This is a genomic window from Alphaproteobacteria bacterium (assembly GCA_040216735.1).
Lineage (GTDB): Bacteria > Pseudomonadota > Alphaproteobacteria > SHVP01 > SHVP01 > CALJDF01.
Genome location: JAVJOO010000002.1, coordinates 914,924 through 1,028,671 on the forward strand (window position 1 = coordinate 914,924; position 113,748 = coordinate 1,028,671).

At 61.4% G+C, this 113,748-nt stretch carries 115 protein-coding genes, 1 tRNA gene and 1 other RNA gene (2 of these 117 only partly in view); 81 read left to right on the forward strand and 36 right to left on the reverse strand.

Annotated elements, in window-relative coordinates:
• On the forward strand, positions 1–435 hold the end of the coding sequence (locus RID42_05660) for an acetyl-CoA carboxylase carboxyltransferase subunit alpha (GenBank protein MEQ8247150.1). The gene continues 513 nt to the left of window position 1, outside the view; only the last 435 of its 948 coding nucleotides appear in the window; the start codon falls outside the window, past its left edge; the stop codon is at positions 433–435.
• 13 nt (positions 436–448) lie between these two features.
• Here the strand turns inward: RID42_05660 and secA are convergent, their stop codons facing one another.
• Entirely contained in the window at positions 449–3,175 is a 2,727-nt protein-coding gene (secA, locus tag RID42_05665) for a preprotein translocase subunit SecA (protein ID MEQ8247151.1), read from the reverse strand.
• 230 nt (positions 3,176–3,405) lie between these two features.
• On the opposite strand from secA, the gene RID42_05670 reads away from it, so the two are divergent.
• Genes RID42_05670 through RID42_05685 form a run of 4 tightly spaced genes read left to right on the forward strand, consistent with a single transcriptional unit; the run spans position 3,406 to position 7,048 of the window.
• A complete protein-coding gene (locus RID42_05670; GenBank protein ID MEQ8247152.1) occupies positions 3,406–4,245 on the forward strand; it encodes a peptidylprolyl isomerase in 840 nt (279 codons plus the stop codon).
• Positions 4,246–4,287: 42 nt separating this feature from the next.
• Complete coding sequence (gene argJ / locus RID42_05675; GenBank protein MEQ8247153.1) at positions 4,288–5,526, forward strand: bifunctional glutamate N-acetyltransferase/amino-acid acetyltransferase ArgJ; 1,239 nt, start codon at positions 4,288–4,290, stop codon at positions 5,524–5,526.
• A 26-nt stretch (positions 5,527–5,552) separates the two neighbouring features.
• Positions 5,553–6,095 (forward strand): GNAT family N-acetyltransferase, encoded by a 543-nt coding sequence (locus RID42_05680; GenBank protein ID MEQ8247154.1) that lies wholly within the window; start codon positions 5,553–5,555, stop codon positions 6,093–6,095.
• A complete protein-coding gene (locus RID42_05685; protein MEQ8247155.1) occupies positions 6,092–7,048 on the forward strand; it encodes a bifunctional GNAT family N-acetyltransferase/(deoxy)nucleoside triphosphate pyrophosphohydrolase in 957 nt (318 codons plus the stop codon). The genes RID42_05680 and RID42_05685 overlap by 4 nt, the downstream gene beginning before the upstream one ends.
• Here the strand turns inward: RID42_05685 and RID42_05690 are convergent.
• The gene (locus tag RID42_05690) at positions 7,045–7,956 is read right to left on the reverse strand and encodes a methyltransferase domain-containing protein (protein ID MEQ8247156.1); all 912 of its coding nucleotides are present in this window, start codon (positions 7,954–7,956) and stop codon (positions 7,045–7,047) included. The genes RID42_05685 and RID42_05690 overlap by 4 nt on opposite strands.
• 103 nt (positions 7,957–8,059) lie before the next feature.
• Between RID42_05690 and RID42_05695 the strand changes: the two genes are divergently transcribed.
• The 5 genes from RID42_05695 (at position 8,060) to RID42_05715 (ending at position 11,660) form a co-directional block, all read left to right on the forward strand.
• A complete protein-coding gene (locus tag RID42_05695) occupies positions 8,060–9,103 on the forward strand; it encodes a zinc-binding dehydrogenase (protein MEQ8247157.1) in 1,044 nt (347 codons plus the stop codon).
• 54 nt (positions 9,104–9,157) lie between these two features.
• Positions 9,158–9,895: a ComF family protein gene (locus RID42_05700; GenBank protein MEQ8247158.1), complete on the forward strand. Its 738-nt coding sequence runs from the start codon at positions 9,158–9,160 to the stop codon at positions 9,893–9,895.
• Positions 9,896–9,997: 102 nt separating this feature from the next.
• Positions 9,998–10,264, forward strand: a complete 267-nt coding sequence (gene grxC / locus RID42_05705) for a glutaredoxin 3 (GenBank protein ID MEQ8247159.1) — start codon at positions 9,998–10,000, stop codon at positions 10,262–10,264.
• A 12-nt stretch (positions 10,265–10,276) separates the two neighbouring features.
• A complete protein-coding gene (locus tag RID42_05710) occupies positions 10,277–11,113 on the forward strand; it encodes a carbon-nitrogen hydrolase family protein (GenBank protein ID MEQ8247160.1) in 837 nt (278 codons plus the stop codon).
• A 91-nt stretch (positions 11,114–11,204) separates the two neighbouring features.
• Positions 11,205–11,660, forward strand: a complete 456-nt coding sequence (locus tag RID42_05715; GenBank protein ID MEQ8247161.1) for a DUF1178 family protein — start codon at positions 11,205–11,207, stop codon at positions 11,658–11,660.
• Here RID42_05715 and ubiG read toward each other — a convergent pair.
• Positions 11,657–12,412, reverse strand: a complete 756-nt coding sequence (gene ubiG, locus RID42_05720; GenBank protein ID MEQ8247162.1) for a bifunctional 2-polyprenyl-6-hydroxyphenol methylase/3-demethylubiquinol 3-O-methyltransferase UbiG — start codon at positions 12,410–12,412, stop codon at positions 11,657–11,659. The two genes, RID42_05715 and ubiG, sit on opposite strands and share 4 nt — an antisense overlap.
• 129 nt (positions 12,413–12,541) lie before the next feature.
• Here ubiG and RID42_05725 point away from each other — a divergent pair, with 129 nt between their 5' ends.
• From RID42_05725 to clpB, 10 genes are all read left to right on the forward strand, one after another.
• Positions 12,542–13,762, forward strand: a complete 1,221-nt coding sequence (locus RID42_05725) for an aspartate kinase (GenBank protein ID MEQ8247163.1) — start codon at positions 12,542–12,544, stop codon at positions 13,760–13,762.
• A complete protein-coding gene (locus RID42_05730) occupies positions 13,755–14,831 on the forward strand; it encodes a nitronate monooxygenase (GenBank protein MEQ8247164.1) in 1,077 nt (358 codons plus the stop codon). The genes RID42_05725 and RID42_05730 overlap by 8 nt, the downstream gene beginning before the upstream one ends.
• Positions 14,828–17,092: a phosphoenolpyruvate--protein phosphotransferase gene (ptsP, locus tag RID42_05735; protein MEQ8247165.1), complete on the forward strand. Its 2,265-nt coding sequence runs from the start codon at positions 14,828–14,830 to the stop codon at positions 17,090–17,092. Before RID42_05730 ends, ptsP begins: the two co-directional genes overlap by 4 nt.
• Positions 17,093–17,384: 292 nt before the next feature.
• Complete coding sequence (locus RID42_05740) at positions 17,385–18,866, forward strand: DUF4115 domain-containing protein (protein ID MEQ8247166.1); 1,482 nt, start codon at positions 17,385–17,387, stop codon at positions 18,864–18,866.
• A 64-nt stretch (positions 18,867–18,930) separates the two neighbouring features.
• The gene (gene ispG / locus RID42_05745) at positions 18,931–20,061 is read left to right on the forward strand and encodes a flavodoxin-dependent (E)-4-hydroxy-3-methylbut-2-enyl-diphosphate synthase (protein MEQ8247167.1); all 1,131 of its coding nucleotides are present in this window, start codon (positions 18,931–18,933) and stop codon (positions 20,059–20,061) included.
• A 9-nt stretch (positions 20,062–20,070) separates the two neighbouring features.
• Entirely contained in the window at positions 20,071–21,318 is a 1,248-nt protein-coding gene (gene hisS, locus RID42_05750; GenBank protein ID MEQ8247168.1) for a histidine--tRNA ligase, read from the forward strand.
• Positions 21,315–22,406: a peptide chain release factor 1 gene (gene prfA / locus RID42_05755; GenBank protein MEQ8247169.1), complete on the forward strand. Its 1,092-nt coding sequence runs from the start codon at positions 21,315–21,317 to the stop codon at positions 22,404–22,406. The genes hisS and prfA overlap by 4 nt, the downstream gene beginning before the upstream one ends.
• A complete protein-coding gene (gene prmC, locus RID42_05760) occupies positions 22,393–23,265 on the forward strand; it encodes a peptide chain release factor N(5)-glutamine methyltransferase (protein ID MEQ8247170.1) in 873 nt (290 codons plus the stop codon). The genes prfA and prmC overlap by 14 nt, the downstream gene beginning before the upstream one ends.
• Before the next feature lie 183 nt (positions 23,266–23,448).
• Positions 23,449–23,979 (forward strand): DUF4167 domain-containing protein, encoded by a 531-nt coding sequence (locus tag RID42_05765; protein MEQ8247171.1) that lies wholly within the window; start codon positions 23,449–23,451, stop codon positions 23,977–23,979.
• A 106-nt stretch (positions 23,980–24,085) separates the two neighbouring features.
• Positions 24,086–26,674 (forward strand): ATP-dependent chaperone ClpB, encoded by a 2,589-nt coding sequence (gene clpB / locus RID42_05770; protein MEQ8247172.1) that lies wholly within the window; start codon positions 24,086–24,088, stop codon positions 26,672–26,674.
• Here clpB and RID42_05775 read toward each other — a convergent pair.
• A complete protein-coding gene (locus RID42_05775; protein ID MEQ8247173.1) occupies positions 26,671–28,104 on the reverse strand; it encodes a M23 family metallopeptidase in 1,434 nt (477 codons plus the stop codon). The two genes, clpB and RID42_05775, sit on opposite strands and share 4 nt — an antisense overlap.
• A gap of 80 nt (positions 28,105–28,184) precedes the next feature.
• On the reverse strand, positions 28,185–29,582 hold the full coding sequence (gene amrB / locus RID42_05780) for an AmmeMemoRadiSam system protein B (protein ID MEQ8247174.1): 1,398 nt from the start codon (positions 29,580–29,582) through the stop codon (positions 28,185–28,187).
• Between the two features lie 52 nt (positions 29,583–29,634).
• Here amrB and amrS point away from each other — a divergent pair, with 52 nt between their 5' ends.
• Positions 29,635–30,822, forward strand: coding sequence for an AmmeMemoRadiSam system radical SAM enzyme (gene amrS / locus RID42_05785; GenBank protein ID MEQ8247175.1), 1,188 nt, complete (start codon positions 29,635–29,637; stop codon positions 30,820–30,822).
• On the opposite strand, the gene RID42_05790 is transcribed toward amrS, so the two are convergent.
• Positions 30,819–31,475 carry a transglycosylase SLT domain-containing protein gene (locus tag RID42_05790; GenBank protein MEQ8247176.1) on the reverse strand — a complete coding sequence of 219 codons (657 nt, stop codon included), beginning with the start codon at positions 31,473–31,475 and terminating at the stop codon, positions 30,819–30,821. The genes amrS and RID42_05790 overlap by 4 nt on opposite strands.
• A 255-nt stretch (positions 31,476–31,730) precedes the next feature.
• Positions 31,731–32,642 (reverse strand): N-formylglutamate amidohydrolase, encoded by a 912-nt coding sequence (locus RID42_05795; protein MEQ8247177.1) that lies wholly within the window; start codon positions 32,640–32,642, stop codon positions 31,731–31,733.
• A gap of 106 nt (positions 32,643–32,748) precedes the next feature.
• On the opposite strand from RID42_05795, the gene RID42_05800 reads away from it, so the two are divergent.
• Positions 32,749–32,823: transfer RNA gene (locus RID42_05800), tRNA-Val, on the forward strand.
• A gap of 106 nt (positions 32,824–32,929) precedes the next feature.
• The gene (locus tag RID42_05805) at positions 32,930–34,663 is read left to right on the forward strand and encodes an ATP-binding protein (protein MEQ8247178.1); all 1,734 of its coding nucleotides are present in this window, start codon (positions 32,930–32,932) and stop codon (positions 34,661–34,663) included.
• Here the strand turns inward: RID42_05805 and pip are convergent.
• Positions 34,635–35,594, reverse strand: coding sequence for a prolyl aminopeptidase (pip, locus tag RID42_05810; GenBank protein ID MEQ8247179.1), 960 nt, complete (start codon positions 35,592–35,594; stop codon positions 34,635–34,637). The genes RID42_05805 and pip overlap by 29 nt on opposite strands.
• Before the next feature lie 47 nt (positions 35,595–35,641).
• Here pip and RID42_05815 point away from each other — a divergent pair, with 47 nt between their 5' ends.
• The 6 genes from RID42_05815 to glcF all read left to right on the forward strand — a co-directional run bounded on the left by RID42_05815 (position 35,642) and on the right by glcF (position 41,036).
• Positions 35,642–35,980 (forward strand): DUF1491 family protein, encoded by a 339-nt coding sequence (locus tag RID42_05815; protein ID MEQ8247180.1) that lies wholly within the window; start codon positions 35,642–35,644, stop codon positions 35,978–35,980.
• 31 nt (positions 35,981–36,011) lie between these two features.
• A complete protein-coding gene (locus RID42_05820) occupies positions 36,012–36,716 on the forward strand; it encodes a DUF72 domain-containing protein (GenBank protein MEQ8247181.1) in 705 nt (234 codons plus the stop codon).
• 135 nt (positions 36,717–36,851) lie between these two features.
• The gene (gene ykgO, locus RID42_05825) at positions 36,852–36,977 is read left to right on the forward strand and encodes a type B 50S ribosomal protein L36 (protein MEQ8247182.1); all 126 of its coding nucleotides are present in this window, start codon (positions 36,852–36,854) and stop codon (positions 36,975–36,977) included.
• 72 nt (positions 36,978–37,049) lie between these two features.
• Complete coding sequence (locus RID42_05830; protein ID MEQ8247183.1) at positions 37,050–38,543, forward strand: FAD-linked oxidase C-terminal domain-containing protein; 1,494 nt, start codon at positions 37,050–37,052, stop codon at positions 38,541–38,543.
• 8 nt (positions 38,544–38,551) lie between these two features.
• On the forward strand, positions 38,552–39,736 hold the full coding sequence (gene glcE, locus RID42_05835; protein ID MEQ8247184.1) for a glycolate oxidase subunit GlcE: 1,185 nt from the start codon (positions 38,552–38,554) through the stop codon (positions 39,734–39,736).
• A 1-nt stretch (position 39,737) separates the two neighbouring features.
• Positions 39,738–41,036 (forward strand): glycolate oxidase subunit GlcF, encoded by a 1,299-nt coding sequence (glcF, locus tag RID42_05840; protein MEQ8247185.1) that lies wholly within the window; start codon positions 39,738–39,740, stop codon positions 41,034–41,036.
• Here glcF and pyk read toward each other — a convergent pair.
• Positions 41,001–42,428 carry a pyruvate kinase gene (pyk, locus tag RID42_05845; GenBank protein MEQ8247186.1) on the reverse strand — a complete coding sequence of 476 codons (1,428 nt, stop codon included), beginning with the start codon at positions 42,426–42,428 and terminating at the stop codon, positions 41,001–41,003. The genes glcF and pyk overlap by 36 nt on opposite strands.
• Positions 42,429–42,519: 91 nt before the next feature.
• Between pyk and RID42_05850 the strand changes: the two genes are divergently transcribed.
• Entirely contained in the window at positions 42,520–43,077 is a 558-nt protein-coding gene (locus tag RID42_05850; protein MEQ8247187.1) for a tetratricopeptide repeat protein, read from the forward strand.
• A gap of 40 nt (positions 43,078–43,117) precedes the next feature.
• On the forward strand, positions 43,118–44,302 hold the full coding sequence (locus tag RID42_05855) for an acyl-CoA dehydrogenase family protein (protein ID MEQ8247188.1): 1,185 nt from the start codon (positions 43,118–43,120) through the stop codon (positions 44,300–44,302).
• Here the strand turns inward: RID42_05855 and RID42_05860 are convergent.
• Together RID42_05860 and RID42_05865 are read right to left on the reverse strand one after the other, a co-directional pair.
• Positions 44,274–45,554 (reverse strand): MFS transporter, encoded by a 1,281-nt coding sequence (locus tag RID42_05860; GenBank protein MEQ8247189.1) that lies wholly within the window; start codon positions 45,552–45,554, stop codon positions 44,274–44,276. The genes RID42_05855 and RID42_05860 overlap by 29 nt on opposite strands.
• Positions 45,551–46,462 (reverse strand): DMT family transporter, encoded by a 912-nt coding sequence (locus RID42_05865; GenBank protein MEQ8247190.1) that lies wholly within the window; start codon positions 46,460–46,462, stop codon positions 45,551–45,553. Before RID42_05865 ends, RID42_05860 begins: the two co-directional genes overlap by 4 nt.
• Before the next feature lie 59 nt (positions 46,463–46,521).
• Between RID42_05865 and RID42_05870 the strand changes: the two genes are divergently transcribed.
• From RID42_05870 to RID42_05885, 4 genes are read left to right on the forward strand one after another with little or no spacing between them, the layout of a single operon-like run.
• Complete coding sequence (locus RID42_05870) at positions 46,522–47,310, forward strand: N-formylglutamate amidohydrolase (GenBank protein MEQ8247191.1); 789 nt, start codon at positions 46,522–46,524, stop codon at positions 47,308–47,310.
• Positions 47,310–48,467 carry a carboxylate-amine ligase gene (locus RID42_05875; protein MEQ8247192.1) on the forward strand — a complete coding sequence of 386 codons (1,158 nt, stop codon included), beginning with the start codon at positions 47,310–47,312 and terminating at the stop codon, positions 48,465–48,467. Before RID42_05870 ends, RID42_05875 begins: the two co-directional genes overlap by 1 nt.
• Positions 48,464–48,781 carry a DUF1244 domain-containing protein gene (locus tag RID42_05880; GenBank protein MEQ8247193.1) on the forward strand — a complete coding sequence of 106 codons (318 nt, stop codon included), beginning with the start codon at positions 48,464–48,466 and terminating at the stop codon, positions 48,779–48,781. Before RID42_05875 ends, RID42_05880 begins: the two co-directional genes overlap by 4 nt.
• Before the next feature lie 35 nt (positions 48,782–48,816).
• Positions 48,817–49,059: a DUF2312 domain-containing protein gene (locus tag RID42_05885; protein ID MEQ8247194.1), complete on the forward strand. Its 243-nt coding sequence runs from the start codon at positions 48,817–48,819 to the stop codon at positions 49,057–49,059.
• A gap of 51 nt (positions 49,060–49,110) precedes the next feature.
• On the opposite strand, the gene RID42_05890 is transcribed toward RID42_05885, so the two are convergent.
• Together RID42_05890 and RID42_05895 are read right to left on the reverse strand one after the other, a co-directional pair.
• The gene (locus tag RID42_05890; protein MEQ8247195.1) at positions 49,111–49,824 is read right to left on the reverse strand and encodes an SDR family NAD(P)-dependent oxidoreductase; all 714 of its coding nucleotides are present in this window, start codon (positions 49,822–49,824) and stop codon (positions 49,111–49,113) included.
• A 21-nt stretch (positions 49,825–49,845) separates the two neighbouring features.
• A complete protein-coding gene (locus RID42_05895) occupies positions 49,846–53,328 on the reverse strand; it encodes an indolepyruvate ferredoxin oxidoreductase family protein (protein MEQ8247196.1) in 3,483 nt (1,160 codons plus the stop codon).
• 146 nt (positions 53,329–53,474) lie between these two features.
• Here RID42_05895 and RID42_05900 point away from each other — a divergent pair, with 146 nt between their 5' ends.
• From RID42_05900 to RID42_05940, 9 genes are all read left to right on the forward strand, one after another.
• Positions 53,475–54,446 carry an NAD-dependent epimerase/dehydratase family protein gene (locus RID42_05900; protein ID MEQ8247197.1) on the forward strand — a complete coding sequence of 324 codons (972 nt, stop codon included), beginning with the start codon at positions 53,475–53,477 and terminating at the stop codon, positions 54,444–54,446.
• Complete coding sequence (locus RID42_05905) at positions 54,439–54,888, forward strand: PaaI family thioesterase (protein MEQ8247198.1); 450 nt, start codon at positions 54,439–54,441, stop codon at positions 54,886–54,888. Before RID42_05900 ends, RID42_05905 begins: the two co-directional genes overlap by 8 nt.
• Positions 54,889–54,890: 2 nt before the next feature.
• Positions 54,891–55,358, forward strand: a complete 468-nt coding sequence (locus RID42_05910) for a PaaI family thioesterase (protein MEQ8247199.1) — start codon at positions 54,891–54,893, stop codon at positions 55,356–55,358.
• Positions 55,348–57,141, forward strand: coding sequence for a M3 family oligoendopeptidase (locus RID42_05915; GenBank protein ID MEQ8247200.1), 1,794 nt, complete (start codon positions 55,348–55,350; stop codon positions 57,139–57,141). The genes RID42_05910 and RID42_05915 overlap by 11 nt, the downstream gene beginning before the upstream one ends.
• Complete coding sequence (locus RID42_05920) at positions 57,134–57,376, forward strand: hypothetical protein (GenBank protein ID MEQ8247201.1); 243 nt, start codon at positions 57,134–57,136, stop codon at positions 57,374–57,376. The genes RID42_05915 and RID42_05920 overlap by 8 nt, the downstream gene beginning before the upstream one ends.
• 67 nt (positions 57,377–57,443) lie before the next feature.
• Positions 57,444–57,572 carry an aa3-type cytochrome c oxidase subunit IV gene (locus RID42_05925; GenBank protein MEQ8247202.1) on the forward strand — a complete coding sequence of 43 codons (129 nt, stop codon included), beginning with the start codon at positions 57,444–57,446 and terminating at the stop codon, positions 57,570–57,572.
• Positions 57,573–57,634: 62 nt separating this feature from the next.
• Positions 57,635–58,777, forward strand: a complete 1,143-nt coding sequence (locus RID42_05930; protein ID MEQ8247203.1) for a Re/Si-specific NAD(P)(+) transhydrogenase subunit alpha — start codon at positions 57,635–57,637, stop codon at positions 58,775–58,777.
• Positions 58,777–59,073: an NAD(P) transhydrogenase subunit alpha gene (locus RID42_05935; GenBank protein MEQ8247204.1), complete on the forward strand. Its 297-nt coding sequence runs from the start codon at positions 58,777–58,779 to the stop codon at positions 59,071–59,073. The genes RID42_05930 and RID42_05935 overlap by 1 nt, the downstream gene beginning before the upstream one ends.
• A gap of 1 nt (position 59,074) precedes the next feature.
• Positions 59,075–60,466, forward strand: a complete 1,392-nt coding sequence (locus RID42_05940; GenBank protein MEQ8247205.1) for an NAD(P)(+) transhydrogenase (Re/Si-specific) subunit beta — start codon at positions 59,075–59,077, stop codon at positions 60,464–60,466.
• Positions 60,467–60,519: 53 nt separating this feature from the next.
• Here RID42_05940 and rpsU read toward each other — a convergent pair whose 3' ends face one another.
• A complete protein-coding gene (gene rpsU, locus RID42_05945; protein MEQ8247206.1) occupies positions 60,520–60,720 on the reverse strand; it encodes a 30S ribosomal protein S21 in 201 nt (66 codons plus the stop codon).
• Positions 60,721–60,909: 189 nt separating this feature from the next.
• On the opposite strand from rpsU, the gene def reads away from it, so the two are divergent.
• Entirely contained in the window at positions 60,910–61,443 is a 534-nt protein-coding gene (gene def, locus RID42_05950) for a peptide deformylase (GenBank protein ID MEQ8247207.1), read from the forward strand.
• Positions 61,440–62,099: a COQ9 family protein gene (locus tag RID42_05955; GenBank protein ID MEQ8247208.1), complete on the forward strand. Its 660-nt coding sequence runs from the start codon at positions 61,440–61,442 to the stop codon at positions 62,097–62,099. Before def ends, RID42_05955 begins: the two co-directional genes overlap by 4 nt.
• Here RID42_05955 and RID42_05960 read toward each other — a convergent pair.
• On the reverse strand, positions 62,086–63,165 hold the full coding sequence (locus tag RID42_05960; GenBank protein ID MEQ8247209.1) for a 5-(carboxyamino)imidazole ribonucleotide synthase: 1,080 nt from the start codon (positions 63,163–63,165) through the stop codon (positions 62,086–62,088). The two genes, RID42_05955 and RID42_05960, sit on opposite strands and share 14 nt — an antisense overlap.
• 9 nt (positions 63,166–63,174) lie before the next feature.
• Positions 63,175–63,666, reverse strand: coding sequence for a 5-(carboxyamino)imidazole ribonucleotide mutase (purE, locus tag RID42_05965; protein ID MEQ8247210.1), 492 nt, complete (start codon positions 63,664–63,666; stop codon positions 63,175–63,177).
• 244 nt (positions 63,667–63,910) lie between these two features.
• Here purE and RID42_05970 point away from each other — a divergent pair, with 244 nt between their 5' ends.
• A complete protein-coding gene (locus RID42_05970) occupies positions 63,911–64,627 on the forward strand; it encodes a GGDEF domain-containing protein (GenBank protein ID MEQ8247211.1) in 717 nt (238 codons plus the stop codon).
• Here RID42_05970 and RID42_05975 read toward each other — a convergent pair.
• Positions 64,624–64,836, reverse strand: a complete 213-nt coding sequence (locus RID42_05975) for a DUF465 domain-containing protein (GenBank protein MEQ8247212.1) — start codon at positions 64,834–64,836, stop codon at positions 64,624–64,626. The genes RID42_05970 and RID42_05975 overlap by 4 nt on opposite strands.
• A 21-nt stretch (positions 64,837–64,857) precedes the next feature.
• Here RID42_05975 and RID42_05980 point away from each other — a divergent pair, with 21 nt between their 5' ends.
• Both RID42_05980 and RID42_05985 read left to right on the forward strand, forming a co-directional pair.
• Positions 64,858–65,358: a TIGR02444 family protein gene (locus RID42_05980; protein MEQ8247213.1), complete on the forward strand. Its 501-nt coding sequence runs from the start codon at positions 64,858–64,860 to the stop codon at positions 65,356–65,358.
• A 64-nt stretch (positions 65,359–65,422) separates the two neighbouring features.
• Positions 65,423–65,602 (forward strand): YdcH family protein, encoded by a 180-nt coding sequence (locus RID42_05985; protein ID MEQ8247214.1) that lies wholly within the window; start codon positions 65,423–65,425, stop codon positions 65,600–65,602.
• Here RID42_05985 and RID42_05990 read toward each other — a convergent pair.
• Complete coding sequence (locus RID42_05990; GenBank protein ID MEQ8247215.1) at positions 65,599–67,221, reverse strand: acyl-CoA synthetase; 1,623 nt, start codon at positions 67,219–67,221, stop codon at positions 65,599–65,601. The genes RID42_05985 and RID42_05990 overlap by 4 nt on opposite strands.
• Positions 67,222–67,340: 119 nt before the next feature.
• Between RID42_05990 and RID42_05995 the strand changes: the two genes are divergently transcribed.
• Positions 67,341–69,242, forward strand: coding sequence for a propionyl-CoA synthetase (locus RID42_05995; GenBank protein MEQ8247216.1), 1,902 nt, complete (start codon positions 67,341–67,343; stop codon positions 69,240–69,242).
• Here the strand turns inward: RID42_05995 and RID42_06000 are convergent.
• Positions 69,239–70,015, reverse strand: coding sequence for a DUF1013 domain-containing protein (locus RID42_06000; protein MEQ8247217.1), 777 nt, complete (start codon positions 70,013–70,015; stop codon positions 69,239–69,241). The two genes, RID42_05995 and RID42_06000, sit on opposite strands and share 4 nt — an antisense overlap.
• 139 nt (positions 70,016–70,154) lie before the next feature.
• Complete coding sequence (locus RID42_06005; protein ID MEQ8247218.1) at positions 70,155–71,150, reverse strand: NAD(P)H-quinone oxidoreductase; 996 nt, start codon at positions 71,148–71,150, stop codon at positions 70,155–70,157.
• 117 nt (positions 71,151–71,267) lie between these two features.
• Here RID42_06005 and RID42_06010 point away from each other — a divergent pair, with 117 nt between their 5' ends.
• On the forward strand, positions 71,268–71,453 hold the full coding sequence (locus RID42_06010) for a DUF1192 family protein (GenBank protein ID MEQ8247219.1): 186 nt from the start codon (positions 71,268–71,270) through the stop codon (positions 71,451–71,453).
• Positions 71,454–71,460: 7 nt separating this feature from the next.
• The gene (locus RID42_06015; protein ID MEQ8247220.1) at positions 71,461–71,898 is read left to right on the forward strand and encodes a thioesterase family protein; all 438 of its coding nucleotides are present in this window, start codon (positions 71,461–71,463) and stop codon (positions 71,896–71,898) included.
• Positions 71,899–71,961: 63 nt separating this feature from the next.
• Here the strand turns inward: RID42_06015 and RID42_06020 are convergent, their stop codons facing one another.
• Together RID42_06020 and rpmE are read right to left on the reverse strand one after the other, a co-directional pair.
• Positions 71,962–72,429, reverse strand: coding sequence for an Hsp20 family protein (locus tag RID42_06020; GenBank protein MEQ8247221.1), 468 nt, complete (start codon positions 72,427–72,429; stop codon positions 71,962–71,964).
• Between the two features lie 179 nt (positions 72,430–72,608).
• Positions 72,609–72,833 (reverse strand): 50S ribosomal protein L31, encoded by a 225-nt coding sequence (gene rpmE / locus RID42_06025; protein ID MEQ8247222.1) that lies wholly within the window; start codon positions 72,831–72,833, stop codon positions 72,609–72,611.
• A gap of 146 nt (positions 72,834–72,979) precedes the next feature.
• On the opposite strand from rpmE, the gene RID42_06030 reads away from it, so the two are divergent.
• Positions 72,980–74,800, forward strand: coding sequence for an ABC transporter transmembrane domain-containing protein (locus tag RID42_06030; GenBank protein MEQ8247223.1), 1,821 nt, complete (start codon positions 72,980–72,982; stop codon positions 74,798–74,800).
• Here the strand turns inward: RID42_06030 and RID42_06035 are convergent.
• From RID42_06035 to RID42_06060, 6 genes are all read right to left on the reverse strand, one after another.
• Complete coding sequence (locus RID42_06035; GenBank protein MEQ8247224.1) at positions 74,797–76,236, reverse strand: peptidoglycan -binding protein; 1,440 nt, start codon at positions 76,234–76,236, stop codon at positions 74,797–74,799. The two genes, RID42_06030 and RID42_06035, sit on opposite strands and share 4 nt — an antisense overlap.
• Before the next feature lie 11 nt (positions 76,237–76,247).
• Positions 76,248–77,381, reverse strand: coding sequence for a flagellar motor protein MotA (locus tag RID42_06040; protein ID MEQ8247225.1), 1,134 nt, complete (start codon positions 77,379–77,381; stop codon positions 76,248–76,250).
• A gap of 52 nt (positions 77,382–77,433) precedes the next feature.
• Positions 77,434–78,333: an OmpA family protein gene (locus tag RID42_06045; GenBank protein MEQ8247226.1), complete on the reverse strand. Its 900-nt coding sequence runs from the start codon at positions 78,331–78,333 to the stop codon at positions 77,434–77,436.
• A gap of 95 nt (positions 78,334–78,428) precedes the next feature.
• The gene (locus tag RID42_06050) at positions 78,429–79,259 is read right to left on the reverse strand and encodes an inositol monophosphatase family protein (protein MEQ8247227.1); all 831 of its coding nucleotides are present in this window, start codon (positions 79,257–79,259) and stop codon (positions 78,429–78,431) included.
• Positions 79,260–79,265: 6 nt separating this feature from the next.
• Entirely contained in the window at positions 79,266–79,829 is a 564-nt protein-coding gene (gene efp / locus RID42_06055; protein ID MEQ8247228.1) for an elongation factor P, read from the reverse strand.
• 62 nt (positions 79,830–79,891) lie between these two features.
• Positions 79,892–80,962, reverse strand: coding sequence for a lysine-2,3-aminomutase-like protein (locus RID42_06060; protein MEQ8247229.1), 1,071 nt, complete (start codon positions 80,960–80,962; stop codon positions 79,892–79,894).
• A gap of 65 nt (positions 80,963–81,027) precedes the next feature.
• Between RID42_06060 and epmA the strand changes: the two genes are divergently transcribed.
• On the forward strand, positions 81,028–82,098 hold the full coding sequence (gene epmA, locus RID42_06065) for an EF-P lysine aminoacylase EpmA (GenBank protein MEQ8247230.1): 1,071 nt from the start codon (positions 81,028–81,030) through the stop codon (positions 82,096–82,098).
• On the opposite strand, the gene thiE is transcribed toward epmA, so the two are convergent.
• From thiE to tkt, 5 genes are all read right to left on the reverse strand, one after another.
• Positions 82,095–82,757 (reverse strand): thiamine phosphate synthase, encoded by a 663-nt coding sequence (gene thiE, locus RID42_06070; GenBank protein ID MEQ8247231.1) that lies wholly within the window; start codon positions 82,755–82,757, stop codon positions 82,095–82,097. The genes epmA and thiE overlap by 4 nt on opposite strands.
• Entirely contained in the window at positions 82,747–83,772 is a 1,026-nt protein-coding gene (locus RID42_06075) for a class I fructose-bisphosphate aldolase (protein ID MEQ8247232.1), read from the reverse strand. The genes thiE and RID42_06075 overlap by 11 nt, the downstream gene beginning before the upstream one ends.
• On the reverse strand, positions 83,769–84,134 hold the full coding sequence (locus RID42_06080) for a hypothetical protein (GenBank protein MEQ8247233.1): 366 nt from the start codon (positions 84,132–84,134) through the stop codon (positions 83,769–83,771). The genes RID42_06075 and RID42_06080 overlap by 4 nt, the downstream gene beginning before the upstream one ends.
• Before the next feature lie 87 nt (positions 84,135–84,221).
• The gene (gene gap, locus RID42_06085) at positions 84,222–85,229 is read right to left on the reverse strand and encodes a type I glyceraldehyde-3-phosphate dehydrogenase (protein MEQ8247234.1); all 1,008 of its coding nucleotides are present in this window, start codon (positions 85,227–85,229) and stop codon (positions 84,222–84,224) included.
• A gap of 12 nt (positions 85,230–85,241) precedes the next feature.
• A complete protein-coding gene (gene tkt, locus RID42_06090) occupies positions 85,242–87,245 on the reverse strand; it encodes a transketolase (protein ID MEQ8247235.1) in 2,004 nt (667 codons plus the stop codon).
• A gap of 249 nt (positions 87,246–87,494) precedes the next feature.
• Between tkt and RID42_06095 the strand changes: the two genes are divergently transcribed.
• The 21 genes from RID42_06095 (at position 87,495) to thiD (ending at position 105,263) form a co-directional block, all read left to right on the forward strand.
• A complete protein-coding gene (locus tag RID42_06095; protein ID MEQ8247236.1) occupies positions 87,495–87,776 on the forward strand; it encodes a hypothetical protein in 282 nt (93 codons plus the stop codon).
• 4 nt (positions 87,777–87,780) lie between these two features.
• A complete protein-coding gene (gene zapA, locus RID42_06100; protein MEQ8247237.1) occupies positions 87,781–88,110 on the forward strand; it encodes a cell division protein ZapA in 330 nt (109 codons plus the stop codon).
• Between the two features lie 14 nt (positions 88,111–88,124).
• Positions 88,125–88,280: non-coding RNA, 6S RNA (gene ssrS, locus RID42_06105), on the forward strand.
• Between the two features lie 19 nt (positions 88,281–88,299).
• The gene (locus RID42_06110; protein MEQ8247238.1) at positions 88,300–88,854 is read left to right on the forward strand and encodes a 5-formyltetrahydrofolate cyclo-ligase; all 555 of its coding nucleotides are present in this window, start codon (positions 88,300–88,302) and stop codon (positions 88,852–88,854) included.
• Position 88,855: 1 nt separating this feature from the next.
• The gene (locus RID42_06115; GenBank protein ID MEQ8247239.1) at positions 88,856–89,692 is read left to right on the forward strand and encodes a TIGR00282 family metallophosphoesterase; all 837 of its coding nucleotides are present in this window, start codon (positions 88,856–88,858) and stop codon (positions 89,690–89,692) included.
• 107 nt (positions 89,693–89,799) lie between these two features.
• Positions 89,800–90,549, forward strand: coding sequence for a YebC/PmpR family DNA-binding transcriptional regulator (locus RID42_06120; protein MEQ8247240.1), 750 nt, complete (start codon positions 89,800–89,802; stop codon positions 90,547–90,549).
• A gap of 9 nt (positions 90,550–90,558) precedes the next feature.
• Entirely contained in the window at positions 90,559–91,068 is a 510-nt protein-coding gene (gene ruvC / locus RID42_06125; protein MEQ8247241.1) for a crossover junction endodeoxyribonuclease RuvC, read from the forward strand.
• Positions 91,065–91,706: a Holliday junction branch migration protein RuvA gene (gene ruvA / locus RID42_06130; protein MEQ8247242.1), complete on the forward strand. Its 642-nt coding sequence runs from the start codon at positions 91,065–91,067 to the stop codon at positions 91,704–91,706. Before ruvC ends, ruvA begins: the two co-directional genes overlap by 4 nt.
• A 20-nt stretch (positions 91,707–91,726) precedes the next feature.
• A complete protein-coding gene (gene ruvB / locus RID42_06135; GenBank protein ID MEQ8247243.1) occupies positions 91,727–92,758 on the forward strand; it encodes a Holliday junction branch migration DNA helicase RuvB in 1,032 nt (343 codons plus the stop codon).
• Positions 92,751–93,218 (forward strand): tol-pal system-associated acyl-CoA thioesterase, encoded by a 468-nt coding sequence (gene ybgC, locus RID42_06140; protein ID MEQ8247244.1) that lies wholly within the window; start codon positions 92,751–92,753, stop codon positions 93,216–93,218. Before ruvB ends, ybgC begins: the two co-directional genes overlap by 8 nt.
• 12 nt (positions 93,219–93,230) lie before the next feature.
• On the forward strand, positions 93,231–93,962 hold the full coding sequence (tolQ, locus tag RID42_06145; protein ID MEQ8247245.1) for a protein TolQ: 732 nt from the start codon (positions 93,231–93,233) through the stop codon (positions 93,960–93,962).
• 53 nt (positions 93,963–94,015) lie between these two features.
• Positions 94,016–94,396, forward strand: coding sequence for a protein TolR (tolR, locus tag RID42_06150; GenBank protein ID MEQ8247246.1), 381 nt, complete (start codon positions 94,016–94,018; stop codon positions 94,394–94,396).
• Between the two features lie 9 nt (positions 94,397–94,405).
• Complete coding sequence (locus RID42_06155; GenBank protein MEQ8247247.1) at positions 94,406–95,326, forward strand: energy transducer TonB; 921 nt, start codon at positions 94,406–94,408, stop codon at positions 95,324–95,326.
• 17 nt (positions 95,327–95,343) lie between these two features.
• A complete protein-coding gene (tolB, locus tag RID42_06160) occupies positions 95,344–96,708 on the forward strand; it encodes a Tol-Pal system beta propeller repeat protein TolB (GenBank protein ID MEQ8247248.1) in 1,365 nt (454 codons plus the stop codon).
• A gap of 209 nt (positions 96,709–96,917) precedes the next feature.
• On the forward strand, positions 96,918–97,454 hold the full coding sequence (gene pal / locus RID42_06165; GenBank protein MEQ8247249.1) for a peptidoglycan-associated lipoprotein Pal: 537 nt from the start codon (positions 96,918–96,920) through the stop codon (positions 97,452–97,454).
• Positions 97,455–97,585: 131 nt separating this feature from the next.
• Entirely contained in the window at positions 97,586–98,527 is a 942-nt protein-coding gene (gene ybgF / locus RID42_06170; protein ID MEQ8247250.1) for a tol-pal system protein YbgF, read from the forward strand.
• A 17-nt stretch (positions 98,528–98,544) separates the two neighbouring features.
• On the forward strand, positions 98,545–99,855 hold the full coding sequence (gene tilS, locus RID42_06175; protein MEQ8247251.1) for a tRNA lysidine(34) synthetase TilS: 1,311 nt from the start codon (positions 98,545–98,547) through the stop codon (positions 99,853–99,855).
• 83 nt (positions 99,856–99,938) lie between these two features.
• Positions 99,939–101,873, forward strand: a complete 1,935-nt coding sequence (gene ftsH / locus RID42_06180; GenBank protein MEQ8247252.1) for an ATP-dependent zinc metalloprotease FtsH — start codon at positions 99,939–99,941, stop codon at positions 101,871–101,873.
• A gap of 8 nt (positions 101,874–101,881) precedes the next feature.
• Complete coding sequence (gene folP / locus RID42_06185; protein MEQ8247253.1) at positions 101,882–103,024, forward strand: dihydropteroate synthase; 1,143 nt, start codon at positions 101,882–101,884, stop codon at positions 103,022–103,024.
• Positions 103,025–103,094: 70 nt separating this feature from the next.
• A complete protein-coding gene (glmM, locus tag RID42_06190) occupies positions 103,095–104,435 on the forward strand; it encodes a phosphoglucosamine mutase (protein ID MEQ8247254.1) in 1,341 nt (446 codons plus the stop codon).
• Between the two features lie 9 nt (positions 104,436–104,444).
• Positions 104,445–105,263 (forward strand): bifunctional hydroxymethylpyrimidine kinase/phosphomethylpyrimidine kinase, encoded by an 819-nt coding sequence (thiD, locus tag RID42_06195; protein MEQ8247255.1) that lies wholly within the window; start codon positions 104,445–104,447, stop codon positions 105,261–105,263.
• Between the two features lie 12 nt (positions 105,264–105,275).
• On the opposite strand, the gene RID42_06200 is transcribed toward thiD, so the two are convergent.
• Entirely contained in the window at positions 105,276–105,893 is a 618-nt protein-coding gene (locus RID42_06200; protein MEQ8247256.1) for a PA14 domain-containing protein, read from the reverse strand.
• Between the two features lie 184 nt (positions 105,894–106,077).
• On the opposite strand from RID42_06200, the gene RID42_06205 reads away from it, so the two are divergent.
• From RID42_06205 to RID42_06220, 4 genes are read left to right on the forward strand one after another with little or no spacing between them, the layout of a single operon-like run.
• A complete protein-coding gene (locus tag RID42_06205; GenBank protein ID MEQ8247257.1) occupies positions 106,078–107,241 on the forward strand; it encodes a phosphoserine transaminase in 1,164 nt (387 codons plus the stop codon).
• 16 nt (positions 107,242–107,257) lie between these two features.
• A complete protein-coding gene (gene serA, locus RID42_06210; protein MEQ8247258.1) occupies positions 107,258–108,838 on the forward strand; it encodes a phosphoglycerate dehydrogenase in 1,581 nt (526 codons plus the stop codon).
• 50 nt (positions 108,839–108,888) lie between these two features.
• Positions 108,889–110,037, forward strand: coding sequence for an ATP phosphoribosyltransferase regulatory subunit (locus tag RID42_06215; GenBank protein MEQ8247259.1), 1,149 nt, complete (start codon positions 108,889–108,891; stop codon positions 110,035–110,037).
• A 24-nt stretch (positions 110,038–110,061) separates the two neighbouring features.
• A complete protein-coding gene (locus RID42_06220) occupies positions 110,062–111,354 on the forward strand; it encodes an adenylosuccinate synthase (protein MEQ8247260.1) in 1,293 nt (430 codons plus the stop codon).
• Positions 111,355–111,375: 21 nt separating this feature from the next.
• Here RID42_06220 and rpoH read toward each other — a convergent pair whose 3' ends face one another.
• Positions 111,376–112,278 (reverse strand): RNA polymerase sigma factor RpoH, encoded by a 903-nt coding sequence (rpoH, locus tag RID42_06225; GenBank protein ID MEQ8247261.1) that lies wholly within the window; start codon positions 112,276–112,278, stop codon positions 111,376–111,378.
• 101 nt (positions 112,279–112,379) lie between these two features.
• Positions 112,380–113,333 carry an RluA family pseudouridine synthase gene (locus RID42_06230; protein ID MEQ8247262.1) on the reverse strand — a complete coding sequence of 318 codons (954 nt, stop codon included), beginning with the start codon at positions 113,331–113,333 and terminating at the stop codon, positions 112,380–112,382.
• A 39-nt stretch (positions 113,334–113,372) separates the two neighbouring features.
• Between RID42_06230 and RID42_06235 the strand changes: the two genes are divergently transcribed.
• Both RID42_06235 and RID42_06240 read left to right on the forward strand, forming a co-directional pair.
• Entirely contained in the window at positions 113,373–113,654 is a 282-nt protein-coding gene (locus tag RID42_06235; GenBank protein ID MEQ8247263.1) for a DUF6476 family protein, read from the forward strand.
• A protein-coding gene (locus tag RID42_06240) for a M67 family metallopeptidase (protein ID MEQ8247264.1) crosses the window boundary here: on the forward strand, positions 113,651–113,748 show its beginning. Its footprint extends 331 nt past the window's final position; the window shows 98 of its 429 coding nt (coding positions 1–98); the start codon lies at positions 113,651–113,653; the stop codon falls past the right edge of the window. Before RID42_06235 ends, RID42_06240 begins: the two co-directional genes overlap by 4 nt.

A 113,748-nucleotide genomic window follows, 5' to 3' on the forward strand; every position in this document is an offset into this window, starting at 1 on the left:
GGCCAATCGGAGGCGATTGCCCGGTCTATCGAAACTAGCCTTCGCCTCGAAGTCCCCTTTATTGCATCCATCGTCGGTGAGGGCGGTTCGGGCGGTGCGGTCGCCTTGGCGACGGCAGACCGCGTCTTGATGCTCGAACACGCGGTCTATTCGGTGATCTCTCCGGAAGGTTGCGCCTCGATCTTGTGGCGCAGCGCCGCGCGTGCACAGGACGCAGCGGACGCCTTGAAGCTTACCGCCGAGGATCTTCTAGGTCTCAAGGTAATCGACCGTGTCGTGCCCGAACCGCTGGGGGCCGCGCACCGCCAGCCTACAGCCGCGATCCGCGCGCTTGGCGATGAAATCGAAAAGACTCTCTCCCGCCTCCTTGCTGAGAAATCGGGGTCTCGGCGGATTCGCCGGCGGGAAAAATTTCTAGCGATGGGACAGGCGTGAGAGCGCGTTCAGGCTAGTTCAGCCGACCATGGCATTGTTTGAATTTCTTCCCTGATCCGCAGGGACAGATTTCGTTTCTGCCAACCTTGCCCCAGGTCGATGGGTCTGTCGGGTTGCGCCCGGCCTGGGATCGCGCGCTGCGGGTTGGGCCGGTGCCAGGGCTTTCCGATGCCATTTCGTTATTGCCGGTTGCCGGGTCGGTATGGATTTCTTGGGTTTCCTGGGCGGGCCGAGCGGCGGCGATTTGGGCGGCCGCGGGCGTGTCCATCTGAAGTTCGACATGCGAAAGGTAGGTCGCGAGATTGACCCGGAGCGACGCAAGCATCGATTCGAACATGTTGAATGCTTCGCTTTTGTATTCGTTCAACGGATCGCGCTGGCCGTAGGCACGTAACCCAATGCCCTGCCGGAGGTGGTCCAGACCGAGCAAATGATCCTTCCAGTGCTGATCGAGGACCTGCAGCATCAAGCTCTTTTCGACCACGCGCCAAACATCGGCACCGTAGCGAGTAGCCTTCTCCGCAAATCTTTTGCTCACGGCATCCTTAACGCGATGTCGGATTTCCTCGTCGGCAATTCCCTCTTCCGAAGCCCATTCGTCGATCGGGAGATCGACGGCGAAGATGCGTTTGACTTCTAGATTCAACTCCGAGGTTGCCCACTGCTCAGCGTAAGCGCGCTCGGGGATATGCGTCGCGACGAGGTCTTCGATGACTTGGTCGCGCATGTCTTTGAAGGTTTCCGAGACATCCTTGGCCTTCATCAAATCGATCCGCTGGTCGTAAATGACCTTGCGTTGATCATTCATGACGTCGTCGAACTTCAGGAGATTTTTTCGGATATCGAAGTTGCGTGCTTCGACCTTTTGCTGCGCCTTCTCGAGAGCCTTGTTGATCCAAGGATGAACGATCGCTTCGCCGTCCTTCAGACCAAGGCGTCGCAGCATCCCATCCATTCTCTCGGATCCGAAAATCCGCATAAGGTCGTCTTCGAGAGATAGGAAGAATTTCGATTGACCTGGGTCGCCCTGACGTCCCGAGCGGCCACGGAGTTGGTTGTCGATGCGACGGCTTTCGTGACGCTCGGTGCCGACAACGTATAGACCGCCGGCGGCCATGACGGCCTGCTTTTCTTGTTCGATCTCCGCCGTGATTCGCTCGCCCGTAGCAGCCTGGTCGGTTTCGGGCGCTTTGGCGTCGACTTCGTCGGCTAGACGCATCTCCAGATTGCCGCCGAGCTTAATGTCGGTGCCGCGGCCGGCCATATTAGTCGCGATGGTTACAGCGCCGAGCCGGCCTGCCTGAGCAATGATGTGCGCTTCCTGTTCGTGATAACGCGCATTCAGGACGCGATGGGGAATCCCTTTTTTCTTGAGCGCCGCCGCGAGGTCCTCGGACTTCTCAATCGAAACGGTGCCGACGAGGCAGGGTTGCCCGCGCTGCTGACACTCCCCCACCAACTCGATGATGGCGTTCATTTTCTCGGTCGCGTTGCGGTATACCTCGTCGTCTTCGTCCTTCCTCACCATCGGCTGATGGGTCGGCACCGCCACTACTTCGAGCTTGTAGATGTCGTGGAACTCTTCGGCTTCTGTCGCCGCCGTTCCGGTCATCCCGGAAAGTTTGGGATACATCCGGAAGTAATTCTGGAAGGTGATCGAGGCGAGCGTTTGGTTTTCCTGTTGAATAGAAACGCGCTCCTTGGCCTCGAGCGCTTGGTGCAGACCTTCGGAATAGCGGCGACCTTCAAGCGCCCGACCGGTGAACTCATCGATAATGATGACGCGGTCGTCTTTGACGATGTAGTCGCGGTCTTTCAAGAATAGGCGGTGTGCGCGTAGGCCTTGATTGGCGTGATGCACAACCGTCACGTTCTCAATATCGTAGAGCGTTTCACCCTTTAGGAGGCCTGCCTCGCGCAGGAGTTCCTCCATATGCTCAACCCCGGTCTCCGACAACACCACCGTCCGGCTTTTCTCATCGAGCTCGTAATCTTCGGCGACCAACTTCGGAATGAGGTCGTCCAGCTGCAGGTACAGGTCGGAGCTGCTTTCGGCTGGCCCCGAGATGATCAATGGCGTCCGGGCCTCGTCGACCAAAATCGAATCGACTTCGTCGACGATGGCGAAGTTAAACGGGCGTTGCACCATCGAGGCCAGTTCGAACTTCATGTTGTCGCGGAGGTAGTCGAACCCGAATTCGTTGTTGGTGCCATAGGTTAGGTCGGCTTTGTACTGCTCGCGCCGCTCGTCGTCGCTCAGCCCATGAACGATGACGCCCACAGTCAGGCCCAAGAATCCGTAGACCTGGCCCATCCATTCGGCATCCCGCCTAGCGAGATAGTCGTTGACTGTCACAACATGCACACCCTTTCCGGCCAGCGCGTTGAGATAGACGGGTAGCGTCGATACCAGGGTCTTGCCTTCGCCGGTGCGCATTTCCGCAATCTTGCCCTGATGGAGGACCATGCCGCCGATCAACTGCACGTCGTAGTGACGTTCTCCGAGGGTTCGCTTGGCCGCTTCGCGGACCGTCGCAAAGGCTTCGGGGAGCAGGCTGCCGAGCGTTTCGCCGTTGGCGATTCGTTGGCGAAATTCGCCGGTTCGGGCGGCAAGTTGGGCATCGGACAAAGAAGAAATCGAGTCTTCAAGACCGTTAATGTGATCGACAACGGTTCGGAGTTCGCGAACGACGCGATCGTTTGCCGTGCCAAATAGGCGTCTGGCAATCCCGCCGATCATCTAGAATCCTCACTATTGCTGTAGGTGCAGGGCAGGCGCGAAGGGCGCATTGGCACGAGAAATAAGGACCGCCAATCCGTCTGTCAACGGAGGCAGCGACATCGTGACCGGCGCATTTCGGTCAATCGGACGTGAGGGGCCGTGCCAAAAAAATGCCGAGTATTGGCTGGGCTCCATGTTACAACCGCGTTTGCCGCTCCTGTGTCATTCGCCCAAGAAGGGACTTGCCGATGCTTTCCAACGTTGCCCGGTTATCCGGCGCACTTGCCGTGACTGTCATTTTTGGGCTGGGCTCATTTGCTGTGGCGCAGGAAAGCCCGCAGGATCCAGTCCGTGCAACCGTTGCCGGCGAGGAAATTCGTCAATCGGATGTCGACGCTTTCATCGCTCAATTGCCCGAACAGGTCCAGTCCGCGCCGCGCGAACAGATCGACCCCTTGGTCGTCAACGAGCTAGTCAATACCCGATTGGTGGTTGCCCTCGCGCGGTCGGCAGGTACCGAACAGGACGCAGAGTACAAGCGCCAAGCCGAAATCGCTGTCCTGCGTATCCTGCAAAACGTCTATTTGAGCCGCCAGATCGAAAGCGGATTGACGGAAGATCGGTTGAAGAAGCTCTATGACGAGTTCGTCGCGGATAACCCGCCGACTGAGCAAATCCGGGCCAGCCATATTCTTGTGGAAACGAAAGAAGCTGCCCAGGCGATCGCAACCGAGGTCCGCGGCGGCGCCGATTTCGCCGAAGTCGCGCGGCGGGAATCTACAGGTCCGTCCGCGAGTGCGGGGGGGGATCTCGGCTATTTTGAGGAAGGACAGATGGTCCCGACCTTTTCGGAAGTTGCTTTTGCTTTGGAGGTCGACGAGGTTTCGGAGCCGGTTCAGACCCAGTTCGGTTGGCATGTCATCAAGCTGACGGACCGTCGTCAGGCGCCCCCTCCGGCGCTCGACGAGGTGCGCGACGAGCTAACCCAGCAACTGACGAATGTGATCGTGCAAGAGGTGCTGACCGAGGCGCGCAAGGGTGTCACCGTCGTTCTGTATGACGCTAAGGGGAATCGTATCGAGAACTAGCCCCATTGCCGGGGCGGCGTTGTCCCGGCATTCTAGCGCGATATGGCACGACAACTGACGAAATCGCCGCTTGCGCCGGATACCTTTCCGGACCTTCCCCCGGTTCCGGGGGTCCGTCTGTCAACGGTTACCGCGGGCATTAAATACGATCGGGCCGATGTGTTGCTGGTCGAAATGCAGGAGGGGACGACGGCTGCGGGCGTCCTGACACGATCTCGCACGGCGTCCGCGCCGGTTTTGTGGTGCCGCGATATCCTGCGGTCGGGGACCGCCCGCGGCCTCTTGGTCAATGCCGGGAACTCCAATGCGTTCACCGGCTACGAAGGTATTCGCGCGGTCGCCGCGACAACCGCTGCCGTGGCGCGGACCCTCGGCTGTAGGGCCGATCAGGTTTTTGTCAGTTCGACCGGCGTCATTGGCGAAAAACTGCCAACGGACAAGATCCTTGCGGTGATCGAAACGCTGAATCAAGGACTAAACGAAAACAACTGGCGCGCGGCGGCGGAGGCCATTCGAACCACCGATACTTTCCCAAAGCTGGCGACTCGCCCGTTCAAGATCGGGGATACGCTCTACCAGTTGAACGGTATCGCCAAGGGGTCCGGAATGATTGCCCCGGATATGGCGACTATGCTGGCTTACGTCTTCACCGATGCGGCCATTCCCCATGACGTCTTGCAGGCCGAACTGGCGCGTGCCAACGAGCGCTCTTTCAACGCCGTCACGGTAGATGGCGACACTTCGACCAGCGATACGATGCTGCTCTTCGCAACCGGCGCCGGCCTACGGCACGACCCTATTCTGAATACCAAAAGCCCGCTCCTCAGAGGGTTCCGCCGCGCGTTAACCGAACTCACCAAAGATCTCGCCCACCAGATTGTCCGCGACGGCGAAGGAGCGACCAAGTTCGTTGAGATTCAGGTTTCTGGCGCAAAGTCTAAGCGGGCGGCGAAGCGCATCGGGATGTCGATTGCCAACTCGCCGTTGGTTAAGACGGCCATTGCCGGCGAAGATCCGAACTGGGGAAGAATTGTGATGGCTGTCGGCAAGGCTGGCGAAGAGGCCGACCGCGACCGGCTTCGAATTGCCTTTGGTGAGCACCTTGTTGCCGAAAATGGAACTGTCCGCGCGGATTATCAGGAATCGATCGTCGCCGGCTATATGAAGAATCCGCGAATTGAGATCAAAGTCGATGTCGGCGTGGGCCGCTCGGCGTTCACCGTTTGGACGTGCGATTTCACCGAAGGCTATATCCGGATCAACGCGGACTATCGTTCCTAGCTAACGCGCGTGGCTTTGGTGGTGCGATGAACGTCCAAAATTCGATCGTGCAACCCTTAGAAACATCGCGGCTTCACCTTCGGTCGTTTGCCACAGCGGACAAAAGTCCGTTGGTTGCGCAACTGACCGATCCGTTGGTTTCAAAACAACTCGCTTTCGTCCCGCATCCCTATGACGCGAGTCACGCGGAGGCTTGGATAAAGGATTGCGCGCGCAACCCGCCGGGCAGGATCGTCGGATGTCGCTTTGCGATCGAACGACGCGAGGACGGCGCCTTCATCGGTGGACTTGGGTTGATGCCCCACGAACGGGCCTTCGAACTTGGATACTGGCTCGATCGCAGGTGTTGGGGACAGGGCTTCGCCACCGAGGCGGTTGGCGCCGCTTTGGAATTCGGCGTGGCTGCCCTCGGCATGCGGCGCATCGTTGCCTTCGTGTTCATGGGGAACCCGGCGTCGACCCGCGTTTTGGCCCGCCTTGGCTTCGTTTATCGAGGCCTCGAGGCCTCGGCAGTGACAAATGCTTCGAGTAAAAAAGTGCTGCGCTACGAACTCCACCGCACCGCATGATCGCGACCCCGGTCGATAGCGATAGGCTTTCGTTGCGGTTGCCCACCAGCGCCGATGCCGCAGATCTCGTCCGGCTGCTGAATGACCATGCAGTTGTAAAATTTCTTTCGAACGTTCCCTCCCCCTACCGTGACCGAGACGCAATCGATTTTATTACGTCGGCCCTGGGTCACGGACCGCTGCCGGTAGGGTGCGCACTGCTGGTCGAAGATCGTTCGACTAACGCGGTCGTTGGGGCCATTGGAGTCCGCGCCCACGACCTGCCGGACGGTAAACGCATTGGAGAAATCGGCTATTGGTTGGGCAGGTCCTATTGGGGAATGGGCTATGCGACGGAGGCGGTCGCGGCACTGTTGCCGCAGTGTTTCGCCGGTTTGGGTTTGGATCGTATGACAGCGTCGGTTGACGCCGAGAATACGGCTTCGCTACGAGTGCTGGAGAAGAACGGCTTCCAACCGGTGGGCTTGGTCGATCAGTGGCTGCCCGCGCGTGGACATGGCAAGAAGTCCGTGGTGATGACGCTCGAGGCCGATCGGTGGCGTGCGCAAGCGACCTTGCCGACGGTGCTTGTCGTCGCCGTTGCGTTACTCGACGGCGACGACCGCGTCCTCATCGCACAGCGGCCGCAAGGCAAATCGATGGCGGGCCTTTGGGAGTTCCCTGGCGGCAAGGTTGCTGCCGGCGAAGCGCCGGAAGACGCACTGATTCGCGAGCTTCGGGAGGAGCTTGGCATCGATACCGAGGAAAGCTGCCTCGCTCCATTTTGCTTCGCTTCCCACCGCTACGAGGCCTTCCACCTCCTCATGCCGCTTTACATTTGTCGCGTCTGGTCGGGGCAGGCGCATGGCCGGGAAGGCCAAAGCCTGCGCTGGGTCGGCGTCAACGAGCTGACAGCGATCGACATGCCACCAGCCGATATTCCCCTCGTCGCCATGTTGCGGGATTACCTCTAGTCCTTTGGCGCAGCCTTTTCGCCAGCCGTTTGCTCGGTAGTGTCCAGCGCGGCGGCGAGCCGGGTTCGGGCGCTCCCGGGACGCAAGGGGCGTTGTTGGGACTCATGCGGCGCCCAGCCCGTCAGATAGGTCACCTCAAAGGTGGCCGGTATACGGTTGTCGCGACCGTACTTCTGGGCGTACAGCGCCGCAGCGCGCATGAACACGGCGCGTGACGAAAAATGCCTGGGCCGTAGGGCGAGGGCGTTGGTTTCCCCCATCCCGCGCAGGTCGTGCATGAGCGCGAACATTGTCTCATAGGTAACGTCGATACGGTCTTTATCGGCGACGGGAAGGGTGAACCCGGCGCGTTGCAAGAGGCCGCCGGCATCGCGAATTTCGGCAAACGGACTCACCCGCGGACTTAGCCCACCGGAAATCTCTATTTCCGCCGTCGCAAGACAATCGCGCAGTTCATGGAGCGTTTCGCCACCGAGAAACGCCGCGACGAACAAACCGTCCGGGCGCAACGCGCGGCGGATCTGGGACAACATGCCGGGCAGATCGTTGATCCAGTGTAACGCCATGACGCTGACCGCGAGGTCGATCGAAGACTCTGCAAGAGGGAGGCCCTCGGGGCCGGTTACGACGGACAGTTCGCCGCCTCTCGGTCCGGGCGAGTCCAAGCTGGTTACGAGTGTTGCGATCTTGCGCGCATCGAGTACCCCCGCATTTGCCATCAGCGCGGCGAAACCGGGTTGGCCGCTGAGATCCACGGCGATCGGGAACTCGCGCCGAACGTCCAGCAGACGGTCGGCAAGCCTGCTTCCGACTTCCTGGAACAAAAAAGAGCCCAGCGGGTTTAGCGACCGCGACCTCAAGCGGTTTCGAACGACGGACGGTCGATCGAAGAGATTTGCGTCACCCATAGCGTTATCTGCCGGAGCCGTGGCGGGAACGCTGCGATCCTACCCCACCTCGCGCGAATTGATGCTAGAGTGCGCGCCTCTTTTTGTTGGGGAGCGCCGAAAAATGAAAGCAGTCGTGATCCATGAGTGCGGGCCGTCGGATGTCTTGACCTATCAGGATATCGATACGCCGAAGGTCGGCCCGGGCGAGGTGCTCATCAACCTCAAGACCGTCGGTCTTAACCACTTCGATTTGGACCTGCGTGCCGACGTTTCCGGCTATCTCGGGTTGAAGATGCCACACATCCTCGGTGTCGAGGGTGCCGGCGTTGTGGCGGAGATTGGTTCCGGGGTCACAGCATTTCGGGTCGGCGACCGCGTCATGCCTCAGCTTACGACATCGTCCGGCCAATGCAGGCGGGCAATTTGCAACTGCGCATTGGGCATGGACAACATCTGCATGGACTTTGACAAACTTGGTGTCACGCGGTGGGGAACCTACGCCGAGTATGTGAAGGTTTCGGAACCGAACGTCATTCGTATTCCTGACGGGCTCTCGGATTTGGATGCCGCGGCAACGCAGGTCGCGATGGCGACAGCGTGGGAACTTGTCGTGACCAAGGGCAAGGTCAAACAAGGCGAAGATGTCGTCGTCAACGCGGCAGGATCGGGTGTCGGTTCGGCGGCGGTGCAAATTGCCGCACTAGCCGGCGCCCGAGTGATTGCCACCGCCGGGTCCGACGAGAAACTGGACCGCGCCCGCCAGCTCGGCGCCTCGGAGGTTATCAACTACTCCAACCAAAGCATCGTGGACGAAGTGATGAAGATGACCGACGGTCGGGGAGCCGACGCCGTCATCGAGTGCGTGGGCGGCAACGTTCTCCAGCAAAGCCTCTCAGCACTTTGTCTCAACGGACGTCTGTCGACGGCGGGTGCGCATGCGGGCGAGAAAGTCGAAATCGACATGATCGAGTTCTTCCGCAAGCAACTGACCATGACCTCCACGCACTTTGCGCCGGTCTCGACGAATCAGATGGTCCTTAAGCTCGTCAAGGAGGGCAAGCTGCGACCGGTCATTGAGAAGATCCTGCCGCTCAAGGAAATGAAATCGGCGCACGACATTATCGCCAGTCGCCGGTTCTTCGGCAAAGTCGTCCTGGAAGTCTAACCAAAGTATCCGCGCGCTACCGAAAGCGTCTTTGCGCCGCGCATAGCGGCGGGCGTGTTAACAACCGCACCTCGGCTATTGCGCCGATCCGCCGGCTTCGCTTTGGATTTCGTTGCTCCCAACCGGTGTGGTGCCTGCGGGAGTCGCATTCATAGTGCTGGGCTGTGCAGCGCCTGCTGGACAAAGGCGCAGTTCGTGTCGGCCCCGCTGTGCGCGCGCTGCGGCTTGCCCTTCGACTTCGACGCCGGACCGGACCTGTGGTGCGGCGCCTGCATCGCCCATCCCCCCAGCTTCGACCGGGCTCGGTCGGCGCTGGTCTACGGCGACGTCTCGCGCGACCTGATATTGGCCTTCAAACACGGCGATCGCCTCGACCTCACACCATTGGCGGTGTCATGGTTGCAATCCGCCGGACGGGAGCTTCTTGCGGACGCAGATGTTGTCATCCCCGTCCCGCTACACCCGCGTCGGTTGCTCCGCCGTCGCTACAATCAATCCTCGGTTATTGCTCTTCGTTTGGCTGCTGCAAACGGCCTCGGTGTTCTTGTCGGTGCACTGCGGCGTACGCGGAACACGCCTAGCCAGGGAGGACTCGGGCGCCGGGCCCGGGAAACCAACGTCCGAGGCGCCATCCAAGTACATGCCGCCGCCCGATCGCTTGTCGCAGCGCGTCGCGTGCTCCTGATTGACGATGTCCTCACAACCGGCGCAACCGTGAACGTGTGCGCCGGTGCCCTCCTCCGCGCCGGCGCAGCCCACGTCGACGTTCTAACTCTGGCGCGGGTAGTCTAGCGGTCACCCTAATTTGTAGAAATTGCGCCTAGCCCCTGTTGCGAACGCCTTATCGACGCACCTAGTGTATCGAAGTTGTTCCAATTTTGCGGTGCGAGGCCCATGGCCAACGTTGAAATCTACACGACGATGATGTGCGGGTTCTGTGCCCGCGCCAAAAACTTGCTTAACAAGAAATCGGTCGCATTCGATGAGGTCGACGTCACTTTCAGCGATGCAAAACGCGAGGAAATGATGTCGCGGTCCGAAGGGCGCTACACCGTGCCGCAGATATTCATTAACGGAAAAGGTATCGGCGGCTGCGACGAGCTTTACGCGTTGGAGCGCGAGGGGCGCCTCGACACCTTGCTGGCCGAAACCTCGGCTTAGCGGTTCAAAGCCATGAAAGTCGCTTGCGTCCAAGTCTGTGCAGGCGACGATATGGACCGCAATCTTGCGACCGCCGCCGAGGCGATCCGCGAGGCAGCCAGCGCGGGCGCGGACCTTATCGCGACGCCCGAAAATGTTGCGCTGATGGCGGCAAGCCGCGAACAGCTTCTGTCATTGGCCGTCGCGGAAGCCGTTCACCCCGCAGTTGCGCGATTCTCCTCGCTCGCCGCGGAAGTCCGGTGCTGGGTGCTTGCCGGGTCGGTCGGCGTCGCAACTGGCGACGGTCGGGTCTTTAACCGTTCGCTATTGTTTGGGCCCGACGGTCGCGTCGCCGCCCGTTACGATAAGATCCATATGTTCGATGTCGCCTTGCCGGGTGGGGAGACCTACCAGGAGTCCCGCAACTACCGACCAGGGTCCGACGTGGTAATCGCCGACCTTCCTTGGGGCGCGCTGGGCATGACGATTTGCTACGACGTCCGGTTTCCGGAGCTCTATCGAACGCTCGGCCGCATGGAGGCCCAGTTGGTCAGCATTCCCTCTGCGTTCACCAAAGTGACGGGGCAGGCCCATTGGGCAGTCTTGCTCCGGGCCCGCGCGATCGAGTCCGGGGCTTTCGTCGTGGCACCGGCGCAGGTCGGGCGACACCCGGCGAACCGTGAAACCTATGGCCATTCCATGGTGGTCGGACCGTGGGGTGAGGTGCTGCTCGATGCGGGCGCGGCCCCCGGCGTATATTACGCCGATCTCGACTTCGCCAAGGTCAAGGCTGCGCGCGCCGCCATTCCGGCGTGGTCGACCTTCGCTGAATTTCGCGCCTCGGTATCTCCGGAAGCCGAACGGATTTAGCCGCAAGGCTTTGTTTCCAGCGCATCGGCCTTGAACTCGGGAATACCCTTCTATATCGAGACTTGATTGCAGTTAGGACTCGTCGTTCAGCATGATCTCATTCGATCTTCGTTGTACAAATGCTCACGTATTCGAAGCGTGGTTTTCGAATAGCGAGGCATACCAGCGCCAAGTTCAACAGGGCGAATTGGCATGCCCGATCTGTGGCGACACCTGTCTCGACAAAGCGCTCATGGCGCCCCACATCAGCACGCAGGCGCCGGAGATCTCCAAGTCCGGTTCCAATGTGGCGCCGTTGCCGGTGGCGACTGGCGCGACCAATCGGGCGGCGGAGTTGATGAAAATGGCCCGGGCGTTGCGCGAAGAGGTGGAGAAAAATTTCGACCACGTCGGCGAGACCTTCGCCGAGGAAGCCAAAAAAATCCACTATGGGGAAACGGATCATCGCAACATCTACGGCGAAATGACTCCGGACGAAGCGGCCGACCTACGTGAAGAGGGCGTCGAGTTCGGCGTTCTCCCATGGCCGACCAAGGAAGATGCTTAGTTTGGCGTTGCAAACGCCAGATAGTTGACGTTCAAATCGCTCGTCAATCGCCATTCGCGCGCGAGGGGCGCATAGGACAGCCCCGCTAGATCGGTTATTTTCAGCCCCGTTCCGGCTAGGTGCGCACGAAGTTCCGAGGGCCGGAGGAATCGGTTCCAATCGTGGGTGCCCTTCGGAAGCCACCCTAGAACATACTCGGCGCCAACGATCGCCAACGCATAGGCTTTCAACGTCCTGTTAAGGGTCGCGAGGACCATTGCCGAATCGGCGCCTCGAAGAATTTGTGTGCTCGCCGTAAGAAACGCCGGAACGTCCGCGACATGCTCGACGACCTCCATGTTAAGAACGACGTCGAACGTTTCGCCCCACGCCGCAAGATCTTCCGCCGTCGCTTGGACATAGTCGATCTCAAGGCCGGCATCGGCAGCGTGCCGGCGTGCGATCTCGACGTTTTCCTCCGACGGGTCGATGCCCACGACATCCGCCCCGAGGCGCCGAATCGGTTCACACAACAAACCCCCACCGCACCCGATGTCGGCGACCCGAAGGCCACGGAGCGGCGTCGGACTATCGGGGTCACGCGCTAATCGCTGGCACAGCCGGTCTCGGATGTACCGCAGTCTTACCGGATTGATGAGGTGCAGCGGCCGAAAGGGGCCCTGCGCGTCCCACCACATCGTGGACATTTTCGCAAAACGATCGACCTCGACGGGGTCGATCGAGCTCCTCGCTGTGGCGGACTCAAGGGTCACTGGGTTGGGCCTTGCTTGCTTGGCGATTGTGTCGCGTATATGTATACGCGCCCCTGCCGGAACAAGAAAATACTTCGGGCGCCGTAATCAGGGGGGCCGTATGCGGCCGCTACCTCTATTCCGGGTACTATGTCTGTTGTCGTTCTAAAATTTGGCGGTACTTCCGTCGCTGATCTCGAGCGGATTAGAAACGCCGCGTCGAGAATCAAGCGCGAGTGCGACCGCGGGAACCATGTCGCCGTTGTTGTTTCGGCGATGGCGGGCACGACTAACCAACTCGTCCGCTGGGCGGACGAGGCGTCGCCGCTGTACGATACTCGTGAATACGACGCGATCGTTGCCACGGGAGAGCAGGTGACTGCAGGCCTTCTCGCGATCGTCCTGCAAGATATGGGGATTTCCGCGCGGTCCTGGATGGGGTGGCAGCTACCCATCCACACCGACTCGTCCCATGGCGCGGCGCGAATCAAGGACATCGACGTCGGCGAAATCCGAAAGCGATTCGAGCACGGTGAGGTGGCCGTCATCGCGGGCTTTCAGGGGCTGAGCGAAGAAAACCGAATCACGACACTGGGGCGAGGCGGTTCCGATACGAGTGCGGTTGCCATGGCGGCGGCGCTAAATGCCGACCGTTGCGACATCTATACCGACGTGGACGGGGTATATACGTCGGATCCTCGAATTGTGACCCGGGCAAGGAAACTTGAGAAAATCACCTATGAGGAGATGCTCGAACTTGCGTCTCTTGGGGCAAAAGTACTGCAAACGCGGTCCGTCGAACTCGCGATGAACCATGGAGTCAAACTTCAAGTGCTTTCGAGCTTCAGCGATTCACCGGGTACGCTCGTTGTCGACGAGGATGAGATTGTGGAAAAAGAGATCGTTAGTGGCATCGCCTATTCTCGCGATGAAGCAAAAATCACGTTGCGGCGAGTCGCCGACCGACCTGGCGTTGCCGCCGCGGTCTTCGGATCACTGGCCGACGCGAATATCAATGTGGACATGATTGTCCAGAACATCTCCCAAGACGATAAGTTTACCGACCTAACCTTTACCGTCACGCGCGCCCATCTGGACCGGGCCATTGCCGTTATCGAGAAGGCGCGTCCGGATGTTGGCTACGAAGAGCTGAAATCCGACGAGGGAGTAACCAAAGTCTCGGTCATCGGCGTCGGAATGCGAAGCCACGCAGGTGTTGCTCAGCGGATGTTTGCGACCCTGGCCGAGCGCGGAATCAACATCCAGGTTATTTCGACGTCTGAGATCAAGGTCAGCGTACTCATCGAAGAAGAGTACACTGAACTCGCGTTGCGGGCGCTGCACACCGCCTATGGGCTGGACGATGAATGATGATGGGTCGCTAACTTCCCACGCGCAGCTTAAGCGTCTCTGGGACAGGGGCGCCTCATTTCTCGGTACCGACTACGCCATTCTCGGTGGAGCGATGAGTTGGTTGTCCGATCGTCACCTTGTCTCGGCGATCTCGAATGCCGGTGGGTTCGGGGTCATCGCCTGTGGGTCGCTTAGCCCTTCCGAGCTGGATGTCGAGATTGCGGCGACATATGAGCTGACCGACCGTCCTTTCGGGGTCAACCTCATTACCATGCACCCCGACCTAGGTCAGTTGATCGCCACATGCGGAAAACGAGGCGTGAGCCATGTTGCCCTTGCCGGCGGCCTACCTCCGGCATCGGCCATATCCCAACTGAAGGACGCCGGCATTCGGGTGCTCGCCTTTGCGCCGGCCCTCGCTCTCGCGAAAAGGCTCGTCCGGTCGGGCGTGGACGCGCTCGTTATCGAAGGTATGGAAGCGGGTGGGCACATCGGTCCGGTGTCGACCGGCGTCCTCGCACAAGAAATTCTTCCTGCGATTCAAGACATTCCGGTTTTCGTAGCTGGCGGAATCGGTCATGGCGATGCGATCGCGATGTATCTCGCCGCCGGAGCATCGGGCGTCCAGATGGGCACCCGCTTCGTATGTGCGACCGAGTGTATCGCTCATCCGAGGTTCAAGCAGGCGTTTTTGCGCGGGCACGCGCGCGATGCGGTGCCCTCGACCCAACTCGACGAGCGGTTTCCGGTTATACCCGTCCGTGCGCTGGGCAACAAAGGAACGCAGCTTTTCGTTGAGAAACAACGCGAAGTCATTGCAAAGGTCGATGCTGGCGCGATGTCTCAAGCGGAAGCCCAGTTGGCCATTGAGCGATTTTGGGCCGGAGCCTTGCGACGGGCGGCGATCGAAGGTGACGTCGAATTCGGTTCGGTGATGGCCGGCCAGAGCGTCGGTTTGGTCACGAAGGAAGAGCCTGTTGCCGAAATCATTGAACACCTCGTCGACGAGGCTGCGGCGGCGCTTCATAAGGTAGCGATTCGCTCCGCCGGTCCGGCACCGTTTGGGCAGGCTGCGACACTGAGATGAGCCCGGAGAAGGTCGCGGGGCCCCGCGCCCTGTTGCACCAGCTTCGCGCATTGATGGCCGCAGAGGGCGCCCCTCAGGCCAGACTGGATACCGTCACCAAGATCATTGCAACAAATATGGCGGCTGACGTCTGCTCGCTCTATTTGCGGCGGGCCGGGGATGTTTTAGAGCTTTTCTCAACATACGGACTTCGTCCCGAATCGGTCCACCTGACGCGGCTACGGGTCGGTGAGGGCTTGATCGGCGAAGTTGTTGCAAAGGGCAAGACCCTTGCGCTTGCCGATGCCCAGGCGCATCCGCTATTTGCCTATCGACCGGAAACCGGCGAGGAGAGCTTTCATTCGCTTCTAGGCGTACCTCTACAGCGGGGCGGGCGGGTCATTGGCGCGCTGTCGGTCCAAAATCGCGCCAAGCGCCAATACTCGACGGAAGAAGCCGAGGTTCTGCAAACCGTCGCGATGGTCCTTTGCGAGCTGGTTCTTGCGTCAGCGCTCGTTGCCGAGGGCGAGACCGCGGATATTGACGGCAACGCCACGCTGCCCCTTCGGTTCGAAGGGCTACCCCTTGCGGGGGGGATTGGCCATGGAAAGGCGTTCCTTCATCGTGGGCCGCGTCTTGTCCACGACCTCGTTTCGGAAGACTCGGAACGGGAACGCGAACGGCTTGATGAGGCGATCGACGCATTTCTTCGGCGTATTCAAATCTTGATCGCGCAAAGTGAGTCGCGAATCGGCGATGCCGGGCGCGAGATTCTCGGAACCTATCGGATGTTTGCCCAAGATCTTGGCTGGCAACGCAGAATGCGCGAGGCAGTCCATGACGGGCTGACTGCGGAGGGAGCGGTCTGCAGGGTTCAAGAGGAGAACCGCCGCCGATTAGCGCCGTCGCCCTATTTCCGGGACCGCATTGCCGATTTCGACGACCTCTCCAGCCAATTGTTGCGAGAGTTGGGAGGGGGCGCCGACTTGGTGGCCAACGATCTGCCCCAAGACGCCGTCCTCGTTGCACGAAGTCTTGGGCCGGCCGAACTACTGGAATACGACCGCGAAAGATTGCGCGCGATCGTGCTCGGCGAGGGGTCGCCCACATCGCACATGGTCTTGGTCGCTCGATCGTTGAACATCCCGGTCGTCGGTCGGATTGCCGGCGCGCTGACGCGATTTCAACCCGGGGATCCGGTCGTGGTCGACGGTTGGCGTGGCTTGGTTCACGTGCGACCTGACGACAGTGTCTACGATGACCTCGTCGATTCGATTGAGGAGGAGTCGAGGCGTCGTGCCGACTACGAAACCGTGCGGAGCATGCCGGCGCAATCGGTCGATGGTGTGGATTTTGATTTGCAGCTGAATGTCGGTCTCCTTAGCGAGCTGCCGTTCTTTGACTCCACCGGTGCGACGGGAATCGGTCTGTTGCGGACGGAGCTCCTATTCTTGACTCACCCAACATTTCCCTCTGTTAGCGATCAAGAGGCAGCCTACCGGGAGGTTCTGGATGCGGCTCGAGGTCGTCCCGTCGTGTTCAGAACTTTTGACTTGGGCGGCGACAAGGTCCTGCCAAATCTAGATCGACCGCTAATGCGCGAGGAAAATCCGGCGATGGGTTGGCGGGCTCTGCGCGTCGGCCTCGATCGACCGTCCGTTTTGCGCAACCAGTTGAGGGCATTGATCTCGGCCGTTCGTGGGCAACCCCTCACGATCATGTTCCCGATGGCAGCTGAGTTTGCCGAAGTTGCCAGTGCACGAGCGATTCTCGACATTGAAATCGCTCGCCAAGGCCAGAGAGGTCGCCCGACACCGTCGTCGGTGCAGGTCGGCGCCATGATCGAAGTGCCATCGCTGGCGTGGCAGGCAAATAAAGTGGCCGAGGCCGCCGATTTCGTCTCGATCGGTACCAACGATCTTCTCCAATATTTTTTTGCAAGCGATCGGACCAATCCGCGTTTAGCGAATCGTTACGATGCCCTCTCGCCTAGCTTTCTCAGGCTGCTGAGGAGCATCCGCGAAGCTTGCGACCTAAAAGGAACGCCTGTGGCTATTTGCGGTGACATGGCGGCGAATCCGCTTGAGGCCGTCTGCCTCGCAGGGCTGGGCTTTCGGACGCTATCGGTGCCGGCACCCGCCTATGGTGCTGTCAAGAAAGCCTTGCGTAGCCTCGATTGCGCCGCAATTGCATCCTACATTGAGGGCCGTATGGGGGGCGCCGACCGTTCACTGCGCGACGAAGTAAGACTCTTCGTCCAAGATCGCGGTTTTTCCTTTTAACTATTTGCAAATAGTCAATTTTCTGGTTTACTCACACCCTGTGTGAAGTGTGGAAAACTCCCCCTCGAACGCGTGGGGTGGGTTTTTTCCATAGGTGGTTAGGATGGCGGGACCGTCCGCACAGTTCTGGGCCGTCGGGGGTTATGGGTTTGACAACGGTAGACTGGCGCATCCCTCGATTGGTTTCTGCAGCACCCATTGGTTCGTGTCTCCATGAGGCTCGCCCAAGTGGATCGAACCGGCGAGGGCAGTGATGGCTAGTCAAGATCCTCAGCGTGAGGACTACCCCCCTGTGGAATCTTCCCGGCGCAGGCTTCACCTCCGAGAGGTGCGTTCGGAATCCGGCGATTACGACGGGATCGGCGCCGAACTACGCGCAGCTCGAATTCGGGCGGGCATGGACATCGCGGATATAGGGCAGAAGCTCAGGATCTCCGCCGCCTATCTCGAGTCGATCGAAAAAGGGCAGTTCGACACGCTGCCTGGACATGTTTACGTCATTGGATTCTTGAAGTCCTACGCAAGGTTCCTCGACCTCGACGAAAGCATCGTGGTCGACCGGTTCCGGGCTGAGACGACTGGCCCCCGAAAGGAGGCCAGATTGGCGTTTCCCTCGGCAATGGACCGAGGGCGCATGCCAACCGGACGACTACTGTTAGGGGGCGTTCTTCTCGCGGTTCTCGCCTATGCGGGCTGGTTCGTCTTCACAAGCGAGGAAAGGAGTACGGCCCAACGAGTCGCGCCGATTCCCCAACGTTTGACCGAGGCAACGGAGGCGCCTGCGGCTCTATTGCCGCCACCCACAGCCGAAGAGCCTGTCGATTTGCCGACAAATAATTTGGCTGCTGACCCGGCACCAACGAGCGAAACCTCCGCAGATGCCGTGCCTTCAGGACCGGGATTGCCGGTCCTTGAGGCGGAACAACCGGAATCCCCGCTCGTAGCCGTCGAAACTAACGACTCCCCCGTGCCAGCGGTGGTCGAACCGGATGTGCTAAGCTCATCGCCGACCGCGAACGACACCGACCGCGAGAGTGCTACGGTCGCTGCGGTAGGCGCCCGAACCGCTGCGGAAGACGCGTCGGGTGCGGCATCGGTACCGGCTGTTGCCGCGCCGTTAGCGCAGCCGCCCGCCCCGTCCGACCGCTTGCCAGAATCCAGCCCTGGGGGCGTTTCGGCATCCCCATCGCGGGTTGCTACCGCTGCTTCGCAAACGGGGTCCTCCGGCGATGTCGAAATCAGGCAGTTGGCGGACGCATCGTCCGCGCCGATCGCAGAGACGTCGCCGCCGACCCCCGAACCTATTATCGTCGCGACGCCCGCTGAGCCGGTCGTTGGCGAGCAAGGGGAAACCACCGTCGCCGCACGCGGTCCGGAGACGGCACCGCCGCCGCTCGCCACCCAGATCGACGAGGCCCGTTCCCCGGGGGATGGCGGCTACGTCCCACGTGTCTTTGGGGCGGGTAACGAAAACGCCAGAGTCGTTCTCGTCGCGGAAAACGATAGCTGGGTTCAGGTCCGGGCAACATCGGGTGAACTCCTCCTCACCCGAGTCTTGCGGCCGGGCGACCGATACTTAGTTCCCAACCGTCCCGGTTTGTTGCTCATGACCGGCAATTTGGGCGCGCTCGAAGTCATCGTCGATGGCGCCCCGATCCCGCGGCTTGGTCCGGTGGGTGTCATCGGCCGCGACATTTCGTTAGCTGTAGAGGACCTACGCAACCGGCGCGGTCCAGTCGAGACGGGAACAGGCGAGACCCAGACCGACCCTTGATTCGCACCGCGGTCGGGATGCATAGTCCCCACCATCTCGCCCCTAATGAGTTTAGTCCCGCGCTATGAGCGTCAGGCCCTATCGCGACATCATCCGCCGCGACTCCCGTCAAATAATGGTTGGCAAAGTGCCTGTGGGCGGTGGCGCGCCGATCACGGTCCAGTCGATGACCAATACGTTGACCCACGATGTGTCCGCGACGGTTGAGCAGATAAGACAACTGGAGGCCGCTGGGGCCGACATCGTCCGCGTGTCGTGCCCAGACGAAGAGTCTACGGCTGCGTTGTCTGCGATCGTCGGCCAGGTCAACCTACCGATCGTCGCCGATATCCATTTCCACTATCGGCGCGCTATCGAGGCGGCCACGGCCGGCGCTGCTTGTTTGAGGATAAATCCCGGAAACATCGGGTCTCGCGAGCGCGTGAAGGAGGTCGTTCGTGCCGCGCGCGATCATGGTTGTTCAATGCGGATCGGCGTCAATGCCGGGTCGCTCGAACCTGCCCTGCTCGAGAAGTACGGCGAGCCGTGCCCGGAAGCGATGGTCGAGAGCGCATTGAATCATGCCAAAATCCTCGAAGACGAGGATTTCCTCGATTTCAAGATCAGCGTCAAGGCTTCAGACGTGTTCCTAGCCGTCGCTGCCTATCAGCAGTTGGCCGAGGCCTGTAACTATCCTTTGCATCTCGGAATCACCGAAGCGGGTGGTTTGATTTCCGGGACCGTGAAATCGTCGATCGGAATGGGAATGCTTTTGTGGTCCGGTATCGGCGACACCGTGCGCGTTTCGTTGTCCGCCGATCCGGTAGAAGAAATTCGTGTCGGGTTCGATATTCTCAAGTCGTTGAACCTGCGATACCGCGGCGTGAACATCATCTCCTGTCCGTCATGTGCCCGACAGGCATTCCCCGTGATCAAGACGGTCGAGACCTTGGAGAAGCGTTTGGCGCACATTACGACGCCGCTGACGCTGTCGATTATCGGCTGTGTTGTAAATGGCCCCGGCGAAGCTCGAGAGACGGATGTCGGTTTGGCCGGTGGCGGACGGGGAAACCACATGATCTACGTCAATGGGCTTGCAGACCACAAGATCGATGACGATCGCCTCGTCGACCATGTCGTTGAGTTGGTCGAAGCTCGGGCGAAGGAAATTCAAACAAGCAACGTGGCGGGCGCGCCAGCCTCTGCGGCGTCGTAGGCGGACAAGATCGTGGCGCTACAGCCTGTCCGCGGCACACGCGATATTTTAGCCGAAGATTCGGCCAAATTCAGAAGCGTTGTCGATACGTCGCGCGATCTCGCGGGCCGCTACGGTTACGACGAAATCGCCACGCCGATCTTCGAGTTTACCGGAGTCTTTGCCCGGACTCTCGGAGAGGCGACGGATGTCGTCACGAAGGAGATGTACACCTTCGCCGATCGAAACGGCGATAGTCTGACATTGCGGCCCGAAGGGACCGCCGGCGTCGCCCGGGCGGTCATTTCCAATGGACTGGCGCAGGATGCACCGTTGCGGTTCTACTACCAAGGCCCGATGTTCCGCCATGAGCGCCCGCAAAAAGGGCGTTACAGACAGTTGCACCAGGTCGGGGTCGAGCTGTTCGGTGTCGCTGGACCCTTAGGCGACGTCGAGGTCATTGCCCTCGGCGCGCACATCATCGATCAACTCGGTCTTCGCGAGAAGATCAGGTTAGAGGTGAATTCGTTGGGCGATCCGGAGAGTCGCGCGACGTATCGGGAGGCCCTGGTCTCCTATCTGAGCGGGCGCCGCGGCGATCTGTCGGAAGAAAGCCAAGTCAGGGTCGATCGCAATCCGCTGCGGGTCCTAGACTCAAAGAATGAGGGCGATAGGGCGATCGTTGCAGCGGGCCCGATGTATTCCGACTACCTGAATGCGGCATCGGCAGCGTTCTTCCATGAAGTTCGCGCGCGCCTCGACGATCTTGGCGTCGCTTATGTCGTAAACCCGACGCTCGTCCGAGGTTTCGACTACTACTGTCATACTGCCTTTGAGTTTATAACCGACGATCTCGGTGCCCAGGGTACCGTGATGGCGGGCGGACGCTATGACGGGCTGGTTGAAGCACTTGGTGGGTCTCACCTACCGGGCGTGGGCTGGGCCGCTGGAATCGAACGCCTGGCTCTCCTTAGGGATGGTAAGCCGGAAAAGGTACGGCCGATTGCCCTTGTTCCGGTGGGAAATGTCGCTTCCGATGTCGCTTTCCGGGTGGCGCACGAACTGCGGCGCGCCGGGTTCAGCGTGGACATGGGATATAGCGGCAACATAGGTCGCAGAATGAAACGAGCCGCCAAGGTCAACGCGTGCGTTGCTGTGTTGATTGGCGGCGATGAAATTGCCGCCGGTACGGTGACGGTTCGTGACATGGACAGCGGCGACCAAATAACGGCATCGCTCGATCAGGTCGCCAAGACTTTGGAGAAATACAAAGCGTGATCTCCGACGAACAGATCGACCACCTACTCAAGAGATACGCGGACCTGGAAGGCGCTCTGTCTGCCGGGCACAGCAAAGAGGGCGACTTCGTCCGATTGTCGCGCGAATACGCAGACATGGGGTCGACGATCGAGGTCGCGCGACAGTTGCGGGCCCTACGGGCTGAGGTTGTCGGCCTCGACGAGATGCTTGCAGACAAGGCGATCGACGCCGAGTTGCGGGAGATCGCCTCGGAAGAACGATATGAGAAGCGCGGCGCGTTGGAAGAAATCGAACAGCAACTCAAGGTTCTGCTTCTTCCCAAAGACGAAGCCGACGAACGCAATGCGATATTGGAGATCCGTGCAGGAACTGGCGGCGACGAAGCGGCAATATTTGCAGCCGACCTTATGCGCATGTACCAGCGGTACGCGGAGACGCGGAACTGGGGTTTCGAGATCATGTCCCTCTCGGAAAACGACGTTGGGGGATACAAAGAGGCGTCGGCGACGGTCACCGGTCGCGGCGTCTTCGAGCGCTTAAAGTTCGAATCCGGCGTGCACCGCGTCCAAAGAGTGCCGGTGACGGAGTCCAGCGGGCGCATCCATACCTCGACCGCAACGGTGGCGGTCCTCCCGGAAGCGGAAGAAGTCGATATCAAGATCGAGGAAAAGGATATCCGAGTCGATGTCTATCGGGCGTCCGGTCCTGGCGGGCAATCGGTCAACACAACCGATAGCGCAGTAAGAATCACGCACCTCGAAACTGGAATTGTCGTCACCCAACAGGATGAGAAATCCCAACACAAAAACCGCGCTAAAGCGATGAAGATACTAAGGGCGCGCCTTTACGAAGCCGAACGCATGGCTCGGGACTCGAAGCGTGCCGCGGATCGCCGCAACCAAATCGGTAGCGGCGACCGATCCGAACGGATTCGAACCTATAATTTTCCGCAGAATCGCATTACCGATCACCGGATCAATCTCACGCTGCACAAGCTCGATCGAATCATCCTTGGAGAAGGCGTCGACGAAATGATCGATGCGCTGGCAGCTGCGGACCAAGCGCAACGACTTGCCGATTTGGAAAGCGGAAATGCCGACCCCTAGGTCGGGGTCGTTTGACGATCTGCTGGCTTGGGGGAGCGGAATGCTCGCCAACGGCGGCATCGCCGATGCGCGCCGCGAGGCACGGCTGCTCCTGGGGCATATCGGCAAGCTAACGACCGAGGACATGCTGGCAGGTCGTGTCGCTGGGCTCGGCGACGACGTAACCCAGGCCTACGGCGCAAGTATCGAGCGTCGCGTTTCCGGTGAACCGGTTTCCCGGATTCGCGGGTTTCGGGAGTTTTGGAGTCTGAACTTCGAGATTTCGCCGGCCACCCTCGATCCGCGACCCGATAGCGAACATGTGGTCGAGGCGGTCGTGAAACGGCTTAGAGAACGGGCTATCGCGGCCCCCCGACTCCTGGATCTGGGAACTGGCACAGGCTGCCTTCTGATTTCCGCGGTATCGGAAATTTCCGGTGCGACAGGCGTTGGCGTAGATCTGAGCGCTGAAGCAATTCACACCGCCCGGCGGAATGCCGCAAGGTTGGGTATGGCGGATCGGACCCGATTTCTCGTGGGCAACTGGGCTGCGACTATCTCGGCGCAATTTGACGCGGTCATCGTTAACCCGCCCTACATTGTATCCCGGACGATCGATGAACTCGCAGTCGAAGTGCGCGATTTCGATCCGAAATTGGCGTTGGATGGGGGGTATGACGGTCTGGCGTGCTACCGCGATCTGGCGCCGCAACTTCGAAGGCTGGTCGGAGAGAGCGGCCTTGTTGCCATTGAAATAGGGATTGCCCAGTCCACATCGGTGACGTCGATACTGGCCGCAGAAGGGCTAGAGGTTGTCGAGGTTGTGCCGGATCTGGCCGGGATCCCCCGATGCATTATTGGCATGCCCGGCCCGGGTTGAAAAAAAGATGTTGGATTAGAGTCCCTGCCGGACTAGGTTCATTCTTGGATAACGAACGAAGCCGACACGATGGCGGGTCGACGTTATCCCAGCGCAAACCGACACAAGCAGATAATTGGCGGACAACCTAGGGTCCGCTTATGGCCGGGTCGCGCACAGGGAAACAACAACGAGAAAGTGCAGATGAGACAAGGATCCGGTTCGAGGCGTTCGCGCGGACGGCCAAATGGCAAACGTTCGTTTGGTCAAGGTCCCAATCGTAGTTTCGAAAGCAATGGGCCTGGCGTCAAACTGCGCGGCACCGCTGCCCAAGTGTTCGATAAATACCTCTCCCTAGCGCGCGACGCCTCGACTAGTGGCGACCGCGTTTCGGCAGAGAACTTCTATCAGCATGCCGAGCACTATTACCGCCTTCACAGCACGTTTAATGCTGAGCAGAAGCTCCGAACAGAGAGCGAGCAGGCGGACGACGAGGATCAGCGGTATCAACAGGAAGAAAACCGGGGCAATGGCGAGGCGCAAACATCGTCCGGCGCAACCGTTGAAAAGGCCGAGTCTTCTAACGCTTCGGAAGTGGAAACGGCGAGTTCATCCCCTGATTCAAGCGACCAGTCGGACGACGACGGGGAGGACTCTCCAAAAGCGCCCGCTAAACCGCGCCGTCGACGGCGGAGCAGCGCTGCGAAGAACGACGAAGCTGAAACTGCGGTCTAATCGTCGCGACCCCTTGTGTTGCTGAACGGCAACACTATCTACTAGGCGATATCCGCGCCCACCGGCCCGCCGGTTGGCTTCAACCTTCGCCCGGTAGGCCGCCAAAATGGAATTTGAGAACTTTACCGACCGCTCCAAAGGGTTCATTCAGTCCGCCCAAACTCTGGCATTACGCCGCAATCATCAGCGGTTCACGCCCGAGCATCTACTCTCAGTCCTGATTGACGACAAAGAGGGCCTTGCCGCCAACCTGATCTCGGCGGCGGGCGGACGCCCAAACGACATCAAAGCGGCGACGGATGCGGCTCTCGCGAAGCTACCCGCGGTAGAGGGCGGTGGAGCCGGCCAAGTTTACTTGGCGCCGGAAACCGCTCGGCTGTTTGAAGCAGCCGAGCAAATCGCCGAAAAAGCTGGCGATCGATTTGTTACCGCGGAGCGCCTGCTCCTCGCGCTGGCGATGGCCAGCGGCACGGTCGCCGCCAAAATCATCGACACTGCAGGCGTAACGGCTCAGGCGTTGAACAGTGCAATCAACGATATTCGGAAAGGCCGAACTGCCGACAGCGCAGGTGCCGAGTCGCAGTACGACGCACTCAAACGCTTCGCCAGCGATTTGACGGCCGCGGCGGCCGAGGGAAAACTCGACCCCGTAATTGGGCGAGACGAAGAAATTCGGCGCACCATCCAAGTGCTTTCTCGTCGCACCAAAAACAACCCCGTGCTCATCGGCGAACCCGGCGTCGGCAAGACCGCTATCGTTGAGGGCCTCGCGTTGCGGATCGTCAATGGCGACGTTCCGGAGTCCCTCAAGAACCGGCGCCTGATGGCGTTGGACCTCGGGGCAATGGTCGCGGGCGCCAAGTACCGCGGGGAATTTGAAGAGCGCCTCAAAGCCGTTCTGAACGAAGTGGCGACAGCCGCAGGCGAGGTGGTTCTCTTCATCGATGAGATGCACACGCTCGTCGGCGCGGGCGCGGCAGAAGGAGCGATGGACGCTTCGAACTTGTTGAAACCGGCTCTTGCCCGTGGCGACCTCCATTGCGTCGGTGCAACGACCCTCGATGAGTATCGCAAGCATGTCGAGAAGGACGCCGCGCTCGCACGACGCTTCCAGGCCGTATTTGTCAACGAGCCTACTGTCGAAGACACAATTTCGATCCTTCGTGGTCTCAAAGAGAAGTATGAACTTCACCACGGCGTCCGCATCACCGACACCGCGATTGTCGCTGCGGCGACTATGTCCAACCGGTATATCACTGATCGATTTTTACCGGACAAGGCAATCGACTTGATCGATGAGGCGGCCAGTCGCCTAAGGATGGAAGTCGATTCAAAACCGGAAGAACTCGACGAACTCGATCGACGTGTCATTCAGCTCAAAATCGAACGCGAAGCACTGAAGAAGGAAACTGATCAGGCATCGAAGGACCGCCTCGAAGTCCTGGAGCAGGATCTTGGCGAGTTGGAAGAAAAAGCCGATGCCCTCTCGGCCAAATGGAAGTCCGAAAAAGACCACCTTGCTGGGTCGCAAAAATTGAAAGAGGAGCTCGATACTGCTCGCAACGCGCTTGATATTGCGCAACGCGAAGGGGACTTGGCGAAGGCAGGCGAACTTACCTACGGGGTTATTCCTGAACTCGAGCGGCAACTCGGCGCATCCGAAGCCAGCCAGAGCGGCGCGATCCTAAACGAGGAAGTGAAGGAAGAGGATGTTGCGGCGGTGGTGTCCCGTTGGACCGGCATACCGGTCGACAAAATGCTGGCGGGCGAACGCGAGAAACTTCTGGCGATGGAGAAAGTTCTGCAGGCCCGGGTGGTCGGTCAGGACCGCGCCATCGACGTTGTTTCGAACGCCGTGCGGCGCGCGCGCGCCGGGTTGCAAGATCCGCACCGTCCCATCGGCTCGTTTCTATTTCTTGGTCCTACCGGTGTGGGCAAGACCGAATTGACGAAGTCCCTTGCAGCTTTTCTTTTCGACGACGAGGCGGCAATGGTTCGCCTCGACATGTCGGAATACATGGAGAAGCACTCAGTCGCCCGTTTGATCGGCGCTCCGCCCGGCTATGTTGGATATGAGGAGGGCGGTGCCCTTACCGAAGCGGTACGGCGGCGGCCTTATCAGGTGATCCTATTTGACGAAATCGAAAAGGCGCACGGCGACGTATTTAACGTCCTGCTCCAGGTTCTGGACGATGGTCGCTTGACCGACGGTCAAGGGCGCACCGTCGATTTTTCCAATACCTTGATTATTTTGACTTCAAACCTCGGGTCGGAGTTCTTGGCAGCGCTTCCCGACGGTGCGGACACTGCGGAAGCGGAATCCGACGTGATGGATGTCGTTCGCGGTGCCTTCCGACCGGAGTTCTTGAACCGGTTGGACGATGTGATCCTGTTCAGCCGCTTGAGCCGCTCGAACATGGATACGATTGTCGACATTCAGGTGCGACGCCTTAAGGCGCTTCTGGTCGACCGCAAAATTAGCTTGCAGCTCGACGACTCGGCGCGCGCGTGGTTGGCAGATGCCGGTTATGATCCGGTGTACGGCGCACGACCGTTACGCCGTGTGATCCAACGCAGCGTTCAGAACGAACTAGCAAACTTGATCTTGGCGGGCTCGGTAGGTGAGGGAGACATCGTGCAGGTCGCGGCGGAGGACGCGCAACTCGTTCTGCGCCCAAGAAAGGCATGCGACTAGTTTTTTGCGGCCGTCTGTAGTGGGCGGACGAGGGTGGCGAACCTTTCTTCAAGCTCAGCGCGTTGCGTTTGAAAAGTACGGAGCGCGGTTCCCGCGAGTTGCTGACCCGTCGGCAGTTTTAGGCTCAAGGGATTGATCTGCTTGTCGCCCTGATGGATTTCATAGTGCAGATGCGGCCCGGTAGACATCCCGGTTGAGCCGACATAGGCGATGACCTGACCTTGTTTAACACGTGAGCCGACTCGAACGCCCTTTGAGAAGCTCTTCAGGTGGGCATAGGCCGACTTGTAAGAAGCATTGTGGCGGATCTTGAGGTATCGACCGTAGCCACCGTTGGTCCCGGCAAACTCGATGACTCCGTCGCCCGCCGCCATAACAGGCGTACCCGACGGCGCGGCAAAATCGACGCCACGATGCATTCGCGTATATCCCAAAACCGGATGTCGGCGCTTCCCATATCCGGAGCTGAGACGCGCGCCGTCAATAGGCGTCCGTAGAAGTGCCTTACGGACGCTCTCTCCTTTTTCGTTGAAATAATCCGAGGCGCCGTCGGCGAGTTCGTGCCGGATGAGCCGCAATTCGGTGCCGCTGAGCGTCAACGCTGCCATGAGGACGTTCCCGGTCCGAATGACGTTGCCGTCGGGATCGGCCAGTGTCTCGTACATGATCTCAAAGCGGTCGTTCCGTTGGATATCGCGCTGGAAGTCGACATCCCAACTGTAGACGCGAATAAGTTCCATGATCAGCCGGTCGGGTACGGCCGCCGCGCTCATGGACTGGAACAGGCTGTCCTGGATCGTCCCTTTCGCGCCGACGACATTGAGCGAAAGCGGTTTTTCGATTGCTTCGGAAAAGAACTGTGCGTCGTCTAGACGGTGTGCGCTGACCGTCTTGACTGGGCTTAGCGGGATGGCAACCGACAACAGTTGTTGTTCGGCGGCGTGGTCGATTTCAATCCGAATGCGTTGGCCGGCGCGAAGCGCGCGCGGGTCGAAGACCTCTTCCAGGGCTACGATCGCTTGGTGCGCTTCAGTTGCGGAAACGCCTGCGCGCAGCAATGTTTCCATCAAGTTCGATCCGTTCTTTACGGTTTCGTTCTGCTGCGCGACGATCGAATGACGGTTTTTTTGAAGGGAAATTTCGGAGAGGAGTGCCGCGGTTTCCACCGGTAGCGCAGTGAGGACGAGATCCGCCGTTGTGTCGTAGCGCGTTTGGTTCCGCGCTGCGAGGACGCCGGGCTCCAGCAGCGGTAGTGCCACTGCTGCAAAGACCGCGCCTACAAGGACGCCCCACGTGAACATGCGGTGGCTGGCGCCAACCCGGGTAGCGTCAGGGCGCGACCTGCGGCGAATTCGTTGGATGATGTCGATCATCGTGCCCTTAAACGCAATTGCGGTGGCCAAGATGCGAATCGGCAGCGTCGTTGTCAACAAAAAATCTTATAAAACAAAGGGCTCTGCCCGTATCTTAATAACTTAGTCAGGGTGTTGCGTTCCCAATCGGCGAAGGATCAAGGCGAGAGAAATCGCTCGAAGGACTGGGTTTGGTAGGTCCAGAACCGGATGTGCGCGGACCAGTGGTCGGGCGGCAGACCGGCTTTGTGGCGGAGGTGCTGCAGAAAGGTCAAGCGGTCGGGTAACTGCTCCCAGACCTGGGGGAGGAACGTGGCGCGATGATCGCCTTCACGCAAGATTAGGCCATCGATCCCTGGCCGAAGGGACTCTAGGAGTTGATCCTGCGTGCGCACTCGAAGCGGCACCGGTTCGCTCAGAACGGAGACGTCAATTGTGGTGAGGCGCTCGATGTCTTGGTCGTTGAGGGGCGAGAAACGCGGGTCGCGAAAGCCTGCCGCAAAGGCATTCTCTGCAACGTCGACGACAAGGGGCCGGTGAGCGGCAAGGGAGCCGATACATCCGCGCAGCCGGCCGCCTTGTTTTAGGGTAACAAAGGATGCGCCGGGACGCGCTAGATGTTGGTCGTATCCGCCCGGGTTAAGGTTCATGACTTTTCCGGTCGCAAGGCCGCGGCGAACAGCGCGGTCGGCAATATGCAGCAGGACCTCCCCTCCGGTCGATCCAAGGTCGCTTTCGTCCGTCCGGTAAAAACCCATCGCGGCGTATCCCACGACCCGGTCTTTCGAGCCCGCGGTGTCGCCCGAGTTTCGCCGATCAAGTAACGTACCTTTCAGTCCCGTTTCCCGTGCAACGCCAAGCAATCCTTTGATGGGCAGACGCCCGCAAGCGCCGGCGTCGGCGATGCCGGCCTCATCTAGTTGAAGAATCGCGTCGACGGTGCGGGAATCGAGACGTTCTGCGCTTAGATAGTCGAGGTAGTGGCTCAGGTCCGAACTTATGACCACGAGTGTACCGGGCGTCGACGTTGCGACTGAGATGATCTCCGCAATGCGGGACGGCGCTACCGATCCAACGACCAACGGAATCAATTGGAACGCGCCTAACGTGCGTTGCAGAAACGGCAGTTGGACCTCAAGACTATGTTCATGTTCGTGCGCATCGTCGCGGATCGATACGTCGCTCAAGCTGCGCAGCGCCGAAATCGCTTCGGTATCGACTGGAATATCGCCTAGTGGCGTGCGGAAGGTTGTGGCGCTCGATGCCGCCACGCCCTTGAAGGCCACGCGGTGCGCAGGCCCGAGCAAGAGGACGCGGTGAAATTGCCGCCGATATCGTCTCAGTATCCGGTAGGCCGCGCCGGCGACGATCCCCGAGTAGACGTAACCGGCGTGGGGCACGATGAGGGCGTAGGGCGGCCGCCGCAAGGGGCTTGGTGCAGGCTTGGCATCGGCCAAGAAGGTGTCGACGGTTTGGGCCAGTTCACCAGGGTCGTTCGGGTAAAACGAACCCGCAACCGCAGGGCGGCGTATGGCATGAGAGGGCGTCTCGCGCATTTCCACATGATCCTACTAAGATAGAGGCTTGGCGGTACCGAGAAATTAATCGATGACAGAGCGTGTCCCCGACGCAGTCTTTGAGGCGGCGTCAACCAAGCCCGGCCAGTATTGGCACCGTCTCGACGACGGTCGGGTCCAGTGCGATCTATGTCCTCGATTCTGCCGCCTCCACACTGGCCAACGCGGTCTTTGCTTCGTCCGTGCCGCCGGTCCGGACGGGATGGTTCTGACCAGTTACGGCCGGTCCAGTGGGTTTTGCGTAGATCCGATCGAGAAGAAGCCGCTGAATCACTTTCTCCCCGGCAGTTCGGTCCTGTCGTTCGGAACGGCCGGGTGCAACCTCACCTGCAAGTTCTGTCAGAACTGGGACATGAGCAAATCGCGCCAGATGGATACGCTGGCGGACGCCGCCTCGCCGGAAACCCTTGTCAGGGCCGCTGCCGAGCTAGGCTGTCGCTCCATCGCTTTCACCTACAACGATCCTGTCATCTTCTTCGAGTACGCTGTCGATGTCGCGGTTGCCTGCCGTGAAGCTGGGATAAAGCGAGTGGCGGTCTCTGCGGGCTATGTTACGCCGGAGCCGCGAGCCGCGTTCTTTGCCGAGATCGACGCGGTCAACATCGATCTCAAGGCGTTTAGCGAGGACTTCTATCGAACGATCTGCGGCGGCCACTTGCAACCGGTCCTCGACACCCTCGAATACCTCGTCCACCAAACCAGCGTCTGGACCGAAATCACGACGCTTTTGATCCCGGGCGAGAACGATTCGGACGCCGAACTGAACCGAATGTGCGCATGGATTGCCGACAAACTTCGCGTCGACGTGCCTCTGCATTTTTCGGCGTTCCACCCGGACTGGAAAATGCGAGACCATCCGCACACACCGCACGCCACTCTATTGCGGGCCAGAGCGATCGCTCGACAACATGGCATACGGTACGTCTATGTTGGCAACGTCCACGACATCGAGGGATCGAGTACCTATTGCCATGGATGCGGCGCCCGCCTTATCGAGCGAGATTGGTATCGGCTCGGTACGTGGGCGCTTGAGGCCGACGGGCGCTGTCGGCGTTGCGGGGAGCAGATGGCTGGTGTCATCGATGGACCGCCTGGGACGTGGGGTCGGCGGCGGTTGCCGGTGCGCTTGGCCGACTACGAGCGGGGCGGTCGAAAGCACAATCAACCGGTGGCCCGGACAGCCGGTGTCCGGCGGAGACCGATCCGGCGCGACCCCTAGCTGTCGGTGCGCGCGGCGCGCAGCGCCTCTTGGCGCTCCCGATAGGCGGCTTTGACGGCTTCCCGCCTACTTTCGGCGACTTGAACCCGCTCCGTCCGCCACAGCGCTTTGACCCGGTGGATGTAGCCTTCGGCCCGTGCTGGCGTTGCCGAGTGATAGCGGCCGATGGCGCGGTCCCAGGACTTAGTCGACCGGAATAGCCCTTTGAGGAACACAGCGGCATATTCGGTGTTTGCTGCCGGATCGAAAGCCGCCTCTAGGTTGGAAAAGGCATCCGGATGGTAGTGAAGATTGACCTGCATGCAGCCGACATCGATGTTGCTCACCCCTTCGGCCTGAAGGCGTTGGACTGCGGCAATCGCACTGGCCTTGTCGGAGAAATAGGCTGAATCGGCCCCCGAGGTGACTGTCCAGGGCCAAGGATAGCTCTTGCGCTTTGCGGGATGCCAACGGCCGCTCTCGGCGAGCGAAATAGCTGAAAGGACGAGTTTAGGCAGTTGATGCCGCTGCTCGGCATCGCGCGCCTGGGCTCGGCAAGTCTGGCCTACCGACGTCGGGAAATCGGCCTCGCCTGCGCGGGCCTGTGTGGTTAGTGCTAACAGCAGAAGAGCCGCACCAACGAGGCTCGCAGTGGCGGTAAATTTCGGCATCATCGGATTCTCCGCTAGGCGTCTCCCCTACGTGTGCGAAGACCGTGCCAAAAGTGCCTGTGGTAAAATAGTCACAAGTGTCACAAATGTGCGGCAGTCCAAAATTATTCGTTTGGTCGGATTTATCAACAGCCACTATATGTAGTGTGCGGCATCGTAGTCTCATGCCTCGATGCCGAATACCCTTTCTGGGTATTTCCTCCCTAAACTCGGGCCCTCCTGCACTGTAGGTGGGCCCCTTTTTCGTCAGGTGTGTCCCTATTGGGCGGCGTCTGCGAAAGCGGATGGCGGGGGACGCAAGGTCCGCGCGTCGAGTTCGCCCAATGCGGCGATTAGGGTGCCCAGATCGGCGGTCAGGGACGCGATCCCAGGCATTCGTGCAATGGTGTTCTCGTCCATATAGAGACCCCGATTGATCTCGATTTGCAGCGCATGGATTCCGCTGCCGGGACGACCGTAGTTTTGGGTGACGAACCCTCCGGCATAAGGGTCGTTACGTGCCACGGTATAGCCCATTTCGACGAAATGTTTCTCGAAGAGGTCGACGACAGCTGGATCGCAACTCGTCCCGAATCGATCCCCCAGGACGATGTCGCTGCGCGGGCGCCCCAGGTCGCCCTCGATCGTCGTGCCCGTGGACGGCATCGAGTGACAATCGACCAAGACAGCCGCACCGAATTTTGCCCGGGTCGCGACCAACAACTGTTTGATCATCGCGTGGTAAGGAAAGTACAGACGGTCGATGCGCTGTTCGACTTCCGCAAATCGGAGTTTTTTCCGGTAGATCTCCGCGCCGTTGCTAACCACTTTGGCGATCGTTCCCAACCCGACCGACACCCGTGCCGAACGGACGTTGGCGAAACTGGGTAGCGGGTCGGAAAACATCTTGGGGTCGAGTTCGTAGGGCTCCCGGTTGGGGTCGAGATAGGCACGCGGGAAAACGGCGCGGATAAGCGGGCTACCCAGGTTCGGGGCGCTGGAAAAGAGCTCGTGCACGAAACAATCTTCCGAACGGCGGATCGCGGTGGCGTCAAGGCGGGATTGGGCCAGAAATGCGCTCGAATACGCGTCGCCCGAGTGTGGGGATGCAAACACGAAGGGAAGCGCTTGCGCGCGCGGCCGGATCAGTTCGTAGGCCTCGTTTCGGACGACATCGGTCGGGTGTTCCATGCGCCGAGACTAGCCTCTTTGCCGGCTTGGGGGCAGGGCAATAGCGGCTAATACGACGACGGGACTTGAAACCACCGGATAAATGCCGCTAAGAGTGGCGCCGCGCGGGCGCGTAGCTCAGTGGGAGAGCACTACGTTGACATCGTAGGGGTCGCTGGTTCAATCCCAGCCGCGCCCACCACGCATCGTCGATTTCGGGAAGATTGGATCGGCCGCCGAACTCGGCGAGCCCCGGCCGGTCGACGTATACAGGGGGCATGACCTAGCGATCGTGTTAGGTTGAAGGCATGCGATACGAGCGCCTGTTGAACTGGGGACTGGAAGGTAGTCCGGATTTCGTCCGCGAAGTTGGTCTTCGCCAGGTCCAGATTTTCCGGAGCCAATTGCTTTGGAACGCGGTCGCCAACGTCGTGCTCTCGGCTTTGGTCGCAATCGCCATTTATGCGGAGACCAATCACGGACTGCTTTTGGGGTGGCTCGTCCTCGTCTGGTTTGGATCGGTACGAAGTCTCCTGAGCTGGTTCCGACACCGCGGCGCGGCTCGTCCTCCCCGTGACCTTAGGCGGGCCCAGGTCCGAATCGTCTGGACCACGATCATTGCAGCGGGGCTGTGGGGCCCGGCGGCCTGGGTCTTCTTCCCCGAAGACAATCTCGTCCTGCAGGTTGTCTTCACCTTCGTCATCGGAGGAATGGCGGCGGGTGTTTCCGGTGGTCTGGCGAGCATGCCTTTGGTGTGGGTTGGTTGGACGGTGGCAACCGTGGTGCCCACCGCCGGTCGCTTCGCCATCGAGGGCGATCAAGTGCCGTTGGTCCTGGCGGCGATGCTGGCGACCTATGCGGTTGTCCTTCTTGCGTTTGCTCGAAACGCGTTTCGGGCATTCAAGCAGAGCGTTCGGGATCGTTTGACCGCCGTCAACGAATCGGAAGGCCGAGTTAGGGCCGAAGCGGAGCTGGAGCGGTTTTTTGCGCAATCGAACGTTCTGTTGGCAGTCGCGGACTCGCACGGCATTTTCCGCAAGGTTAACCCGCTGTGGGAAAAGGTTCTTGGTTTCTCCGCAGAGGATCTGCTCGCGTGCCCCTTTATCGAGTTTGTTCACCCGTCGGACTTTTCGCGCACTCAGATCGAATTAGAAAAACTACGGCAACCTGGGCATCAGACCCAAAACCTTATCAATCGGTATCGCTGTAAAGACGGCAGCTATCGATGGCTACAGTGGAATGCGGTGAACGACCCGGTCGGGTCGTTAGCCTACATATCCGCCGTCGATGTCACCGACCAGCAGGAGATCGAGCGCGTCAAAGAGCAGTTCATTTCAACGGCCAGCCACGAACTGCGCACACCGGTGACCGCCATCAACGCTTCTCTCAAACTGCTGGCTTCCGGTCTTGCCGGGCGGATCCCCGCCGAGAGTGCGCGGATGGTGCAGATTGCCGAGAAAAACGGCGCGCGGCTTATTCGTTTGGTAAATGACATGCTCGACCTGGACCGGCTGCAGGTCGGACGAATGCATTTCCGTACCGAACTGGTCGATCTATCGAAGGTCGTCCAGGAGTCCATCGCCGAGGCGGCGCCGCTATTCGACCAAGCGGACATGGTCGTAGACGCACGACTCCAGTCCGGCACCTTCATTACGGCGGATCGGGATCGGTTACATCAGGTGATGGCGAACCTCCTCTCCAATGCCGCCAAGTTCTCGCCGACGTCGAGTCATGTCGAAGTCTCTGTGGAAACGATTGACGGTTCGGCTTGCGTTGCCGTGCGCGACCACGGCGCAGGAATTCCGCAGTCGTTTCGAACAAAGGTGTTCGAGAAATTCGCCCAGGCCGATCTAAGGTCGGGCGTACGTGCCGGGTCGGGACTAGGTCTCTCGATCGCGAAGCAGTTCGTCGAGCATATGGGCGGCAATATTCGGTTTGAATCTCCGCATGATGGCGGCACTAAGTTCGTTATTTCATTTCCGCCCGCCGGTCGGTCCGAAGACCAAGAAACTGCTAACTTTCGCGAGCGAATCGATTCGTAGCGTCGATCAGGGCGGCCAACGTACCCTGTTCAGAGTAGGCGTGACCGGCGTCTTCTATGATCGACAGGTCCGCGTTCGGCCATGCCTCGGACAACGCCCACGCTGATTTGATCGGGCAGACCATGTCGTATCGTCCTTGGACGATCGCGGCCGAGAGGTGCCGATACCTCGTCGCCTCGTGAAGCAGAAAACCGTCTCGCGGAAAGAACCCGCGGTTCAAGAAGTAATGGCACTCGATCCGGGCAAAGGCGTCGGCGAAGGCATCCTCCGATGCCTGGACGATCTTCGCGGCGCTTGGTCGCAACGTCGACGTCGATGCCTCCCAGACGCTCCAAGCCTTTGCCGCTTGTTGCCGCACCGCCGGATCGTCGCTGGTAAGTCGCCGATAGTACGCCCGTACCATGTCTACCCGCTCGTCCGGCGGAATTGGTGCGCAGTAGGCGGCCCATTCTTTGGGGAAAAAGCGGTCCGCGCCATCTTGATAGAACCAGTCGATCTCTTCCTGTCGCAGCAGGAAAACGCCGCGTAGCACCATCTGCGAGATTCGGTCGGCATGTCGAGTAGCATAGGCTAGGGCCAATGTGCTGCCCCAGGATCCGCCAAACAGCAACCAGGACTCGATGCCAAGATGATCGCGCAGGCGTTCCATGTCGGCGACGAGATCCCAGGTCGTATTGTCGCGCAACTCGGCATGGGGTGTGCTTTGTCCGCAACCTCTTTGATCGAACAGGACGATCCGATAGGTTGCGGGATCGAAAAGCTGCCGGTGTGCGGGCTCAATCCCGCCGCCCGGACCGCCGTGAATGAACAAAGCAGGCTTGCCATTCGGATTTCCGCATTCTTCGAAGTAGATGCGATGGAGGTCGGAGACCTGCAAGTGCCCGGTACGGTATGGATGGATGGGCGGAAAGACGGTTGGTTTTGCGCTCATAGCCGACCGGTACGCAGACCGCACCCGGCTGTCAACGGAATCCCGACGTGACATCGCGGCTGAAGACCTCTCTGTGGGTTCAGGCCCAGGTGAGGTTGTGCGACATCCGTTTTCAGGGTGTAGCGGTATCGCGGCGCGGCGACCCGGATGCCGGTGGCGTGCTCTTGAAGCTCCTGCGAGATCAACGAAAATGCCTCCTCCTGCGCCGGATTTTCGCGGAGAACGGCGAGCAAGCATGGATGATCGTTGGCGGCAAAGACGAGATCGATGAAGACCAGGCGGCCAGTTATATCGAGCGCGAACTCAAGTGGGACCGCGATCTTTGGGTCTTGGAAATCGAGGACTATGATCGACGCTACCAACTCGACGGGCCGTTAACCGCTTAGAACCTGAGTATCTCGCGTACCGGTGCTGCAGATGACGACTTCCAAGATCATTGCGGGAACGAGCGGTTTCGACAAACCGTGGAAAGGGACGTTCTACCCCGAGGACATCAAGAAGACCGAACTCCTGCCCTTCTATGCGGCCCGCCTTCCGGCGGTGGAAATCAACAATACCTTCTACCGGTTGCCCAAGCCCGAAGTCCTAGAAGGTTGGTTCGAGCAGACGCCGGACACATTTCGCTTTGCGATCAAGGCGTCGCGCCGCATCACCCACATCAAGAGGCTGAACGACGTTGAGGAGCCGACGACCTACCTGATGTCGTCGACAGCACACCTCAAGCACAAGCTCGGGCCGGTGCTGTTCCAATTACCGCCAAACGCGAAAAAGAACACGGAACGGCTAAAGGTGTTTCTGGGGACTCTCCCGGCTGACCGCCAAGTCACCTTCGAGTTCCGGCACCCAACCTGGTTTGAGGCCGATGCGCTTGACGCTCTACGCGACCACGGAGCTGCCCTGTGCATTGCCGACGACGAAAAGGAGCTAGTCCCGTTCGAGGCCACGACGGACTGGGGATATCTTCGCCTCAGAAAGGGTGAGTACACCCAAGACTCTCTTACTCAGTGGGCAAAGCGAATCCTGGCCGTGGACTGGCGTGAGACCTTCGCCTTCTTTGAGGGCGATGAGGAGGGAAGGGGGCCACAGTGGGCCAGCCAACTCATGGCGGTCGCGGGCAAATAGGCGCCGCCGATTGTCAAACAGCGGGTTCCCAGGCTTGAGCGCTTAGGTCAAGGCCGCCGGTTCGGGCAAAGACCGGTTGACTCGGCCTCGGCCTGACCATATTTTGCGCCCTCCCAAACCGGGTGGACGGGTGCCATGAAGGTTCTAAGATCATTGAAATCTGCCAAAACGCGCGACCGCGATAATCGCGTCGTACGCCGTAAAGGCCGTGTCTACGTCATCAACAAGCGCAAGCCACGGTTCAAAGCCCGCCAGGGCTGAATCCTACGATGGATCGGAATGGGGCGCCGTTTGGCGCCCTTTTTGTTTGTCCGCGGTCTAGGCCTGTATGATTTGCCCATGCATATGCCGGAGTCGGATCAAGCCGTAATCGCCCGCAAAGCTGAGATCGTCGCGGCGCTGGAAGCGCTGGTCGCATCGAACGGCGTGATTTCCGATCGGTCGGGCCTCAGGGTTTACGAAACGGATGGGCTAACAGCCTATCGCCAGGTCCCGATCGCCGTCGTCCTGCCCGCCGATACGGCCGAAGTATCCCAAGTCCTTACCTATTGCCACCAACAGGGCATCAAAGTGGTGCCGCGCGGCGGCGGCACGTCGTTGTCCGGTGGGGCGCTACCGCTTGCCGATTGCATCGTTCTGTCACTGGCAAAGCTCAACCGTATCCTTGACGTCGACCTCGCCAATGAATGCGCGGTCGTCCAACCAGGGGTGACCAACCTCGCGATTACCGAGGCTGTTACTGACGCCGGCTACTACTACGCGCCTGACCCTTCGAGCCAGATCGCCTGCACGATTGGCGGCAACGTTGCCGAGAACGCCGGGGGCGTGCATTGCCTCAAGTACGGATTGACGACCAACAACCTGTTGGGCCTCGAAGCCGTCCTGATAACCGGCGAAGTCATCCGCCTCGGGGGAAAACATCTCGATAGCGAGGCCTACGACCTTATTGGTGTCATCACCGGCTCCGAAGGACTGCTCTGTGTCGTCACCGAGGTAACCGTACGTCTGTTGCGCAAACCGCAAGCGGTTCAAGCGGTCCTAGCGGCCTTTACGGACAACACGCACGCCGGCGAATGCGTCGCGCGCATTATCGGTACCGGGTTGATCCCTGCCGGGATGGAAATGATGGACGGAGCCGCGATCGCTGCGGCGGAAGCGTTTTGCCATGCTGGGTATCCTCTTGATGCGGGCGCGCTTCTGATCGTCGAGGTCGATGGCAGCGCCGAAGATGTTCGCGTTGGAATCGAGCGGGTAAAGGATATCGCAACCGATTGCGGCGCAACCGAGGTGCGCCAAAGCCGTACGGAAGAAGAGCGTTTGGTTTTCTGGTCCGGGCGGAAGAACGCCTTTCCGGCGATCGGACGGATCTCCCCTGACTATTACGTCATGGATGGGACCATCCCCCGGCGCCGCCTACCGGAAATGCTGAAACTGATTGGCGATCTGTCGGCGCGCGCCGGTCTACGTGTTGCCAACGTCTTTCACGCCGGTGACGGCAACCTACATCCGATGATCATGTACGACAGCGCGGTTCCGGGAGAACTTGAACGCACGGAGGCGTTGGGTGCCGAGATTCTCAAAGCCTGTGTCCGCATGGGCGGCGTTCTAACGGGGGAGCATGGTGTCGGCGTCGAAAAGCGCGATCTTATGGGCGAAATGTTCGGTCCAGTCGACCTTGCCCATCAACAAAGGTTGAAATGCGCCTTCGACGCCGAAGGCCTCCTCAATCCAGGCAAAGTGTTCCCGACGTTGCACCGGTGCGCCGAACTCGGTCGCCTCCATGTCCACGGCGGTAAGGTGCCGTTTCCCGAGTTGCCGCGGTTCTGACTTTGGAGATGTCCGAACCCTTGAACGAGGATGAACTCAGCAGCCTCGTCAAAGAAGCGGTAACAACCGGCACGCCCCTAGAGGTGCGTGGCGGCGGGACCAAGCGCGCGATTGGAAGGCCGGTCGAAGCAAAGCAGGGTATGACCACCCGCGGCTTGGCCGGCATCGTCGACTACGACCCAACCGAGTTGGTGATTACGGCTCTCGCCGGCACACCTGTGCACGAGGTGCAGGCAGCACTCGCCGCGCGGTCGCAACAGTTCGCGTTTGAACCGCGCGACTTGAGAGCGCTCTTGGGCGCCAACGGTGATGAGACCTTGGGCGGCTTAGTCTGCGCAAACCTTTCCGGCCCCCGGCGGTTCGCCGCCGGGGGGGTCCGCGACCATCTCCTCGGGTTTCGGGCGGTGTCCGGGCGGGGCGAAATCTTCAAGTCCGGCGGGCGGGTGGTCAAAAACGTCACGGGCTACGACTTGTCAAAACTCGTTGTCGGTTCGTTTGGCACGTTGGCGATCCTCAGCGAGGTAACGTTGCGGGTGACGCCCCGACCGGCTGAAACCGGCACGTTGATTGTGTCTGGCAGAGAAATCGACCGGTTTGCTGCGACGCTCGACGTCGCATCGGGCGCAGGCGCGTTGACGGGCGGCGCCTATTTGACCGCGGGCGCGCGGGTAGACTTCCCTCACTTGGCGGGAACGAGACAAGCAACTATTGCCGTTCGTTTCGAGGGCGATACCGCGATCGCAGCGGCTAATGCAGCGCGAAAGCGTCTTGGCCCCGCCGATACAGACGTTCTTGAAACGGACGCGAGTACCGAACTGTGGGCCGCAATCCGCGACCTTGCGCCCCTCCTAGGCAGCGACGGAAACATCTGGCGGGTGTCGCTCCGTCGTACCGCGATCGCCGCGTTTGTCGAGAGCCTCGACCTCCCTGAAGGGGCGCCGCTGATGGTCGACTGGGTCGGCGGCCAGATTTGGTTTGCCGAACCGCAAGGCATCGATGTCCGTGCCCGGCTTCATGCGGCGGCGGGACCGGATGGCCACGCCACCGTGATCCGCGCGGCAGACCACCGGCCGACAGAGACTTCGGTGTTCCACCCGCAGTCACCTGCAGTGGCGGCATTGTCACGGCGAATCAAACATCACTTCGACCCAAAGGGCATCTTGAACCCCGGCCGACTTTACGCGGACTACTGACATGCACGTCTCGTTGCCCCCAACGAAGCACCAAGACCCCTTCTTTGCCGCCGCGGCAACGGCCTTTCAGGCGTGCGTTCATTGCGGATTTTGCAATACGACCTGCCCGACCTATGCCCTGCTCGGGGACGAGCGCGACGGGCCGCGCGGCCGAATTTATGCAATGAAAGACATGCTGGAGGGCGCCGCTGTTGAGCGGTCTCTGGTGCCCCATCTCGACCGTTGCCTTTCGTGTCTGGCCTGCCGCACGACATGCCCGTCTGGCGTCGATTACACGCGCCTCATCGACCTCGGCCGTGCTCAGGTTGCTGAAGGACGGCGCTGGACGCTTCAAGGTTTGGCCCGGCGCGCCCTGGCCGTGGTTATGACACGTCCGACGCTTTTGCGTCTCGCCGTGGTAGTAGGCAAGGCCGTGTCACGGTTTCCGATCCCCGGGTCGGCGGGCGCGGCAGCGCGCGTGGCGCGCGGCGCCGATCCAAGGCGGAGCGCAGTAGACGGCTCAAGGGTGTTCCCCGCGGTCGGCCCGCAACGGGCTCGGGTGGCGCTCCTCACGGGCTGCGTCCAGCGCGCGGTCGCGCCCGAAATCAACGAGGCGACGGTTAGGCTCCTCCGCCGCATGGGGTGCGAGGTCGTGGTCCTGTCCGATGCGCGCTGTTGCGGCTCCCTTGACCATCACTTGGGGCATACCGCCCGCGCCCACCGGTTCGGCGCGCAGGCTCTCGCCTCCTGGCACACAGCGCACAAAAAGGCTGGCCTGGACTACATCGTCTCGAATACCTCCGGCTGCGGTGCCCACCTCAAAGATATCGCTTTCCAAATGCAGAAAAGCGCCGGCCCGGCGTCGGCTCACGCCGCCGAACTCGGCTCGCTGATGCGCGATGTCTCTGAAGTCGCCGCCGCCCTGGGTCTGCCCGACGCCGTACCAACCCCGGACCTAGAGGTGACCTACCAATCGGCCTGCACGTTGCAGCACGGGCAACGGATCCGCGACCTTCCCCAGACCCTGTTGCGAGAAGCCGGTTTCCGTGTCCGCGGTATCAAAGAAGATCATCTGTGTTGCGGGTCGGCCGGTACGTACAACATCATGCAGCCCGATCTCAGCGCACGCCTCGGCGAACGCAAAGCCCAAAATATCGAGCGCACCGACCCAAGCGTTGTCGCGACCGGCAACGTCGGTTGCATGCTTCAGTTGCGCAACTACACCGGCGTCCCGGTCGTTCATACCGTCGAATTGCTGGACTGGGCGACAGGTGGCCCCCGGCCCCTATCCCTTGACCGGCGGGACGCGCGCGACGCGTAGAACGTTTGTCGCCCCAGGGGTTCCAAACGGCACGCCTGCGGTGATGACAAGCTGGTCGTTCGGCTCGGCAATCCCTTCCCGAACGGCAATGCGGCACGCCTTTTCCACCATTTCCGCAAAGTCGTGGGTGTCGCTGGTATGGACGGCGTGGGCGCCCCACAGCAGCGCCAGCCGCCGCCCCGTACCGCGGCGGCTCGTGACTACAATAAGGGGCACAGACGGCCGTTGCCGGGCCGCGCGCAAAGCCGTCGAGCCGGTGGTCGTATAGGTCACGATGGCGGCGGCGGAAATTGCCGAGGCGACTTGTTTTGCCGCGACGCTGATCGCGTCGGCGGTCGTGTCCTTGACGTCGGGCCGCCATGCCGAGCGCAATGCAACGTAGGTCGGTTCGGTTTCGGTTTGACGAACAATTCGGTCCATCATTGCGACGGCCTCGGCCGGGTATTTACCGGCAGCCGATTCTGCCGAGAGCATAACGGCGTCGGCGCCGTCGTAGACCGCTGTGGCGACATCGGAAACCTCGGCACGGGTCGGCGTGGGTGCGTCGATCATCGATTCGAGCATCTGAGTTGCCACCACCACGGGCTTACCTTGGTCGCGCGCTTCGGCGACGATTTTTTTCTGCAGACCCGGTACGAGTTCGAGGGGCATCTCAACGCCGAGATCGCCCCGCGCAACCATGATTCCATCCGCTAGGCTGGCGATCTCCTCCAACCAATTGATAGCCGACGGCTTTTCGATCTTGGCCATCAACCCGGCCCGGCCGGCGATGATTTTGCGGGCCTCCGCGACATCGTCTGGTGTTTGGACGAACGACAAACCGATCCAGTCGACGGCGGCGGAGAGCGCGAAATCGAGGTCGCGCCGATCCTTGTCGGTCATGGCGCGAATCGGAAGGACGGTGCCGGGAACGTTCACACCCTTTGCCGCACTGAGGGGCCCTCCGACGACGACCGTGCAAACGATTCGATCCGCACTAGTGTGCGTTGCAGACAGTCTGACGCGCCCGTCGTTCAAAAGGATTTCCGCGCCGGGCCCGATCGCGCCAAACAGCGCGGGGTGGGGAAGCTCAACTCGGTTTGCGTCGCCTGGCGCCGGATCGTTGTCGAGCACAAATGCGTCACCGGCCTTGAGAAAAACCGTGTCGCCGGCAAACCTCCCGATCCTAATCTTTGGTCCTTGCAAATCGGCCAGAATGCCGATTGGCCTTCCCCGCGCGACCTCAATTTCCCGGATCAGGGTGATCCGTTGCGCGTGGTCTTCCTTGGTGCCATGGCTCATGTTGAGCCGAAAGGCGTCGGCGCCGTGGTCGACAAGGGTTTCGATCACGGAACGCGTGCAACTCGCGGGTCCGAGTGTGGCGAGAATTTTGGTATTTCGCCCCCGAAACATGGGACGATCCTAGCGGGCCGGCGAGCAATGCGACAGCGGTGCTCGCGGAATCCGGTTTTTCAACTGTTTGGGTAGGGGCTATCCTATCACCATGAAACAGACAATTGTCGCCCTTCTCATCGGCTTGGCGTTGTTCTCGCAGCCACTAGGATCCGCGATCGCTCGCCAAGACGATGTTCGTCTTCCCGAACTTTTCTCGCGCCTGCAACAAACCGCGGACCTTCAAGAAGCGCGCTTGATTGAAGGCCTGATTTGGTCGCTCTGGTTCGAATCGGGAATCCCCGCCATCGATCGCATGATAGCGGCCGGCAACGATGCCATGGGTGCAGGACGGTTCGACGAAGCATTGAACAGGTTTTCACGTGTGATCGAAACCGATCCGACGTTCGCAGAAGGCTGGAATCGCCGGGCGACACTGTACTATCTCATGGGGAATTACGACGCGTCGGTCCGTGACATACAGGAAACGCTGGCCCGCGAGCCGCGGCACTTCGGTGCGCTGTCCGGTCTCGGTCTGATCAACACCGCACTCGAGCGTTGGGACAGCGCGGTGAAGGCCTATGAAGAGGCGCTGCGCGTAAACCCCCATCTGCCGGGCGCAAAGCAGAACATCGAAGACATCAAGAAGAAAATCGAACAAGACATCTAACCCGTTTTCCATCTCCCATGCCGCAGGAGTGCCGCCTCCAATGACCGATATCGCCGCCCCGAACTTCGGCCTCAACGACGAGCATCGAGCATTGCTCGACGATATGACGCGGAGCGCCCGTGCCCATTTTGAGGCCGACGCACTCCAGCGCGACCTCTCGGGTCAGTGGCCTGAAGATGGCTTCAAGAGACTTGCCAAAATGGGCGTCCTTGGGGCGAGCGTGCCCGAGATCTATGGCGGTGCCGGTTTGGATCTGTTCTCCGCCGGGCTCGTCGGTCAGGCCATCGGTCGTGTGGATCCGGCGGTGTCGACGTCCTGGCAAAGCCACGACAACCTTTGCGTCAACAACCTCTATCAGAACGGAAGCGAATCCCAACGCCGCCGCTACTTGCCTGGCCTGTCCGACGGCACGCTAGTCGGCGCCATCGGCATGACCGAGCCGAATGCCGGATCCGACGCGCTGGGCGGCATGGCGACAACGGCGGTTCGCGACGGAGACTGTTACATTCTGAACGGCGGCAAGACCTATATTACCAACGGGCCAATCGCCGACATTGTCCTCGTCTATGCCAAAACCGCGCCTGAGCGCGGCAAGCGGGGGATCTCGGCCTTCATCGTCGAGAAGAAGTTCGTGGGCTTCTCGGCGAGTCCGCCGTTCGACAAGATGGGTATTCGGTCGAGCCCCACCGGCGCTCTCTACTTCGACGACTGCCGCGTTCCGGCCGAAAACTTGGTTGGAGAAGAGAACAACGGCATTGCTGTCATGATGTCGGGGCTGGATATCGAGCGTGCGTTTTGCTCGATGATGGTCCTTGGGATGTCCGAGCGCGCAGTCGAGTTGTCGGTCGAATACGCCAAGGATCGACGGCAGTTCGGTCAGCGGATCGGCGATTTCCAACTCATCCAGGCCAAGCTCGCGGAAATGTATGTGGCGTTGGAGACGATGCGGGGGATTGTCTACCGGGCCCTCGCGATGGCCAATACCGTCGGCGCCGGTGAGGGTGGACGTGGCGAGATCCACAAGCTGTCTGCCGCCGCGTTCATGTATGCCGGCGAAGCGTGTATGAGAATTTGCGACGAGGCGGTCCAAATCCACGGCGGCAGCGGATTCATGCGGGAGACCGAGGTCAATAGGCTCTACCGCTCGGCCAAGATTCAAGAAATCGGCGGCGGTACCAAGGAGATTCGCCGGCTTATCATTGCCCGCGAGATGTTGGCGGCGTAGATGCTTCGGCCAGCGGGCGGCAGAATGTCTCGCGTAACGTAAGGGCTGCAACAAAGCCACAGGTCATCAAGATCGGGAAGATCGTGAAAGCGTATCGATAGGCGCTCTCTCCGTAGACCCGGGCGCCGTCGACCAGCGTGCCATCCCAGCCAAGGTCGAGCAGCCAGCCGACAAAAGGTAATGACAGCGCCGAGGCGCTCATCCCCGCCATGTTGACAAATCCCATCGCGACCCCCGTTGCCGTCAACGCGTTGCTTTCCTTGGTGACGGCGAAATTGATGATCACCGCGCCGCTTGCCAACCCTTGCAATAACAAGAGCGCTTGAAAGGCGAATAGCGGCAGCGGTACGTACAGGATCGCAAGCCAAGCGATGATTAGGATTCCCGCACCCGACGCCATCACCGGTTTGCGTCTCTGCAGGCGATCGGACGTCCAACCCGCGATCGGGCCGCCCACGCCCCATCCGATCAAGATCAGCGATACCGTTGCGCCTGCGGTCGTCCTGCTGACCCCGTAGATTTCTTGGACGAAGGGGATGCCGAACAGGCCGGCAAAGGCCGCCATGGGAGTGACCAACGATCCGGTAAAAATCGCTACTTTCCAGGTCTGGCGGCTTCGTAGAACCCGTTTGAGGCCGCCAAAAACAGGTCCGACCATCCGCGGTTCACCGTGCATCGCCTTGTCCCGGATAAACGGAAACATCAAGACGGCGATTGCCGCCATCAAGATGCCGGACCACAACATCGCGGGGCGCCATCCTACGCCCTCGACCAGTGCCGCCAGTGGCGCTTGGGCGAGCACGGCACCGATCAACCCAACAAGGAGCGATAGCCCGGTGACGGCCGCGAATCGGTTGGCCGGGAGCCACATGACCGCAAGAGCCAGGGTTCCAACCCAGGCAACGCCGGCTCCTGCGCCAACAAGCAAACGGCCTATCGCGGCGAGGCCGAGCGTTGGCGCAAGCGCGAACAGGATGCTACCGGCGGCGCAGACAACGCCCGATGTCACGAGGACGCGGCGGACGCCGAAACGATCGATCAGGATTCCGATTGGTATTTGTGCCAGCGCGTAGGGGTAAAAATAGTAGGCGGAGAGATTGCCAAGCCCCGCAGCGTTGGTCTGAAAGTCGCGCATCAGCTCGCTGGTCAAAACGCTCGGGGCAACACGTTGGAAATAGGCATAGCCATAGAACGCGGCGGCGAGACCCCAAATCAGCCAGGGGATCATCCATCCAGAAGGATACCGGTTCATGGCAACGACCTCCGAACGCGGGACCGTTCGCGGGCGAGAAAGATGCCGGCAAGCACGGTAACGCCACCGAGGGCCTGTTGGACCTGCATTCCCTGCCCCAATAGGACCCACGCCAAGATCGTCGCACCGACCGGTTGAATGAGCAGTGTGAGCGACGAATAGGACGCGGCCAAATGGGCCAGTGCAAACGCAATCAAGCTCTGTCCAAAGGTATGTGAAATCACAGCCAAGCCAATGAGAATGAGCCACCCATGCCACGTTACCGCCAACAACGGTTCGCCCGAGACGAGCGCCACGAGAAGCAAAATCGGTGTCGCGGACAGACCGGACCACACCATGATTTCAAACGTGCCGATCGAGCGGCGGAGAAGTTTCACGCAAATGAAGTAGCCCGCATAAAACACCGCCGTCAGGAGGCCAAGGGCGTCACCGAGGACGTTGCCATGACCACCGAGGCTCGCGCCCAACACCATGACGGTTCCAGCCCCCGCGACGAATAGACCCAGCCAAAAGCGCACGCCGAATGTTTCACCGAGGAGCAACCACGCCCCGGCGGCGACGAATATCGGCGCGGCATTCGCGAATAGGGTCGCGTTCGCGACGGTCGTGAGTTGGATCGACCAATGCCAGACCGCGAGATCGCCCGCGAAGAAGGCTCCCGCCAACAGGAGCAGCCCGTAGTCCCGCCGCGACTTCACCGAACGCGCCGGCGAGGGCCCCGACCTGTATTGGGCGAAAGAAAGGCCAATAAGGAGCGGCAGCGAGAGCAACATGCGATGGAATGCCGTTGCCGCGGGCCCCAGTTCGCTTGTTTTGACAAAGATCGGTGCGAACGAGATGGCGAGCGCGCCGATCACCAATGCGACGAGCCCCAAAGTTGGGCCGCTCAGAAGAAATCGGTTCGGCATGAGGGCTCAACGGTCAGGGATGGGTCGATCAACGCGGGTGGTCCCAGTATAACAAGGCGATGAATCACGATTCTGCAGAAGGTGCAATGGAAGCCTTTAGGGTGGTTAATCCCGCTGGGTCATCCCGTCTCATTTTGACCTGCGACCATGCCGGCAATCATGTTCCCGCAGCGTCCGACGCCCTCGGTCTGCCCGAATCGCGGTTGGCGGAGCACATAGCCTGGGATATCGGGGCGGCGTCGCTCACCCAGGCGTTGGCCAATAGACTCGACGCCCAGGCGGTTCTCGCCATGTATTCTCGCCTCTTCATCGATCCGAATCGAAAACTCGGGAGCCCCGATTCCATACTCCGGGTCAGCGATGGGGTCATGGTGCCGGGCAACCAGAATGTGACGCCCGAGGAAGCGGTGCGCCGGGCCGAGCTGTCCTTTTGGCCGTACCACCACGAGGTAGAAAAGGCGATGCATCTCACTGAGCATGAGAAATCGGTCGCCGCCTACGTAGCGGTGCATTCGTTCACGCCGAGAATGGCGGGGGCGCAACGGCCGTGGGATGTCGGGGTGCTTTACGGACGCGACGAGCGAATGGCGCGCCCGCTCCTTGCCGCGCTCCAGGCGGTGGACGGCATTTGCGTCGGCGACAATCAGCCCTACTCGGCGGCACATCCGCCGGGCTATGGCCTGGAAGCCTACGGGACCTCGGCTGGCCGGCCCCATGTGATGATCGAGGTCCGTCAGGACCTGATCTCGGACGACGCCGGCGTTGATCGTTGGGCCGGGATTATCGCGACAGCCCTCGCCCCGTTCGAAACGGACTCCGACCTCTTCGTGAAGCGGTTCTTCAGATGATCAAGGACCCGCCGCTGACGATCGGCATCGAAGAGGAATACCTGCTGGTCGATATCGAGACCCGCAATCTGGCCTCGAATCCGCCCACGGCATTGATGGAAGTGCTGGAAAAGCGAATCTCAGGTCGGGTCGCGCCGGAATTCCTCAAAGCCCAAGTCGAAGTTGAGACCGGCGTCCACAAAACGATCTCCGCTGCACGAGGCGACCTCGCTTACCTCAGGCAGACCGTGTGCGAGGTTGCGGCGGACTTCGGCATGGCTCCCGTCGCTGCGGCGACGCATCCCTTCGCACGGTGGGGAGAACAACAGCACGTCGACAAGGATCGCTACAATGCCCTGGCGCGCGACCTGCAAGTTGCGGCAAGACGCCTGCTCATTTGCGGGATGCACGTGCACATCGGTATCGATGACGACGACCTGCGGATCGATCTGATGAATCAGGCAGCCTATTTCCTGCCACACTTGTTGGCGTTGAGTACGTCGTCTCCGTTCTGGCAAGGTCAAGAAACCGGGTTGATGTCCTATCGTACCAGCGTGTTCGACGGATTGCCGCGGACGGGTTTGCCGGAGCAGTTTTCGAGCTATAGCGCGTACAGCATGCTGGTGTCGGCGATGGTCGACGCCGGTGTCATTCAGGACGCCACGCGGATTTGGTGGGACTTGCGACCGAGCGCCCGGTTTCCAACGCTTGAAATGCGGTCGACCGATGTTTGCACTTCGCTCGACGATGCAATCGCCATCGCCGCCCTATTTCAGTGCCTGATGAGCATGTTGATACGGTTGCGCAAGAATAACCAGCGGTGGCGCGTTTATCCGGTGAGTCTCGTCAACGAGAATCGGTGGCTGGCGCAACGCCATGGCATTTCGGCTGGGCTGGTCGATCTCGGGAAAGGAACGGTCGTTCCCTACGCCGAGTTGCTTGAAGAGATACTTGATCTTATCGAAGAAGATGCCGACAAATTGGGCTGTGCCAAAGAAGTCGCGCACGCTAGAACCATTGTCGAACGCGGTACCAGCGCGACATGGCAGATTGAGGCTTTTCGGTCGGCGAAGCAGGCCGGTGCCGATACGGAACAGGCCCTGAGGTCCGTCGTCGACATGCTGGTCGAGCGAACGGCCCTTGTTGACGAACCTACGATAGCCGAGGCGAAATCATGACCAAGACGAGCGAGCTAAAGACGGAAATCGAGGCTGCTGCATTTCGGCGCCTTCTCCAGCACCTTCGAGATCATCCGGAAGTGCAAAACATCGACCTCATGGGGCTCGCCGATTTTTGCCGTAACTGCCTCGCGAAGTGGTACGTAGCCGCGGGCGAGGAGCGGGGCCAAGAAATCAGTTACGAAGGCGCGCGCGAGGTCGTCTACGGCATGCCCTACGCCGAGTGGAAGGCCAAGCACCAAACCGAAGCGACGCCGGAACAACTCGCAGCGTTCGCGGCACACCAGGCCGCGGAAAAAGCAGGGAAGTCCTAGTGGTAGAGATTAACGAGATCGGAAAGAACGAACTCATGGCAGATACGACGATTGCGGCCGACCAGCTTCGATCCTTCATCGAACGAATCGAACGCTTGGAAGAGGAAAAAGCCGCACTCTCCGCCGATGTCCGCGAGGTCTACGCGGAGCTTAAGGGTACGGGGTTCGATCCCAAGATTGTTCGCCAGATTGTTCGACTGAGAAAAATGGATACCAACGAACTCCAGGAACAAGAGGCGCTGCTCGACACCTACAAGTCTGCTCTCGGGATGGCCTAGGCGGCGAGGCGCTGCTGTAGACGGGTGCCGACCTAGCGATCGTGCCTCAGGCTAGAACTTTTCGACCCATGGCCGGATGTCGAGTTCTTGGGTCCAGGCGCTGCGGTGTTGGCTGTGGAGTTGGAAGTAGGTTTCGGCAATCGCCTCGGGGTCGAGCATCGCGTCGGGCGGGCGTTCGGCGGCGAGATGAGCTTGGCGCGGCGTGTGGATTTGGCCGTCGATATTAACGTAAGCGACGTGAATGCCTTTGGGGCCGAGTTCACGGGCCATGCTCTGCGCCAACGCTCTGAGGCCGAACTTGCCGATGGCGAAGCCCGCGAATTCGGCGCTGCCGCGCATGCCCGAAGTTGCACCTGTGAAAACGATGGTGCCTTCTTTCCGCGGCACCATGCATTTCGCCGCCTCGCGCCCTAACAACAGGCCGCCGAGGCAGGACACCTTCCAAGCGTTGATGACCTCGTCCGTCTTCAGGTCCAGAATACTACCTTTAACCCGTCCGCTGGCGTTGTAGACCGCGACACCGAGGGGTCCAAGGTCCTTCTCGGTTTGGCGCACGAGGCCCACTACCGCCTGCTCGTCGGTCGCGTCGGTCGGGATCGCCAATGCGCGGCCGCCCGCCGCCTCGATCTCCGCGACCACCGGTTCCAGCACCTCTAAGCGGCGTGCGGCGACCGCAACCGCATAACCTTCGCGCGCGAAACGGCGCGCGACGGATGCGCCGGTACTAGGGCCAAGGCCAAGGACGATGCAGCTTTTATTGGTCATTGGTTCCTCATGGTGATGGGGTCATGCCGCCGCGTTGCGTTGGGGAAGCGGATGTTCTAACCGGTTTAGCAGGTCCGCCCGCGTGTTGTTGGCGGTTTCGACGCTTTTGTCCTTGATCGGCCCGTAGCCCCGAATGGTTTCAGGCAAGCGCGCGAGTTCAATGGCGATCTCGTGGTTCTCGGGCGTGAGTTTGTCGCCGACCGTTGCGACCATCGCCTCATAGTCCTTGATGAGTTGCCGCTCGGCGCGCCGTTCCGCAAGGTACCCAAAGGGGTCGAAGGGGCTCCCGCGTAATCCCCGACATTTTGCGAGCAGACGAAACACAGAGAGCATCCACGGGCCGAAAGTCATTTTCTCTGGACGCCCACTCGCAGGATCAGTGCGCGCTAGAAGCGGCGGGGCTAGGTGAAACTTGATCCGGTAGGGGCCGGCAAATTGGTCATCCAGTTTGCGCAGGAAATCGCCTTCGGCGAACAGGCGCGCGACCTCGTACTCATCCTTATAGGCCATGAGTTTGAACGCGCCCCGCGCCACGCCCTCGGTAAAGTCCCTCGAATGGGGCGTCCGGTTCGTCTCGGCTGCCTCGGCGGCGGCAACCAGCCGGCGGTAGCGATCGGCGTAGGCGTCGTTCTGATATTCGGCGAGGAAAGCGGCTCGCCGGTCGACGAGACCGTGGAGCGTCGGCGGTGCACTTTTGATGTCACTCGGTTGGACGGCGTGCAGGGCGTCGGGGTTCGCCACGGCGCGGCGCCCGATGTCGAACGCGCGTTTGTTCGAGGTCACCGATACGCCGTTTAACTCGATCGCCCGGACCATCGATGCCAAGGAAACCGGCACGCGCCCGTGCTGGAAGGCAAAGCCGAGAAGGAACATGTTTGTCGCGATGGAATCGCCGAACAGCCGGGTCGCAATCGCCGTCGCGTCGATGAAGTGGGTATGGGCCTCGCCCGCCGCGAGGGACACCTCGGCTCTCAAGCGGTCGACATCCAGTTCGAAGTCGCGGTCGAGCGTCGAGTCGGCGGTCGGTGTTTCGTGGCTGTTGACGATGGCCCAGGTCCGACCGTTCTCGACGGTATTGATTACATCGGCGCTCGCGGCAACGACGAGATCCGCACCCAGAATCAGATCGGCGCCGCCGGTGTCGATGCGCACGGCGCTGAGGTCGTCCGGGGATGGCGCGATCCGGACGTGGCTGGTGACGGCGCCGCCCTTTTGCGCCAAGCCGGTCTGATCGAGGACCGTAACGCCCTTGCCGTCGAGGTGTGCCGCCATGCCGATCAATGCGCCGATGGTGATGACGCCGGTGCCACCGATCCCGGTCACGACGATTCCGAACGGCGCTGTCAGCGGGAAGGTAGCGGGTTCGGCAAGGTCGATGTCCGGAGCGAAGGCCGGCAAAGTGCGCTCTTCCTTGCGGATTACGCCGCCCTTGACCGTGACGAAACTGGGGCAGAAGCCCTCCAGGCAAGAATAGTCCTTGTTGCAGGAAGATTGGTCGATCGCGCGTTTTCGCCCGAATTCCGTGTCGACCGGAACGACCGACAGGCAGTTCGATTGGACCGAGCAATCGCCGCAGCCCTCGCACACGAGTTCGTTGATGAAGACGCGTTTCGACGGGTCGGGAAAGGTGCCGCGTTTGCGCCGGCGGCGCTTTTCGGCGGCGCACGTTTGGTCGTAGATCATGACCGTAACCCCCGGCGTCGCCCGCAATTCGCGCTGCAAGGTATCCAGGGAGTCGCGGTGATGAATGGAGGTGCCCGCCGGGAATATCGCCGGGCTAGTGTATTTTTCCGGTTCGTCCGAGACGATGGCAATCCGATCGACGCCCTCGGCCCGCACGATTTGGGCAAACCGGTCGACACCGGGGCTGCCGTCCGGCGTTTGGCCGCCGGTCATCGCGACCGCATCGTTGAAGAGTATTTTGTAGGTGATGTTGACGCCCGCGGCCAAGGCCTGGCGAATGGCGAGACTGCCCGAGTGGACGAACGTGCCGTCGCCAAGATTGGCAAAGACGTGCTCGGTCCGCGTAAACGGCGCCTGTCCGACCCAGGCCGCACCCTCACCACCCATTTGGCTGAACGTCGCGGTGTCCCGATTCATCGACAGCGCCATGTAGTGGCAACCGATGCCAGCCAGCGCGCGACTGCCCTCGGGCACCTTGGTCGAGCGGTTATGGGGGCAGCCAGAACAGAAAAAGGGGCTTCGTGCGTCGACGGGGGCCCGGTTTCGCCGCTGATCGTTGCGCGCGGAAAGATATTCGAGGCGCCCTCTGATCACCGAATCGTCAGCAAACCTTAGGAGCCGCTTGCCGACCAACTGGGCGACCTCGCCTGGCGAAAGGATACCGGCGGTGCACAGCACCCGGTTGCCCTCGGCGTCGAATTTTCCGATCACGCGCGGCCGCCGCGAACCCGCCAGTTCGTACAACTGAGCTTTGACTTGGTCTTCGAGCAGGGGGCGCTTCTCCTCGACCACGAGGATTTCCTCGAGGTCCTTAGCGAACGCGAGTAGGCCTGCACTGTCCAATGGCCAACTCATGCCGACCTTGAAGACACGAATACCGAGCGCGCCAGCCCGCCGGTCGTCGATGCCGAGCGTACTCAAGGCTTGGCGTACATCGAGATAAGCCTTGCCGGTGGTGATGATGCCTAGCCGCGGGGTCGGCGAGTCTATGACGATTCGATCGAAACGATTGGCCCGCGCAAAAGCCCTCACGGCATAGCGTTTGTAGTCGTGGAGGCGGGCCTCTTGCTCCAACGCGGTGTCGGGCCAGCGAATATTCAGGCCCCCGGGGGGCATCTCGAAGTCCTCGGGCTTTACGATCTTGAGCCGATGCGGATCGACCAGCACGCTGGCGGAGCTTTCGACGGTATCGGCGACGGCGGTGAAACCGACCCATATCCCGGCGTAGCGAGACATCGCCCATCCCAGCAGCCCGTAGTCGATATAGTCCTGGACGCCGGCAGGATTGATGACCGGGACCATGGCGCCGACCATCGCATGGTCGCTTTGGTGAGCGAGCGTCGAGGAGACCGCGCCGTGATCGTCGCCGGCGAGCACCAAGACCCCGCCATGGGGCGAGGTGCCAGCCGCGTTGCCGTGTTTGATTGCGTCCATGGCTCGATCAAGGCCGGGGCCTTTGCCGTACCAAATGGAGAAGACGCCGTCATACCGCGCGCCTTCAAACAGATTGGTTTGCTGGGAGCCCCACACGGCGGTGGCGGCAAGTTCCTCGTTGACCCCGGGTTGGAAGCGAATGTGATTGGAGTCGAGAAACGGCTTAGCGCGCCATAGGTTCAGATCGTACACCCCGAGGGGCGACCCGCGATAACCAGAGATGAATCCGGCGGTATTCAGACCGTCGCGAAGATCGCGCTGCCGCTGCATCATCGGCAAGCGGATGAGGGCTTGCGTCCCGGTCAGGTAGACCCGTCCGGACTCGAGCGTATATTTGTCGTCGAGGCTGGCTGCGACCGTCATCGGATGATCTGCTTCCACGCTCATTAGGTTAGGGCTGTCGACTGTTATTGCAATGCCCTGCCGGGGTTGTGATTGTAGCCGAGCGGTCGCTTGCGCGCGCCCACCGCGACGTGATTTTGATGGTGCCGGGCGCTATGGTGCGCGCCCAAGGAAAAGTGAGTAATCGACGAATGGCGATCGTTGTTACCGGCGCGGCCGGGTTTATAGGATTCCACGTGAGCCGCGCATTGTTGGCGCGCGGGGAGCGGGTTATCGGGGTCGATTCGGTCAACGACTATTACGACCCGGCTCTAAAAGAGGCGCGCCTCGCCCAACTCGCGCCCTCGGACGCATTTTCGTTTGTTCGATCGTCCATCGCGACGCCTGCGTGTTTTGAGGAGCTAGCCAGATTCGAAGGCGTGACCGGCGTTGTGCATTTGGCCGCCCAGGCCGGCGTGCGGTACTCGATCGAGAATCCGTTCGCTTATGTCGAGGCTAACTTGGTCGGCCACATGCGGATTTTGGAGTATTGCCGGGCGCTCCCCGGACTCGAACACCTCGTTTATGCCAGTTCGAGTTCGGTATACGGGGGAAATACGAAACTGCCGTTCTCGATCAAGGATCGTGTCGATGAACCTGTCTCGCTCTACGCGGCAACAAAACGGGCCGACGAATTGCTCAGCCACAGTTACAGTCACCTTTTCAGGATTCCGCAGACAGGATTACGCTTTTTCACCGTCTATGGTCCGTGGGGCCGTCCAGACATGGCATTGTTTTCGTTTACGAAAGCGATCTTGAAGGGCGAGCCCATTCGGGTTTTCAACCGCGGCGACATGGTGCGCGACTTCACCTATATCGACGATATCGTCGCTGGGATATTGGCGGCACTAGACCGGCCGCCTAGTGATAAAGAAGGGGCGCCGCATCGCGTCTACAACCTCGGGAATAACACGCCCGAACCGTTGCTCGGCGTGATCGGGTTGTTGGAGGATGCGTTAGGGAAAAAGGCGGAAAAGCTCCTCGAGCCGATGCAGCCGGGGGACGTGAAGGCGACCTACGCCGATATTACCGAGAGCCGCCGCGACCTCGGATTTGAGCCGCTTACCCCGATTGGGGTCGGAATCCCGCGTTTCGTCGAATGGTACCTAGATTATCATGCCTGACCGGCATCGCTCCGAAGAACCAGCTATTGCGCTAGACCTCATCAAAAGCTTCGGCGCGGAGATCCCGTTTCTCAAGGCGCTCGAGACGCGCATCGACTTTCTCGACCGCGGTCGCTGCGGTCTATCGTTGGACTGGAGAGAGAACCTTGTCGGCGATGCCGCCACCGGCGTCGTCCATGGCGGGGTCATTTCGACGCTCCTCGATTCGGCTTCGGGGATGGCTGTGTTCTCTGTAATTCCACGGGTGATGCAGGTTGCGACGCTCGACCTTCGAATCGACTACTTGCGGCCCGCGCTCCCGCGCGTTGCCATCAAGGCGGAAGCGGATTGCTATCGGTTGAGCAATAACATCGCTTTTGTGCGAGGACGCGCCTACCAAGAGGCCGACCGAGAGATCGCCAGCGGTCTTGCAACCTTCATGCTGGATTCTAGCGCTCTTTGACCATGGACGACCGCCTCGAGAAATTGCGCGACGCGAAAGCCAGAGGGGCACCGCAGGAGATCGTTCGCGCCATTCCCTATCTCGAATTCCTCGGCGTTACAGTTCAAGAGGAGGGGGGCGATCTTGTGTGCTTCCTCCCATTTCAAGAGAAACTCGTTGGCAACCCGACGTTGCCAGCACTCCATGGCGGTGTGATCGGAAGTCTGTTGGAAAGCGTGGCGCTTTTGCAACTGATATGGTCATTGGAGAGTACGGCGCTGCCCAGAACCATCAATACATCCCTGGATTTCTTGCGGAGCGGGCAGGCGAAGGGCACCTACGCCCGCGGTCGAATCACAAAGCAGGGTCGCCGCGTTGCAAACGTCCGTGCCGAGGCGTGGCAGGACGATCCCTCGCGTTTGATTGCAGCGGCGCATGGCCACTTCCTTCTCGCCACAGGAACAACAAGAGGTACCGGCAATGAGCGTTGAGGCCACCGTAGACCTGCCGGTATGGGACCTATCCGATCTTTATGCCGCGCCCGACTCGCCCGAGGTCGGCGCCGATCTTGCCGCGCTGCAGGGTGCCGCAAAGCGTTTTTGTAAGGAATACCAAGGGGCCGTTGCGGCGCTCAAGCCCGCCGCCTTCACGCAGGCCATCGAACGCTACGAGGATATCCAAGAGAGCCTGGGGAAGCTGGCAAGCTACGCCCAGTTGTTGCGGGCGGGCGACCTCAACAACGCCGCCGTCGCGAAATTCGCCCAGGATATCGGCGAAAAGTTGAACACGATTTCATCCGACCTTATTTTTTTCGCCCTTGAGATAAACCGTATTGAGGACGCGGCCCTCTCCAACCTAGCGGGGCATAAGGATTGTGAGAAATACCGGCCCTGGATCGAAAATGTCCGGGTCTACCGGCCGCACGAATTAGCCGACGATGTGGAAAAACTGTTTCACGAAAAGGCCGTCACGGGCTCGATCGGGTGGGGACGGTTGTTTGACGAGACGCTTGCCGCTTCGCGCTACGACCTCGCCGGAGAAACCGTAACCCTCGAGCATGCACTGAACCTTTTGACCGACCCCGACCGTGAGCAACGGCGGCGCGCGGCAGCGGCCTTGGCGGCGACCTTCGAGGAAAAAGCGCCCTTGTTTGCGCTCGTGACGAACGTGCTCGTCAAAGACAAGGAGATCGAAGATCGGTGGCGAAAGTATCCGGCGCCAGCCGCGGCACGGCATCTCGCCAACCTCGTCGAACCTGAGGTCGTCGATGCGCTTGAAAATGCGGTGGCGGCCTCGTTCTCGCGCACGTCGCACCGGTATTACGGAATGAAGGCCCGCTGGCTCGGCGTCGAAAAACTTGAACATTTCGATCGCAACGCACCCTTGCCGCAAGCCGACGAACGGAAGTTCTCGTGGGCAAACGCGCGCGACACAGTCCTTGGCGCCTATGAGCGCTTCTCAGACGACCTTGGGCAAGTTGGACGCACGTTTTTCGATCATGCATGGATCGACGCGCCGCCGCGGCCGGGCAAATCGCCGGGTGCCTTTGCCCACCCCACCGTCCCGTCAGCCCATCCTTACTTGCTGCTCAACTACCAGGGCAAAGTCAGGGACGTCATGACATTGGCGCACGAGCTTGGGCACGGCGTCCATCAGGTGTTGGCCGGCCCCCAAGGGGCATTGATGGCTGATACGCCGCTAACGTTGGCTGAAACCGCCTCCGTGTTCGGCGAGCAGCTCGTCTTTAGGGCATTGCTTGACGCCGAATCGGACCCGGTTCGGCGCCGGTATATGTTGGCCGGTAAAGTCGAGGACATGATCAATACCGTCGTCCGGCAAATCGCCTTCTACCGTTTCGAAAAAGCGGTCCATGACGAGCGGCGGCAGGGCGAAATCACCGTCGATCGGTTCGGCGAGATATGGCTCTCAGTTCAAACCGAAAGCCTCGGACCTGCCTTCACGCTCGGCGCGGACTATCGCAACTACTGGTGCTACATCCCGCACTTCGTCCACTCGCCGTTTTATGTGTACGCCTATGCCTTTGGCGATTGTTTGGTCAACGCGCTGTATGCCGTGTTTCAGAATTCCGAGGCCGGGTTCCAGGAGCGCTATATCGCGATGCTGAAGGCGGGCGGCACCAAGCGGCACAGGGAGTTGCTGGCCCTCTTTGGGTTAGACGCGTCCGAGCCGGCATTTTGGCAACAGGGGCTCGACCTTATTTCGGGCTTCATCGATGAACTGGAAGAGATCGGCGAGGCAGGTGCGCATGGTTGAGCAAGGATCCCCGGAATTCGAAATCCTCGAAACGCTTTGCAAGATGCCGCGGCCGGTGCGCGGCATGTCGGAAGCGATGCTGCTGCGGACGTTCAAATCCGCCCGTGCCATCCATACGCTTGCTGCCGATGGACTGATTCACTGCCGAGGCTGGAACGATGGGCCGGGCGGGGTATGGGTGCCGACAAAAAAGGGTGAAGCGCTGGTCGACGGTTCGGGCGCGGACCGCGCGTAACGAAGGCAATGTTGATGCCCGGCAGGGTCTGCTATAAGGGCCCTGCCGAAATGCGAAGGAGCGGACTATGGCTGAAAATCAACAGATCGATCTGCCTCAGAAGCAGCAAACCTGGGCCGGATTTACCCGCCTCGTTCAGTGGGTTAGCGGGTTGACTATCGTCACCCTCGGGCTCATGGCCATCTTCCTCCTTTAGGTGACGACGGTTTCGTCCCATAGGCCCTGGGCGGGCTTCGTCCTCGGCGTTCGGTCGCGGCCATGAAAGTCCTGGTTGTTCGAGAGACGCGTGTTAACGAACGCCGTGTCGCCGCGACGCCCGAGACGGTGAAAAAGCTGGTGTCTCTGGGGTGCACCGTTGCCGTCGAAGCGGGTGCGGGCGCGGCGGCCAACATCACGGACGACTCCTATCGTGAGGCCGGTGCCGACGTCGTAAGCGATATTTCGTCGACGTCGGACGCCGATGTCTTGCTCAAGGTTCAACGGCCGGGCGAAGGCCGGGACGAGAGTTCCAGTCTGAAACCCGGCGGCTTGCTGATTGGCATGCTGGCGCCCACCGCCGATGAGGATCAAATCAAGGGATACGCGGATCGCGGCATCGTCGCGATTTCGCTTGAATTGCTGCCGCGGATCACGCGGGCGCAAAGCATGGATGTGCTGTCGTCCCAATCCAATTTGGCCGGCTATAAGGCGGTCCTGGATGCGGCGAGCGTCTATGGGCGGGCGATGCCGATGATGATGACCGCGGCGGGGACGGTTGCCCCGGCCAAGGTTTTCGTCCTTGGCGCAGGCGTGGCTGGCCTCCAGGCGATTGCGACGGCGCGTCGCCTTGGCGCGATCGTTTCCGCTACCGATGTGCGGCCGGTGGCCAAGGAACAGGTTGAGTCGCTGGGGGCGAAGTTCGTCATGGTGGAGTCGCCCGAAGCGGAAAACGCGGAAACCGCCGGTGGTTATGCGCGCGAAATGAGTGCCGATTATCAGCAACGTCAGCAGGCGCTGGTTAGGTCCACACTAGAAAAGTCCGACATCGCCATCTGTACGGCTCTGATACCGGGCCGCCGCGCACCGACGTTGATCAATGCGGATACCGTTCGCAGCATGAAGCCGGGGAGCGTGATCGTCGACCTGGCGGTCGAGCAAGGCGGCAATTGCGAATTGTCCGTCCCCGGTGAGGTTGCCGACGTCAATGGCGTCATGATCGTCGGCTACTTCAACGTGCCCAGCCGCTTGGCAACGGACGCCTCGGCACTCTACGCCAAGAACCTGTTTAACTTTCTTTCTCCCCTGATCGACGCCGAGTCGAAATCTCTCAAGATCGATTGGGAGGATGAGATCCTGAAGGCGACTGTGCTGACCCGCGACGGCCAAGTCGTCCTTCCAAAATCCGAGGGAAAGGCATCGTAATGGAGGCGGTCGTCATCGACCCATTCGTTTTTCGCCTCGCAATATTCGTGCTGGCGATCTTCGTTGGGTACTACGTTGTATGGAGCGTCACGCCCGCGCTTCACACGCCGCTCATGGCCGTTACCAATGCGATTTCCAGCGTTATTATCGTGGGCGCGTTGATTGCCGCGGGGCCCGAGGACATCAACCTTGCCAAGATATTTGGGTTCGTTGCGATCGTCCTGGCGGCAGTGAACATCTTCGGCGGATTTGTCGTAACCCAGCGCATGCTGCAGATGTTCAAGAAGAAGAAATAGCGTGGCCGCCAACCTCTCTGCCATCGCCTACCTGGTCGCCGGGGTCCTTTTCATCATGGCGCTGCGCGGGCTTTCTTCCCCGGAATCCGCGCGGCGCGGCAATTACTTCGGCATTGCCGGAATGCTCATTGCCATCGTCACGACGATGCTCAACCCCCATATCCTGGGTTTCGATCTCATTATTTTGGGCCTCGGGATCGGCGCGGTAATCGGCACGGTGATCGCCCTCAAAATTCAGATGACGGCGATGCCGCAACTGGTCGCGGCCTTTCACAGCCTCGTCGGTTTGGCCGCGGTTCTCGTCGCGGCTGCTGCCTTCTATGCGCCGGAATCCTACGGAATCGGTGTCACAGGCCAAATCAAGACGGCGAGCCTGATCGAAATGGTGCTTGGCGCAGCCATCGGGGCCATCACCTTTTCGGGGTCGATCGTCGCCTTCGCCAAGCTCCAGGGGCTCGTCTCCGGCAATCCTCTCGTTTTTCCCGGCCAACACTGGCTCAACCTCCTCATCGGCCTTGTCATCGTTGGGTTGGGCACGGTGTTCGTCCTGCACGAGTCCGTTCCCCTGTTCTGGGTCGTGGTCGGACTCGCGTTCCTGATCGGTTTCCTGATTATTCTCCCGATCGGTGGCGCCGATATGCCCGTAGTGGTGTCGATGCTCAATTCTTATTCAGGTTGGGCGGCGGCTGGCGTCGGCTTCACACTGGAGAACACTGCGCTGATTATCACTGGGGCATTGGTCGGGTCCTCGGGTGCGATCCTCAGCTACATCATGTGCCACGCGATGAATCGATCGTTCATCAGCGTGATTCTGGGGGGCTTCGGCGGCGATGCCGTCGCGGGGTCGTCCGGCGCGAGCCGCAGCGATCGATCGGTCAAGGCCGGCAGCGCGGACGACGCGGCATTTATCATGAAGAACGCCGGGTCCGTCATCATCGTGCCGGGATACGGACTTGCGGTGGCGCAGGCCCAGCACGCCGTCCGTGAAATGGCGGATCGGCTAAAGGAAGAGGGGGTCAGCGTCCGCTACGCCGTTCATCCCGTCGCCGGTCGGATGCCGGGCCACATGAACGTGCTGCTTGCCGAGGCCAATGTCCCCTATGACGAAGTGTTCGAACTCGACGAGATAAACAGCGACTTCTCGACCGTCGACGTCGCCTTCGTGATCGGCGCCAACGACGTGACCAACCCGGCGGCCAAGACCGACCCGCAAAGCCCGATCTTCGGGATGCCGATTCTCGATGTCGAGAACGCCCGGACGGTGCTGTTTGTGAAGCGCTCCCTGTCGCCCGGCTATGCCGGTGTCGACAACGAAGTCTTCTATCGCGACAACACGATGATGCTGTTCGGCGACGCTAAGAAGATGGTCGAAGGCGTCATCCGCGCACTCTAGCGCAACAAAAAAGCCGCCCGGAGGCGGCTTTTGAGCGGTTTCAGGAAATCCGGTTAGACTTCGCGCTGCGCCCTCTTGCGCGCGAGTTTGCGCGCGCGGCGAACGGCTTCGGCTTTTTCCCGGGCGCGCTTTTCGGAGGGCTTTTCGTAAAAGTTCCGGAGCTTCATCTCACGGAAGATACCTTCCCGCTGCATTTTCTTTTTCAGCGCGCGGAGGGCCTGATCGACATTGTTGTCACGGACGTGGACTTGCAAACGGTTTCTCCCGGAAAGCTCGTAGTATTTCGGGGTGTTCCAGATTGGGGAACACACGAGGCGCGGTGAGTACCACATGGTTGCGGCGTTGTACAGCCCGAAGGGGGCCGCCACCCCGCCGCGTCTGCAGCGGAATATGGCCGAAATGCGGGCCCTTTACCCATTGCCGCACTCTAGACATGATGGCCCATGGCAATTCTCAAGATCGCAAAAATGGGCCATCCCGTCCTCCTCCAACGCGCCGCGGAGATCGACGATCCGACAACCCCGGATATCCAAGCCCTGATCGACGACATGTTCGAGACCATGGAGGATGCCCAGGGGCTCGGTCTGGCGGCACCCCAGGTCCACGTCCCCCTGAGGCTCGTCGTGTTTCATGTGCCCAGCGAGGATGAAGAGGAGATGCGCGCCCAAGTTTTGGTGAATCCCGTCATCACGGCGCTGACCGATGAAACGCAGCTCGGTTGGGAGGGCTGCTTGTCGGTGCCGGGTCTGCGCGGCAAGGTCCCTAGGTTCGATCGAATTCGCTATACCGGGCTGGACGAGAACGGCGCCGCGGTCGACGTCACCGCGGCGGGCATGCATGCCCGCGTGGTGCAGCACGAGTGCGATCACCTCGACGGACGCCTTTACCCGACGCGCATGGCCGATTTGGCCGACCTGGTGTTCGAGTCGGAATGGCGGTTTCACCTATCGGCCGAACATGAAGAGGAGGATATGTGACCCCATCGAGCGATCGCGACGCGATTCTTAGGGCTGTCCTCGACCATGTGCCATTCGACGGTTGGTCGGCCGCGGCATATGCCGCCGGCGTCCGGGAGTCCGGCGTAGCGTCGGATCGCGCGGCGCTGGCGTTCTCAAATGGGATCGACGGCGTTGCCGCGTATTTCGGGATGTCGGTGGTGCGCAAGCTGGAAGTGGCGTTAGAAGGGCTCGCGGACAGCGAACCGTCGATCCGCAAACGAGTTACCGTTGGCGTGCGAACCTTCATCGGTCTGATCGCCGAGCACCGGGAGCAGGTTAGGCGTATGTCCCCCCTGGCGCGTTCGCGGGGTACCTCGGGCGGTCTTGGCGTCCTCTATCGGATTACCGACATTATTTGGCGGGCGGCGGGGGACCGTTCGACCGACTTTAGCTTCTATACAAAAAGGGGCCTGCTCGCGGGCGTTGTGACCGCAACCTACTGGTACTGGCTTGACGACGAGTCCGACGGGTTCGCCGATACCTGGGCGTTCCTCGACCGGCGCATCGCCGATGTCCTCAGGATCCAGAAGCTTCGCGGGCGGGCCGAGAAATTCGCCGAGCGCATGGGCGCGCCGTTGAACACGCTCCGAAAATCGCCGTTTGGCAAGGGATTCGGGTCGCCTACGTCCCGGTGAGGCTCAGTTTCGTCACGTGACCCATTTTGCGACCCGTCCGAACTTTGTCTTTGCCATAAAGATGGAGTTTGGCGAGGGGGTCGTCGAGATAGGTCCGCCAGGCATCGACGTCGTGGCCGATAAGATTTGTCATGACGACATCGAACGCGCGCGCTGTACTCCCGAGCGGCAGGCCGCAAATCGCCCGAATATGTTGCTCGAACTGATCGGTCGCGCAGGCGTCGATCGTCCAGTGGCCTGAATTGTGAACGCGCGGGGCGATCTCGTTCACCAGGACCGAGCCGTCCTTGGTCGCGAACATCTCGACAGCCCCGACGCCGACATAGTTGAGTGCCGCTGCCAAGCGATGGGCGATGTCGCGCGCGGTTTCGAGGGCGGCACCGCTCAGGCGCGCGGGCACGCGACTCTCCCGCAAGATACCGTCACGGTGGGTGTTTTCCGGGATATCGTACGTGGCCACGGCTCCCGAGGGTTGGCGGGCAATAAGCACCGAGATCTCGACGGCGAAGTCGACGACGCCTTCCAGGATGCACGGGCCTGCCCCGAGATCCATCCAGGCGGAGTCGAGGTCGTTCGCCGATCGCACGAAGCGTTGGCCCTTGCCGTCGTACCCCATTCGCCGTGTTTTCAAGATCGCCGGCAAGCCGGTCTCGGCGACCGCAGCTTTGAAATCCTCGGGACCGTCGATGGCGGCGAACGTCGTGGTTGGCAGCCCAAGATCCCGGCACAAGGATTTCTCGGCGAGCCGGTCCTGGCTGACGCCGAGCGCGTGGGCCGAAGGATGCACCGGGACGCCGCGCTGAAGGGTCTCAATCGTTTGGCGGGGGATGTTCTCGAATTCGTAGGTCGCGACATCGATGGTTTGGGCGAACCGCGCGAGGGCGTCTACATCGTCATAGAGCGCGGTGGTGGTTTGGTCGGTCACGAAGGACGCCGGCGCATCGGTCTCGGGACAATAGACGTGGGTCCGGTAACCCATTCGTGCGGCCGCCAAGCACAGCATGCGACCGAGTTGGCCCCCGCCCAAAATCCCAATAGTTGCGCCCGGCGCGACCTCTTCTACCATGTCCGGTGCTCAGGCCGTTTCGGGCGTGTCGGCGATGGCATCGGTTTGTGCCTGTCGCCAGGCGCGTAGCTCGTCCCGCACCGCGCCGTCGTTGAGGGCGACCACAGAAGCCGCCAGGAGGGCAGCATTGACCGCGCCCGCGCGCCCGATGGCCAATGTGCCAACGGGTATTCCCGCTGGCATTTGGACGATCGACAGGAGGCTATCCATCCCGTTCAAAGCCTTGCTCTCGATGGGGACCCCAAACACCGGGAGGATGGTCATGGATGCGGTCATGCCGGGAAGGTGGGCAGCGCCCCCTGCGCCCGCGACAATGGCGGCAAGGCCTCTTTTTTCTGCGCTCTTAGCGTAGTCGACGAGGCGGTCGGGAGTGCGATGGGCCGACACAATGCGCACCTCGTGCGGAACGCCCAGTTTTTCCAGGGTCTCCGCAGTATGGCGCATGGTGTCCCAATCGGACTGACTGCCCATGATGACGCCAATTTTGACGGCAGCTCCCATAGGGCGCACCTCCCAGAAAAGCGGCGGATTATAGGGGTGGGATCGGGCCGATCAAATGCTTGGCCCTCGGATAACGGTTTATTAACCATCCTAACGTTTAATTTTCTGCGGGACGGGCGAACTGGCCGATTCTACCTCCGGGTGGCTTGTGCTAGTGTAGCCCATCGAAAGGCCGACATTACCTAGTGTTTGACCGATGAAAGTATCCTCAACCGGCCCTGTGGGAACGACGCCGGTTCGTCGCGTGGCACGGACTTCCGGCGCGACCCGCGCGTCGTCCGTTCAGGCGACCGACGCCTACGGGACAGCCGCGCCTGCTCGTCAGGTCGATGACACTGTCTCGGTCATGGGGATCCCGCAGGCCGAGATCACGCCAAAGGTTCGCGACGCACTGATGAATCTGATGGCCGAGGTCGACCAGATGCGCCGCGAGCTCCAGGTCGCCCGGGAGCGACTGGCCAATCTGGAAAGGCTGGCCGATCGCGACCCGCTCATCCCGATTGCCAATCGGCGCGCATTTGTGCGCGAACTCACCAGAAATATGGCTTTGGCCGAGCGCTACGGAACGCCATCGTCGGTTGTGTATATCGACGTCAACGACTTCAAAGAAATCAACGATACGTACGGCCACTCCGCCGGCGACGAAGCGCTTAAACACGTGGCCGACCTGCTGCTTTCCAGTGTGCGCGAGTCCGATGTCGTAGGGCGCCTCGGGGGCGACGAGTTCGGGGTCATCCTGGACCGGACCGACCAATCGACCGCGCGAGAAAAAGCAGAGCATCTGGCGCAGGCGATCATGAAGGTCCCGATGGATCATCAGGGCCGTGCGGTGCCGATCCATGTTGCGGTAGGTGTTTACACGTTCACCGGTGCCGAAGATGTCGGCCATGCGCTCGCGGCGGCCGACCGGGACATGTACGCGCACAAAAAGCGCATGAAATCGAATGGCGGTTCCAGCTAGGCGATGATGTCGGGGTATAGCTGGTCTTCCAGCCGCGCGATCTGATCCTTCAATACCAGTTTTCGTTTCTTGAGCCGCTGCAGCTTCAAGCTGTCGAAGGGCGTATGTTCAAGGAGCACGTCAACGGCCGCATCGAGATCGCGATGTTCCGTTTTCAGTGCAACGAGTTGCTGGCGAAGGAGCTCCAAGCCCATGACAGAAAGTAGCATGCGGGCCAGGCAGGTCTCAATTTGACGACTGAAGAATCACTGTGGGATTTTGCCGTTCGCGTCTACGGTCGACCAGGCGTCGAGGCAGCGTGTGTGGAGCTTCAGGACTCGTACAACGCCGACGTTCTTGTTCTGATTTATGGGCTGTGGGCCGGCACTCGCGGAAAGCGTCTGTCGCGCGGAGACTTCGCCGCGATCATGTCGTCGGTTGCACCTTGGCAGCGCCACACCATTTCGCCGCTTCGCGCGGTGCGCCGCGCTCTCAAAGAATCAGCTGACTTTTCCAACGGTTTTGAGGTGGCAGCCCGATCCGTCGGCAGGCGGGTAAAGGACCTCGAACTGGACGCGGAGCGATGCGAATTAGAATTCCTCGAAACCCTGGGATATGGCGAAGCAACGGAAAAAGGCGGCGCCACCACCGAAAGCAACCTCGCGATCTATCTGAGTAGTCTCGACATTTCCCCGCATCAATTCGGGCTGCAGCAACGATCGTTGTTGGTCGCCGCGGCTGATCGGGTTTGACGGAGAAAGGGTTCTGTTTCCCCCGCCGTTGCATTATCATTCAGCAATCTAACGGAGGTGCTAGATGAACGATTTGGCAACGGTGGATATCGAGGCTTTGAAGGCCAAACACCACGATTTGGACAAAGTCATTTGGAAGGAAGAAAAGCGAAGCCTTCCGGACGAAGAGCGGATTGCGACGCTCAAGAAAGAGAAGCTCCAGCTTAAGGACCGAATTGCCCTACTAGAGAACCGACCGCATTAAAGATTGCGCGCCATCTCGCGCAGTTTGAATTTCTGAACTTTGCCGGTCGACGTTTTTGGTAGTTCGGTAAAGACGACGGTCCGCGGCGCCTTGAAGTGCGCCATCCGTTCACGGCAGAAATCGATGATTTCTTGCATTGACGCGGTTTTGCCGGGTCGCAGCGTGACAAATGCGCACGGCGTTTCACCCCACCTGTCGTCCGGTCGGGCCACAACTGCTGCTTCGAGTACCGACGGGTGTCCGTAGATCGTATTTTCGACTTCGATGGTCGAAATGTTTTCACCGCCTGAAATGATAATGTCCTTGGACCGGTCCTTGAGTTCCAGGTACCCGTCTTCGTGCATGACGCCAAGGTCGCCGGAATGGAACCAACCGCCGCGAAACGCTTCGTCGGTTGCCTTGGCATTCTTGAGATACCCTTTCATCACGACGTTGCCGCGAAAGAAGACCTCGCCCATCGTTTCGCCATCCGCCGGGACGGGTTCGAGCGTTTCAGGGTCGGCGACCATGATGTCTTCGAGAACCTGATAGGTCACGCCCTGGCGCGATTTCATCGCCGCGCGATCTTCCAACGAAAAACCGTCCCAGTCTTGGTTCCATTCGCTGACCACCGCCGGACCGTAGGTCTCGGTGAGGCCGTAGAGGTGCGTGACGTGAAAACCGGATTGTTCCATTTTGCCGATCACGGCGGCGGGCGGCGGCGCTGCCGCCGTGGCAATCTCGATCGTTCGCCCAAAGCCGGGATGATCGGCCGCCGCCGAGGCAATCATGTTCATCACGATCGGGGCGCCGCACAGGTGGGTGACGCCATGCTGCTCGATCGCATCGAAAATGGCCTTTGCCTCGACCCGGCGCAGACAGACATGGGTGCCTGCGTTAATGCTTAGCGACCAAGTAAAGCACCAGCCGTTGCAATGGAACATCGGCAGGGTCCAGAGGTACACCGGATGCGCTGGCATGTGCCAGGCAAGGATATTGCCCGTGGCAAGGAGGTAGGCGCCGCGATGATGGTAGACGACACCTTTTGGGTTTCCCGTCGTTCCGGAGGTGTAATTGAGCGAGATCGCGTCCCACTCGTCCGCCGGCAAGGCCCACTCGAATGCCGGGTCGCCCGTCGCGATAAACGATTCGTAATCGGTGTCCCCGATCAGGTCGCCGTCCGCCGCGAGATGGTCGTCGATGTCGATCACGCGCGGCGGGGTCGATAGATCGGCGATCGCGGCCTCGATCGTCGCGCTAAACTCGCGGTCGGTCAGCAGAACCTTTGCTTCGCCGTGATCGAGGGTGAACGCTATGGCCTTGGCGTCGAGCCGAACGTTCAGCGTGTTGAGGACGGCACCGAGCATCGGAACGCCGTAATGGGCCTCCAGCATCGCCGGAACGTTGGGCGCCATGATCGCAACCGTGTCACCCTTGCGGATCCCGGCTTGCTGGAGGGCGCTGGCGAGCTGGCAGCACCGGCGATAGAAATCGCGGTACGTCGTGCGCCGGTCGCCGTGAATGATGGCGATGCGGTCCGGAAATACCGCTGCCGCGCGGCGAAGAAACGTCAACGGGCTCAGCGGTGTATAGTTCGCCGGATTTTGTGCGAGCCCGTCGTCGTATTTGTTTTCAGTCATGTCGATGATCTCGCCCCTAGGGCGCGAACACTAGTCGATGTGCTGTTGGCCGATCAATGCCGGGCCGTTGCCAAATCGACGGCAACCGAAGATCATGCGCGCGCGACGGTGGGGGTAACATGACCAGTTCATATTCCGAGGTATACGCCGCTTGGCAAGGCGCGCCGGAAGAGTTCTGGGCGGAACAGGCCCAGGGCATCGATTGGTTCAAACCCTGGGACCGTGTCCTCGATGCAGCTCGCCCGCCGTTCTACCGGTGGTTTCCCGGCGGGCAGGTCAACACCTGTTACAACGCCGTCGATCGGCACGTCGCGGCGGGCCGGGGCGCGCAGCTCGCGCTCATTCACGATTCGCCCATCACCGGTGCCATCGAGCGGCTGACCTACCTCGAATTGCGCGATCGGGTGGCGCGTTTTGCCGGGGCGCTCCTTGGCCTTGGCGTCGCAAAAGGCGATCGGGTCATCGTGTATATGCCTGCCGTTCCCGAGGCGGTGATTGCGATGCTCGCTTGTGCCCGGATCGGTGCGGTGCACTCGGTCGTATTTGGGGGGTTTGCGGCAGCGGAGCTGGCGACACGGATCGACGACTGCACGCCGAAGGTGATCGTTTCGGCGAGTTGCGGGATCGAGCCCAGCCGCGTCGTCGCCTATAAACCGCTGCTCGACGAAGCAATTCGATTGGCAAAACACAAGCCTGACAACGTTATTGTCTTTCAACGCGAACAATTGGTCGCAACGCTCGAGAAAGGACGCGACCTCGATTGGAATGACGTCGTCGAGCGTGCCCCGGCGGTAGAGTGCGTCCCCGTCGGTGCCAACGACCCCCTGTATATCCTCTATACCTCAGGATCGACCGGGCGGCCAAAGGGCGTCGTACGCGACAATGCCGGGCACATGGTCGCGCTCAAGTGGAGCATGTCGGGCGTCTACGGCGTCAATCCCGGCGAATGTTTTTGGGCCGCGTCGGATGTCGGTTGGGTCGTCGGTCACTCTTACATCGTCTATGCCCCGCTCCTGCACGGCTGCACCTCGGTCCTCTTTGAGGGCAAGCCGATCGGCACGCCGGACGCTGGTGTCTACTGGCGCGTTATTGCCGAGCATAACGTCGCGGCCCTGTTCACGGCGCCGACGTCCTTCCGGGCGATTCGCCGCGAAGATCCCGATGGCGCGTTGATCGATCGCTACGACCTGTCGGGCTTCAGGACTCTTTTTTTGGCGGGCGAGCGCGCCGACCCGGATACCGTTCAATGGGCAGAGGAGAAGCTCAAGAAGCCGGTGGTCGACCATTGGTGGCAAACCGAAACCGCCTGGGCGATGGCGGCGAACTGTGTCGGCCTTGGTATGTTGCCGGTGAAGCACGGGTCCCCGACGAAGGCAACGCCCGGCAACGAAATCGCCATTCTCGGGCCCGACGGTAGACCAGTTCCCGCCGGTGTAGACGGGGCGATCGCTGTCAAACTGCCGCTCCCACCCGCGAGCCTGCTGACCCTTTGGAACAACGACGAGGGATTCCTCGACGCGTATATGCGCGATTTTCCAGGGTTTTATAAGACCGGCGATGCCGGTCATCTGGACGACGAGGGTTACCTCTACATCATGAGCCGTACCGACGATGTGATTAACATCGCCGGGCACCGGCTCTCGACGGGTGCAATCGAAGAGGTTCTGGCGGCACATCCCGATGTTGCAGAATGTGCCGTTATCGGCATCAAGGATTCGCTCAAAGGGCAGGTGCCCGTTGGGTTGGTCGTCCTCAACGCAGGCGTCGACAAACCTGTGGCCCAGCTCTCGGCGGAACTGGTGCAAGAAGTACGCGACAAGATCGGACCGGTTGCGGCGTTCAAGGTCGCCATCGTCGTATCCCAGTTGCCGAAGACGCGGAGCGGCAAGATTCTACGGGCAACGATGCGGCGAATCGCCGACGCCGAACCATGGGCGATGCCCGCGACGATAGAGGATCCTGCGACCCTGGATATTGTGGCTGCCGCGATGCGGCAGGCCGGGTTGGGCGCCGCCGACTAGGTGTCGCTGCCGGAACTTTCGTTGCCCGATCCAGAGTCGGGCGGCGCGACGCCGGCCCGTGCCAAGGCCGCGCCAAGGGCTGTGTCAGGCACGTCTTCGTGCTTGGCTTCGCTCGCGCTCTCCGTCGACGCGGGTTCTGCGTCAGCGTTAGGGACGGCGGAAGCTGCCCGAGCTTCTTGGGCCGCTTCGAGCGCAGCTTGCTTTTCCTTGGCAACCTTAGTCGCCGCGCGGCGCTCGCGATCTTCTTTGCGCTGGAGGCGCTTCGCCGCCGCCTGAACGGCAGAATCCAGTTCCGTCTGCGAGCACATGCCCAGGCTCACCGGGTCCTGCGGCTTGAGGTTCGGTGTATTCCAGTGGCTTCGGTCGCGCACCGAGACGACGGTGGGTTTGGTCGTCCCCACCAGCTGACAAACCTGGGCGTCGGTCAGTTCCGGGTGGAACTTGATCAGCCAAGCGATCGCGTCAGGGCGGTTCTGCCGTTTCGACAGCGGCGTGTACTTGGGCCCCGGCCGGCGCTGTTGCATCTCAATCTCAGGTTCGAGCATCACCAGACGGGACGCACGGTCTGCCTGGCAGCGATCGAGCTCGTCGCGGGTCAGTTCGCCGTTCGCTATCGGATCGCGGCCAACGATGCCCACTGCGACTTCGCCGTCGGCGATCCCCTGCACCTCCAGGGCGTGCAAACCGCAGAAATCAGCAATTTGGTCAAAGCCAAGCGACGTATTGTCGACCAACCAGACCGCCGTGGCCTTAGGCATAAGCGGATGAGGCATTTCAAAACCCTTCGCGGCCGCCGTTCAGGCGCTCGCTCGATTACTCTATTGATTTACGTTAGGTAGGACGCAGCCTAACCCTAATATAGGGTGGATTGCGGTTGAGGCAAACCACCCCGTTTCTAGCGGAAAACCGGGCCTAAACGGTCAAAAGAATCTTACCCATATGGGCGCTGGATTCCATGAGGGCGTGAGCGTCCGCCGCTTGGGCAAGGGGGAACCGGGTGTCGATAATGGGTCGAATGGCCCCCGATTCCAGGAGCGGCCAGACCCTGGAACGGAGTTCCTGGGCGATTTTAGCCTTTGCCTCGATGGACTGAGGGCGCAGGGTCGACCCGAGGACCTGCAGGCGGTTGCGCATGACCCGGCTGAAATCGACCTCGGCCTTGGCCCCCTTCAGGAAGGCGATAAAGACGAGGCGTCCTTCGGGGGCAAGAAGACGGAGATTCTTGGCGATGTAGTCGCCCCCGACCATATCCAGAATAACGTCGACCCCGTGGCCGTCGGTCGCAGACCGTAGGGCCTCTTCGAAATCCGCGTCTTTGTAGTTGATCGCCTTGCTTGCCCCCAGTGAGACGCACAACGCGCATTTCTCGGGCGATCCGGCCGTCGCATAGACCGTTGCGCCGAGCTGCTTGGCGAGTTGAATGGCCGTCGTGCCGATGCCCGACGATCCGCCGTGCACCAAAAGAACCTCCCCGGGCCGCAATGCCGCACGGTCGAACACGTTGGTCCACACCGTAAAAAAGGTCTCCGGCAGGGCCGCGGCCTCCGCGAGATCCATACCGCGCGGGACAGGCAGCGCCTGTGCGGCCGGCGCCAAACAGTACTCGGCGTAGCCGCCCCCGGCGACAAGGGCGCACACGTTGTCACCAACCTTCCAACCGTCGACCCCGTCGCCGACGGCGGCCACGGTGCCCGACACCTCGAGACCGGGAATATCTGAAGCGCCGGGCGGCGGCGGGTAGGAACCTTTCCGTTGGAAAACATCCGGCCGGTTGATGCCGGCGGCGGCAACCTTGATCAAGATTTCGCCGGGCGCCGGTTTGTCGACGGACCGCGTGGCGGGTTTGAGAACGTCGGGGGCACCTGGCGCGCTGATCTCGATGACGGTCATGTTGTGGGGAAGGGTCATGCGTCTCGTCCTTGCTGGGGCGTACCGGGGGAGGTCAACGGTTCGCGGTCTGGAAGCCTGATTGTGGTCTAGTATGATCGGCCACGATCTGACAAGACCGATAGAGGGTTGAGTGCGATGGACACGGACGATCTCGAGCCGCCAAAGAAGAACAAACTGGTGCCGCCGGTACTCGAGGAGATGTCGATCGAAGACCTCGGTGCGTATATCGACGAACTCGAAGCGGCCATCGCCCGCGCCCGCGCGGTGATCCGGAGCAAAGAACAAGCCCGCGGTACGGCGGCATCCGTTTTCAAGACGTGAGGTCGATGTGAGCGTTGCGCCAAAGGAAGAGACCCGAGGGAACTACCGGCGATTTTTGGAAATCCCTACGCGCTGGATGGACAACGATGTCTACCAGCATGTGAATAACGTCAACTACTACTCGTTTTTTGACACGGTGGTGAACGAGTATCTGATGAGTGCCGGTGTTCTGGATTACGAGACCGGGGATGTGATCGGTTTCGTCGTTGAAACCTGTTGCCAGTATCACCGACCGCTGCGCTTTCCCGATGTGATCGACGCTGGCCTCAGGGTCGCCAAGATCGGTACGTCGAGCGTGCGTTACGAAGTGGGGTTGTTTCGCCGGGGCGACGAGGGCGTCGCCGCAACGGGGCATTTCGTCCACGTCTACGTTCGTCGGCCCGAGTTGCGACCGACGCCGCTATCCGAAGCCCTGCGCGAAGCCCTAGAGAGGATCGCGGTCTAACGCCGGGACGTTGCGAACCGTCGGCGTCGGCAATGGCCGACGCCGACGACGCACAGTGGATCGTTAGGCCGCAACGCGGGGTTGTTCGATCACTTTGGACGGAGCGTTGCCCGTGCCGATTTCGATTTGCCGGGGTTTCTGGGCTTCGGGAATTTCACGGACCAATGCCACATGCAATAATCCGTTGACGAGAGAAGCGCCGGTCACGCGCACCGAATCGGCAAGTTCGAAGCGGCGTTCAAAGGCACGGCGGGCGATCCCGCGGTGGAGGTACGAACCTTTCTCCTGTTCATCGCGCGCTTTGCCGCGGATGACCAAGACGTCGGCCTCCTGGGTGATATCAAGTTCGCTCTCGTCGAAACCGGCGACCGCCATCGAGAGCCGATAGTCGTCCTCACCGGTCTTTTCGATGTCGTAGGGCGGATAGCCTGTGTTGGTGTGGTCCATCCGCGTGACGGCATCGAGAATCTGATCGACCCGGTCGAAGCCGATCGAAGAGCGCAAAAGGGGTGTTAGAAATTGCGTGCGCATAGCGTCACATCCTCCATTGAAGCAATGTGTTCATAGACCCGCCAATTGGCCGGGCCTCAATATCACCGAGCCCCTAGGGCACCCGGCTTGGCATTGATTTGGGGAGTCGAAAAAGGGGTTCAAGACCTTGAAACAAAAACGCCGCCCGGAGGCGGCGTTTGCGCGGACGGGTTTCCGGCCTATTTGATGCCGAAACCCTCGAACCGTTTCTTGAACTTCGCCACTTGGCCGCCGGAATCGACTAGGCGTTGGTTTCCGCCGGTCCACGCGGGGTGGGATTTGGGGTCGATATCCAAGGTCATGCGGTCGCCGGCGGCGCCCCAGGTCGACCGGGTCGTGAATTCGGTGCCATCGGTCATGACCACGGTGATCTCGTGGTAGTCCGGGTGAATTTCCTGCTTCATGATTTCTCTCCGCTCGAAGGCCGGGCTTATAGCAGACTGAAGCCGGATTGGGCAACCATAGCACCGGGGGCTCGGGGCGATGTTGTTGCGAGGTCACGGCTCGCCTATGCTCCGGTCCCGAACCGATTGATCGATAAGGAAAAAACGTGGCGCGACAAGCAAGAAGCTATGGTGGCTCCATCGGCAACAACACCGAGGATCGCCCCAAGAGCCGAGACCTCGCGCAACTCCGTCCGGTTCTGGAATTTGCCTATCCCTACTGGCGCGTCGCCGCGGTGGCGGGGGTTGCGTTGGTCGCCGCCGCCATCGGAACCCTCGGGATCGGACGCGTTCTCCAACTCCTGATCGATAATTTCGACTCGATCGCGGACGTCAACCGGACCTTCCTCTTGCTCCTCGGCGTCGTCGCGGTGATCGCGGTGGGGACGTTCGGCCGCTACTATCTTGTCATGTGGCTCGGGGAGCGCGTAGTCGCCGACCTGCGCCGCGCCGTCTATGACCGTGTCATCGGTCTGAGTCCGGCATTCTTCGAGCGCAACAAGACCGGCGAAATCCTGTCGCGGATTACGACGGACACGACACTGATTCAGTCGATCGTCGGTGCCAGCGCGTCGATGGCGCTACGGAACATCTTGCTGCTCATCGGCGGCCTGATCATGCTGATCATCACCAGCCCACGCCTGTCGGGCCTGATCATCCTTGCCGTCCCCGTTATTGTTCTGCCGTTGATGGTCTTCGGTCGAAAGGTGCGTCGGTTGTCACGGCAAACCCAGGACCGTATCGGCGCGGTTAGTGCCGCGGCCGACGAAAGTATCAACGAGGTCCGCACGGTCCAAGCGTTCGTACATGAAGATGTCGACCGTGCGCGGTTCGGCGGCAAAGTTGAAACGGCGCTGCGGGCGGCGATGGATCAGATCCGCGCGCGCGCTTTCTTGACGTTGTCGGTCATTCTGCTTGTCTTTGGCTCGATCGTTGGCGTCCTCTGGATCGGCGCTGTTCAAGTGATGAATGGCAACATGTCCAGCGGCGACCTTGGCGCTTTCGTGTTCTATGCGATCGTCACTGCTGGGTCCGTTGCTGCGCTGTCGGAGGTGTTCGGTGACGTGCAAAAGGCCGCCGGTGCCGCCGAGAGATTGTCCGAGCTCCTGAACGCCGAACCCGATATCAAGGCGCCGGTGTCGCCGCTAGTTCTGCCGCACCCTGCCCGTGGCGCGGTCGAACTCCGCAACGTCTCGTTCCGCTACCCGATGCGGCCGGAGGTCGCGGCTCTGTCCGATTTCTCGCTAGATGTGGCTGCGGGTGAAACCGTTGCCCTGGTCGGGCCGTCGGGTGCGGGCAAGACGACCGTGTTTCAACTGCTTCTCCGGTTCTACGACCCGTCGGAGGGGCATGTGACCTTCGACGACCTGGAATACGTCCGTCTCGATCCCCGCGACCTTCGCGCCAATATCGGGTTGGTGTCCCAAGACCCGGTGATATTCGGGGCGGATGCCTGGGACAACATCCGCTACGGCCGTCCGGACGCGAGCGATGACGAGGTTCGTGCGGCGGCGGATGCCGCGTCGGCCACCGAGTTCCTCGATCGCCTGCCTGACGGGTTCGCGACGCAACTCGGCGAACGCGGCGTCACCTTATCGGGTGGGCAAAAGCAAAGGGTGGCGATCGCCCGGGCGTTGCTGCGCAACCCCGCCCTCTTGCTGCTCGACGAAGCAACGAGCGCGCTCGATGCCGAAAGCGAGCGCGCAGTTCAGTCGGCCTTAGAAATACTGATGGAAGGGCGGACAACGATCGTTATCGCCCACCGCCTCGCGACGGTTCAGAAGGCCGATCGGATCGTCGTGGTCGACGGCGGGAGAATCGTGGCCGAGGGCACCCATGACGCGCTCATGGCCCAGGGCGGCCTCTACGCGCGGCTTGCGAAGCTTCAGTTCAATGTCGGTGGCTTGCGCGACGTTTCGGCCGTTTAGCGCTCGGTAAGTTTCATCTCGATGCGCCGGTTGCGCCGGAACGCGATCTCGTCGTTCCCTTCGTCGAGCGGGTGATATTGACCGAACCCTGCGGCCGCGAGCCGGCGTGCAGGGATGCCGGCCTCGATGAGGAACTTCACGACGTTGGTTGCCCGTGCGGCCGACAGTTCCCAGTTCGACGGGAACTGCGATGAGTTGATTGGCACCGAGTCGGTGTGTCCGTCGACCCGGAGAATCCAACTGATATCGGGTGGAATACGCGGGATGATTTCAATCAGCGTGTTGGCCAAATCTTGCATCCGGGCGCGCCCTTCCTCGCCCAGCTCCGCCGATCCTGACCCGAACAGGACCTCCGACTGAAAGACGAACCGGTCGCCGACAATCTGAATGTCGCGCCGATCGCCGAGCACCTCCCGCAATCGGCCAAAGAATTCGGAGCGGTAGCGCGAGAGTTCTTCGACCTTTTGGGCCAGCGCCTGATTGAGGCGTCGACCAAGGTCCGAAATCACCACTTGCTGTTCTTCGTCCTTCGACTCCGCCTCGCCTAGTGCGGCTTGGATCGACCGCAGTTGCTCGCGCAGCAGGGCGATCTGCTGGTTCAACAGCGCCACGCGGGCCTTGGCGTCGGACGATAGTTCCTGTTCCTCCTCCAACGCCGATTCGCGTGCAAGGTAGAGCGCTTGGACTTCGGCGAGGCGGACTTCGCGGTCTTTCAGGTCTTCCTGCACGAGCCTCGTCCGCTCTTCTTCGCTGGCGAGCTGGGTGCGCAGTTCGCGCTGGCTGTCTCTCAATGCGCCGACCGTCGCGCGGGTTTCGGACAGCGCGGTTTCAAGGTCGGCCGATTGTTTCCGGAGGGCCTCGGCATCGCGTCGGGAGACCTCCAAGGCATCGGCCAGATCGCCGACGCGTCTCTCAAGTTCGGCGCGGAGCGTGCGCAGGGCATCGATATCGCGTTGCAACCGCTCGACATCCGCGAGTTGGGTCCGAATGGTCTCGCGGTCCCGTTCGACCGTTTCGTTGGCGGCGGCCAGGTCGCTCTGGGCTGCGGAGAGACCGCGTTCCGCGGTTTCGGCCCGCCGCGTCAGCAGGGCGACGGTTTCGTTGAGCTGCGCTGCCTCCGAGCGGAGCTCCGAGAGTTCGATCACGAGGTTGTCGCGCTCTTCGTTTGCGCTTTGAAGCGACGCCGAGAGTTGGGCCACGTTCAAACGAAGATCGGCATTGCCCTGGCGTTCAAGCGATAGAAGTTCGGTTAATTCGTTGATTTGTGACGTCAGGCGTTGCAAGGCTTCATCGCGCCCGGACAGCGCCTGCGACAGAAACACCTGTGCCAGGACGAAGACCACCAGAAGGAAGATGATGACGACCAGCAACGCGGCCAGGGCATCGACAAAGCCGGGCCAATAGTCCTGACCGCGCGTACGGGTTCGAAACGCCATGGCGATTCGGTCTAGTCGCGCCGCTTATCGAGCGATGCCGCGATGGTCCGGGCGACCAGTTTCAGCTCGTTGCGGATCTCGGAGACCAACTGATCTTGTCCTCGGGTCGTCGCATCGAGGAGTTGGCTGAGGTAGACGTCCATGTTGCGCAAATGGGTCTGGGCGGTCTTGTCGACCCCGCCGCGATCCTCGGCCAGCTTTTGAAGGAGCGGCTTCATTTCCATTTGGCTCTCGATCAGCTTAACCATCAGGTCTTGCTCCGAGCGCATTTGGTCGGTGAGCGTGGCGAGGCGCTCGGCAAGGTTCACGAACGTTTGATTGGCGCTATGGCGTCCGCCTTCCGCGTTGGTCATCGTGCGTTGCAGATTGTCCAAACTCTCGGCGGTCTGCTCCAGCAGCGCTTGGACATAGGCCGGAACCGATTGATCCCCCTCTGCGATTCCGGTGCCGCTCGACAGGCGGGTCACGCTCGAGAGCCATTCTTCGAGGTCGTTGTAGAAACGATTCTGCGCCTGACCGGCTTGGAGGTCGAGAAACCCGAGGACCAGCGAACCGCCAAGGCCAAATAGCGAGGAGGAGAACGCCGTGCCCATCCCGCTCAGCGGGGCTTCGAGGCCTTGGCGCAAACTATCGAACTGGGCGCTGAAGTCGCCCCCATCGACGCTGAGGGATGCAATCGTGCTGCCGACCGCACCGATCGTTTGTAAGAGGCCCCAGAAGGTGCCGAGCAGTCCCAGAAAGACCAACAATCCGATCATGTAGCGCGAAATATCGCGGGATTCGTCCAACCGCGACGAAATCCCGTCCAATAGCGAGCGCATCGTCAGGGTTGAAAGCTGCATCCGTCGGCTCGTGCGATCGCCTAGCATCGTCGCCATCGGACCCAGCAGTGTCGGCGGATCCTGAACGGACAATCCGGGCTCGCTACGCCGGAAGGTATCGATCCAACGCACCTCCGGATGGAGCAGGAGCACCTGTCTGAAGGCGTAGACGATACCGAGCAACAAAACCCCAAGAATGAGTCCGTTGATCGCCGGATTCGCCATGAAGGCGCGTTCCAAGGGGCCGATAATCGCGAGGATCACGACGGCGGCAATGACCAGAAAAACGGTCATCCTCGTCAAGAAAGTGCGGGTTCCAGTCATGTGTTCTGATCGCTCCCCTTAAGGCGCGCGCGGCCCCGCCAAGTTCTTCAGATCATTGCGTCAGCAATATGACATCCACACGGTCGTTCGGCCCACCGTCGGTGGGTTCCCCGAGGGCGCGTACGTCGATCCGTGTGCTGCGCACGCCGTTCTCGATCAGGTAAGAACGCACGGCGAGTGCCCGCGACAACGATTCGCGCCGGGCCGCGCTCGGTCGGTCGCTGGTGCCGCTAGCGAAGGCTTTAAGCTGAATGCGGCGCTCGTTGCCACCTAGGCTTGCAGCGAATTGCTGGAGTTGGGCCTGCGCACCCGCGCTGAGCTGCGTCGCCGATCCCTCGAACAGCAACTGGAGCGCCGTGCCGTTGCCGGTCGGCGCGGCTGGCGGCAACGCGGCAGTCTGTTGCGGCGGCGGTTCGGGCGCGGGTTGCGGCCTTGCTGTCTCCCTCGGTGCAATCCGCTCCGGTGCCGCGGTATCCGGTGCCTGCCGGGCGACGGCAGGGGGGGCTGGTAGGGGCGGAGGCGCAATCGCGGTGGGCGCTGCAGCCGCGGACTCGCGTACAGGCGGTGCTGCCATCGGTGTCGGTGCGGCTGGCCGCGCGATGACCGGTGCGACCGGTGCGGATACACTTGGCCGAATACTTGGGGCCGGGGCGGTCAAGACGGGCCGTTGTGGCGCAGTCGATACCGTATGGCTGCCGCCGGGTGGTTTCAGAACGATGGCGTCGTCGGTTCTCTCACCGGGAAACCGCAAGGTCCGCATCTGCTGTCGACCGTCCAAGTCGCGCAGAGCGCCGAGGTTCACATCGACGCTCGATTGCCCGCTCCCGCCGATTATGACCGTCTCCTGTGCGACGGCGGCGGTGCTGAGCAGGAGGCTGAGCGCCGTTGCCGATACCGCGGCATGCCAATGCCATGAGTATCGAATCGGAACTCGCTGCCCGTGCTTGCCCATCGAGAAATCTCCCTTTGCCCGTGTGCGCACGGCGTTCTCAAAGCGCCGCTCTGCACGGGCACCTTAGCTTAGTGCCGCGCGCCAGGACAACCGGCCTAAATGGCGGTGGGTGGCCAGTCCGGTAGCCGCGCGGCGGCGGCCAGCAGTTTGATGACGGGTTGGTGCAGGTCGGGATTGGTTGCCAGGACATTGCCCGATTCCAACATGCTCCCACCGCCGGTGAGGTCGGTTACAAACCCGCCTGCTTCCCGTACGAGGACGAGGCCGGCCGCCATGTCCCAAGGTTTTAGATCGGCCTCCCAGTAACCGTCGAAGCGGCCAGCGGCAACATAGGCGAGGTCGAGGGCGGCGGAGCCGAACCGGCGGATGGCCGACACCTGGGTTGAAAGGGTCGCGAGTTGCTTCAGAAACGGGGTTACCGTGTTCGCGCCGCGAATGGTTGGAATGCCCGTCGCGAGGACCGACTCCGCGAGGTGCCGGCGCGCCGATACCCGCAAGCGTTGGTCGTTGAGATAGGCGCCAGCGCCCTTCTCGGCGGCAAAGGTCTCGTCGCGCAACGGATCGTAGACAAGGCCGGCGACGATTTCTCGCCCGCGTTGATGGGCAATGGAAATACAAAAATGCGGTAACCCGTGCAGGAAGTTCGTGGTGCCGTCGAGTGGGTCGATGATCCAGCGGTTCTCGGGGTCGTTTCCTTTGGTCTCAACCCCTTCTTCGGTCAGGAAGCCCCAGTCCGGCCGGGCCTTGCCAAGCAGATCCCGTAGGTATTGGTCGGCTTTGCGGTCGGCCGAACTGACGAAATCGGCGGGACCCTTGAGCGAGACCTGAAGTTTGTCGACCTCGCCGTAGTCGCGGACCAGCGATCGACCGACCCGTTTTGCCGCCCCCGACATCACATTGAGAATAGGCGACCGCGGTCCGGCCATGCCGGTCTAGTCCGTACGCTTGAGGTAGGTCCCGTCGGCGGTATTGACGACGATCCGCGTCCCTGTTTCGACGAACGGCGGGACCATGACCCGCATACCGTTGTTCATCTTCGCGGGCTTGTAGGACGACGACGCCGTCTGTCCTTTGACCACAGGTTCGGCCTCAACGACTTCCAGGATGATGGTCGCGGGCAGTTGGATTCCGATGGGCGTGCCTTCGACGCTATTGACGATCACCGTCATGCCGTCCTGAAGATAGGCTGCATCGTCGCCGAGAATCGCGCCCGGTATCGAGATCTGCTCGTAGGTCTCTGGTTCCATGAAGGTGTAGCTGTCGCCGTCAGCGAACAGGTACTGATAGTCGCGCTCCTCGGTATTGAGCTTCTCGACGGTATCGGCGGTGCGCCAGCGTTGATTGGTCTTGACGCCGTTCGTCAGGTCACGCATTTCGACCGCAATAAAGGCGCCGCCCTTGCCCGGCTGGATCAGTTGGATCTTGATGACCGCCATCTGGCGGCCTTCGTATTCGATCACCATGCCGGGTCGAATCTGATTGGCGTTGATCTTCATCGCATACTCTGGGGCGGGGTTGAGGGCGCGGAAACTATCAGCTTGCCTTTGCGCTGGCAAACCTACGGTGCGCCGTCGATTTCGTCTTGGTAGCGGTGAATCCGGTCCTGGGGATCGCGGATCAAGAACGCACCGTCGCCGGTTTCTGTCGTCCGATCGATCGCAACCGGGACCTTGCCGTAGCCGCCGGGAATATCGAGGACATATGTCGGTTGGCATAGCCCCGACAGTCTGCCGCGCAAGCTATCGACAATCTGGCGCCCGGACGCGAGCGTCGGGCGAAAGTGACCGGTCCCCCGCGCCTGGTCGGGATGGTGCAGGTAATACGGTTTGACCCGGGCCCGCACGAGCGCTCGGAACAGCGCTTCCAATGTCGGCGCGTCGTCGTTGACGCCTTTCAGGAGAACCGACTGAGCGAGGACCGGAATGCCGGCATCGACGATCCGCCGGATGGCGGCGACGGCGGTCTGCGACAGCTCCCGGGCGTGGTTGCAATGGATGACGACGTATACCGCCTTGTCGGCAGATAGTGCCGCGACCCGTGCGGCATCGATGCGTTCCGGGTCGATCACCGGAACCCGGGTATGAACGCGAATGACGCCCAGGTGATCGATTGCGTCCAAGGCCGCGACCGTTTCTCGAAGGCGCCGGGATGACAGCAGGAACGGATCGCCGCCGGTGAGGATGACTTCCCAGATATCCGGTCGCGCCCGCACGTAATCCAATGCCGCGCTGATTTCGTCTGCGCCTAGGGGCGGCTCTCCCTGACCGACGCGTTCCCGCCGGAAACAATAGCGGCAGTAGACGGGGCAGGTATGAAGCAGTTTGAGCAGGACGCGGTCGGGGTAGCGATGAACGATTCCCTTGACCGGGCTGAAGGCCTCATCGCCGATCGGGTCGCCGTTCTCGCTGGGTCGATCCACGAGTTCGAGGGGGGATGGGACGAACTGACGGGCAATCGGGTCGGCGGTGTCGGTTGGATCGATCAGGGCGCGAACGGCTGGGGTGATGGCGACGCCATATCGTTGGGCAACCGCATCGGTTAGCGTGCGGGCGTTCTCGTCGATTAGGCCGGCGGCGATGAGGTCTCCGGTGTTGCGGTGGACTTTCCTGTTCGCTGGCGGGCTGGTCATCGCAACATCCTTGTGGTCGTCTTGGGCTCCGGAATTCGAAGCGGTATAGCGGGTTTTTTGTTTCAGTGACTAGCAATGGCAAATCGCCAGCCTGGCGACCCGACCAGTTTGCCCGCCGCGCGCCCTATTTGACGGCACGCGCGACGATGCTTGCGGCGGTACGCGCGTGGTTTGTCCACCACGGGTTCACCGAAGTCGAAACCCCAGCGCTGCAAGTCTCTCCCGGTCTCGAGCCGAACCTTCGGGCGTTTCCTACGGAGTTGGAGGAACCCTTTGGGCTCGGCCGTCGGCGTCTCTATCTGCACACGTCGCCCGAGTTTGCCATGAAAAAGCTGCTCGCTGCCGGCGTTCCGAAGCTGTTCCAGATTTGCCATGTCTGGCGCAACGAGGCGCGTTCTCCGATCCACCACCCGGAATTCACGATGATCGAGTGGTACGCCGCGGATACCCCGTGGCGCGATCTGGGAACCCACTGCGAGGGCGTGGTGCGCGCGGCGCTGGAGGCTGCTCCCCGCTCGCTTTCCCAGGGCCAACTAAGGTGGTCCGAGAAAACGGCCGATCCGTCCCTCCCGTTCGAACGCATCAGCGTGGCCGCGGCATATGCCCGCGACGCCGGTATTGATCTTTTTGCGACCCTTGGCGCGGATGGCAAGCCCGACGCCGCCGCGCTTGCCGCCGCCTGTTCAGCGGCCAGCGTCAGGGTGGAGGACACCGACACCTGGGAGGACATGTTCTTCCGTGTCTTCGTGGACCGCATCGAGCCTTGCCTAGGGATCGGGCGTCCAACGTTGCTGGAGTCCTGGCCGGCACCGCTGGCCGCGCTGGCGCAGATCGATCCGACCGATCCGCGTGTCGCGCAGCGGGTCGAGCTTTATGTCGCAGGTCTGGAGTTGGGGAACGGTTTTGGTGAACTCACCGATGCGGCGGCTCAGCGTCGGCGGTTCGAGCGCGATCTTGCGGCAAAGGAGAAATTAGGTGCGCCAGCCTACCCGATCGACGAGGATTTCTTAGCGGCATTGGATCATGGGTTGCCGCAGTCGGCCGGGATGGCGATCGGTTTCGACCGGCTGGTCATGGTTGCAACCGGTGCCGAACGAATCGACGACGTGTTGTGGCTACCGGTGGCCGACGCCTAGGCAGTCGCGGCGGCGATCGCTTCGTTGAACGCCTTCACTGCGGCTGCCGGTCCCTCCGGGTGGTCCCATACCGCCGAGACAACTGCGATAAAGTCCGCACCGGCGCGCACCAGAGGCGGGCAGTTCTCGCTCGTAATCCCCCCGATCGCGACACAGGGGACTTCGAAGATGCTCCCCCACCACTCCAGCAAATCGATGTCGGCCCGGAACTTTGGCGGTTTGGTCGGCGAGTCGAAGAACGCGCCAAAGGCAACGTAGTCCGCGCCGCGCTCAGCGGCCTCCATCGCAAGGTGACGCGAGTTGTGACAGGTGACACCGACGATTCCGTCAGACCCGATCAGGCCGCGCGCCTCTTCATACGATGCGTCGGATTGCCCGATGTGGACGCCGTCGGCACCGGCTTTCACCGCGATGTCGGGTCGATCGTTGATCAGGAGGGCGACATCGGCAGCACGGGTGATCGGCAGCAGGCGCGCTGCGGCTTGGAGAATTGCGTCGTCGCTCAAGCCCTTGAGCCGAAGTTGCAAACACGCAACGTCGCCCCCGGAAAGCGCGTCTGCAACCACGTCTGGAAAATCGGCACCGACGTTGGGCGGGCTAATCAGGTAGAGCCGGCAGCCCGTGGTGGACCCTGCCGCGGGCGCGGCGCTAGGGGGCAATCTCTTGCTCAAGTTGGGCCGAATAGGCACCGGTGCGCGCCAGGCTATTCATGCGGGCGCGGTGTTTGAACGCGCGTTGGGCTGCAGCGACGTTCGCGGACGAACCTTTCCACGCCTGTAACGCCGACTGCTGTAGCGCGCGGCCATAGCTGAACGTGAGTTCCCATGGGTGCGGGCCGTTCGCGTTCATCGCGTTGAGGTGCGCTGTGGCGTCTTCCTCGGACTGTCCGCCGGAGAGAAAGGCGATGCCGGGCACTGCCGACGGGACGTAGCGCCGCAACGCCTCCAACGTGCGGTCCGTCACCTCGTCGATGCCGGCTTGATGGGCGCAGGCATTTCCGGCGACGACCATGTTCGGTTTTAGGACCGTTCCTTCAAGCCGAACGTTGAAGCGGTGGAGGTGCTCATAAACTTGCGCCAAGGTGCGCTCGGTCACGTCCTGGCAGACCTCGATCGTGTGGTCGCCGTCCATCAGGATTTCCGGTTCGACGATGGGAACCAAGCCGGACTCCTGGGCGATCGCCGCGTAGCGCGCCAGGGCATGCGCGTTGGCGGCAATGGCGATGTCGGGCGTATGACTGCCGATAATCTTGATGACCGCGCGCCATTTGGTGAATCGGGCGCCGAGCTTTTCGTAGGCTTCGCAGCGGCCACGCAAGCCGTCGAGGCCTTCGGTAATCGGATAATCCGGCGCCCCGCCTAGCGGATGGACGCTATTGTCGACCTTGATGCCGGGGAGCGTTCCTTGGCCCTCCAGAATTTTGGTGAAGGGCGTTCCATCGGCGGCGCTTTGGCGGATGGTTTCATCGTACAGAATGACGCCGCTGATGAACGCGCCGGCACCAGCGGTCGTGAACAGGAGCTCGCGGTAGCTGCGCCGGTTCTCCTCGGTATTGTCGACACCGATGCTTGCGAGGCGCTTGCCGATCGTACCGGTGCTCTCGTCGGCGGCAAGGATGCCTTTTTCCGGGGCAACCATTTTGCGGGCAATGGCATCGAGGTGTGCGCTGGTCATCGTTCGCTCCGTTCCTTGTCGCTATCGTTCATCGTGTCGTTCGCTGAAAGCGTTTGACGGCAGAACCAAGCGGGGTCGCGGGCCGCCCTTAGGTCGATTGCGACCGGTAACGCACGCGCAACCGTGCCGCCCAGTTGGTGTGCCATATCTTCGAGTTTGGCGTGCGTCTCAAGGTCACCTGAATACCGTAGCGTCCGCCAACCGCATCGCAACGCGCGCATGAAGGTGCCGGCGTCGCCGTCGCAGTCGACGATCGCGGTCGCCGATGCCTGGGGGACGTCGGTACGACCGGCTTGCATCATTTCGAAGTAGACTTCCGGCCCGGCTGAGGTTGCGCCGTTCGGGGGTGTCACCAGGGTCACGGCGCATCCAACCGCCGCGGCCGACTCCAAAGCGGCTGTGACGTGTCGACGCGAGTAGTAGGTGAAGGCCGTGGACAATGTCTCTTCTTAGCCCAGTTTGCCGATCGCCGTTGCGGTGTCGGCCATACGGTTCGAGAAGCCCCACTCGTTGTCATACCAGGACAGCACGCGACAAAGTTTTCCGCCCATGACTTGGGTCTGGGTCAAGTCGAAGGTTGAACTGGCAGGGTTGTGATTGAAGTCGATCGACACCAGCGGCTCGTCGTTGGTTGCCAGAACGCCCTTCATCTTGCCGCGCGCGGCTTTGCTGATCGCCGCGTGGATCTCCTCGATGCTAGTTTTTTTCTTCGAGGTGAAGTGGAAGTCGATCATCGACACGTTGGCCGTCGGCACGCGAATTGAGGTACCGTCCAACCTGCCGTCGAGTTCGGGCAGGACCAAGCCGACGGCACGGGCCGCCCCGGTCGACGTCGGGATCATCGAAAGATTGGCCGCGCGGGCTCGGCGAATATCCTTATGGAGCGTGTCGTGGACCGGCTGATCGCCGGTGTAGGCATGGACCGTCGTCATATAGCCTTGGTCGATCCCAACCGCGTCGTTGAGGACCTTGGCGACCGGCGCGAGGCAATTCGTCGTACACGACGCGTTGGAGATGACGGTCATCCCTTTGCGCAACTTGTCATGGTTGACCCCGTAAACCACCGTCAGGTCGGCGCCTGTCGCCGGTGCGGAGATCAGAACCCGGCGGGCACCGGCCTTGATGTGCGCTTCAGCTTGTTCGCGTTTGGTAAAAATGCCGGTGCATTCAAGAACCAAGTCGACCTTCAGCTTGCCCCAGGGCAACGCGGCAGGGTCGCGCTCTGCGAAAACGGCTATCTTTCCGCCGCCGATATCGAGGCTGTCCTTGTAGGACTTCACGGTTCCCTGAAATGGTCCGTGAACCGAGTCGTAGCGCAGGAGATGGGCGTTCGCATCGACGGGGCCGAGGTCGTTGATCGCAACGACCTTTAGATCCTTTCGCTTCGAGTCGTGGATCGCGCGTAGGACGAGGCGTCCGATTCTTCCAAACCCATTAATAGCGACGCGAGTCGGCATCCAATCTTCCTCCTAGGTATCGTTCGCGAGTTGGTCGGTCACACGTTTGACGATGGCGTCCGCCGAAATTTCGAAGTGCTCGTAGAGAGCCTCGGCCGGCGCGGACTCGCCGAACGATGCCATGCCGACAAATATCCCGTTCTCGCCGATGAACTCGTCCCAGCCCATCCGAACCCCGGCTTCGACGGCCACGCGGAGCGTACCCTGCCCAAGGACTGCGCGGCGGTATGCGGCGGGTTGCTGGCGGAAAAGTTCCCAAGACGGTACCGAAACCACGCGGGTCGGGTGACCGGCGGCGGCGAGGCGGTCGCGCGCGTCCATGGCGACGGCCACCTCGGAGCCGGTCGCAAACAATGTCACGGCGGCGGTGCCGTCGGCGGGCGCCAGTTCATAGGCGCCCTTGCGGCACAGGTTTTCCGCGACGTGATCGACCCGCAGCGCCCGAAGCCCTTGCCGCGACAGCGCAATCACCGAGGGGCCGTCGGCCCGCTCGACCGCAATTTGCCAACACTCCGCCGTCTCAATGGCGTCCGCGGGACGCATGGTGACGACATTGGGCATGGCGCGAACGCTCGCCAAATGCTCGACCGGTTGATGGGTCGGCCCATCTTCGCCGAGCCCGATCGAATCGTGCGTCATCACATAGACGACCCGTTGCTTCATCAGGGCGGACAACCGTAGGGCCGGTCGTAGGTAATCGGTGAACACCAAGAAGGTGCCGCCGTAGGGAATGAAACCGCCGTGTAGCGCAAGACCGTTCATCGTCGCGGCCATACCGTGTTCACGAACACCGTAATGCACATAACGCCCGCCGAAATCGTCTGGCGTTACGGCGGCGAGATTCTTGGTTTTCGTGTTGTTCGACCCGGTCAAATCCGCCGAGCCGCCGATCGTCGTTTCGAGCGCCGCGTTGATGACCTCGAGGGCCTCTTGCGAGGATTTCCGTGTGGCCCAGGTCGGCTTCTCGTCCGCCAACCGCGCCTTATAGGCAAGGACGGCTTGGTCGACCGGGGTGGTGTCGCCGGCCAACCCTGCCTCCCACGTTTCACGGGTCTTCTTGTCGAGTGTGCGGAGCCGTTGCAACCAAGCGCGGGACCGTCCGCGCCCACGGCCACCGACGGCGCGCCATTGGTCGAGAATATCCGGCGGAATGTCGAAGGGTGCGTGGGGCCAATTCAGCGCTTTACGGGCACCGTCGATTTCGGCTGCGCCCAGGGGCGAGCCGTGCGTCGCGGCGGTGCCCTGCTTGTTCGGGGCGCCAAACCCGATAATCGTCCGACACGCGACAAGCGACGGTCGGGGGTCCGCGTCCGCTGCCGCGATCGCGCGGGCGATATCCGCGGGGTCGTGACCGTCGGCCCGTTCGACGTGCCAACCCGAGGCGGTGAAGCGGGCTAGCTGGTCGTCGTTCACCGAGAGGGACGTCGCGCCGTCGATCGAAATGCTGTTGTCGTCGAACAGGACGTTCAACCGGCCCAACCGAAAATGGCCGGCCATGGAAATGGCCTCGTGGCTGATCCCTTCCATGAGGCAGCCGTCGCCCGCAATAACCCAGGTGCGGTGGTCGACGATTTCGTCGCCATACCGGGCATTGTGCAGACGTTCGCCCAAGGCCATGCCGACGGCGGTAGCCAAGCCCTGACCGAGCGGCCCAGTCGTGGTTTCGATCCCCGGCGCGGCGCCATATTCTGGGTGTCCCGGTGTGCGGCTACCCAGTTGCCGAAAGCGCTTCAGCTCGTCCAGCGTCATGTACTGGTAGCCGGTGAGGTAGAGCAGGCTGTACAGCAACATGGAGCCGTGGCCGGCCGACAGGACAAACCGGTCGCGGTCCGGCCAATCCGGCCAATCCGGGTCGAACTTCAGGAATTTGGAGAAAAGGACCGTCGCGACATCGGCCATACCCATCGGCATGCCCGGATGTCCGCTGTTGGCCTGTTCGACCGCGTCCATCGCCAACGCCCTGATGGCATTGGCCATAGCGCGCACCTCGTCGCTAGAGAGCTCGCGAGCGTCCACGGCAGGGGAAGTGTGTGTCTTTTTTGCGTTCACGGAACCGCCCGGCTGGCGTTGCAGGCGAGGCGCAAGATGAAGGGCGGGACCAATGGCGTCAACCGACTTCGTGAGCCTACCCGAAGCGTCCCGCCAATCGTCGCGGCAATGTTGACGCCCGCGCACGGCGACGCCTATCCTGATCTATGAAAAGCGCGCTCGAAGCGCCCGAAAAGAAACGCAAACAACACTAACCTAGAAAGCTGGTCGGCGGAGATGCCCGAGCGCGAGTCTGCAAAAAACCGGTTGGAAGAAGCGGTCGCCCGTCTTGAGACCGCGATCGCCGGCGTCGCCGACGGTCCCAAGACTTCGGAACTGGAAAAAGAACGGGCGCAATTGTCCGACGAGCTCGGGTCGCTGCGCACCGAACACAAGGCGGTCACCGGGCAGCTTCAAAGCTTGCAGGACGACTACAAGGCGTTGGAAAAAGTGGTCGATCAGGTCACCGATCGGCTCGATGCCACCATCGAGCGCCTGCGAGCGGTTTTGGAAGCATAACCCGATGGCGGTCGTGGATGTGGTCGTCAACGGCCGGACCTATCAGGTCGCCTGTGACGACGGACAAGAAGATCATCTCGTCGATCTCGCGGGCTATGTCGACAAGCGGGTCGCCGAGTTGGCCAAGACCATGGGACAAGTTGGCGATGCCCGCCTTATCCTGATGGCGGCATTGCTGGTCGCCGACGAACTGTCGGAAGCTATCGAATTGGTCGATTCCCTGAAGCAAACGGCGGAAGACGGCCAAGAAGAGCGTGCCGGGGAGGTCGAATCGACGTTCGCCGCGTTCGCCAGCAGGATCGAGAGCATTGCCGCCCGCCTGGAGAGCGGCTAATTATTGCGGGCGGGCGAGTTCTGCTCGGTTCGATCGGCCACGTATCCCTGGGGTCAATACCGTTTTCTCCGGGAGCTGCCTCTGTCGGGACTGTGGTCCCGGTATCGCGGCACCCACCTGCTTCGGCAGGCCACAGAGGAACGAAAGATCCGGACGGCCGTAGCGGTCTCGCCCCACACTATCCAAGCCATGGATAGCCGAGAGACACTCCGACAGGAAGGCCGCCGCCGCCGCGCAGCGGTTGCCGTAGGCGATTCCGGCGCAAGCCTTGCCGCACGGTTTCTATCGAGCATCCCCTACCGCGCGCATGAAACCGTTTCCGGATACTGGCCGGTTGGCCGCGAGATGGACGATCGACCGCTCCTGCGCGCCCTTCGGGCCGAACGTCTTGCGGTGGCGTTGCCGACGGTTGTCAAAGAAGGATGCGCCCTACAGTTTCGCGCCTGGGACGGGGCCGAAGATCTTGCACCAGGACCCTACGGGATACCGGCGCCGCCCACGAGCGCCCCGCAGTTGCGCCCGACCTTGGTGATCGTGCCCCTGGTTCTGTACGACGCCGCTGGACACCGGCTGGGGTCCGGCAAAGGCTTTTACGACCGGACCCTGGCGGAGCTCCGGGGGGTATCGACGATATTGGCGGTGGGGGTCGCCTTCGCCGCGCAGCGGATCGCGGCGCTGCCCGCGTTGCCGACAGATCAGCGATTGGACGCGGTCGTGACCGAAGTAGGAGTAGAGTGGTTCTGACATGAGGTGTTTGTTTTTGGGCGATGTGGTCGGCCGGGCCGGCCGCGACGCCGTGATCGAAAAGGTCGCCGACCTAAGGGCGCGACTGAGCCTCGATCTGGTCGTCGTCAACGGTGAGAATGCCGCGGGCGGTTTCGGTATCACCGAGGATATCTGCCAGAGCTTCTATGCCGCGGGGGTCGACATTGTCACCGGCGGCAACCATAGCTGGGATCAACAACAGGTCATCGGCTATATCGACAGCGATAGTCGGTTGTTGCGTCCCCTGAACATCGCCCCCGATTCACCGGGCCGCGGGGGGCAAATCTACGACCTCGCGGGCCGCAAGGTGATGGTGATCAACCTCCAGGGACAGGTGTTCATGGAGCCCAACGACAGCCCATTTCGGGCGGTCGACAGGGCGCTGACGAACGTCCGCCTCGGCGCGACGGTCCATTTCATCCTGGTCGATTTCCACGCCGAGGCGACGAGCGAGAAGATGGCGATGGGACATTTTCTGGATGGTCGCGTGAGCGCGGTCTTCGGTTCCCACCAACAGGTACCTACCGCGGATGCAATGATTCTCGGGGGCGGGACCGCCTATCAGACCGACGCCGGCATGTGCGGCGACTACGATTCGGTGATTGGCATGGACAAGGGTGTGCCGCTCGACCGCTTTATGGGACGGGTCGTGCGCGCCCGGATGACCCCGGCGTTAGGCGAGGCAACGCTCTGCGGCGTTTACGTTGAAACCGACGACAAAACGGGTCTTGCAACGGCGGTCGCGCCGGTCCGTTTGGGCGGTCGGCTCGCCCCGGCGTGGCCTATTTCCTCGTCCGCCGCCGCAATATCGCCATAAACCCTCGATAAGTCAGCATCTGGGGCGCCTGTCGCTGGCTGCTTCTCGCACAATATCTGGTATAAACCGGATATTGTCTTACCAGCATTAGAGTGGCATTCCCGAGCATGGCCGGTCATTCCCAATTCAAGAACATCATGTTTCGAAAGGGCGCGCAGGATGCGAAGCGCGCCAAGGTCTTTGGCAAGCTTATTCGCGAACTGACGATCGCGGCGCGGTCCGGACAACCGGACCCCGCCGCGAACCCGAGGCTCCGCACTGCTATTGCGGCGGCTAAGGCGGCGAACTTGCCGAAAGACACCATGGAGCGGGCGATCAAACGCGGGGCGGGCGAAACCGACGGCGAAAACTTCGAGGAGATTCGCTATGAGGGCTACGGGCCGGGCGGTATCGCCGTCATCGTCGAGGCGCTGACCGACAACCGCAACCGCACCGCCAGCGAAGTGCGCAGCGCCTTTACAAAGAACGGCGGTTCGCTCGGCGAAACGAATTCCGTTTCGTTCCAATTCAATCGGGTTGGCTCGATTCGTTACGAAGCGGCGGTCGCGACGGCGGACGACGTTCTCGAGATCGCCATCGACGTCGGTGCCGATGAGGTCGAGTCCGATGCGGAGATGCATGAGTTCCTGTGCGCCCCCGACGGGTTCTACGAGGTGCGCGAAGCGCTCCAGGCCAAGTTGGGCGATCCGCAATCGGCCGAGATGATGTGGCGGCCGAGCAACACGGTGCCCATAGAGGGAGACCAAGCCCGGGCTCTGTTCAAGCTGATCGAAGCGCTCGATGACAGCGACGACGTTCAAAGCGTGTCGGCTAACTACGACGTCAGCGACGCCGAACTGGAAAGCCTTGGCGGATAGGACGCGCACATGATTCTGCTGGGGCTTGACCCTGGGCTGCGGGCGACCGGGTGGGGGGCGATCTCCCTCGATGAAGGTCGGCTTCGGCATATCGCGAACGGCACGATTCGCACCACCGCGAGCGCGTCCCTCGCGGAGCGTCTCTATGAAATATTTCGCGGCGTCGTCGACGTCGTCGAACGGATTGCGCCGAACGCCGCCGCCATCGAGGAAACCTTCGTCAACAAAAACCCCGATAGCACCCTCAAGCTCGGACAGGCCCGCGGCGTTGCCATGCTGGCACCGGCGACGCTGGGCATACCTGTGGGCGAGTACGCCGCCAATTTGGTCAAGAAAACCGTTGTCGGCACGGGGCACGCCGACAAAAGACAGATTCAAGCGATGGTGTCGCATCTTCTACCCGGCGTTCGCATCGATAGCAGCGATTCGGCCGATGCCCTGGCTGTTGCGATCTGTCACGGCCACCATCTGCCGCCACCCAATGTCCGGCGCACGGACCTCGCGGAGCGCAGGCAGTGATCGCCAAGCTCAAAGGAGTCGTCGATTCGGTCGGATCGGACCGCGCCGTGCTCGACGTCAACGGCGTCGGCTACCTCGTTTTCTGTCCGGCGGGAACGCTTCGGGATCTCCCCCCACCGGGCGGTGCGGCGACGTTGCTCATCGACACCCACGTCCGTGAAGACCACATCCACCTCTATGGCTTCTCGGATTCTCTGGAACGCGACTGGTTCCGGTTGTTGCAAACGGTGCAAGGGGTCGGCGCGCGGGTGGCAATCGCGATCCTGTCGGTAATTGGCCCCGCACAACTCGCCGAAGCGATCGCCGCCCAAGACAAAGCGCCGGTGACCCATGCGCCTGGGGTCGGCGCGAAGTTGGCCCAGCGCATTGTCGCGGAACTCAAAGACAAAGTTCCTTCGTTGATCGAGGTGCTGTCGTCGGGCGCGCCCGATGGCGCGGACGGCACACGTACCGCGCGCGGTTTGGTCAGCGACGCCGCAGCGGACGCGGTCTCGGCGCTCGTCAATCTGGGATACAGGCGTGTCGAAGCCTTTACCGCGGTAGCGGCGGTCGCACGGGACCAGGCGGGCGACCTCGAAGTTGAAGCGCTCATCCGCAGTGCGTTGCGCGAGTTGGCGCAGACCGGGAAAGTCGCGTGAGCGGCGCTGCCCAGGACCGGCTGGTGGCGGCGGACATCCAGGAGGACGATGTCCTCGGCCCCGGCATTCGACCGGTCTCGCTGGACGATTTCGTCGGCCAGGGCCAAGTCTGCGCCAATCTTCGGGTGTTCGTTGAGGCGGCGCGCGCGCGGAGCGAGGCATTGGATCACGTGCTTTTCGTCGGGCCGCCCGGCCTGGGTAAGACCACGCTCGCCCAAATCGTCGCACGCGAGCTTGGCGTCAGTTTTCGCGCAACCGCTGGACCGGTGATCGCGCGGTCCGGGGATCTCGCCGCGCTATTGACGAATCTCCAACCGCACGACGTTCTTTTTATCGACGAGATCCACCGGCTTAGCCCCGCCGTTGAAGAAATTCTCTATCCCGCGATGGAGGACTTTCATCTCGATCTGATCATTGGCGAAGGGCCGGCCGCCCGGTCGGTGCGGATCGACCTGCCGCCGTTTACGCTGGTAGGGGCGACGACGCGGTCTGGGCTCCTGACGACGCCGCTGCGCGAGCGCTTCGGAATTCCGTTGCGGTTGAATTTTTACGATACCGCCGACCTCGTCTTGATCGTCAGCCGAGGGGCGAGAATTCTCAACGTGCCGTTGAGCGACGAGGGGGCCTTGGAAATTGCCCGTCGGTCGCGCGGTACGCCGCGGATCGCCGGGCGGCTTCTGCGCCGGGTGCGCGATTTCGCCGCCGTAGCGGGGCACGACCGGATCGATCGCCTTGTCGCTTCCGAGGCGTTGCGCCGGTTGGAGGTCGATGAGCGCGGTCTCGATGCGATGGATCGCCGTTACCTCTCGTGCATCGCCGAATCCTTTGGCGGCGGGCCAGTCGGCATCGAAACCATGGCGGCAGCTTTGTCCGAACCCCGCGATGCCATCGAGGAAATCGTCGAGCCGTTCTTGATTCAAGAGGGCCTCCTGCAGCGTACGCCGCGCGGACGCCAACTCACGGCCGCGGCGTTCGCCCATCTTGGCTTGGCCGCGCCCGCCGCGGCGACGCGCCAACTCGAGATGCCGGTTGCCGAGGTCGACGATGACTGATGTGTCTCCCGAAGAGCCGAGTGCAGGGCGGATCGATCGCGGCGGCATCCATCATTTGCCGATGCGGGTCTATTACGAGGATACCGATGCTGCGGGCATCGTTTACTACGCAAATTATTTGAAGTTCGTCGAACGCGCGCGAACCGACATGATGCGGTTGCTCGGCGTCACCCATTCCCTAATGGCGTCGCAGGACGGCCTCTCCTTCGTCGTGCGAGGTTGCAGCGTTAAGTACCGCAAGCCCGCGCGGCTAGACGACGGGCTCGACGTAAGAACGCGCATCGAGCGGATCCGCGGCCCAGTGCTAGATGTCGTACAAAACGTTCATCGCGCAGACGATCTTTTGGTTGCGATCGACCTTCGCATCGCCTGCATGAACGGCGAGGGTCGGGTTCAAAGTTTGCCGCCACGGATCGCCGCCGCGTTCGCGCGAATCGTCCAACCGCTATCCGCGACTTAACCAGGGAGCACCATGGAACAACAAGCAGTTGAAGCGGCTGCAATCGCGGGGTCGGTCTCCGGAGACCTCTCGATTCTTAGCCTCGTTTTGCACGCCGACATCGTCGTCAAGCTCGTCCTTGTGTTGCTTGTCGGTGCCTCTATTTGGTGTTGGGCAATCATCTTCGACAAGGTGCGCCGTATTCGCCGGGTCTCGGCCAAGGCGGGCGAATTCGAAGAGGTCTTTTGGTCGGGCGGATCGCTCGAGGATCTCTACGACCGGATCGGGACCAAGGCCGACCATCCGATGGCGATGTTGTTCTCGTCGGCGATGCGGGAGTGGCGTCGGTCCGGTGCCCATGGACTCGTTGCCAACGACAAATTGTCGACCGGCGTGCAAGAGCGCATCGGTCAGGTGATGCGCTTGACCATCGCGCGCGAGCTCGACCGGCTCGAACGTTACATGGGCTTTCTTGCAACGGTCGGTTCCACCGCGCCGTTCATCGGCCTGTTCGGCACCGTGTGGGGTATCATGAATAGCTTCCAGTCGATTGCGTTGAGCAAGAACACAAGCCTCGCGGTCGTTGCGCCCGGCATTGCCGAGGCGCTTTTCGCCACCGCCTTGGGTCTGGTCGCGGCGATTCCGGCGGTCGTGGCCTACAACAAATTTTCCAGCGATCTCAATCGATTTGCCGGGCGCCTGGAGGGATTTGCAGGCGAGTTCTCGGCGATCCTCTCGCGCCAACTTGACGAGCGGAGCAGTTAGTGGCGGCGCTCCTATCTCGGCAGACCAAGCGCGACGGTCGCGGCCATCGCCTCATGGCCGAAATCAACGTAACGCCGTTCGTCGATGTGATGTTGGTGCTCTTGATCGTCTTCATGGTGACGGCACCTCTCCTGACGGTCGGCGTTTCGGTTGAATTGCCCGAAACGGCGGCGGCGCCAATCGCCGGCCAAGACGAACCGCTCGCGGTCAGCATCGATTCGTCGGGCCGGGTCTACATCCAGGATTCCGAAGTCAGTATGGAAACGCTGATTCCGCGGCTCGAAGCAATTACCCAAAACAATCCTGACGCGCGCATTTTCGTCCGCGGCGATAGGTCGATCGACTACGGGCGCGTGATGGAAGTGATGGGGACCCTTAACGGCGCGGGCTTTAGGCGAGTGGCGCTCATCACCGAGCGGCCCCGGGCGAACTAGGGGCAAACTGTGCGTGGAGCGATTGCCATATCGGTAGCGTTGCACATTGCGATGGTTGCGGTTGCCTGGACCGGTGTGCCCACGTTGTTCAGGGAGGTGGCAAATGAGGAAACGCCGATCATCGTCGAACTGGTCACGATTGCCGATGAAACGCGCGCCGCGCCGGAAGTAGCAAAAAAAGAAGAACCTGTTCCAGAGGCGGAGCCGCCAAAGCCTGAACCGGTACAGGCCGCGCCGGAGCCCCCGCCGCCCCCGCCGCCGCCAACACCGGTGGCTAGGCCCGCGCCGCCCGTCGAAGAGAAGGTCGCCGCACTGCCACCCGCGCCAAAGCCCGAGCCAAAGCCCGAGGTCAAGGCGCCGCCGCCGCCCGAGACGCGCGTGGTCCCCGATCCACCGGCACCCAAACCGATTGAACCCCGGGTCGACGTTCGGCCGCAGACCAAACCCGAGCCGCCGTCGAAGACGGCACGATTCGATGCGGGCAAAATTTCCGTCTTGATCGATAAGTCTCGCAAGGAGAAGCCCGAGGAGGCCGAAGCCGAGGACGCGCCGAAGAAGTTCCTCCAGCCGCCACCGGTCGCGGAATCGCCGGTCCGACAGGCGGCGATTGGCAATCGACTGACGGTGAGTGAAGTCGATGCGATACGTTACCAAATCGAACAGTGCTGGAACGTACCGGCAGGCGCGCGCGATGCGCGCGATCTCGTGATCCGTGTCCGAATCAGTCTTAAACCGGATGGCTCGCTTCGGGCACCACCTGAAATCCTCGACCGCGACCGGATGAACGACGGCTTCTTCCGGGCGGCCGCCGAAAGCGCGCGCCGCGCCGTCCAACGCTGCACGCCACTTAAGAATCTGCCGACCGCAAAATACGACCGTTGGCAGGAAATAACGCTGACGTTCAACCCGAGGGACATGCTCGGCAGTTAGGAAACGAAGGAAGCCAAATGACCATCGTGAAGCGCTTACCCTCCACCGTCTTGGGGATTTGTCTGGCAGGTGCCATTTTTGCGGCGCTAGGTACGCTGCCCCGGACTGCACACGCCCAACTGCAGATCGACATCACGCGCGGCAACGTGGATCCCCTCCCGATCGCGATTGGCGACTTGGTCGGTACGACGCCGAACACCGACCAAGTCGGGCGCGATATTGCCGGCGTCGTTGCGGCCAATCTTGAGAGGTCGGGACTTTTCCGCGCGATAGAACGATCGGCTTTCATCGAGGATCCAACCCGGATCACGCTCCGGCCGCGATTTGGGGACTGGCGCCTCATCAACGCCCAAGCCCTGGTGACCGGCGCGGCCAGCCGCGAGCCCGATGGCCGACTCAGGGTCGAGTTCCGTCTTTGGGATACCTTTGCCGAACAGCAAATGACCGGCCTGGTGTATGTCGCCAATCTTGAGAACTGGCGGCGGATTTCGCACCTCATTTCGGATGCGATCTACAAGCGGCTGACCGGCGAGGACGGATACTTCGATACCCGGGTGGTCTATATCTCGGAAACCGGACCGGCCGACCGCCGGATCAAGCGACTTGCATTGATGGACCAAGATGGCGCCGGTCACCGGTTTCTGACCGACGGCAAGGATCTGGTTCTGACGCCGAGATTTTCGCCGACTCGTCAGGAAATCACCTACCTGAGCTATTTCTCCGACCGGCCGCGGGTCTACATCTACAACATCGATACCGGCCAGCAGGAAATCCTCGGGGACTTTCCCGGCATGACCTTCGCGCCCCGTTTCTCGCCCGACGGCGACCGTGTCGTTATGAGCCTCGCGGTGGACGGCAATTCTGATGTTTACACCATGGATATCCGGACGCGCCGCGTCGAACAGCTCACCCGGAACCCGGCAATCGATACCTCGCCATCGTTCGCGCCTGATGCGACGCAGATTACCTTCAATTCCGACCGCAGCGGGACCCAGCAGATCTATGTGATGAACGCCGATGGCAGCGACCAGAAACGGATCAGTTTCGGCGATGGCCGGTATGCGACGCCGGTATGGTCTCCTCGCGGCGACCTGATTGCCTTTACCAAGTTCCGGCAGGGGCGTTTCCACATCGGCATCATGCGGCCCGACGGTTCCGGCGAACGCCTGTTAACCGAAAGCTTCCTTGATGAGGCGCCGACTTGGGCCCCGAATGGGCGGGTCATCATGTTTTTTCGCCAGCAACCGCGGAACGACGACGGTTCGGGGGGCGAAGTTTCCCTTTGGTCGGTCGATTTGACAGGGTTTAACGAGCGTCGGGTGGTGACCCCACTGGACGGATCCGACCCTGCTTGGTCGCCCTTGTTCTCGGAAAGCCGGTAGAAAACCCCTCTAAACCCCTAGGACAGCAAGAAAAATTGTGGTTCGCTACTGGACAATGGGCCCGGTGCGCCCTATTTTGCGGCACGCGTTAGGGGACCTTATTTTTGGCCGATGCCGATTTGCCGGTTACCCCGGCAGTACGGTGTCGCTATGATGCGCAAACTCGGCCCGAGTGTTCGAGGCAGAGTTATGTCGCTACGGAGAGATCAATGCGCTTGAAGTTTACCACGATGATCGCCGCGCTCTTTGTCGTTGCAGCCTGTGCGACGGCCGGAGAGGAAGATTCTGCAACCAGTGGTGCCGGCGGTGCCGCCCAAACGACGGCCCCCGCTCGGGTTGAGCAGGCGCAAACCTCCCAGGAGGCGGCACGCCAAGCGCCCGCAATTACACCGGGTAGCGTCCAGGATCTCATCGCTAATGTCGGCGACCGGGTCTTCTTCGATTTCGACAAATTCGATCTGCGGCCGACCGCCCGGGCGACTCTCGAGCGGCAGGCGGCATGGCTCAAGCGATACCCGAACCTCAACGTGTCGATCGAAGGACACGCCGACGAAAGAGGGACGCGTGAGTACAACTTGGCGCTCGGCGAGCGTCGGGCCAACTCGGTAAAGGACTTTCTCATCTCTCAAGGGATTGATCCGCGTCGTGTTCGGACCATCAGCTACGGCAAAGAACGGCCCGTCGCCCTCGGCTCCAACGAAGCGGCGTGGAGTCAGAACCGGCGCGGTGTCACCGCCATCAACTAGTCGGCCAGACCGAATCGATCTGAGCGCCCGTCCCGGAAATCCGGGCGGGCGCTTTCGATTCCAGCGCCGCACCTAGTTCTGCCATAATTGCTCTGTTCAATAGTGGCGACGAAGGTGTTGGGGATCTCACGATGCACGGACTAGCGGCGCGGCTACTGCTGTTTGGAGGACTGGCGGTTCTCTTCGCACTGCCGGGCGCGGGTGCCTTTGCTCAGCAAGGCCGCGATACCGCGATTGCCCAACGCCTCAACGACATCGAACGTACGCTCCAGGACCTTCAAAGGGCCGTCTACCGCGGCGACGCGCCGCCGCCACGTTCGAGTGCGCCCCAGAGCAGCGGCCCCGTCGGCGGCGGTATTGCGCCGGAAGCCTTGACCCAGCGCCTCGTCTCCAACGAACAACGGATGTCCGATATTGAGGCGGAACTTCGTCGCCTGACGGGGGTCATCGAACGTGCGGCACATCAGGCCGATCAAATGGGGTTGCGCCTCGACAAGTTGGTGGCCGATGTCGACTTCCGCCTTACTGCCCTGGAACGGGGCCCCCAAAGCGGTCAGAATCAAGGTCAAGCAGATGCTTCGCTTCCCGGCGAGCGCGGTGTCGCCAGGGCGGCAGAGACGCCCCAGGCGACCGCGCCACGGCAATCGCCGGTGACGCCGGTACCGGCTCAGACGTTACCCGACGGGACGCCCGCGCAGCAGTACGACCGTGCCTTGTCGGTGTTGATGACGGGGGCGGATTACGATACCGCGGAGAAGGCGTTCCGCGCTTTCCTCGATCAGAACGCCGGACACCCGCTCGCGGCGAATGCGCAGTACTGGCTCGGCGAAACCTATTACGTGCGAAAGAACTATGCGGAGGCTGCGGCCGCATTCATTGAAGGCTACACGCGTTATCCGGAGGGGTCCAAGGCGCCCGACAATCTGCTCAAGCTCGGCATGTCATTGGCGGCTTTGGACAACAAAGAAGATGCCTGCGCCTCACTTGGGGAGCTTGAGTCGCGCTTCCCTGCTGCCGATCCGCGTCTGCGCGAACAAGCTAAACAGCAAAAAGAAAAACTGGGCTGTCCCTAGGACAGCAGAGCGTATCGATGCCGGTCGAACGACCACATCAAGACGACTGGTCCGAACTCGGTGGATCGTTCGATGCTGCGATGGGGCGTTTCGGTCCGTTCGAGAGCGCGCCGCATCTCGCCGTTGCCGTTTCGGGTGGCCCCGACAGCATGGCGTTGGCTGTTTTGTCGCGCGACTGGGCTTGGCGACGGGGTGGTAGGGTCACCGCATTGATTGTCGATCACGGCCTCCGTTCGGGATCGTCTGCCGAAGCGTCGTTGGTCCGCGATCGCCTCGACGCCATCGGGGTGGGTTCGGAGGTTCTCGAATGGCGGGGCGCCAAACCGCAAAGCGGTATTCAGGCGGCGGCAAGGTCGGCGCGTTATGACCTCCTGTCCGACTGGTGCCGGCGTCGCGGGGTCCTCCACCTCCTGACCGGCCACCACGCCGCCGATCAAGCGGAAACAATCGCTATGCGCGCCGCTCGGCACAGCGGTCTCGACGGCCTGGCGGGTATGTCGGCGGTTGTCGAGTGGCGGGATTGCCGTCTTCTTCGGCCGCTTTTGCGGGTCGCGCGCCGGGACCTTCTAGTCGCGTTGTCAGGTGCGGGAATCCCTTGGGTCGAGGATCCCAGCAATGCTGACCCAAGGTTTGAGCGTGCGCGGCTGCGCGCGGGGTCGGAGACCGCGACGGTTCTCCCGAACCAGGCGGACCGCGCCGGCGCGGTGCGGCAGCAACGCGAACGTCTGTTGCAGAGCTCCCTCGGTCAGTCCTTGCAGGTCCATCCGCTTGGGTTTTGCACGGTGGATCTAACGCACCTGGACGGCGAGGCTGCTGCTTCCTGTTTGATCCACGCCGTCGCATGGGTCGGCGGCAGCAGGTACCGGCCTAGTCGACGCGCAGCGCACCGACTTTACGCCCAGGTTCTCGAACTTTCGCCGGGACGGGTTGCGACGTTAGGCGGGTGCAAGGTTCGCCGCCGCAAGGGGAGCGTGGCGATCGTGCGGGAATCTGCTCGGTTGCCGGCGCCCGCACACTTTGGGCCGGCGTCAGGGCAATTGTGGGATGGACGGTTTTGGGTCGAAGGGAGCGGCGCTTCCGACTTGCGGATGCCGATTCACATTGGCGCCCTTGGCGCTGTGGGCTGGAACCTGGTCCGTGCCGATGTTTCCAGCCACCGGATTGAAGGTGTTCCCCGGTCGGCCCTAGCGTCGTTGCCCACGCTCTGGCGCGACGGGAAACCCGTTGCAATTCCTTCGCTTTGTTACCAAACGATTCCCTATCCCTGGTTTTCCGCCGTTTTTAGACCACATCGCACGCTCCTTCCTGCCCCCTTTGCGGTTGCTTAACCGGTATTGTTCACTATGTAATCATGACGGTGCCGGTCAGTGCCCGGCCACCAGCGTAGTTTTGTGATTCAAGGAATGCGGATTTGAACAATCTCGGACGGAATTTGGCCCTTTGGGCCATCATTGCGCTACTCATCGTGGCGTTGTTCCAGTTGATCGGGAATGGAAACGATCGTCGCGATCAACAACCCGACCTCGCATTCTCCGAGTTCATTGCCGAGGTCGAGTTGGGGAACATTCGGGAAGTGACGATCCGCGGCAACGACATCGCCGGCAAATACGAGAACGGTCTGCAATTCAAAACCTATGCGCCGAACGATCCCGACCTGGTCCGCCGATTGTCCGACCGCGGCGTCCTGATCCGGGCCGAAGCCGCGACGAAAGAAACCTCTTTCTTGATGCAGTTGCTGATCTCGTGGGTGCCGTTCATCCTGCTGATCGGCGTGTGGATATTCTTCATGCGCCAGATGCAGGGCGGCGGCGGCAAAGCCATGGGGTTCGGTAAGTCGCGGGCGCGTCTGCTGACTGAGCGCCACGGGCGCGTCACCTTTGACGACGTTGCGGGCATCGACGAAGCCAAAGAAGAACTCGAAGAGATCGTCGAGTTCCTCAAGGATCCGCAGAAGTTCCAGCGCCTTGGCGGCAAGATTCCGAAGGGCGCCCTTCTGGTCGGCCCACCCGGAACCGGGAAGACCTTGCTCGCCCGCGCCATCGCGGGAGAGGCCAACGTTCCGTTCTTCACGATTTCGGGCTCCGATTTTGTCGAAATGTTCGTCGGTGTCGGCGCAAGCCGTGTACGTGACATGTTCGAGCAGGCCAAAAAGAACGCGCCCTGCATCATCTTCATCGATGAAATCGATGCCGTCGGGCGTCACCGCGGTGCCGGCCTGGGCGGCGGCAACGACGAGCGCGAGCAAACGCTGAACCAACTCTTGGTCGAAATGGACGGCTTTGAGACGAACGAAGGTGTCATTCTCATCGCCGCAACGAACCGCCCGGACGTACTCGACCCCGCACTCCTGCGCCCCGGTCGCTTTGACCGACAGGTTGTCGTGCCGAACCCCGACATTCTCGGTCGTGAGAAAATTCTCAAGGTCCACATGAAGAAGGTGCCGCTAGGTCCCGACGTTGTGGCGCGGACGATCGCGCGCGGCACGCCTGGTTTCTCGGGTGCGGACCTGGCGAACCTAGTCAACGAGGCGGCCTTGCTCGCGGCCCGAAAGGGCCGCCGGGTGGTCACGATGCAAGAGTTCGAGGACGCCAAGGACAAGGTCATGATGGGGGCCGAACGGCGCTCGATGGTCATGACCGACGACGAAAAACGTCTGACGGCCTACCACGAGGCCGGTCACGCCCTCGTCGGCGTCAATTGCCCGGCGTCGGATCCAATCCACAAGGCAACGATCATTCCCCGTGGGCGCGCGTTGGGCCTAGTCCAGCGGTTGCCCGAACAGGACAAATATTCCCAGTCGCGTGAGTATTTGAAGGATGCGCTCGCGATCGCCTTTGGTGGTCGTCTAGCCGAGGAGCTGATCTTCGGCGCGGAGAAAGTGACGACCGGTGCCTCTAGCGATATTCAACAAGCCACCGCGTTGGCGCGCCGCATGGTCACGGAGTGGGGCATGAGCGATAGGCTCGGTCCGCTTCGGTATATGGACAACGAGGAAGAAGTCTTTCTGGGTCATTCGGTGACCCAGCGGAAAAACGTTTCCGAGGCGACGGCGCAGATCATCGACGAGGAAATTCGCAGCATCGTCGATGCCGCGAATGCTCGGGCGCGCAAGATTCTCACCGAGAATCTCGAAGGCCTGCATACCCTCGCCAATGCCTTGCTCGAATACGAAACGCTAACCGGGAACGAGATCGACGCGCTGTTGCGCGGCGAGACCATCACCCGGGTCGACCCCGAAGAACCGGCGGGCAGCGGTGGCTCGAGTTCACCGATTCCGACGACCGGCACAAAAGACCGCGGGCATGCCAATCCGGGATTTGATCCGTCGCCGCAGCCGGAATCCTAGTCTGAAAAATGATTGCAGGACTGGATAGCCCCGCGCTTGCGCGGGGCTTTTCATCGCTTGACGGTGCCCGTCTGGTGCCGACCGGGATCGTCGGCGCCGCACCGGCGGCGAATGCCGTTGCGGCGGGCGAAGCCTGCTGGTTGGCGGGCGGGCCTCTGGCATACACCCGCCTGCGACTCCTGTGGCACACGGATCCAAAAGGTGGGCCGGCGTCGGAAGCCGAGGCGTCGCTGCAGTCGTTTCAGGATTGGACATTCAGAACCGGCGACGGCGTGGCCATGGCGGCGGCATTGGCATCCTTGTCCGATCCGCGGCCGCCCATTGCGGGGCTGGGTCACGAAAAGCCCAAGATTGTCGGTATCCTAAACGTCACCCCGGACAGTTTTTCGGACGGCGGAAGATTCGAAACGACATCGGCGGCAATCAAACACGGTCTGGCCATGATCGAGGCCGGCGCGGACATGCTCGATATCGGTGGCGAGTCGACCCGCCCTGGGGCCGATCCGGTCCCCGCGGCCGAGCAATGCCGCCGAGTCCTCCCGGTCGTGGATAAATTAGCTGGGCGCGTCCCGCTATCGGTCGATACCCGAAGCGCCGACGTCATGCGCCAAGCCCTAAAGTCTGGCGCCGCCGTTGTGAACGATGTCTCCGCGCTGACCGCCGACCCGGCTGCGATCGACATCGTCGCCGAAAGCGGTTGCCCGGTCATTTTGATGCATAGCCTCGGCTCACCCAAGACCATGCAGGAGGGGCCGCGCTACCGGGACATTCGGCTCGACATCGCCGCGTATTTGGAGCGTCGCGTCGCCGCCTGTGCTGTGCGCGGAATCCCCCGCGGCAGGATTGTTGTCGACCCCGGAATCGGGTTCGGCCAGACCGCCGGACACATCGGGGTGTTGATGCGCGATCTCGCGGTCCTCCACGGATTGGGCTGCCCGGTGATGCTGGGGGCCTCGCGCAAGAGCTTCATTGGGCGGGTTGATCGCCCCGAGCCGGCGGACCGCCGCATCGGCGGTTCCATCGCCGCGGCGCTTCTCGGGGTCGCCCAGGGCATTCAGTACCTGCGAGTGCACGACGTCGCCGAGACCCGTCAGGCTCTGGCGGTGTGGATGCACGGCGGTGGCCATGAAACACTTCGCAGCAACTCGTGAAGCGACACTGGACAAGACTCAATCGTGCGAATGTGATTCGATGGCGAATGGACAGAGTGGCAACTCCGGGATGACGCGCAAATATTTCGGCACCGACGGCATTCGCGGTGCAGCCAACCAAGAACCGATGACGGCTGAAACGGCGTTGAAGTTGGGCATGGCCGCCGGTCGGGAGTTCTATCGCGGCGACCATCGGCACCGTGTCCTGATCGGCAAGGACACCCGTTTGTCGGGATATATGCTTGAGCCGGCGCTGACCGCGGGCTTCACCTCGGTGGGAATGGATGTGATCTTGGTCGGCCCGATGCCGACCCCCGCGGTAGCGATGCTGACGCGAAGCCTCCGCGCCGATCTCGGCGTGATGTTGTCGGCATCGCATAACCCATTCGAGGATAATGGCATCAAATTGTTTGGGCCGGACGGCTACAAGCTATCCGATGACGAGGAACTGCGTATCGAGGCTCGCATGGAGGCGGGCCCTGATCTCGTTCCCTCCGCGCGTCTCGGCCGCGCCCAACGGCTCGAGGATGCGGGCGGTCGCTATATCGAATTCATCAAAAGCACCTACACCAGCCGCCGGACACTCGATAATCTTAAAGTCGTGATCGATTGCGCGAACGGCGCCGCCTACAAGGTGGCCCCGACGGTCCTCTGGGAGCTCGGCGCCGAGGTGGTGCCGATCGGCGTTCGGCCGGACGGCACAAACATCAACAAAGGATGCGGGTCGACGTCTCCGGCGGTGTTGAGCGAGCATGTCGTTGCCCACGGCGCGGATATCGGCATTGCGCTGGACGGTGACGCAGACCGACTCGTCATCGTCGATGAACTCGGGCATGTGCTCGACGGCGATCAGGTGATGGCCATGATCGCGCAGCGCTGGCACGCAACCGGGCGGCTACGGGGCGACGCGGTCGTTGCCACGGTTATGTCCAACCTCGGGCTTGAGATATTCCTCCGCGAACGTGGGCTCACGCTCCACCGGGTCCAAGTTGGCGACCGCTACGTCTTGGAACATATGCTGGCGCACGGATTGAACCTTGGCGGCGAACAGTCCGGCCACATCATTATTTCAGACCACGCGACGACCGGAGACGGGCTGTTGGCGGCGCTCCAAATTCTTGCCCTTGTTACCGATGAAGCGCGGCCGGTGAGCGAAGTGAGTCGGCTCTTCGAGCCCGTACCGCAGCTTCTCCGCAACGTTCGGATCAAGGGCGGGACGCCCTTGGAGAACGCCGGCGTGAAGGCGGCTATCGCAACCGCCGAGCAGCAGCTTGGGGAAAAAGGTCGCGTGCTCGTTCGTAAGTCGGGGACCGAACCGCTCGTTCGAGTCATGGCGGAGGGCTTCGATTCGGCCCTTGTTGCACGCGTTGTCGATGACGTGAGCGCCGCTGTCGAACGGGCCGCGGCCTAGCCTACGCGCATGCACGGACGCGTTTTGGTGATCGCGGGGTCGGACTCCGGCGGTGGCGCGGGGATCCAGGCCGACATCAAAACCATCGCCGCCTTGAACGCTTTTGCGATGACCGCGATTACCGCGCTCACCGCCCAAGACACGAACGGCGTCCACGGCATTTACGATGTCCCCGCAGAGTTCGTCGCCCAGCAAATTGCCGTGGTTCTCGCCGACCTCGGGGCCGACGCCGTGAAGACGGGCATGCTGCCGAACGCGGCGGTGATCGATGCCGTTGCCGAAACGCTCGAAGGGTCCCTCGCAGATATTCCGCTGGTCGTCGACCCCGTCATGATGGCCAAGGGCGGCGATTCCCTGATCTCCGTGGATGCCGTTGATGCGTTGAAGCGGGCGCTAATTCCCGGTGCGGCGGTGCTGACGCCCAATCTGCCCGAAGCCGCTCTATTGGTGGGGCGACCGATCCGTACCGAGGCCGATATGGTCGCGGCAGGGGACGACCTCCTAGCTTTGGGCGCCCGTTGCGTCCTGCTCAAGGGCGGGCATCTCGAGGGCGACCGGGTCTGCGATTTGCTGTTTGGGTCCCAGGAAATGCAACGCTTCGAATCGGCCCGGATCGACAGCACCCATACGCATGGGACCGGATGTACCCTCGCGTCCGGGATTGCAGCCGGTCTTGCACAAGGTCTGACGGTGCCGCAGGCGGTTGCGCGTGCGCGTGCCTATGTCATCGAAGCGATCCGTACCGCGCCGCGGTATGGGTCTGGGCACGGACCGATGAATCACAGCCACCCGCTCGACCGCCGGGGCAACGGTTCCGGCGCGGGTTAGGATCGGGCCGGGCTAGCTGGTCTTGTCATCCTCGCCGGGAATGTGGCCGAAGGCCGAAGCCGGAACGAATTCGAACGACGACGCGCCGGGGCCCTGCCAATAAAGCTCGAGGGTCGAGGTACTCTTCTTCTCGTAATAGATCATCCGAATGGGATACCAGCCGGCCCCCTCGGCCACGACCTCAAGGTTTGGGGACCATGTGTCGGGCGCCACGAACGGTGCGTCGTAGATCATCTTGTCGCCGATCCAGACGCGGACGCCGTCGTTGTGCTGGACCGAGAATAGATAGGTGCCCGGTTTGTCGATCTTGATGTAGCCCTGGATGAACGCGCCGACCATGTCGTCGTTCTTGTTGGTGAGGACAGGGCCGGCGCCGACGTTGTAGTTCAGCATCGGTAAGGGCTCGCCGCGGACTGGCTTCATCCAAGTGGAGGCGTTGATCACTTCTTCAATATGGTCGAAGCGGTCCTGGTAGTACTTGACGCTCAGCCCAGGCTTGATCGCGCCTGCGTCGGGTTGGGGCGCGGCGGCGCTTATCGTTTCCGCGGCGCTCGCAAGGGGCGCCACAACCCCAATCGACGCCACGAGTAGAGCGGCTAGAAAGAAGCCAGAAATTGTCGCACGCACCATGGTATCGCCTCCTCAGCAAATCCCTGCGGCCCTGGGATTATGATTCCATTCCGGGCCGGTTAACTCAACCATGATTCTATTGGCGGCGCGTTAAGGCGCGTTGACAAGCCCGCGGTTGATCCATATACCCCGCGGCGGGTCACAGCCCCCCAACGGGTTGCGCTATTCTGGAAGGGATAGGCGAATGACGAATACGAAGCCAAACCGCAGACCGGCGAATCCGCAGTTTTCCTCGGGGCCGTGTGCAAAGCGACCGGGGTGGTCCGTCGATGCGCTGAAAGATGCGTGTCTGGGACGCTCCCACCGGTCCAAAGTCGGCAAAGCCCGCCTCAAAGCCATCCTCGACCAAACCCGCGATCTCCTGGGCATCCCCAAGGACTATCGCATCGGCATCGTGCCTGCCTCGGATACCGGCGCCGTGGAAATGGCGTTGTGGTCCATGCTCGGTGCCCGTGGCGTCGATCTCCTGGCCTGGGAGAGTTTCGGCGAGGGCTGGGTCTCCGACGTCGTCAAACAGTTGAAGCTCGGCGATGTGCGGGTGTTGAACGCGGGCTACGGCGCACTCCCCGATTTGACGGCGACCGATTCCGCCCGCGACATCGTCTTCACTTGGAACGGCACGACCTCCGGCGTTTGCGTGCCTCACGGCGACTGGATCGCCGACGATCGCGAAGGCTTGACCATTTGCGATGCGACCTCCGCGGCGTTTGCGTACGACTTGCCGTGGTCCAAACTCGATGTCACGACATACTCTTGGCAAAAAGTATTGGGCGGCGAGGCGGCGCACGGCATGCTGATCCTGTCGCCGCGCGCGGTGGCCCGGTTGGAGAGCTACAGCCCGCCCTGGCCACTGCCGAAGCTCTTTCGCATGACCAAGGGCGGAAAGTTCGACGAATCGATTTTCGAAGGCGCAACGATCAATACGCCCTCCATGCTGTGCGTCGAGGATGCGCTCGATGCTCTGCAATGGGTCGCCGCGATCGGCGGCCAACCGGAGATGGTGGAGCGGTCCAAACGCAACCTTGCGGTTCTCGAGAAATGGGTTGCCGCGACCCCGTGGGCCGACTTCCTTGCCGACGATCCTGCAACCCGATCTCGCACCTCGGTCTGCCTCAAGATCGTCGATCCATGGTTTGTGGCCTTGGACGCAGCCGCGCAAGCCGCAGCCGCGAAGAAGATCGGGGCAATGCTTGAGACCGAAGGCGTTGGGCTCGATCTGGACGCCTACCGCGACGCGCCGCCGGGCCTTCGAATCTGGTGCGGCGGGACGATCGAACAGACCGACCTGGAATTACTGACCCCATGGCTCGACTGGGCGTTCGCCGCAGTAAAGTCCTCGAACGCCTAGCCGACGGAGAGAAGCGATGCCAAAAGTTCTGATTTCGGACAAGCTTAGTCCGGACGCGACCCGGGTTTTCCAGGAACGCGGCGTCGAGGTCGACGAACGCGTCGGCATGACGCCCGAGGAATTGATCGCCTGCATCGGCGACTACGACGGTTTGGCGGTCCGGTCGTCCACCAAGGTGACCGAAAAGGTTTTGGCCGCCGCCGGGCGGCTCAAGGTCATCGGACGGGCCGGTATCGGCGTCGACAACATCGACGTCCCGGCCGCGACGGCCCGGGGCGTGATCGTGATGAACACACCCTTTGGTAACTCCATCACCACCGCCGAGCATGCCGTCGCAATGATGCTCTCTCTCGCCCGTCAGATCCCGGCCGCGAATGCCTCGACCCACGCGGGAAAATGGGAGAAGTCGCGATTCATGGGCGTCGAGGTTTACGGCAAAACCCTCGGGCTCATCGGTTGCGGCAACATCGGGTCGATCGTTGCCGACCGCGCCCAGGGACTCAAGATGAAGGTCGTCGCGTACGACCCCTACCTTTCGCCCGATCGCGCGGCCGACCTCGGCGTCGAAAAGGTGGAACTGGACGATCTGTTCGCCCGCGCGGATTTCATCACGCTGCACACGCCGTTGACTGAAGCGACGCGAAACATCATCGACAAAGACGCGATCGAAGCCATGCGCCCCGGGGTAAGGATCGTCAATTGTGCCCGCGGCGGCTTGGTCGTCGAGGCCGATCTCAAGGCAGGTATCGAGTCGGGCAAAGTCGCCGGCGCTGCCATCGACGTGTTTGCCGAAGAACCGGCCCGCGAGAACACCTTGTTCGGTTTGGACGACGTTATCGCGACGCCGCATCTGGGGGCCTCGACCAACGAGGCCCAAGAGAACGTGGCAATCCAGGTTGCCGAACAGATGGCGGATTATCTCACGGTCGGCGCCGTCACCAACGCGCTCAATATGCCGTCGATCAGCGCTGAAGACGCGCCAAAGCTGCGGCCCTACCTCAAATTGGCCCAGCAGGTCGGCAGCTTCCTCGGCCAACTCGTTGAATCGGGGATGAAGAGCGTCCGCATCGACTACGAGGGGCAGGTTGCTCTGCTGAACACGAAGCCATTGACCGCGGTGGTCCTCGAGGGACTGCTCCAGCCGCAAATGGACAGCGTCAACATGGTCAACGCGCCGGTGATCGCCCGCGACCGGGATATCGATGTCACCGAAGCGACCAACGAACGGAACGCCGAATATCACTCCTTGATCCGGCTGACGGTAAAGGGGAACGGAAGCGACATGACTGTCGCCGGAACGCTGTTTGCCGACGCCAATCCGCGAATCGTCCATGTCAATGGCATCGACATCGAAGCCGAGCTTGCGGCCAACACGCTGTTCGTCACCAACGACGATCTTCCAGGTTTCATCGGGCGTCTCGGCTCGGAACTGGGCGAGTCCGGCGTGAACATCGCGACCTTTCATCTCGGTCGCAAAGCGGCGGGCGGCGAGGCCATGTCGCTGATTGCCACGGACGAGCCGGTTTCCGACGAAATTCTGTCGAAGATTCGGGCACTTCCGATGGTGAACAACGCGAAATTTCTCCGCTTCGTTTAGCGCCTTGCCGTCGGACAAATCGTCCGGCACCGAGTAAACTTCCGCCCGACATGGTCTCCGACACCAGCAAAGCGCTCCTGCCCGCGGGCTTGGCCGACGATCTTCCGCCCGAAGCGGACATCGAAGCCGAGGTCGTTGGCGCTCTCATGGCGACATTCCGCGCCCACGGGTACGAGCGGGTAAAGCCGCCGCTCATCGAGTTTGAGGAAAGTCTCCTTGCGGGCCCCGGCGCGGCCCTTGCCCAGCAGACCTTTCGCATCATGGATCCGCAGTCCCAACGGATGCTCGGCGTGCGAGCCGATATGACGGTCCAGGTCGCGCGCATTGCCGAAACCCGGCTCCGCGACCGTGCGCGGCCGCTTCGGTTGTCCTATGCCGGGCAGGTGTTGCGAACCCGTGGCAGCCAGTTGCGCCCGGGACGGCAATTCTCCCAGGCGGGATTCGAATTGATCGGTTCGGCAAGCTTGGACGCCGATGTCGAGGCGATTCTCCTTGCGGCAGATTCATTGCAAAGCGCGGGCGCATCGAACCTGTCCATCGATCTGACCCTCCCGCACCTAGTCGGGATTCTTGCGGCGGACCGGGGGATTGTCGGACCTCGGCTCGACCAACTGCGCGATGCGCTCGACCGCAAGGATGCGGCTGCACTATCGGCAGCGGCCGAAGGCGATCCCGGCGGTACGTTCGGCCGGCTTCTCGGCGCCGCTGGACCGGTAGACGATGCGCTGGAGGCGCTTCGGGCCATCGCACTGCCTGCCGAGGTCGCGGAGGTGATTGCCGCAACCGAGGCGCTGGTGGCGTCGGCGCGGCCCCATCTCGGCGGGATGCTGTTGACGCTCGATCCCACGGAATATCGCGGGTTCGAATACCATACCGGGATCAGTTTCTCGTTCTTTGCCCGCGGTGTGCGCGGCGAACTGGGACGGGGCGGGCGCTACGTGCTCAACGACGGCGAGCCGGCGACGGGTTTTTCGGTCTATCTCGATTCGCTCCGCCGCGCGTTACCGCCCCACGCCAACGGCGGTCTTGTCTTCGTACCGGCGTCGACGGGGTTCGATCGGTGCAAAGAACTCCACGCTGAAGGGTGGCGCACGGTTCGCGGTCTCGACGGCTCGAGCGATGCGAAAGCCGAAGCGGCGCGCCTCGGCTGCACCCACATGTTGGCGGCCGGCGCTGTTGTCGCGCTGGATGACTCCTAAAGCTAAAGCGAACGGAAGGCACTGATGGCTAATGTCGCCGTAGTCGGCTCCCAATGGGGGGACGAAGGAAAAGGCAAGATCGTCGATTGGTTGTCCCAGCGCGCCGATGTCGTCGTGCGGTTTCAGGGCGGTCACAACGCCGGCCATACGCTCGTCGTCGACGGCGTCGTCTACAAGTTGAGCCTCCTCCCGTCGGGTGTCGTGCGCGGCGGCAAGTATTCGATCATCGGCAACGGCGTTGTCGTGGATCCGTGGGCGTTGCTGGCCGAGATCGACAAGCTACGCGCCCAGGGTGTCGAGATATCGCCTGAGAACCTTGCCGTTGCTGAGAACGCGACATTGATCCTTTCCGTGCACCGGGAGCTTGATGCGTCGCGCGAGGACTCCAACTCTGGAATGAATATCGGCACGACCCGGCGCGGCATCGGCCCGGCCTACGAGGACAAAGTTGGGCGGCGTGCCATCCGGGTTTGCGATCTTGCCGACCCCGTCGTTCTGGGCGAAAAGATCCGCGCGCTTCTTGCCCACCACAATGCCCTGCGGGCCGGGTTCGGCAAGCCGTCGATCGACGAAGCGGAGATCCGGACCGCTTTGGAAGAGGTCGCTCCAAAGATACTTCCCTTTGCCAAGCCGGTTTGGCTCCAATTGGAAGAGTTCCGCGCAGCCAATCGGCGGATTCTGTTTGAGGGTGCCCAAGGCGCGTTGTTGGATAACGACCATGGGACGTACCCCTTCGTCACCTCGTCGAACACGTTGGCCGGGCAGGTCGCCGTCGGCGCAGGGGTCGGCCCGAGTGCGGTGGGGTATGTGCTGGGCATCACCAAGGCTTATACGACCCGTGTCGGCGAGGGGCCGTTTCCTTCCGAACTAAAAGACAACGTCGGTCAACTGCTGGGGGAGCGCGGCCACGAATTCGGTACGGTGACCGGTCGGGCTCGCCGGTGCGGGTGGTTCGATGCAGTATTGGTTCGACAGTCGGTGAAGGTTGGCGGGATCGACGGGATCGCGCTCACCAAACTCGACGTCTTGGACGGCTTTCCCGAAATCAATATCTGCGTTGGATACCGGCTAAACGGCAAGGAACTCGATTATTTGCCGGCAGGGATGGGCGCCCAGGCCGGCGTCGAACCGATATACGAAACCCTCGAAGGCTGGGAGCAATCGACTCAGGGCGCCCGAAGTTGGGGCGAACTGCCCGCGACGGCGATCAAATATATCCGGCGCGTTGAAGAACTGATCGAGGCGCCGGTCGCGCTTTTGTCGACCAGCCCCGAGCGCGAAGACACGATCCTGGTCAACGACCCGTTCCGCGACTAACGCGGGGTCTGCGCCGCGGGGTTAGGTCAGCGCGGCGGGCCCGGAAAGCCGCTGCTCGAGCGAGGCATTGCGCATCGCTTTTTGCAGTTTCTCGAACGCCCGGACTTCGATTTGGCGCACCCGTTCGCGACTGATGTCGTAGGTTTGCGACAGTTCTTCCAGGGTCGAGGGTTCTTCCTTCAATCGCCGCTCGGTCAGGATGTGCTGCTCGCGTTCGTTGAGCGTCTTCAGCGCATCGTTGAGCAGTCCGCGCCGGCTTTCCAATTCTTCGGAATCCGCAAGCACCGTTTCTTGGCTAGGTGCCTCGTCCTCGAGCCAATCCATCCACTCGCCGTCGCCGTCGATGCGCATCGGTGCGTTCAAGGAGTGGTCGCTCGCCGAAAGGCGGCGGTTCATGTTCACAACCTCGGTTTCCGATACGCTCAACCGTTCGGCAATCTCTTTGACGTTGTCGGGGTGGAGGTCGCCTTCTTCCAGCGCGTTGATCTGGCCTTTGACCTTGCGCAGATTGAAGAACAGTTTCTTTTGCGCCGCGGTCGTCCCCATCTTTACGAGCGACCACGAATGCAGGATGTATTCCTGGATGGAGGCGCGAATCCACCACATGGCGTAGGTCGCGAGGCGGAATCCACGGTCGGGATCGAAGCGCTTGACCGCCTGCATCATGCCGACGTTGCCTTCCGAAATCAGCTCGCTGACCGGGAGGCCGTATCCGCGATAGCCCATTGCGATCTTGGCAACCAGGCGAAGATGACTGGTGACGAGTTTGTGGGCCGCTTCGGAATCCTCATGTTCGCGCCACCGTTTGGCGAGCATGAATTCCTCGTCGGGCGTCAACATCGGAAACTTGCGGATCGCTTGCAGGTAGGAAGACAGGCTGCCTTCCGCCGAGACGCTTGGGATCGTCGTTGTTCTAGCCGTCATGGTCTGCCTCTCATGCTACTTGCCGCCCCGCGCGGTGGCGGGCGGCGCTTTTACAATAGATAAGTGTCCCTATATCCGAGTTCAATAGTCGGTTATTAGATTCAGAGAGTCCCCAGCCAAGAAACTAAGTCTTTGAAATCGTTGGGAGGTTCGCTTTCAAAGGCGAGCCAGGCAGCGGTAATCGGATGGTGGAACCCAAGAACGCCGGCATGCAGCGCTTGCCGCCCGATTGGCGGTTTCGGGCTTCGCGCCCGGCCGTACACGCTGTCGCCGATTACCGGATGCCCCTTGTGGCTGAGGTGGACGCGAATCTGATGGGTCCGCCCGGTTTCAAGACGGCATTCAATGAGCGCGGCGGTCCGACCGAACCGGTGCAGCGTGCGATACCGGGTCAGCGCCGATTTGCCGCGCCCCTCTGCGACCACGGCCATTTTTTTGCGGTTGTGTGTACTCCGTCCGATGGAGCCCGATATTTCCCCTTCGGCCGGGGCCGGCATACCCCAAACGGCGGCGCGGTACACCCGCATGATCGAATGATCGGCGAACTGCGCGGCCAAGCCGGTGTGGGCCGCATCGTTCTTCGCGGCGATCAACAGGCCGCTGGTGTCCTTGTCCAACCGGTGGACGATCCCCGGCCGGCGGACGCCGCCGATACCGGAGAGACTGGATCCGCAATGGGCGATCAAAGCGTTGACTAACGTGCGGTCGGCGTTACCCGCGGCGGGGTGGACGACCAGTCCGGCGGGCTTGTCGATAACAATGACATCGGCGTCTTCGTAGACGACCGTAAGGTCCATTTCCTGTCCAACCGGCACCGGATCGCGTGCCTCGGGAATCGTCAGACCGATCTCTTGGCCGGCTCTGACCTTGGTTGCCGGGTCACGAACGGGCGTGCCGTCGACTGTCGCGTTGCCGTCCTGGATCAAGACCTTCAAGCGCGAGCGCGACACGTCGGGACAGGTCTGGGCAAGATACCGGTCCAGCCTAGCGCCGGCATCGGCGGGCGCGACAACGTGCTTGCGTTGCTTGGCCGATTCGGAAATGGTCTCAGACATCTCGCCGTATGTCATAGAGCCAGGGAGCCCCGCCCAACCGTGCAAGCACTAAAGGTTCTCGTCATCGTCATGGGGGTAATGATCGTTGCCGCGGTGATGGTCATCATCGTCACTATCATAAACCGGTCCCAGGATGCCGCGCAGCGATCGACGCCGTACGGCAAGGAAATCGCGCTGCCGGAGGGCGAAATTCTCGATATGGCAGTGGCGCCGGGCGAAGTGACCCTGCGCTACCGGTTATCCGATGGCCGCGAGCGCCTGTTCGTGATCGATACCAATCGGGGCCGTCTGCGCGGCACCCTCGATCTTACCCGGCCATGACGGTGGCGATTGGGCCGGTGGTGCTCCAAAAGATCGAGGCCCATGCCCGGGACCGCTATCCCGAAGAAGCCTGCGGGCTCCTTGTCGGCCGCTT

Coding starts and splice junctions, on each gene's coding strand:
- secA (MEQ8247151.1), bottom strand. CDS start 3,175: ATGATCGGCGGGATTGCCAGACGCCTATTTGGCACGGCAAACGATCGC.
- RID42_05670 (MEQ8247152.1), top strand. CDS start 3,406: ATGCTTTCCAACGTTGCCCGGTTATCCGGCGCACTTGCCGTGACTGTC.
- argJ (MEQ8247153.1), top strand. CDS start 4,288: ATGGCACGACAACTGACGAAATCGCCGCTTGCGCCGGATACCTTTCCG.
- RID42_05680 (MEQ8247154.1), top strand. CDS start 5,553: ATGAACGTCCAAAATTCGATCGTGCAACCCTTAGAAACATCGCGGCTT.
- RID42_05685 (MEQ8247155.1), top strand. CDS start 6,092: ATGATCGCGACCCCGGTCGATAGCGATAGGCTTTCGTTGCGGTTGCCC.
- RID42_05690 (MEQ8247156.1), bottom strand. CDS start 7,956: ATGGGTGACGCAAATCTCTTCGATCGACCGTCCGTCGTTCGAAACCGC.
- RID42_05695 (MEQ8247157.1), top strand. CDS start 8,060: ATGAAAGCAGTCGTGATCCATGAGTGCGGGCCGTCGGATGTCTTGACC.
- grxC (MEQ8247159.1), top strand. CDS start 9,998: ATGGCCAACGTTGAAATCTACACGACGATGATGTGCGGGTTCTGTGCC.
- RID42_05710 (MEQ8247160.1), top strand. CDS start 10,277: ATGAAAGTCGCTTGCGTCCAAGTCTGTGCAGGCGACGATATGGACCGC.
- RID42_05715 (MEQ8247161.1), top strand. CDS start 11,205: ATGATCTCATTCGATCTTCGTTGTACAAATGCTCACGTATTCGAAGCG.
- RID42_05725 (MEQ8247163.1), top strand. CDS start 12,542: ATGTCTGTTGTCGTTCTAAAATTTGGCGGTACTTCCGTCGCTGATCTC.
- RID42_05730 (MEQ8247164.1), top strand. CDS start 13,755: ATGAATGATGATGGGTCGCTAACTTCCCACGCGCAGCTTAAGCGTCTC.
- ptsP (MEQ8247165.1), top strand. CDS start 14,828: ATGAGCCCGGAGAAGGTCGCGGGGCCCCGCGCCCTGTTGCACCAGCTT.
- ispG (MEQ8247167.1), top strand. CDS start 18,931: ATGAGCGTCAGGCCCTATCGCGACATCATCCGCCGCGACTCCCGTCAA.
- prmC (MEQ8247170.1), top strand. CDS start 22,393: ATGCCGACCCCTAGGTCGGGGTCGTTTGACGATCTGCTGGCTTGGGGG.
- RID42_05765 (MEQ8247171.1), top strand. CDS start 23,449: ATGAGACAAGGATCCGGTTCGAGGCGTTCGCGCGGACGGCCAAATGGC.
- clpB (MEQ8247172.1), top strand. CDS start 24,086: ATGGAATTTGAGAACTTTACCGACCGCTCCAAAGGGTTCATTCAGTCC.
- amrB (MEQ8247174.1), bottom strand. CDS start 29,582: ATGCGCGAGACGCCCTCTCATGCCATACGCCGCCCTGCGGTTGCGGGT.
- amrS (MEQ8247175.1), top strand. CDS start 29,635: ATGACAGAGCGTGTCCCCGACGCAGTCTTTGAGGCGGCGTCAACCAAG.
- RID42_05790 (MEQ8247176.1), bottom strand. CDS start 31,475: ATGATGCCGAAATTTACCGCCACTGCGAGCCTCGTTGGTGCGGCTCTT.
- RID42_05795 (MEQ8247177.1), bottom strand. CDS start 32,642: ATGGAACACCCGACCGATGTCGTCCGAAACGAGGCCTACGAACTGATC.
- RID42_05805 (MEQ8247178.1), top strand. CDS start 32,930: ATGCGATACGAGCGCCTGTTGAACTGGGGACTGGAAGGTAGTCCGGAT.
- pip (MEQ8247179.1), bottom strand. CDS start 35,594: ATGAGCGCAAAACCAACCGTCTTTCCGCCCATCCATCCATACCGTACC.
- RID42_05820 (MEQ8247181.1), top strand. CDS start 36,012: ATGACGACTTCCAAGATCATTGCGGGAACGAGCGGTTTCGACAAACCG.
- ykgO (MEQ8247182.1), top strand. CDS start 36,852: ATGAAGGTTCTAAGATCATTGAAATCTGCCAAAACGCGCGACCGCGAT.
- glcE (MEQ8247184.1), top strand. CDS start 38,552: ATGTCCGAACCCTTGAACGAGGATGAACTCAGCAGCCTCGTCAAAGAA.
- glcF (MEQ8247185.1), top strand. CDS start 39,738: ATGCACGTCTCGTTGCCCCCAACGAAGCACCAAGACCCCTTCTTTGCC.
- pyk (MEQ8247186.1), bottom strand. CDS start 42,428: ATGTTTCGGGGGCGAAATACCAAAATTCTCGCCACACTCGGACCCGCG.
- RID42_05850 (MEQ8247187.1), top strand. CDS start 42,520: ATGAAACAGACAATTGTCGCCCTTCTCATCGGCTTGGCGTTGTTCTCG.
- RID42_05855 (MEQ8247188.1), top strand. CDS start 43,118: ATGACCGATATCGCCGCCCCGAACTTCGGCCTCAACGACGAGCATCGA.
- RID42_05860 (MEQ8247189.1), bottom strand. CDS start 45,554: ATGAACCGGTATCCTTCTGGATGGATGATCCCCTGGCTGATTTGGGGT.
- RID42_05865 (MEQ8247190.1), bottom strand. CDS start 46,462: ATGCCGAACCGATTTCTTCTGAGCGGCCCAACTTTGGGGCTCGTCGCA.
- RID42_05870 (MEQ8247191.1), top strand. CDS start 46,522: ATGAATCACGATTCTGCAGAAGGTGCAATGGAAGCCTTTAGGGTGGTT.
- RID42_05880 (MEQ8247193.1), top strand. CDS start 48,464: ATGACCAAGACGAGCGAGCTAAAGACGGAAATCGAGGCTGCTGCATTT.
- RID42_05885 (MEQ8247194.1), top strand. CDS start 48,817: ATGGCAGATACGACGATTGCGGCCGACCAGCTTCGATCCTTCATCGAA.
- RID42_05890 (MEQ8247195.1), bottom strand. CDS start 49,824: ATGACCAATAAAAGCTGCATCGTCCTTGGCCTTGGCCCTAGTACCGGC.
- RID42_05895 (MEQ8247196.1), bottom strand. CDS start 53,328: ATGAGCGTGGAAGCAGATCATCCGATGACGGTCGCAGCCAGCCTCGAC.
- RID42_05900 (MEQ8247197.1), top strand. CDS start 53,475: ATGGCGATCGTTGTTACCGGCGCGGCCGGGTTTATAGGATTCCACGTG.
- RID42_05905 (MEQ8247198.1), top strand. CDS start 54,439: ATGCCTGACCGGCATCGCTCCGAAGAACCAGCTATTGCGCTAGACCTC.
- RID42_05910 (MEQ8247199.1), top strand. CDS start 54,891: ATGGACGACCGCCTCGAGAAATTGCGCGACGCGAAAGCCAGAGGGGCA.
- RID42_05915 (MEQ8247200.1), top strand. CDS start 55,348: ATGAGCGTTGAGGCCACCGTAGACCTGCCGGTATGGGACCTATCCGAT.
- RID42_05920 (MEQ8247201.1), top strand. CDS start 57,134: ATGGTTGAGCAAGGATCCCCGGAATTCGAAATCCTCGAAACGCTTTGC.
- RID42_05925 (MEQ8247202.1), top strand. CDS start 57,444: ATGGCTGAAAATCAACAGATCGATCTGCCTCAGAAGCAGCAAACCTGG.
- RID42_05930 (MEQ8247203.1), top strand. CDS start 57,635: ATGAAAGTCCTGGTTGTTCGAGAGACGCGTGTTAACGAACGCCGTGTC.
- RID42_05935 (MEQ8247204.1), top strand. CDS start 58,777: ATGGAGGCGGTCGTCATCGACCCATTCGTTTTTCGCCTCGCAATATTC.
- def (MEQ8247207.1), top strand. CDS start 60,910: ATGGCAATTCTCAAGATCGCAAAAATGGGCCATCCCGTCCTCCTCCAA.
- RID42_05960 (MEQ8247209.1), bottom strand. CDS start 63,165: ATGGTAGAAGAGGTCGCGCCGGGCGCAACTATTGGGATTTTGGGCGGG.
- purE (MEQ8247210.1), bottom strand. CDS start 63,666: ATGGGAGCTGCCGTCAAAATTGGCGTCATCATGGGCAGTCAGTCCGAT.
- RID42_05975 (MEQ8247212.1), bottom strand. CDS start 64,836: ATGCTACTTTCTGTCATGGGCTTGGAGCTCCTTCGCCAGCAACTCGTT.
- RID42_05985 (MEQ8247214.1), top strand. CDS start 65,423: ATGAACGATTTGGCAACGGTGGATATCGAGGCTTTGAAGGCCAAACAC.
- RID42_05990 (MEQ8247215.1), bottom strand. CDS start 67,221: ATGACTGAAAACAAATACGACGACGGGCTCGCACAAAATCCGGCGAAC.
- RID42_05995 (MEQ8247216.1), top strand. CDS start 67,341: ATGACCAGTTCATATTCCGAGGTATACGCCGCTTGGCAAGGCGCGCCG.
- RID42_06000 (MEQ8247217.1), bottom strand. CDS start 70,015: ATGCCTCATCCGCTTATGCCTAAGGCCACGGCGGTCTGGTTGGTCGAC.
- RID42_06005 (MEQ8247218.1), bottom strand. CDS start 71,150: ATGACCCTTCCCCACAACATGACCGTCATCGAGATCAGCGCGCCAGGT.
- RID42_06010 (MEQ8247219.1), top strand. CDS start 71,268: ATGGACACGGACGATCTCGAGCCGCCAAAGAAGAACAAACTGGTGCCG.
- RID42_06020 (MEQ8247221.1), bottom strand. CDS start 72,429: ATGCGCACGCAATTTCTAACACCCCTTTTGCGCTCTTCGATCGGCTTC.
- rpmE (MEQ8247222.1), bottom strand. CDS start 72,833: ATGAAGCAGGAAATTCACCCGGACTACCACGAGATCACCGTGGTCATG.
- RID42_06035 (MEQ8247224.1), bottom strand. CDS start 76,236: ATGGCGTTTCGAACCCGTACGCGCGGTCAGGACTATTGGCCCGGCTTT.
- RID42_06040 (MEQ8247225.1), bottom strand. CDS start 77,381: ATGACTGGAACCCGCACTTTCTTGACGAGGATGACCGTTTTTCTGGTC.
- RID42_06045 (MEQ8247226.1), bottom strand. CDS start 78,333: ATGGGCAAGCACGGGCAGCGAGTTCCGATTCGATACTCATGGCATTGG.
- RID42_06050 (MEQ8247227.1), bottom strand. CDS start 79,259: ATGGCCGGACCGCGGTCGCCTATTCTCAATGTGATGTCGGGGGCGGCA.
- efp (MEQ8247228.1), bottom strand. CDS start 79,829: ATGAAGATCAACGCCAATCAGATTCGACCCGGCATGGTGATCGAATAC.
- RID42_06060 (MEQ8247229.1), bottom strand. CDS start 80,962: ATGACCAGCCCGCCAGCGAACAGGAAAGTCCACCGCAACACCGGAGAC.
- RID42_06075 (MEQ8247232.1), bottom strand. CDS start 83,772: ATGACCAGCGCACACCTCGATGCCATTGCCCGCAAAATGGTTGCCCCG.
- gap (MEQ8247234.1), bottom strand. CDS start 85,229: ATGCCGACTCGCGTCGCTATTAATGGGTTTGGAAGAATCGGACGCCTC.
- RID42_06095 (MEQ8247236.1), top strand. CDS start 87,495: ATGCCCGAGCGCGAGTCTGCAAAAAACCGGTTGGAAGAAGCGGTCGCC.
- zapA (MEQ8247237.1), top strand. CDS start 87,781: ATGGCGGTCGTGGATGTGGTCGTCAACGGCCGGACCTATCAGGTCGCC.
- RID42_06110 (MEQ8247238.1), top strand. CDS start 88,300: ATGGATAGCCGAGAGACACTCCGACAGGAAGGCCGCCGCCGCCGCGCA.
- RID42_06115 (MEQ8247239.1), top strand. CDS start 88,856: ATGAGGTGTTTGTTTTTGGGCGATGTGGTCGGCCGGGCCGGCCGCGAC.
- RID42_06120 (MEQ8247240.1), top strand. CDS start 89,800: ATGGCCGGTCATTCCCAATTCAAGAACATCATGTTTCGAAAGGGCGCG.
- ruvC (MEQ8247241.1), top strand. CDS start 90,559: ATGATTCTGCTGGGGCTTGACCCTGGGCTGCGGGCGACCGGGTGGGGG.
- ybgC (MEQ8247244.1), top strand. CDS start 92,751: ATGACTGATGTGTCTCCCGAAGAGCCGAGTGCAGGGCGGATCGATCGC.
- tolQ (MEQ8247245.1), top strand. CDS start 93,231: ATGGAACAACAAGCAGTTGAAGCGGCTGCAATCGCGGGGTCGGTCTCC.
- tolR (MEQ8247246.1), top strand. CDS start 94,016: ATGGCCGAAATCAACGTAACGCCGTTCGTCGATGTGATGTTGGTGCTC.
- tolB (MEQ8247248.1), top strand. CDS start 95,344: ATGACCATCGTGAAGCGCTTACCCTCCACCGTCTTGGGGATTTGTCTG.
- pal (MEQ8247249.1), top strand. CDS start 96,918: ATGCGCTTGAAGTTTACCACGATGATCGCCGCGCTCTTTGTCGTTGCA.
- ybgF (MEQ8247250.1), top strand. CDS start 97,586: ATGCACGGACTAGCGGCGCGGCTACTGCTGTTTGGAGGACTGGCGGTT.
- tilS (MEQ8247251.1), top strand. CDS start 98,545: ATGCCGGTCGAACGACCACATCAAGACGACTGGTCCGAACTCGGTGGA.
- folP (MEQ8247253.1), top strand. CDS start 101,882: ATGATTGCAGGACTGGATAGCCCCGCGCTTGCGCGGGGCTTTTCATCG.
- glmM (MEQ8247254.1), top strand. CDS start 103,095: ATGACGCGCAAATATTTCGGCACCGACGGCATTCGCGGTGCAGCCAAC.
- thiD (MEQ8247255.1), top strand. CDS start 104,445: ATGCACGGACGCGTTTTGGTGATCGCGGGGTCGGACTCCGGCGGTGGC.
- RID42_06200 (MEQ8247256.1), bottom strand. CDS start 105,893: ATGGTGCGTGCGACAATTTCTGGCTTCTTTCTAGCCGCTCTACTCGTG.
- RID42_06205 (MEQ8247257.1), top strand. CDS start 106,078: ATGACGAATACGAAGCCAAACCGCAGACCGGCGAATCCGCAGTTTTCC.
- serA (MEQ8247258.1), top strand. CDS start 107,258: ATGCCAAAAGTTCTGATTTCGGACAAGCTTAGTCCGGACGCGACCCGG.
- RID42_06215 (MEQ8247259.1), top strand. CDS start 108,889: ATGGTCTCCGACACCAGCAAAGCGCTCCTGCCCGCGGGCTTGGCCGAC.
- RID42_06220 (MEQ8247260.1), top strand. CDS start 110,062: ATGGCTAATGTCGCCGTAGTCGGCTCCCAATGGGGGGACGAAGGAAAA.
- rpoH (MEQ8247261.1), bottom strand. CDS start 112,278: ATGACGGCTAGAACAACGACGATCCCAAGCGTCTCGGCGGAAGGCAGC.
- RID42_06230 (MEQ8247262.1), bottom strand. CDS start 113,333: ATGTCTGAGACCATTTCCGAATCGGCCAAGCAACGCAAGCACGTTGTC.